The sequence below is a fragment of the Veillonella sp. oral taxon 158 genome, assembly GCF_018376515.1.
Classification (GTDB): Bacteria; Bacillota; Negativicutes; order Veillonellales; family Veillonellaceae; genus Veillonella; species Veillonella rogosae.
The window spans coordinates 1-115,343 of sequence record NZ_JAHABE010000006.1; the positions used below are offsets into that span (position 1 = coordinate 1).

Consider the following 115,343-nt stretch of genomic DNA (forward strand, 5'->3'; position numbering starts at 1 on the left):
GATCCACCTGTTCCCATCTCGAACACAGTAGTTAAGCTCATAAACGCCGAAAGTACTTGGCTGGAGACGGCCTGGGAGGATAGGAAGCCGCTGATTAAGCTAAAGGCACACCTGAGGGTGTGTCTTTTTTTGTGTATGGCTTCCTATCCTCCCAGGGTACCTGGTAAGCAGGGCAGTAGAAGATGGAGAAGTGAAGCGACGACAGATTCACTGCATCGCTTAGTTCGGAGCGTAAGATGGACATGTAGCGTAGCTACATAAGGCCATCCACAGCGACGAACACCCAGTATCCTGGAGCGAAGAACCGTACATGAGAACTCGCTGATTAAGCTAAGCCTTCTAGAGCCGTTTCCAGCCAAGGTTGTACAAGTAATATCTATGTGTATTACTTATAGGAGGTCTGGGAAGCCTAGGGCAATAGGGCGTAAAGGAGCGCAGCGACGCATACGTCCATTGCATCAGGTTCGACGAAGCCCTAAAGAATGTGATGTACATTAAACCATTGTATTATATGTTGCCATGGGCGAGTGTGATAGGAAGCCGCGGTTAATGGTAGGAGGCAAGCTTTGATATACAGTAACGCGGTGTGAAGCACCTATGTTACTGCACCGTATAGCTGTTGAGTAGCTTTAATGATTTTGTAATTAATGGATACCGCGATACATAGCACCTATGGTATCGTACAATAAACTATTTGAGTTACTTTAAATTATGTAATCTGCTTTAAATAACCCCCCCTATAAGCCACTTTAATCCAGCTTATAGGGGTTATTCTTATATTAAACTAATTTTTACTTGTTTATCTAAAGCAAATGCAATTTTACAGAGAGTACTAATACTTGTATTTGCACCTTGTTCTATTCTTGCAATTGTAGATTGAGGGACACCAGATTTCTCGGCTAGGTCACGTTGTGTTAAACCGGCTGCTTCACGAGCTTTTGCAATTACTATAGCACTTTCTAGATTAGCCGATTCTTTTTCAAATCTTGCTTTAAACTTTGGATCTTTTAATTTCTTTTCAAGAATATCATCAAATTTGATTGTTGGCATAATATTCCTCCTCAAACTCGCGCCTAATTTGTTTGGCATGAATAATTTCTCTTTTAGGTGTTTTCTGCGTTTTCTTGGTAAATCCATGTGTAATAATGTATCTATTATTAATTACATGAAAATATAATGCCCTCTGAATACTATTAGGACATTTAAGACGGATTTCATATAGATTTTTATCCACTTTCTTTACCCATTGCATATATTGAGCAACTAACAATCCTGAATCTTGGATTTTATGTATTAATGAAAACATTTTATCTGCATCAGCTTCAGTAAGTGATTCTAAAAATTCCAAAAATTCATTATGTCCATTAGGTCTTGTATAGAACTCAAACTTAGGTTTCTCCATCCCAATCCTTCTTTCTTACATGATAGCATATATGCGTTCAAACCTCAATTTTAAGGTGACTGTTTATCTAAATTCTTATCTTTACTATATAAATAACTTAGTAGCTTTTTGTAGCTTAAAGAAATAATAAGCTTAATTCTTTAGCTTGGTAATCACTATTCAAGTTTGAAGGTATTTAACCATCCTTAAAGGTCTAGAAATAGGAGAAATCAAGTTATATCATTTATTGTTATTAGGTAAAGGTTACTGATTGAAATACTAGCTATTTTTACAAGGTTTATGGATATGTGATTAAGTCATTTATGAGCATTTAGGATGTCAATTGTATAGCTTAAACTATATATAATTAGCATTAATCAACGTGCTTCAGGATACACCTTTTCCTTATAGCTATGTTATACTAAGGTTTATACTATACTTTCAATGGAGGTCTTATGACTAAGAAAATTGCAGTTCTCGTCAATGAGGATACAATGCAGCGCTGTTCTTGCGGCGGTTGCTTAAAAGCATTTATGAATAAAGCGGATTCCTTTGAGCGTTATGCAGATGAGGATATTGAGTTGGTTGGCTTCACGCACAGTGGTGGCGATCTAGCTAAGAAAATCGAGTCTTTCAAGAAAAAAGGGGTTACTACGGTTCATCTTTCTACCTGTACTCGTGGTAAGAATGAAAATTATGAAAGCATCGCAGAGCAGTGTGCTGAGGCAGGCTTTGATGTAGTGGGTTATACCCATGGTGCTGCCGTTTCTAAAGATGGTAAAGAAGCCGTTGTGCTTTCAGCAAAACCAGTCGTAGCTGATGAGTAATCTGTGATAGATAATCATTTTAAACAGAATAGGAATCTATAATAGTAAAATTACAATCTATTAGGTAGTATTTAGCGTAATCCGATTTATCTTAAATAGATGAATAATTGTTCCACTATTCATTTTGTATTTACTATGTATCTATACAATATGGATAGTGTGTAGCATTCAGTGTGGTATCTATTGTTAAATACTGGCAGGTTACAAACTGATAGTATGAACTTTGTATTTGCGTAAAGGCTATTTGCCTAAATGTTATTTATCTAAATTTTTTTTGTAAATGGTTATAGATCTTTCATGAATATAGCCTTTATTACTCCTTATATTTTGAGAGGTTGAGAGAATGAACAAGAAACTTACAGCGGCTACGTTATCTGTAGCTATGGCGGTGACTATGGCGCCGGCAATCATGCAAACAGCGCCTGTACAAGCCGCATCTGCTGCAGTACAATCACTAGCTGGTGGCGCTATTGCTATGGCTTACGTATCTACTGCTTTAAATAAAATGGATAATTCTGAGCAAGGCCAAAAAGAAAGCTTGGCTCGTACAAAAGAAAAAACAGGTTACTTGAACGATAGTGCAGCTCAAGAACGTGTAAATCGCATTATGAAAACGTTAGAGGCTACGCCGAGCGTAAAACGTTCTTACGTTGTATATGCTAACCCTGATGAGGAGTTCAATGCTTTTGCAACGCTTGGCCGTGTTATGTCTATTAACAAAGGTGCCTTAGATACGTTAGATGATGATCAATTGGCGTACGTAATGGCCCATGAAATTGCACATGGTGAGCACAAAGATATTATCAATGGTGCTAAAAAACAAATTGGTTTATCTACTGCGGTAGGTATCGCTGCGGGCGGTAGCGAAGGGGCTGCCATTTTATCCAACGTAGCAGGTAACTACTTGTCTAACCAAGTATTTACAATGAGCCAAGAAAAAGCAGCCGATGAATTGGGTTTCCAAATCTTAAGTGAATCTCCTTACAATGTGGGCGGTGCAGCCGGTTCTATGCTTGTACTTCGCAATAAAGTGGGGGAACACTATCGTGAAGGGCTTTCACAAGTAGTGGCACCTAATAACCATCCTAAGTTAACAGACCGTGTGAACAATAATATTGCTCGCATGTACACATACTCTGGAAACCACGTAAACGTGTCTAAAGGCGCCGTTTATGTAAATGGTGATAATATCTATACACCAGCTGCTAGTGGCCGCTATACAGGGGAAGAACGCGCTTTCTATATGGCCGGCAAATTAGCTCGCATGTACCACAACAATCAAGTGACACCAGGTTCTGCATCTTATAATGGTGGCACAGTAACCGTTGCGGGCCAAAACATCGTCACTACTCCAAATGCAGATGTAGCATTACAAGTGGCGACGAACCTTAATAATGCCTTCGTGAAACCTGCAGGAGCTGCCGTTAATGGTAAAAAGCCAGCTAAGGTTAAACAGGAAAAACCTAAAAAGGTGAAAGAAAATAAAAAAGCGAAAGACAATAAAAAGGCAGATAAAGCTAAAAAATAATAGTGTTTAAAGCTAAATTAATAATGTTTAATGTTAAAAATAAGCAGGCATACAGCGTGACTGTGGGCTGTGTAGAAGGATAATCTAAATAAGACAGATTATCGTTCATATATTATAAATACAAGAGGACTGAGCAAATGCTTGGTCCTCTTTCTTGTATAGACCGCATACAATAGATACTGTATACTAAAGCTATAAATATTCGGTTAATCGTAAGTTGCAGATGAGAGAGGGGCGCTTATGAATCAAAAGAGAAGCATTTTTGGAGCCTTAAAATGGATTATGTTCAATTATATATTTTTAGGCATTCTTATACTCATTGGCCTATTTATCGCTTTGGCTCCAGATTTGTTAGGTGATGTCATACCGCGACATGGCACTGTAGGTAAATTATTGACGTCTCTGAATGAACGGAAGATTGAGGATAGTCAACATACAGTCATGACTGTACCGGATTATGTACGTCGCGTCGTTACTATAGGTGAAAGTACGGTAGATATTATGGGCGCTATTGGTGGAGAGCCTTATATCGTGGCTACAGATGGATCTCCTTATTCCAGTTCTACTCATATTAATGGCCGTGTAGAGTTAACCGTGGATTCCATTAAGTCTTACGAGCCAGACGTGGTCGTAGCGCCAGATTCTACACCTCCAAGCCTTGTGTCGTCCTTGCGCGCTGCAGGCATACCTGTCTTTGTGTATACGAAAAAAGATAGCTTTAATGATATTATTTTAGCCACTAAAACCATAGGAGAGATTTTTAAGGATAAAGATCCAGAACGTGAGTTTATTGTATCTAGACGTAATGTTAAGAAACTTGTAGAGCCTCACGAAAAGGATAAAAAGCCCGTTATTGCTTTATATAATAGCTCTCACGGCGTATATCGGTCGGGTATCGTTCGGGATATGATTGAACAGGTGCACGGTATTGATGGAGCAGGAAACCTTGTGATAACAGAAAGTGGCAAGGATATTAATATGTTATCTGATGTTTGGTGGTACCGAGATCATAAAACGACGGTAGATATGAACCAATCTATGGGGACAAAAGCCGATTTGATTCGCATTAATCCAGATGTTATTTTTGTGCCTACCCGTTTTATCGATAAACTACCAGATTACAAGCAAGATATTGATGCCATTATGAACGATCCGGACTTACAAAATGTAACGGCTGTTAAAAAAGGCTATGTCTATCCAGTTCAGGAACTATTTGTGATGAGCTATTCCTGGAAAGCTTTCATGGCCATGGAACAAATGGCAAAATGGCTCTATGGTCCTAGTACCTATGAGGGCATCGTTAAATATAAGAGTGAGCCGTGATTAACGATAGTTTTATTAGATTGTTATATAGTTTCAGGTGAATAGCTGAAAGTCTATAAGGAGAGAGTATGCAACTAAAGCGTTTATTAATATTATTAGCCATCTTTTGTGGCGTTTTGGTCGTAGCCATTATGGGCATGTACAAGTCTTGGAATGCTTTCACAAGCGGCGGCATTTTTGGGATGTTGAGTTCAAAGGGTATTTATAAGATGGTGGACGGTACCAGCGAGACGGTCATACTCGATCACAAGGCAGAACGCATCGTAGTTGTTGGTCCCAATGCAGCGGACCTTGCATCTGAATTAGCAGGTGACTCGGTGGTGGCTAGCACTGCGGCACCGTATCAATCGTCTAATGGCGTAAAGCAACGGGTGGCCCTTGATGTGAAAGCTATCGCTGCATTAAAACCAGATATTGTAATTGTAGAGGACGATGATGGTGCTACAGATCTCGTTAGGCCACTGCGTGAGGCAGGCGTAAAGGTAGCACTTCTTAGAGCGCCTAAGACGGTAAAAGAGGTAGAGGATCAAACGCGCAATGTAGGACAGTTGTTAGGTCGTGCTGATAAAGCGGAATCCCTCATTACAACGATGATGAACTACATCCGCGATACAGAGTCCTTGCGATTTGCTCGCCGTGATGACCCGAAAAAGACCGTTGCCGTTTATAATGAAAATGGCTTGTATGGGGCGCCAGACACAATGATTCAAGACATGTTGAAATATGTAAATGTAGACAATGCGGCGACTAAGGCCGGTGTAAAATGGTCCTACATGGGTAAAAAGGATGATCTTATCAAGGCCGATCCCGATGTGATTATTGTGCCTACAGATGTGAAAGCACCGGGCTTTAACCGTGATTCGGTACTTAATAGCTACTATAATGATCCGGCTCTTAAAAATATTAAGGCCATTAAGAACAAAAAGGTAGTTATCATATCTAATGAAGCCATGATGGCTAAGACCTACCATATTGGTCGCGGCATATATAACATGGCGCAATTCGTGTATGAACGATAGTAGGCTATAACGAATAAATAATACATATAATCATAAATAAAAAGAAACGATAATAGAGAAGATAATATAAGATAAGATAATATAAGATAAGATAATGTGATATAATATATAATCTAATAGAGAAAATAATAGATTATTATAAGAAAAAACCTTATAAAATACACAAAATGTATTAATATTGGATAAAATATAAATAATATTCATTGACGTATAAATTATATTCATGAACCAATGAATGCCGATAAACATACAGAGTTATTATACAAAATGACTGCTGTAGGTTGATTGAATAAAATGTTATAAATACTTAGAAATATGCGGATTGCAAGGTTAATGCCTAGCAATCCGCATATTTTATATTTATAAAATGCATGAATATTTCGTACAAGAAAAAAGTTTTGTCTATATATATAGGATAAATGTACATAAAAAATGGATAGAGTGTGTACTAAAAAATGGAATACTATAGAATCCCATTAACCATAGGGGGTATAGGGTTATTGTGCTAATGTTTTCTTTATGGAATAATGACAATATTAGTGGTTAATCGAAGAATATAGATGATCACTTTTTTTAGTTTATATGTAATTTTATACATCTTGGAGGCTATGATGGAGTATACAATTCACCTATTTCATGCAGGTGGTATCGTTATGTATCCACTTGTACTATTCATGCTAGCAGCATGCACTATTTTATTTGAACGTATTCGTATGTATAGAAATATCGATCGTGAGTTACAACAGCTATCTGACAACATTGATGTGGGCCGAAATAGCAATAGTTGGGCTACCCTTGAACAGGCTGTAAAAAATAGTGATGATGCATTGAGTAAGTTTGTATCTCCAATTGTTGATTCTGTATATAGTGTAGAAGGTTTAGAAAATCGTTTACATGATGTAGTAGGCTATATGGACGAACGTTTGAAACGCGGTCTCAACTGGCTTAGCATGATGGTAACTATGGCGCCATTGCTTGGTCTATTGGGTACTGTAGTTGGTATGATTCGTTCCTTCGCTGCTGTAGGTGGGGATATTGGTGCTCCTACTGTGATTACAGGCGGTGTTTCCGAGGCGTTAATTGCTACAGCAACAGGGCTTTCAGTAGCCATCGTAGCATTAGCATTCCATAGCTGGTGCACAAGTAAAGTAAATTATGATATTGCAAAATTGGAACAAAAATTAGGTTCTATCATGGATTTATATATTAGGAGTCAGCGATGAAACGTAGTTCAGTAGGCATTCAAAAAGAACCGGATATCATGATTATTCCTATGATTGATATCGTATTCTTCTTGCTTGTATTCTTCATGATGAGTACGTTGTACATGAATACAGAAGAGCAAATTCCGCTCAACTTACCGAAGGCATCCTCGTCTTCTGCTAAGACGATTGAACCAATTACGATTTCATTAACGGCTACACATAAGATGTATTTGAATGATCGTGAAATTGTACCAGCTCAATTGGGGGCAGAAATTCAAGGCATTGTTGCAAAGGAACCACAACAAGCATTTATTGTACGTGCTTCTGAAGATATTGCATACAAGGAAGTAGTTAGCATTTTAGATAATCTTAAAATCAGTGGTGCTCGGTTTGTTAGCGTAGCGACAGAACGGAAGTGATCATATGGTGAGTAAACGATATGGCATTCCTTTTATAGCTGCATTGGTGGTCAATTTAGCATACTGGGGTGTTGTAGGCGATTGGTTTGGTCATATAAAACCACCAGAAACGCCAAAGAAAGATTTGGTCATCAATCTTGACATGGCGCAACCGGAACCTCCTGAGCAGGAGAAGAAACAGCAAGAGAAAATGGTCTCTGATGATAAAGAAAATGCTGCGGGCGGTAAGTCGGGTAGTGTATTACCGGATTTATCGGGAAAACCGACACCGGGCTTGCAAAATCTTAACCCTTATCTAGGTGGCAATGAAGCCGCTAGTATCAATCTACATGGGAATACAGATAATCCTGTAGGTGTTCCCGGCGATGGTGATACAACAGGTCCGGGTGGTGGACCTATTGGTAATGGTGGTAAAGCAAATGACGGCCCTGGTACACAGGAAGGCAATCCTGGGACTAGTGATAAGGAAGGTTCAGGGTACTTTGATGTTTCGGGGTATCGTGCTAGTTTAGATGCTAATAAAGTCATGCCAGCACAAGCTGTACGAAGAGGTATTACAGGGACAGTCACTATTAGGGTTTATTTTGATGGCGAAGGTAATTATATAAGGGCTGAAATTGAGGGGAGTAGCGGCTCTAGCCTTCTTGATAATGATGCATTGGCACTGGCGGCTAGGTCAGGTGGGGCTACAAATACGACCGGAGAACCTAAATCAGATGTTTTTTATATAAGATATGAATTTGAATAATGATTATATTTGGAATGAGCCTAAATTGAATTAAATGGATTACAGTTTATGTAGGGGATATGAGAAGGTTCATATCCCCTACAACCAAATTCCTACTGTAGTTCGGAGGCTACAAATTAACAGAATTAACATAGTTTTAATAAAACATATAGGATGATAAATGAAATGAATAAACGTGTATATGTGGCCACAATGATGGCATTACTTAGTATGAGTGTAAATGGTTATGCGGTAGATATGACAACTAATCAGAATCAAGAGTCGTCCAATGTAATTAATGTAACCGCCAATCGCACAGCCCTTCTAGATTTGGACACACCTGTAGCGATGAATGTAATTACACCTGAGGAGTTAAAAAATACTGGTGCTACCACTGCTTTTGATGCGGTGGCGACCGTACCAGGGGTAACAATAAATTCTTATGGTGCTGGCGGTGCCGATTTTGGTGGCATGGATAGCCGTACGAATATTCGTGGTCTCGATCGCGGTGCACTTGTTCTTGTAAACGGTGTACCTATGAACTTAAATGGTAAGAGCGGAATTGGCTCTATACCTACCAGTGCCATTGAGCGGATTGAAGTTGTAAAGGGGGCGTCCTCTACCTTATATGGCGCAGAAGCTTTAGGTGGCGTTATAAATATTATTACAAAAACGCCGTCAAAAGAGGGCGGTTCTGCTAAGGTAGCTGTAGGTAATCGAGGCTCCAAGAGATTTGATATTTCTTATGGTACTAATCGATTCCTCGTTGGTATCGATAGAAAATACTGGGGGACTCAAGATCCATCTACACCGGTGCGGTATGACTATACAGGCCGCAAGGGTTATGATTACTACACTACGCGCAATAAAGGTAACTCCTTAGGTGTGTTCATGAGCGGTAAGCTTTCAGATAAGATAACCTTAAATTATACTCGCGCTGAAAGCCGTTCCTCCTTTGGTTTGATTAGTACAGAAATAAATCCTGTGAGACAGGCTCGTCATTCTACGACATATCATTACAAGGATGACCGTAATAATGCATCTTTGATTTATAAGGATGATAATACGACGGGAACATTGTTTTATAATGACCGTACTATGCGTGGTGAAAGCCGTGTTCATAGTGCTAAACAGTTCAAGCCGACCGAAACCAGTTATGTAGCTCGTCAATATGGTATAGATATACAACATGAATGGGACTTTAGAGGCGGTAAGGATTATTTGATTGCCGGTGTTACAGGTAAGCAAGAAACCTATCGTGCCACACAGGCCCCTGTGTATACACGGCCTCATCGTAATACCTATGCGGTGTACAGTAGCTATTCTCGTGAAATCAATCCCAAATGGACTGCCATTTTGGGCTTGCGTTATACAGCCATTAGTGATCCTATTAAGGACCAACATGTGTTAACGCCTCAGTTCCAATTGTTGCACACTATCAATAAAGCTTCCTCCATGTACTTAAATATAGGGAAAGCTTACACGATGCCTAGCTTGAGTGATTCATTCCGTAGCGTGAACCGCCAATACACAGCAGTAAGTGGTAAAAATCTTAAGCCTGAAGAGGGTTGGAACTATGAATTAGGTTATAAACGTCTTAATAAGAAGGATAGCTGGAAGGTGGACGTGTTCTATATGGACTTCAAGAACTTCTTCCAATGGCAACCTGATGTAAATGGTCGCCCAACCGTTCGCGTAAACGGTGGTAAATTCCACAATGTTGGGATTGAAGCTGAGTATAGTAGACATTTGTCAGATCGACTCAAAATGAGTGTAAGTGGTTCTTATTCTAATCCAAAACAAAAGGAAATGAATGAAACCTATTGGAAACAAGCGGCTCCTAAGTTACAGTTTACAACCGGCATTCGTTATAAAAGCCCAACCTGGGAAGCTGGTACATCCTTTAGCTTTGTTACCAAACGTTTGCGCAATCGTGATGGTAGCTTAAATCCTAACATTGCTCTTTGGAATGCTTACGTTGGGTATCACTTTAACAAAGATGCTACATTACGCCTCGATGCACGCAATCTTTTGAATCGTCATAATGTGGTATCCAATGGAGATTATGAATACTGGGATGCACCATTTAATTATGAATTGAGCTATACGCATAAATTTTAACATCTAGTTTTTATACATTGCCCTATAAATGCAGTAGTGGTAGGGGGTATGGGTTTTGTGTGGCCTTCATAAATGTGTAATAATACAAATATGTAGTTTATGTAAATTCTGTGAAAGTATATGTGTGTTATGAGGTGTTTGTTATGAAACAACAGATTAAGCGACGTACTTCTATACTTATTGGTTTGGCATTGATGGGGGTGTCTGTGAATGGATATGCAGCAGATGTAACTACTGCTACAGATGTGCCTACTACAGCATTGTCTACTGAAACGAGTGGAGCTTCTGAAATCCATACTATTAATGTAACAGCTAATCGCATGGCGCTATTAGATTTAGATACGCCGGCAGCGATGGATGTTATTACGGACAAAGATATCATGAATAGCGGTGCTAAAAATGCCTTTGATGCGGTGAACATGGTGCCTGGTATTACATCTTTCTCCTATGGTGCATCTGGTCTTGAATATGGGGCTATGGATAGCCGTGTGAATATCCGTGGCCTTGAACGGGGATCCTTGATTCTCATGAATGGGGTACCGATGAACCTCAATGGCAAGGGCGGCCTTAGTTCTATTCCGACTAGCTCTATTGAACGCATTGAAGTATTAAAAGGTGCAGCCTCTGCTTTATATGGCGCTGATGCTATGAGTGGTGTTATCAATGTAATTACTAAGACTCCAAGTAAAGAAGGGGGCTCTGCTACGGTAGGTTTTGGTAATATGGGGCGCCAAACTTATAAAATTAACTATGGCACGCCTCGCTTCTTAATTGGTGTGGAACGTAACTTCTTTGGTGCTCAAGATCCAGAAACCCCTATTCGCTCCGATATCGGTGCTTATGCTAGAGGCTATGAATATTATACAGCTCGTAACAAAGGGAATTCCTTAGGTGTATTTATGAGCGGTAAATTAAATGATAAGTTGACTTTGAACTTTAGCCGTTTTGAAGGTAATTCTTCTTTTGGACAGTTGAGTACAGAAACGAATCCTATTAAGCAAAAGCTTCACTCTACAACATATGCTTATAAAGATACTAAAAATAATGCGTCTTTAGTTTATAAAGATGGCAATACTACAGGTACAATCTTCTACAATGATAGAGATTTGTATGGTAAAAGTCGCATACATAGCAAAAAGATATATACGTTGAGTGATAACAACTATATTGCTCGACAATATGGTTTCGATGTGCAACATGAATGGGACTTCCGCGGTGGCAAGGACTATTTCATTGCAGGTGTACTTGGTAAACGCGAAACATATCGCACTACATCTGGTCCATACTATGGAAATCCACATCGCAATAGTTATGCCATTTATGGTACATACTCCTATCAAATCAATCCTAAATGGACTAGTATTTTAGGCTTGCGTTATTCGGATATTAAAGACCCTGTGAAAAATCAACGCGTATTAATTCCTCAGTTCCAATTAGAACATCGTATTAACAAGGAATCATCCATGTACATAAATGCTGGTAAAGCCTTTAGAATGCCGAACTTAAGCGATACTTTCAAGAAAATTAATAAAGGCTATGCCTCTGTTAGTGGACGTAATTTGAAACCTGAAGAAGGTTGGAATTACGAATTAGGCTATAAACACATTACTAACAAAGATAGCTGGAAAGTAGCGCTCTTCTATATGGACTTTAAAAACTTCTTCTCTTGGAAGCCAGATAGCAATGGTAAAAACACGATTCGCGTAAACGGTGGTCGCTATAAAAATGTTGGCGTCGAAGCTCAATATGGCCGCAAGTTAACAGATCGATTAAAAATGACTGTTGGTGCATCTTACTCTAATCCTAAACAACGAGAAATCGATAAGACTTACTGGAAACAAGCAAATCCAAAATTACAATTTACTGGAGGCATCCATTATACAAGTCCAAAATGGACAGCTGGTTCTAGCCTCAACTTTGTAACAAAACGGATGAAGAACCGCGATGGTGGAACAAATCCAAATCTCGTAGCTTGGAATGCGTATGTAGGCTATCAGTTCAATGAAAACGCATCCTTGCGGCTAGATGCACGTAACTTGTTAAACCGTCATAATGTTATTTCAAACGGCGACTGGGAATACTGGGATGAACCATTTAATTACCAACTCAGCTATACTCAAAAATTCTAGTACTTATATATGTTAATTAGAACTATACAAGGAGTATCATCATGAATAAGACTATCGGCTTTCTCATAACTTTGATGATACTCCTTTGCGTTTGTCTAGCTGGCTGTGGTCTAATTAAGTCTCCTAATGAGGGGGCTCAGACGCCTCATACGCGGTATGTGGAAAGCCATGATGGCGTTCAGGTAGGGGTGCCAGAGAATCCGAAGCGAATTTTAGCATTATCCTCTGCGTTTGATACGATTTTACTAGGTCTTATAGAGCCAGAGCGCTTGGTGGGTATCAATAAACTGTCTACCTATGAGGAGTATTCCTTAGAGGCTAAACGAGCAAAGTTGGTAAAGCCTGTTATGAGCTCGTATCCGCTAGAGAAAATCATAGCCTTGAAGCCTGACTTAGTTATCGCCCCCGATTATATATCGGCAGATGTTATTTCCGGCTTACGCCACATGGGGATAGCTACTGTCGTAGTATCGTCGGGCTCTACCGTAGAAGGGGTCATTAAGAATGTGACCGACGTAGCTCATATTATTGGAGAAGACGATAAGGGGCGCTTTTACAAGCAAAAAATTCGTCGAGAGCTAGACGAATTGAAGCGATTAGGCGAATCTATCCCGCCTGAGCAGCGCAAGACAGTTCTCTTTGTATCGTCTATGGATGGATACACGGGAACGGGCAGTCTCTTTGATGATATGTGTAAATACATGTATGTTTATAATGCACCGAATCGGATTGGCTTACCTCCGCGGATTCCCTTTGGGGAGGAACGGGTGCTAGCCATGAATCCAGACTATATTTTTATTCCTTCCTATAAGGGAATGGACAAGAATTTGGCGGATCGATATTTATTAAATCCAGCCTTTCAAAATTTGCCGGCTATACGTGAGAACCGTGTTAAGCCATTACCGGCAGCTTATTTATATACTATGAATCAGCATATTGGAGAAGCGATGCTCGCCATCATGCATACTGTATATCCTCAGTTAGAAAGGAATTCTCATGACTAAAGAGAAGCAACGAATCATGGCAATTATTCTGATTGGGGTATTGCTATGTATTGTGAGTCTACTGGCACTCCACGTAGGAACTATCATGATTCCTATCGGTGGCGGTGTACAAAGTATTTTAAATGGTATGGGCTTGCCTGTGAATTTTACGGAGCCTATTACAGCTGAACAAGAGGCAGTATTATGGTTTATCCGCATGCCTCGCCTCATTATAGGACTACTTGTAGGTGGTGCCTTGGCGCTAGCTGGCGCCGTTATGCAAGGCGTTTTCTCCAATCCACTGGCGGACCCAGGTATTATGGGCGTTTCCGCAGGGGCATCTCTCGGTGCAGTTATCGCCATCGCTCTTGGGGTAACTTCTCTCGGTATGTTTTACATGCCCGCCTTTGCCTTTGTAGGTGCCTTTGTGTCCGTAGGGATTACCATCCTATTAACATGGCGTAACAACAAGCTCGATACGACTACCTTACTATTAGCCGGTGTCGCCGTTAGTATGCTCCTTGGTGCTTTTACATCAGGCATTTTGACGATGATCAATGAATACCGCTTACGGGAATTTTTATTCTGGATGGTGGGGGGCCTCGACTTCCGTCGTTGGGACCATGTTCTATTGGCGGTAGGTCCTATCATGACGGGCAGTGTCATTTTGATGATGCTTGGTCGTCATCTCAACGTACTCGTCCTCGGTGATACAGAGGCTCGTGCCTTAGGTTTACCTGTTATGGTGTATCGCATGCTATTCCTGTTCTTATCCTCTGTAGTTACTGCTACTGCCGTATGTGTCAGCGGTTCCATTGGCTTTGTAGGCCTTGTAGTACCACATATTGTGCGTCTCTTGGTGGGACCTGATCATCGCCTATTATTGCCTATGGCAGCTGTGGGTGGGGCGCTTTTCCTCGTGTTCTGTGATACCTTAGGTCGCGTTATAGCACAACCAGTGGAGATTCGCGTAGGTATTATGACAGCGATCTTAGGGGCACCGTATTTCTTATATTTACTTCATCGCTTGCGTAGTAAAGGAGGAGCCTAATGAAACTAGATGTTCAATCTCTATCCGTTACGTTAGGGGAAAACGCTATTCTAAAGGATGCATCCTTTTCTATTGATAGTGGTGAGTTCGTTGGTATTATCGGACCTAATGGTTCTGGTAAAACGACATTACTAAAAACCTTGCGTGGTCTCTATCCTATCTCTGGGGGCCAAGTTTTGTGGGACGGTAAAAGTATCGCTTCTTTGAGCGACAAGGAAATCGCTCATCATGTAGCGTATATGCAACAGTCCGTCGATGTTTCCTTTGATTATGAAGCTATCGATATTGTGATGACAGCTCGTTATCCTTACTTAAAATGGTGGCAACAAGAAGGACCAGAAGATAAGGTCATTGTAGAAGAAGCCATGAAAGACGTAGGCGTATATCACTTGCGACATCGGTCCGTGCAAAACCTTAGTGGCGGCGAGCGACAACGGGTATTCTTGGCTAAGGCTTTGGCACAACAAACAGAGGTGCTATTGCTCGATGAACCAACGGCGGCGCTCGATTTAGTGTACGCCGATGATATTTTCCATGAAGGTCGTCGGTTATGCGACGAAGGGAAAACGATTTTAATCGTCGTTCATGACTTAGAGTTGGCGGCTAAATATTGTACTAAACTAATTTTAATTAGCGATGGTCATATCGTTGATGTCGGCACACCTCGTGAAGTGCTTACTGCAGGCAATCTACGAGCTGCCTTTCACTTGTCTGCAGCAGTCTACGACGATCCATATTTCAAACAACAACGTATCTTTGTGTTCCCTAAAGGAACTACGGATATTGAGGCGTATAAACAGACAAATGCTAGTGGTACAATGTCTATCGATCCACAACTGAAATAGATATGGGCTACCTCTGGATAGGTCCGCACATTTCCTGTTTATCTCTATATATTGCTATTCCTAGCGAGGTCAGGCTTATGTTATATCCATTTACTGCTATTGTTGGTCAAGATGAAATGAAGTTGGCCCTTTTGCTCAATGCTATCAATCCGTCTATCGGGGGTGTGTTGATTGAAGGGGAAAAGGGCACAGCAAAGTCTACCGCGGTACGTGCACTGGCGAGCCTTTTACATCCTATGGAAGGAAGTGCTTCGGCCATGACCGTCGTAGAGCTACCAATCAACGCTACTGAAGACCGCGTTGTAGGCTCTATTAACTTAGAAAAGGCCTTACAAGAGGGTGTGAAAGCCTTTGAACCAGGCATTTTACAAGCGGCACATCAAAATATTCTTTATGTAGATGAGGTCAATCTCTTGGATGACCATATTGTAGATATCTTACTAGATGTAGCGGCTATGGGGGTGAACACCGTAGAGCGCGAAGGGGTAAGCCATTCCCATCCATCTCGTTTTATACTTGTAGGGACTATGAACCCTGAAGAAGGTGATCTAAGACCACAGCTATTAGACCGTTTTGGTCTATCTGTTATGGTTTGTGGTGAGCAAGACCCAGCACAGCGTATGGCTGTTATCAAGCGACGTCTAACCTTTGGAGACAATCCCGCAGAATTCGTGGATACCTATAAGGAATCGGAACGAGCTTTGCATGAGCGCTTGTTAGAGTCTCGTAAGCTATTACCAACTATTATCCCCTCTGATGAGATTCTCCTCAAGATAGCAAGCATTAGCATTGGGGTTGGAGTTGATGGGCATCGTCCAGATATTACGATGATGCATACGGCTCGTGCTCACGCTGCCTTTCACGGTCGCTCACACATCATAGATGACGATATTAAGGTGGCTGCAAGATTGACGTTAAAACATCGTATGCGAAGATTACCTTTTGAGGAGCAAGGTCACGATGTAGACCGCATCGATACAGTAGTATCTGCGGTGCTCGAGGGATAGCTATGGATACATCTGTACAAGAGGCCCTCAAAATAGGCCTCGTAAATGACCAGATTCATAGCATTGTTATTTCTGGTGGTACTGGTGTTGGTAAAAGCTTTATCGTTCGTCAGTGCCTCGAGAAATGGCATATTCCGTATCGGCTTATTCCTGTTTATATAGATAACACGCAACTACAAGAGACTATCGACTTTGAAGCGTCTCTGCAGCAAGGTCAGATGGTGATGAACGCAGGTTTATTAGATGATCCGCACACGCGATGTTGGCTCCTAGATGATGGTCAAGTTCTATCCCCAGAAGTGCGTCATGCCTTGTTAGTGGAGGCAAAACGACGTCATATCTTGTTAATCATGACGATAAACCATGAGGATAGAACCTTAACTGACGCGGAATGGGAACTCGTAGACGCACATGTATCTATGAATTCACCGTCATTAGAAACTCGCATCGATGTATTACAACGCGTTCGCGATGAAATCTCTTATGAAAATGATGCGAATATAGGGGCTTTTATAGAAAACAAGAGTATTCAAACGATTTCTGTACCAGAGCCGATGATATCCTTAGCTATTGCCTATGCACTTAAAGCGCATACCGTAGGTCATGGTGCAGAGTATGTATTGTTACAAGTTATGAAGTCCTTAGCTCTTCTAGAAGGCTGTTCCTATTGTAAGCCTCGTCATGCAGAATTAGCGGCGCTATATGTACTGCCACATCGTATGAAAAAGGCTGAAATACCAGAATCACAGCCATCACCAGGTGAAAATTCCAGTAGCACCAGTGAGCAAGATAGCAGTCAAAGTAATGACACCTCTGACTCAATGGATTCCGATGTATCAAATGACTGTGAACAGGATGATAGTAATCGAGATGAGCTACATCCTAATGAAGCAAATCCTAACGAATCAAATGCTAATGATGCAGATGATACTGATATAGATTCTGCTGAAGGTGATGATGCTGATTCAAGTGAAACTAATGGTAGTAGCAATTCCTCAGAGTCTAAAGAACGACTAAGAGATAATGCTACTAATGATATGGGCGATATATGTGACAAGCTATCTTCTTTATGCTTGCCCGATACTGTTGCCCGTATAGCTAACCAATTATTCCAATGGAAACTAGAATCTTCTAAAACAGTAGACCGTCAGTATCGCAAAGGCTCAGGTCGTCGCCTTATGACTAAGACAAAGGATACGAGAGGGCGCATGATTCGAGCTTACCAAGATGAACAGGCTCTAGAGGACTTGGCGCTAGTAGACACGTTGCGAGCGGCGGCGCCGTATCAGCGATTGCGGGCTGCTATTAAAGGGGAACAAGAAAAACCATCTATTCAGTCCCAACAATTAGAGAAGCAAGGCAGCAAGGGATTATCTATAGTGGTAAAGCCTCAAGATTATCGCCGAAAAGCCCGTGAAAAGCGCATTGGCGCGTATCAACTATTCGTGGTTGATGCAAGCGGTTCTATGGCGGCGCGTCATCGCATGGAGGCTACAAAGGCGGCTATCTTGAGCCTTTTACGAGATTCTTATGTTCATCGTGATTCGGTAGGGCTCATTGCATTCCGCAAGGAGTCAGCCGAGGTTTTATTGCCCTTCACGCGCAGTGTAGAGCGAGCAGAGCGACTGTTAGCCTCTATGCCTACAGGCGGTAAAACGCCATTAGCTCACGGTTTACGAATGGCCTACACCATGTGCGATAGATTGTTGCGTGCCCATCGGGCGGAACGAATTCAGATTATATGTATCACCGATGGTCGAGCTACGTCGGGTGATTCTGAGGACCCTGTAGCGGAGTCCAAGCAATGGGCTCGTATCCTTGGTACTTTGCCTGTAGATTGTATCGTTATCGACACGGAAACGGGTTTTATCAAACTAGGCCTGGCTAAAGAATTGTGTAAATTGATGAATGGCAGTTATTATGCTATGGATACTATTTCGGCAGATCGTATTTTGCGCGTATCGCGGAGGTAAATCATGAGTCGGCTCATGTATATTTCTAACTTAGGAAAACAAATCCAATATATAGAAAAGGCTGTTGCCACTTACCCTGAATTGATACAGGGCGAGGTGGATATTTGCAATATGAAAAAACAGCCTCTATGGGATGCTACTTTTGAAAGTCGCCTGCGTGCTGCCGATGTAGTACTCGTAACCAACATGGGGGTGGGCTTAGACTCGCCGTTTTTGGAACGTCTGGAACGATGGTTGTATGCACATCATCCAAAATACTGGATTGACGTAGTAGAGCCTAAGAAAACAGACATTCTCTATCGCAATATAGATATAGACCAGCGGACTCTTCTTGAAAGCTATCGCCGCACTAGTGGTGTCATGAACTATGTGCGCCTTATTAACGGAGCTTTCAGTACGAAACCGACCTCTGAATGGGAGGAACCTGACCACATTCCGTGGCAAGCCATCATGGGACGCGATGGAAATATCTACGAGAGCTATGATGAGTTCATGGATGCCGAAGGCAATCGGGATTGGCCATCCATAGCGGTGTATTTCTACCGCGACGAATGGATTATGGGGGATATTTATTATCAGCAGGCCTTGTTTGAAGAGATTTACAAACATCAGTACAATCCGATTATTTTTTATGGGCAATATGGCTCCAATCCTCGGGTGGGCATTCCGAATATGAAACTGTCCATGAATTACCTGTTTGGTAAGGATGTATTCCCTTTTGATGTGCTCATCAATACTTGTAAATTCTCCTTCCAGTCCTTAGGGGCTCAAACGTTGGAGGAGTTAAAATTACAGGACGTACCTATCGTTCAAGGGTATACCATATACATGGATGAGAAATCTTGGGCTCAGGACCCGCAAGGAGTTACGCCGTTAGATGTGAATTTATCCATATCACAGCCTGAGTTAGATGGTGTTATTCAAGGCGGTGTAGTGGCTTGTCAAACCTATGATGAGCGTGGTCACTATGTGTATTTGCCGGTGAAAGAGCGCATTGCTGCCGTTGTACAGCGAGCCATTAAATGGTCTAAGTTGCGCCATATTCCTGTATCAGAGCGAAAGATAGCCATTGTTTTACATAACTATCCGCCTAAGAACTCCAACATTGGTTCTGCCGCAGGCCTTGATACACCTGAATCGGTGCTACGTTTATTAGCGCAGATGAAGGAAGAAGGCTACCTTGTCGATACGGTGCCAGACACCAGTGCAGACTTGATGGATATGGTAACGTCCCACATGACCAATGACCGATCCATGCTTACCGATGAGTTGCTAGCCTCTGCAGAAGGTCGCTTGAGCAGTGATGACTACAAAGCGTACTTTGCTACGCTGCCAGCAGACACGCAAGCTACAATGGTTAAAGCTTGGGGGGAGGCTCCTGGTGATGTATTTGTGTACGATGATGAAGTCATCATACCGGGTTTCTCCAATGGCAATCTGTGGATTACGGTACAACCGCCGCGAGGCTTTGGGGAGAATGTATCTACCATCTATCACGATCCATGTTTGCCACCACCGCATCAATACTTGGCGTTCTACCACTGGGTTCGGACCGTCTTTGAAGCGGATGCAGTCATTCATGTAGGGACTCATGGCTCCTTAGAATGGCTCCCAGGTAAGGGAGCAGGACTCAGTGCTAGTTGCTATCCTGAAATTGGGATTTCCTCATTACCTAATATTTATCCTTATTGGACGACTATTATTGGTGAGGGTATACAGGCTAAACGGCGTAGCTCCGCTTGCTTAGTAGGGCACCTGTCGCCACCGATGACGACGGCTGGGCTCTACGATGAGTTTGAAGAACTAGAAGCCTTACTCGATGAGCATAGCCACTTTGAACAGGAGCATCCTGAAAGTGTGTCTGAAATTGGAGAGGTCATTCGAGAAAAAGCCTTAGCCTGCCATCTTATCGATGAAGAACAAGGACCTACGATGGAGCTAGATGCTGTTATTACGGAAGTCCACGAAAAACTGACTGATTTGAAACATATGCAGATGCGCAACGGCTTACATATTTTGGGGCAAGGACCTGAGGGGACAGATTTAGAAGAATTTATTACTGCCATCATACGAACCCCTCAAGGAGATATTGCATCGGCCTTAGAAACATTAGCTGCGGAGATGGGCTATGATTGGACACATTTAGAGCAGCACAGTGGTGAACTCTCTGATGAGGGCACTCGTAATAGCGTAATCATTGACCGTATTTGGAATGAATTACGTACCTTTGTATCTAATGTCATGCATAACCCAGATTATGAGATCGTTCCTAGTCTGGAGCCTTTGGCTGAGGCCATCCTTCGTGATTACATTCCTAAATTAGGTGAAACCAAGAATGAGCTCATTTCCATATCTAAAGCCTTACAAGGGACTTACGTTGAGCCAGGCCCTGGGGGTGCGCCATCCAGTGGTCAAGTAGATGTACTTCCCACAGGACGTAACTTCTATGGCTTAGATGAGCGTGCCTTACCGACGAAGATAGCGTACCAACTAGGTATAGCCTTGGCAGACCAAGTCATTGCCGATTATATTTTAAATGAACAGCGCTATCCGGAGACGGTTGGCATTATCCTCTGGGCTAGTAGCAATTCTAGAAGTCACGGTCAGTGTTTAGGTGAGTTCCTCTATTTGCTAGGGGTTCGCCCTAAGTGGCAATCCAATGGCCGCATTTCTGGGTTAGAGGTTATCCCGTTAGAGGAATTACAACGACCTCGTATTGATGTGATGGGCCGTATCAGTGGCCTTATTCGGGATATGATGCCCACTGCTATCAGCTGGCTCGACAAGGCGGTTGAACTAGTGGCAGACCTAGATGAATCATTGGAAGATAACTATGTGAAAAAGCATATTCACGACGATGTAGACTGGCTCGTGGAACAAGGTGAAGATCCTTTATTAGCCACTAAGAAGGCACGCCTTCGCATCTTCGGTGACCCGCCACAAGCCTATGGCACTGGGGTAGGAGCCTTGATAGAAGGTAAAAACTGGGAGTCCTTAAGCGATATTGCGCACGTATATAGCAAGTGGAGTAGCTTTCACCTGCACAAGGATGTGCCACAAGATATGCGATTATTCCAACGTCGCCTCACGACTATGGATGTGACCATCAAGAATGAAGATAATCGGGAGACTCATATTTTGAGTGCTGACGATTATTACAGCTATCATGGTGGGCTCATTGCGGCGGTGCGAAATGCAAAAGGCAGCGCCCCTCGCGCGTATGTGGGGGATAGTACAGATCGTAGTCGCGTCGTGATGCGGTCCTTGTCGGATGAGTTTCGCCGCGTTGTGCAAGGGGAAACGCAGAACCCAAAATTCATTCAAGCCATGATGAAACATGGATACAAAGGAGCATCGGACATGTCTAATGTAGTGTCTCATAGTTTTGGCTGGGATGTTACCAGTGATGTGGTGCCTGACTGGGTTTATAAGGGGTATGCTAACAAATATGCCTTAGACAAAGTAGTGCAAGACTGGATGCGCGACGTAAACCCTTGGGCATTACAGCGCATTGCAGAAATCTTGTTGGAAGCCGCTCAACGTGGCTATTGGGATGCAGATCAAGAGATATTACAAGATTTGCAGTCTTTATATATTTCCATAGAAGGAGTTATAGAAGGGCGTTAGTATGAAACAAAGAATATCGATTATATGCACCATAGTCATGATGGTACTGCTGGTGGTCGGCTGTGGACCTACACAAACGGGGACGACTGGCGCTACACATCAGGTGACAGATGGTACCGGCGTAGCCGTTACGGTGCCTAGCGAGCCTAAGCGCATCGTTCCTATCGCGGCGAGTACAGAGGATATCGTCTTATCCTTAGTTGATCCGAGCCGAGTGGCTGCTGTGGGCACTGTGGTAAACAATGTGCCTGAGGCGTCAGCTAAGGTAGAGAAGCATGTGAAAGCAACTGCTGAGTCCATGCTCTCTGTACAGCCTGATTTAGTATTAGTTCCAAACTGGATGTCCCCAGATGCCATTGGGGAAATGCGGAATATGCAAATACCAGTGTATGTGTATAAGACGCCGACTACGGTAGAAGAAGCAAAAGCAGTTATTCATGAAATTGCTGGTCTTTTACATGCCTCTGATGAAAAGATGATTGCTAGCATGGATGCAGATTTGAAAACTGTAGAAGACATAGCAAATAAGCATAGCGGGGAGCGTCCTTTGGTGGCGTTTTACACGCAATTTGGTCTTACAGGTGGCAAAGGGTCAACCTTTGATGACATGACGAAATATCTGAAGGTACACAATGCGGCCGCTCAATTAGGCTTAGGGCCTTTTGATAACGGGACGCGAGAGGATTTAATCAAAGCCAATCCAGATATTATTATCATTCCGTCTGTGAACTATACTTCTGATGGCACTACGCCAGCAGCGGCAGAACAGCTTTATTCTGATCCTGCGTTGCAAGGTGTTAAGGCCATCGCTAATCGTCGTGTGTTCCTCGTAGATTCCTCGCAGGTTATGAGTTATTCTCAATTTATGACTCGTGCAATGGTTTCTATGGCACAAAATATATATAGCAAGTGATTTAGTGTGTGTGGAGGTTTTTATGAAAGTATCAAGAATGAAACGATTATCTCTGTATGTAGGGTTAGCCCTAGTATTTGGTAGCTCTTTGAGCGTATCTAATGCATTAGCTGCTAACGTAGGTGACGCTAAAGAAGCGCATACCATTGTTGTTACCGCAACTCGTAGTGAACAACAGCTTTCAGAAGTGCCAGCTAGTGTAGGCGTAGTAACAGGTGACGATATTCGTGAGCGCCATGCTACGAATATGAACGAAGCCTTGAACATCGTACCAGGCGTAGACATTAATACGTACGGTGGTGGCGTAGGTTACACGAACTCCAATGCATTCCGCATCAATGGGTCTGACCAAGTATTGTACTTGGTAGACGGCATCAATATGGGCGCAGCTGGTATAAACCCGCCGATGACTATTTTGAAAGATATGTCTAGCATCGATCGCGTTGAAGTACAACGTGGTGCAGGTTCTACCTTGTATGGTTCCGGTGCCATCGGTGGTGTAGTTAACGTAATCACTGCAAAACCTGAGCAAGGTGTACAAACTAAACTCCGCGTTATGGGCGGTAGCAACGACTTAGAGCAATACGCTATTACTAACGAAGGTAGCAAAAACGATTGGTACTGGCGTGTAGGCGTACAAAAAGATATCATCGGCTCCTATAAAGATGGTCATGGCGTGCGCATTCCTCAACACGGTAACAGCCATACTGCATCCTTCATGGTAGGCAATAAAATCAATGAGAAGAACGATGTGAAAGTATCTTACGATACATACCGTGGCGATGTAATGTACTCTGACCATTTAGGTGCTCTCAATCATATTCGTTATGGTAATGAAGCAAATGACTCCTTGCGTGCGATTTGGAATAATAAAATTAGCAACCGCTGGAGCCATCAATTATACTTGATGAATAATCACTACAAAACAACGTACGATGGGTACTTAACAGATGTGAAAACTCGTGGTATCGGCGATCAAGTAACATATAAAGCTAAAGATCATACTGTAGTAGGTGGTTTTGATTGGCGTCAAGATAAAGTGGTTAACATGGGTGGCGTGAAACTGACAAATGCATCCTACTTCATCCAAGATGAATGGAAATTTGCTCCTAAGTGGACTGTAACACCTGGTATCCGCGTTGACCATCATTCCTCCTTCGGTACGCATACATCTCCATCCATCAGCCTAGGCTATGATGTAAATGCAAAAACAAATGTATATGCTGCATATAAAGAGTACTTCTTGGCACCTACACCATACCAATTATTTGATGGTTTCAATGGCAACCGCAATTTGAAACCGGAAACAGGTCATGAATTTGATTTAGGTGTACACCACAAATTCGGTAAAACATGGAATAGTAATCTTAGCTTCTTCAGCCGTAGTACGAAAGATAAAATCGGTTGGGTTATGACAAACCCTGCAGCTTTCACAGGTCAATATCGCAATTTCGATACTGAAAAAGCTCATGGCATCAATGCAGATGTGCGTAAACAATTGACTAAGCACTTGTCCGCACGTCTTGGCTATACTTATACTCATATCGATGCAACACCAACTCGCAAAGCAAACCGTGATGGATATGTACCAAAACATGCTGTTAACGCAGGTCTTGATTACAACGATGCTAAATGGGATGCTCATTTGGATATTCGCGGTATCATCAACCGTCCTGGTACAGCGGATAATGTATTCCCGCGCAAAACTTACTGGTTAGCTGACATCAGCGCAAACTACCGAGTACGCGAAAACGTAACTGTATTTGGTCGTATCAACAATATCTTTGATACTTACTATGCAGAACAATCTAGCGTTCGTTGGGGCAACCCTGGTGACTGGTGGCCAGGTCAAGGTCGCAACTATCGTCTCGGCGTAGAAGTGACAATTTAAAACATAGAGCGTTATAATCGCTGTATACATGAAAGAGAAAGAGCCTTTAATTAGGCTCTTTCATTTTTACATTAATTTATCGTGGTATAGTAATACAGCACTATGAGAGTTATTTTCAATAGCCAATAAATTAGGCATATGTACATAAGTATGTGTTATAAAACTATAGATTTTCTATAGTAAAAGCTCTATAATATTATGTATCTATATATATCTATGTAATTGTTTTTAATTTTGCTTTGTGATGTATCAGGTATTTACTTGTATAGTAGGTGTTTTGTTACTTTCACAGTTATCAAAACCTCCTTGTTGAGGAGGTTTATTTTTAGAGGAGTTGGATCGAAATGAAACAACCAGAATTGTCGCCGTATATGATGGCTCGCAAGCCGTCTGGCATTCGCTTAGGACAAATTAAATTCTTGGAACGTAAGAACCCGCCTATCTTGGTGAATGGTTCTATTGGTAATGTAATGCGTCCTATGCATCCCGCCATGCAGCGTAGGTTGTTCAATTTGGGCGGTGTGAATAGCCCGTTCCATAATGGCATCGTGCCATACGTACCAACTACGGGTACTGATGAATGTCGCGAAGCATTTCTTCACATTTTACGCAGTCAAGGTTTTGATACAACTGGTCTTAATGTACTTGTAACAGATGGTGCATCCATGGCGATGGAAATCATCATGCTTGGCGTATGTGGTGGTGCAGGCGAAGAGGAACGTCCTCTTTTGATGTTCAACCCATCTTATACAAACTATGATGCGGTTGGTCTTCGCATTGGCCGTAAAACAGTTACTGTTGAGCGTGAGCTTAACGAAGATGGGGAATTTGAATTACCATCCGTTGAAACTGTAGAGCAACGCATTATCGATACAAAACCGGGTGCATTGCTCATCATTCCTTACGATAACCCAACAGGTCAATTATTCAGTAAGGAAACATTGATTGAATATACTAAACTATGTGTTAAACATAATTTGTGGATCATCTCTGACGAAGCATACCGTGAATTGGCTTATGAAAAAGGGAAAGAAACATCTAGTATTTGGGCTTTAACCGATAAAGATGTGCCTGGTATCGAAGGCCGCCGTATCAGTCTTGAAACGGCTAGTAAGGTTTGGAATGCTTGTGGTCTCCGCATTGGTGCCATCATTACAGACAATAAATTGTGCTACGAAAAATCTGTTGCTGAATATACGGCAAACCTTAGTGCTAACACATTGGGTCAATATATCTTTGGCGCGTTGAAGCACGAGTCCTACGCACAATTACATAACTGGTATGAGCAACAACGCGATTACTACCGTCAAATGATCTTTGAACTTCACCAAGGTTTCAAAGAGGTAGAGCCGGACTTTATCGTATCTCGTCCTGAAGCGTCTATCTACTTTGTTATCGACGTACGCAAGGTGGCTAAACCTGGCTTTGATGGTGTAGAGTTTGCCTCTTGGTGTGCCGAACACGGCGCAGTCAGCCTCGATGATGGCCAAGAATACACACTTCTTATGGCACCGCTCAATGGTTTCTACAGCGGTAAAAAAGGTGATGATAACCCAGGTAAGACACAATTGCGCGTATCCTTCTGTGAAAATCCAGACTTATTACGCTTGGCGCCTGAATTGTTATCTAAACTATTCAGAGCTTACGAAGCACAACGCTAACAATCAGAAATATAACCATAATATAAAGAGCCCTCCAGTTGGAGGGCTTTATTACTTGAATTGTTAATTAATATAATACTATTAGTAAATTCAATAAAATAATGATAGAATTATGATATAAGGAGGTGTATATATTGATTAATATTAGACCTGTATCAGACTTGCGTAATAAATTTCCGGAAGTTGAAGAAACCGTTATTACCACAAATTCTCCTGTATTTTTAACTAAGAATGGATATGGAACTATGGTGTTAATGAGTATTGAACAATATTCAGCATTAACAGATCCTATTGAGTACGCCTTGGATGAAGCTGATTCTGCAGCAAAAGAAAGCAAAATTCGATACTCTGGTGCCGATGTATTTCGTCGCATAAGGGAGCGGGTTAAAATAAAAAAGAAGCTATAAGACTAGATGTTATAGCTTCTTTTTGTTTTATCCCTAGGTAGGATACGTAGGGAAGGAGAATTATTTTTCTTCTTCATGATGTGGTCCCTTAGTACGCATTTCGGCTGCGAGCTGCTCGCTAGGCATAGAGCTTTCCTCTGTTGTTGGATACGAAGTGTCTTCTAAGATAACCGTTTCTAACAGTTTGTCAACCTGATCAGACTGAATCGATACTTCTTTGCTGTACCATTCGCCAAAATCGCGAATTACCTCTTCATTACGACGGAAGTAGGTATATTGGTCGATTTTACGAGATTCTACAAGTTCCGCATTTTCTAAGATGCTCATAAATGTAGAAATAGACGATTGAGATACACCGCAGCGTTTTTGGATACTCTTAACGCTTACACTGTTAGGAAAATCGATAAGAGTTTTAGTGTGTACTTGTACACCAAATTCTTTCTCTGGGTGTTTTAGCCACAATATAATATCTAACCGATGCGGATTTGATAATGCTTTCAAGATTCTTAACGGGTCCATAGGGCCTCCTCTTAATTAAAAAATAACGAGTTCCTAACCTTGACCGTGGACTTGCATTATGCGGTCGTATTATACGCGTCTTGCTCCGTATAGGGTTTTTCCTACTTTTATCATACGCTACTTTCACTGTGAAAGCTAGAAAAAACTTATAAATTTCACGAATTGATGAATTTTATTGCACTTAATTAAAAATCTTAGTGTGAAATAGTATGAGCTTATAATGATTATATATACATCCTATAGAGTGTTATATAGCATAATTTCGTAAAATATAGAATATATTTATTTTTTTGCCGATTTTTTTAAAGGTGTTTTACCTCTTCGTAGAGAATATATATATACTGTATGAACTTATGTAAGTTAAGCTTTCATTTAAAGGAGCTGAGTATATGGCAATTGATCGTAATGAAACATTTGATGTCATCGTCGTTGGTGCAGGTCCAGCGGGCTCTGCGGCGGCATTGCGCCTCGCAGAACAACGGGCGAAAGTACTACTCATCGAACGTGGCACCGCACCAGGCGCTAAAAATATGATGGGTGGACGTATCTACACACATTCTTTAGAACGTCTTGTACCGGACTTTAGAGAACGTGCACCATTGGAACGTAAAGTGACAAAAGAACGTATTTCTATTGGCACTGGCAATGAAATGACTACTATTGAGTATAGTAATCAAGATGGGAAACCTAATGAGGAATCCTACGTAGTATTGCGCGCTAAATTTGATAAATGGCTCGCAGGTGAGGCAGAGAAAAAAGGTGCTCTCCTAGTATCTAACGTACAAGTTACAGACCTCATCACTGAAGGTGAAGGCAAGAACCGCCGCGTCGTAGGCGTTCGCTGCCACGATGATGAAGTTTATGCTAAACTCGTTATCATCGCTGAAGGTTCCAATACATTGTTATTGGAAAAATCTGGTTTAACAGGTCCTACAGATCCAAGCACAATGGCTGTAGGCGTTAAAGAAGTATATAAACTTAAGAAAGATGATCTTGAAAATCGCCTCATGCTATCTGGTGATGAAGGTATGGCATGGCTCACTTTAGGCGATATGACTGACGGCTTATTGGGCGGTGGCTTTATTTACACTAATAAAGAAAGCCTTTCCGTAGGTATGGTTGTAGGTCTTGAAGATATCGGTAAAGCTAATAAGTCTGTAGACGAAATGCTTTCAGCTTTCACAAGTCATCCAAGAATTGCACCATTGTTGAAAAATGGTCAATTGAAAGAGCATAGTGCGCATCTAGTACCTGAAGGTGGTTATAAAGCAATGCCACAATTGGGCGGCAATGGTTATCTTATCGTTGGCGATGCAGCGCGTATGTGTATGAACCTTGGTTACACGATTCGTGGGATGGATCTCGCTATTGAATCCGGCATGTGTGCAGCTGATGCAGTTAACATAGCATTGCGCGACGAAAATATGGAACGCGTTGCTAGTCTATATGAACGTCAAATCAAAAATTCTTGGTTGCATAAAGACTTGAAATTGTATAAAAACATGCCTGACTTCCTTGCATCCAATCCTCGTATATTCAAGGAATATCCAGCTCTCGTGAATAATGTGATGCGCGATGTATTCACTGTAAACGGTGATGGTGCTGTTCCGATGTTGAAAAAATTAATGGGTCGCGTTCGTGACGTTGGCCTTGTAACCTTGATTCGTGATGCAATGAAAGGGGTGCGTTCCCTATGAAATTAGAAGAGCGCTTGGGCGCCAATAAATATTATGTAGATGAAACGTCTCCTCATATCCTTGTGGATGGCGCTGGCTTCAGCCACGAAGAGAAAATGAAACTCGTAAACGGCTGCCCTGCTGGTCTATATACATTACAAGAAAATGGCGATTTAGCCTTTGACTTCGCTGGTTGTTTAGAGTGCGGTACTTGCCGTGTTCTCTGTGGCGAAACTATCGTAAAAACTTGGAAATATCCGCGTAACGCTAAGGGCGTAGAATTTAGACAGGGGTGAGTGTATGGAGTTATTAGTATGTGTCAAACAGGTTCCAGATACATCTGAGATTAAACTGGATCCGGAAACGAATAATCTCATCCGCACAGGCTTGCCTAGTATTGTAAACCCTGACGATATGCATGCATTAGAGGCAGCTCTTGCGGTAAAAGACGAAAATGAAGGTAGCCGTGTAACAGTATTGGCGATGGGTCCTCCTCAAGCTGAGGATGCTCTTCGCGAATGTTTATCTCTCGGTGCTGATGATGCGGTACTTGTTACAGACCGCGCTTTCGGTGGCGCTGATACATTGGCTACAAGCTATACCATTGCATCTGCTATCCGTCATGTCCAAAAGACAATGAATCGTCAATTTGAAATCATTTTCTGTGGTAAACAGGCTATCGATGGCGATACTGCACAAGTAGGCCCTCAAATTGCAGAAGAACTCGGTATGGCGCAAGCAACGTATGCTTGTAAATTTGCTGTAGATACAGCGGCGCAAAAAGCAACTGTAACACGGGAGCACGAAAATGGTTACGAAATCGTAGAAGTGCCATTGCCAGTATTAGTAACGGCTACAGCTGAGCTTAATGAGCCACGTCAACCAGGTCTCTGGAGCTCTATTTATGCGAAACGTTATGAAATTTCCCATGTTACATTGCGTGATATGCCTAATATTGATGAAAGCCGTATCGGCCTTAACGGGTCCCCTACGCGCGTTCGTAAGGTATACCAACCACCTCTTCGCGGTAAAGTTGAAATGCTTCCAAATGTTGAAGAAGGTTCTAAAAAGGTTCTCGAATTGGCGTACAATATTAAGCCAGAAAAATTTGCTCATCTATTAGTTCCAAGCGATGCACCTGTTGCGGCTGAGGAACCTAATGATGAAGGTGTTGATGTTAAAGATCCTGCGCAACGGGCTGCTACTGTTGAAAGTGTGTCCGCCAGCGATTTTAAAGCGGTAGCTGCCGCTCAAGGTGATGAAGGTTCCAAAGGAGGTGACCGGTAATGGGTGTGACAAATTTTGATGATTATAAAGACGTCTTTGTCGTAGCCGATACCATCGATGATGTGGTGCATCCGGTTACTTATGAATTGATTGGCCAAGCTCGCCGTATCGCTAAGGAATTGGGCCAACTCGTTCAAGTTATGCTACTTGGGGAACATGTTCAATCCGAAGCAGAAGAACTCGTAGCACATGGTGCTGATATTGTTCACGTTTTTGAAAGCCCTCTTTTGAAATACTATACAACTGATGGCTACACAAAAGTATTAACTGACTTCTTCAAAGACCATAAGCCTAATGTAATTTTAATCGGTGCTACTAACAACGGTCGTGACTTGGCACCTCGTATGTCTGGTCGCATGCAAAACGGTGTAGTTGCTGACTGTACAATCTTGACTGTAGATACTGCAGAAGGCCTTGTAGAATGGACTCGTCCTGCCTTGGGCGGCAATATCTTGGCGGAAATCATTTCTCCAAACCATCGTCCACAAATGGGCTCTGTACGTCCTAACGTATTTAAAAGACCAGAGCGCATTGCAGATAGCTGGGGTCGTATTCAAGTAGAACAATTCGACCTTAAACCTGAAGATATTCGCATGAAGCGTCTTGACTTCATTCCATTCGGCAAAGATGGTTACAATATCCAAGAAGCAGATATCATCGTAGCTGGTGGTCGCGGCATGGGTTCTAAAGAAAACTTTGATAAACTTTACGAACTTGCTGAAGCTATTGGTGGCGTAGTAGGCGCTACACGTCCACTCGTTGAAAAAGGCTGGATTGAATTGCCATACCAAGTAGGCCAAACTGGTAAAACTGTAAGCCCTAAACTATACTTGGCATTCGGTATTTCCGGCGCTATCCAACACGTGAGCGGCATCTCCGGTGCTGACACAATCGTGGCTATTAACAACGATCCAAACGCAGAAATCTTCCAACACGCTAACTATGGCATCGTAGGGGATTGCATGGAAGTGTTAAATGATATGTTGGCGCATCTGAAATAAAAGCTAGCGTATTTGAGCTCTACTAATCAAATTAAATAAAACAATAGGGATACCTATCCTCAGCCTTCATGGGTACGCGTAGCGCCCAAGGCGGCTTCGAATAGGTATCCCTATTTGCTTTCTAGCTGTGGTAGAGCTCAAATATTAGCGTATTAAATACAGATACGCCTACATATCATTTTAGAGAAAGTGGAAGGGACAAAGGTGAGCTAAGTTGTTTTCAGAAAGGGTATCCTTTTTTTATTATCATTTTCCTAAATCCATAAGCCACTTTATGTATTCTTTTAAATCCTATCTGCGCCGACATATCATTTAGGGGAAAAGGAGAGAATGCTATGTGTAGCGCCCAAGGCGGCTTCGAATAGGTATCCCTATTTGCTTTCTAGCTGTGGTAGAGCTCAAATATTTTTGTCTTACATACAGATGAGCCAGCATATCATTTTAGGAAATAGAGGAAGGCTCCAATGTATACACTATTTTTATCGATTATAGGTAGTAGGGTAGCGTTTTTTGATTTTTATAATGGTATAATGAACTTGATAGAATAAAACGGATTGATAATAAGGAGGCTTTTATGGCTCGTAATGTTTTTGTTACTGGTGCAACGTCTGGTATTGGTCTTTGTATTGCTGAGGCTTATGCCAAGCATGGCGATAATGTGTTGATTTCTGGTCGTCGTGCTGAGTTATTGGGCGAGGTACAGGCTCGTTTGTCTAAGGAATATGGCGTGCGTGTTGAGACTTTAGTTCTTGATGTACGTAGTCGCGAGGATGTTGAAAGCAAGGTTCCTGCTGCTATCGAGGCTTTTGGTGGCGTCGATGTGCTCGTTAATAATGCGGGTCTTGCACAAGGGCTTGATCCTTTCCAAGATAGTGCTGTTGATGATGCGGTGACTATGATTGATACCAATGTGAAAGGCCTTTTATATGTAACAAAAGCGGTATTACCTTTCATGATTGATAAAAATGAAGGTCATATTGTAAATATGGGTTCTACTGCAGGCATTTATGCATATCCTAATGGTGCAGTATACTGCGCTACAAAGGCAGCGGTAAAGACATTAAGCGATGGCATTCGTATGGACACCATAGCTACAGATATTAAGGTTACTACCATTCAACCAGGCATCGTAGAAACTCCATTCAGCGAAGTACGATTCCACGGTGATGCGGAACGAGCTAAATCTGTGTACGCTGGCATTGAGGCTGTGCAACCAGAGGATGTAGCCGATGTAGTATTGTATGTAACTAATCAACCTAAACGCTTACAAATCTCTGATGTAACCATCATGGCGAACCAACAAGCGGCAGGCTTTATGGTACATAAGAAATAGCTTAATATTTGATAGTTTGGGTAAAAGTAACTAGTCATATCATAGTTGATAAATGATTTTATTTACCTATATTAATAAAAACCGATATATGATGAATATTACTTGAATTCCCCAATTATTTAGGATATACTTATTAAGCGTATTTTAATAAATATAATTTTACAAAATATATTTTGTGGAGTATATTATTATGACCTCAATACTAAAGAAATCTTTTTTGATGGCGTTAGCTTGCGTCTGTATAGGTACTTATGGAGTTGTTAAGGCTCAAGATGCTATAGATGCACAAACTAAAGTTTCTGGCCCCCTAGAGATGTCTGTTGAAGCAGCTATTCCTGGCGTTGTTATGCCGAGTCCTGTACATGTGTTCACTACAGTTAAAGAAGCGGCGGAGTATATGAATATTACACCACAGATGCCAAAGTTGTTACCTGTAGGCTTTAATATTCAATCTGTTATAACTTTAGAGAAAGATATATTACAAGTTGTTTATGTCTACGAACCCGGTATAGATCCGTACGTAAATAAAGCCGGTGGTGCTCTTATTTTTTATCGTACCTCTACTACATTAAAAGGTGATATCAGCGATGACCATAAGATTCATAAGGTTATAGAAACTGAAAGTGTAGATGGTACAAAGGTTACTTTCAAAGGTGGTAAGAAAATGGTTTATCTTGCATCGTGGATGAAAGATGGACAAAATCACTCTTTAGAATTTCAGCGTCCCGTTACACGAGATGTGGCGAAGGCTATTATCCATAATATTGTTGAGGAAAAATCACATACAAAATAAATGTGTTTTTAATAATTTTTTTATTGACCGAAGGGAGATTATACTCATGGTTAAAAAATTTGTATTAATGGCAGTTGCATGTGCTTGTGTAGGTTCTTACACTGTTGCTGGTGCGCAAGGTACTTTTGATGTAAAGCCAGATCCAGCTAAACCTGTAGTTGCAGAACAGGCAGCGCCAATGGTTGGTATGCCAAGCCCAATTCATGAATTCGCTACTATTAATGAAGCTGCTAAATACATGAATATTATGCCTCATCTACCTAAAGTATTACCTGTAGGCTATAATATTGAGTCTGTAAGCACAATCAATAAAGATGTTTTGCAAGTTGTGTATGTTTACCAAGCTGGCGAAGATTCTACTCGCAATCAAGCAGCAGGCAAACGTATTGTGTATCGCGTAGGTACTACAAAAGGTGATATCAGTGGTAATCATAAGGATTATCGCGTTACAGCTACAGAAAAAGTAAACGGTACAAAGGTTACTTTCAAAGGTGGCGAAAAAATGGTATACCTCGCTGGTTGGACAAAAGATGGTCAAAACCATGGGATGTACTTTGAACGTCCTGTAACTCGCGACATGGCGAAGGCTATTATTGCTAACACTGTAGCACCTACAGCACATACAAAATAATATAACAGTCCAGCCTAGTGGGATAGGCATGCGAGCTGTGGTGAAGCACTCGCATGGACACTGTAAGGGTTATATAAGAAGCGGCTCCTCTCATGAGGGGCCGTTTTTGTTTTGGTATGCAAAACTTTTATAATGATAACGATTCTAAATACCCGTATGGGTATATCTATCTAAGTATTACATTGATAGAATATAAATATAGCTATTTTGTGATAAAGAAGGCAGGTGATGTATTGTATCGATTAATACTACAACGTTTGGTGAGTATTGTAGGTATTTTATTGGTGGTTACTATCGGTACATTTGTATTGATAAAATTATCTCCTATCGACCCCGTGTCGATGAAGTTTAATCTTGTAGGGGCTACACCTGATCCAGTTGTGGTCGCGCAGATACGAGAGCAGTTAGGACTCAATGATCCTTGGTGGCAGCAATACTTACGTTGGTTAGGTCAAATTGTACAAGGTGACTTTGGTGAGTCTATTCTGTATGCTTTACCAGTAGCGACCATTCTTGGTGGCGCCTTGCCTAATACCTTGGGGCTAGTATCCTTAGCTCTTGTTATGGGGATTGCAGTAACAATACCTCTTGGTATAGTATCTGCAAAATATCAGGATTCTTGGATCGATCATGGTATACGTCTAGTAACGTTCTTGGCCTTAGCTATTCCTGGATTCTGGGTAGGTCTATTATTATTGTACTTATTTGGTGTTAAACTACAGCTAGTGTCGGTAACGAATACCAATGGCTTTTCTGCCTATGTATTGCCCGCGGTAACCCTTGCTTTATGGATATGTGGCCTCTATATTCGTCGATTGCGCAATGCTATTTTAGAAGTGTCGCGACAGCCCTTTGTACAGGGGGCGCGAGCATTAGGCTTGCCAGAATGGATGGTCTACACCCGTTACATATTCCCTCATGTGGGACTTATGTTGTTGCCTATGATGGGGGTAACTATGGGCGCTATGTTAGGTGGCTCTGCCGTTATTGAAACGGTATTCTCCATAAAAGGTATTGGTTACATGATGGTACAAGGCATTATGGCTCGCGATTATATATTGATGCAAGGTTATATCATCTGGATTACCTTGGTGTTCATCGTAATTAATATTATCATTGATGTATTGAGTGTTTGGCTGAATCCGAAGCGAAGAGCCGCCATAAAAGGAGGCTCTTATGAATAGACAAAAGCCCTATACTTTATACGTTATGTTGGTATTAGCAGCTCTGTGGATCGCATTTTTCTTATGCGCTCCCTATATAGCACCATTTGATCCTGAAACGACGAATATCGCGGATCGCTTACAAGATATTAGTAGTACCCATCTATTAGGTACTGACCAACTCGGTCGTGATGTGTGGTCTCGTATTTTGTACGGTGGTAAAGCCTCTTTAGGGATTGCTTTCACCATCATTGGCATTAGTGGGGCCATTGGTATCGCTATTGGTGGGTTAGCAGGATTCTCTACACCTAGTATTGACCGTTGGTTATCTCGCTTGATTGATTTGGTACTAGGGTTTCCGAACATGGTGATTGCCATTGCTTTCATCGGTATTATGGGACCTAGCATAACGAATGTAATCATTTCCTTGTGCATTACGAAATGGGCGGAATATGCCCGTATTACTAGAGGCCTCGTACAGATTGAACGCCACGCGGAGTATATTACCTTTGCTCGTATGTCAGGTGCTTCAAATCTACGAATTCTGTGGCGCTATATTCTGCCGAATGTATTGCCACCGTTGGTGATTGTTATTATTCAACATCTAGGAGATGCCATCATTTTGGTAGCCAGTTTCTCGCTCATAGGCATCGGTGTGCAACCGCCGGATCCGGAGTGGGGCGCTATCTTGTTGAGCTCCCGAGATTTTCTACAAACGGCACCGTGGCTGCTAATTTACCCGGGGCTCGCTATTTTTATTACTGTTGTTTTATTTAACTATATTGGTGATGTGTTGCGTGATGCTCTCGATGTATCTCGCTAACCGCGCTGTGTATAGATGTTTATGTTGAAAGCCTCTTTCACAGAGGCGATGTTCAAAAAGGAGAAGTTATGAAACGTTGGTTATTAGCATGTCTAACTATGCTGTGCATGGTAGCTCTCTTGGTAGGTTGCGGAAGTGATACCGCTAAACAAGGCAAACAAGGGAAGCATATGAATGTTGGTTTGTATTGGTTTGGTGAAACATTAGACCCAACTCACGAGTGGGATGCGTGGACATTGACGCGTATCGGCGCTGGTGAAACATTGGCAACGGTAACACCAGATATGAAATTTACTCCACAATTAGCAGACTCTTGGGAAAATGTGGATCCTACAACTTGGAAATTCCACATCCGTGAAAATGTAAAATTCCATAATGGCACTCCAATGACTCCACAAAAGGTAAAAGAATCCATCGAGTACACAATGAAACAAAGTGCTCGTTCTGCAAAAGCTGTTAAGATTGAATCTATCGCAGTAGATGGTCAAAACTTGATTATTAAAACAACAGAACCTAATGGTTCCTTGTTATCTAGCTTGACTGAACCAGCTTTCGTTATCATGGACACTGCAGATCTTAAAGATGTAGCATCTAAACCAGTTCTTACAGGTCCTTACAAAATCACTGCTTTCAAAAAAGGTGAAACAATTGAACTTGCAGCCTTTGCAGATTACTGGGGTGGCAAACCAGGTCTTGATTCCGTAACTGTAAAAGACATTGAAGACAACAATAAACGCGCTATGGCGTTGCAATCTAAAGACGTAGACGTAATTCAAAAAGTGGACTCTGCTAACCGCAGCTTGTTCAAAGACGGTTTCAATATTCAAGACGTTGCTGGCGTTCGTGTGTTTATGTTGAAAGCAAACCACACAGAAGCATCTCCATTGCATGATAAAGCTGTACGTTCCGCTATTGCTCATATCATTAACTATGATTCCATGGCTAAAATCATCGGCAATGGCTCTACACCAGGGGCGGCACCATTCCCGCCATCTGCCAACTTAGGCTATGATGCGATTGCTAATAAACCGATGACAGATGTAGCAAAAGCTGACCAAATCTTGACTCAAGCTGGTTACGCTAAAAATGCAAACGGCATGTATGCAAAAGATGGCAAAGAATTAGCGATTACCATTGCTATTTGGGGTAAAGACACAAGCTTATACGAAGAAATCCAACAAGAATTGAAAAAAGCGGGTATTGCTGTAACTCTTAAGAAATTACAAAGCCCTGATGAAGTAGATACACTTGGTACAGATGGTTTTGATTTGGTAGAACGCAATGTAGTGACTATGTCTACAAACGATCCTTACTGGTTCCTCAGCTTATTCTACAAAACTGGTGCGAAAGCAAACATTGGCGGCTACACTAATTCTCAAGTAGATGCGTTAATCGACCAATTGTCTGTAACATTTGATCAAAACGAACGCTCTAATATTGCAAAACAAGCGCAACAAATCTTAGTTGATGACGTGGCAGATATCTACTTGTTATATCCAAGTGCAACAGTTGTATCTACTACAAAAGTTAAAAATGTACCAGTACATCCTATCGATTACTACTTATTAACAAAGGATTCTACTATTGAATAAATCTGATTGTATCGTATTTGATAAGGTTACAATTTCATATGGTGCGGAGCAAGCGGTACGCGATGTATCCTTCTCCGTGCCCAATGGTGAGGTCTTTGCTATCGTTGGTGAAAGCGGATCTGGTAAATCTACGTTAGTTCGTGCCGCCTTTGGCATGTTGAAACAAGCTACCATTAGCGGCCAAATTTTACTAAACGGAACCGATGTTTCTACATTGAGTGATGGTGATTGGCGACAATTGCGGGGCACGAAGATTTCTATGATCTTTCAAAATCCCAGCGCCTATCTAAATCCAAATCGCACCGTAGAAAATCACTTTAAGGATTTGTTCTGTGCTCATGATGAAAGCTATGATGTAAGCCGCGTTATAGATATGCTTAATCTTGTTCACTTAACCGACGGAGAGCGTATCTTGCAGTCCTATCCGTTTCAATTGAGCGGTGGCATGCAGCAGCGATTGGCAATAGCTTTAAGCCTTATCTTGAAGCCGAGCATCGTATTTGCTGATGAACCAACTAGTGCCTTAGATATGCTGGTGCAAGCCTCTGTATTGGACCTTATGAAAGAGGTAACACAAGCCCTTGGTGCAACAGTGATTATCGTAACGCATAACATCAAGGCGGCGGCGCGCATTGCCAATAGTATTGGCGTTATGAATAAGGGACAGCTCGTTGAAGTAGGCTCCACCGAAGAGGTTATGGCATTCCCAAAAGATGAGTATACTCGTATTTTGTTAGATTCTGTAATGAAAGTGGTGTAGTATGATTCAACTCGAGAATATCTGTAAACAATATACAAACCACAATCATACGGTTCGTGCTGTTGATGATGTATCTTTTTCTGTAGCGGAGAATGAACGGGTAGGTATTGCTGGTGGTAGTGGTTCTGGTAAAAGTACATTGCTTAGGATAATTGCCCTGCTAGAAAAACCTACATCTGGCACCTTGCGACTCTTTGGTGAGGATATCCATTCCATTCAAAATCATACAGAAATATATCGCTCTATGCAGATGATGTTCCAAAATCCCTTGGCGGTGATTCCGCCTAGAATGAAATTAGAAGCATTTCTCTTAGAGCCGTATATCAACTATGGGCTTATGGATGTGGCGTCAGCAAAGGACGATATCCGTAAATGGATGCAACGAGTAGACTTGCCAGAAAATACGGTGTATAAATACCCTCACGAAGTCAGCGGTGGTCAGCTACAACGTGTCGTATTGGCACGGATCATGTTGATGAACCCCAAGCTAGTACTCTTTGACGAACCTACATCAGCCCTTGATGCGGTGAATCAAAAACTAGTGTTAGACCTATTACAAAAACTCCATTCGGAACAACCCTTCGGCTACGTATTCGTCAGCCATGACATCGGACTATTACAAGCCGTAACAGACCGAATCATCGTTATGAAAGATGGGCAAATTGTAGAGACTATCGAATCAAAACGACTTAAAGAAGCGGTACACCCATATACAAAATCACTTGTGGAAGCAAGTTTATAAAGAAATGCCCCTGTTTGGATATGCTCTTTTTACTGGAGAACCAGTAAAGGTGGTATATATCAATTAGACAGGGGCTTTTATTTATAAAACATATGATATAACGATAAATTGACATATCGCGAAATTACGATATAATTCAGTCATCAGCTAGATCTATATCGTATAAAATTCTTATAGTATTAGGAGAAAGAGGCTATAATGGCACAACATAACTTAACAGATACAATTACATTTCGTCGTGGCTTAACGATTCCTAACCGCATTGCCTTGGCTCCGATGCAAAGTCAATCTGCATTAGAGGGTGGCTATGTAAGTAATGATACGATTCGTTATTACAATCATCGTTCTAAGGCAGCAGGCCTATTGATTACTGAGTTTCACTATGTTAGTGAAAGTGGTGGCCCAGCGTACATGCCTGGCTATCCATCTCAAATGGGCATTTACTCTGATGTTCATTTAGAAGGGGCTAAGAAGCTTGCACAAGCTTTAAAGAAAGATGGTAATAAAGCGGTTATGCAAATCCATCACGGTGGACGCATGGCGATTGGTCGCTTTATCAATCATCAAGATGTGGTAGCGCCTAGCGACTTACAACGTAAGTTCCCTGTTCGTGCTCTTACTGAAAGTGAAATTGAAGAGATCATTGCAGACTTTGGTCGCGCTACAAAACGAGCTATTGAAGCGGGCTTTGATGGTGTAGAAATCCACGGTGCAAACCACTATTTATTGCAACAATTCTTCTCTGTATTGACGAACCATCGTACAGATAAATGGGGCGGCTCTTTAGAAAATCGTATGCGCTTCCCATTAGCCGTTGTCCGTGAAGTAAAACGCGTGGTAGCAGAAGCAGGCGTACAAAACTTTATCATTGGCTATCGCTTGAGCCCAGAAGAAATCCACGGTACAGATATTGGTTATACCTATAAAGAATCCCTTCAACTCGTAGAGGCTATTGTAAAAGAAGAGCTAGATTACATCCACTTATCCTTGTGGGGTGGCTATGATTCTAAACCAGAAGGTGCTGATCAATCCTTTGGCTCTTTATTCAAAGCGGCTCTCGATGATGAAACAAAACTTATTATTGTAGGTAATATCTTCAGCGAAGAAGCAGCTCGTGATGCCGTAGAAAATTACACTGACATTATCGCAGTAGGCCGTGGTACTTTGGTAGATCCTGAATTTGGTCATAAAATTATGAACGGTAAAGGTGATACCATCGTTCACGAAGTAACACCGGAACATGTTCCAAATATGCACCTAACACCAGGCCTATTTGAAGCCTTCACACGTACCGACTCCTTGGGCTTGCCACCATTACCTGGTGCAGAATCCATCTACGACCAACATAGAGGCACCTATGATAACCATCCACTAGCGATTCCATATGCAGAACAATAAATAGCAAACTGAAGGTCCCTGTTTCAAACAGGGGCTTTTTTGTATAAAAAAGTGGTTATCTACAATGTGTAGATAACCACTCAATAGGTAATATTCTGTTTATAGTATTATAAAATTTCTGCTTTCAAATTGATAATATTTTTTGCGGCTACGCAGCCAGGGCAGTCACAGAATTCTGCGCCTTCTGTTTTGATTTCTTTAGCATGTTGTAATAGGTTAGCTGCGCCTTCTTTGCCAAGGATTTGTGTAGCGAGTTCAGAGCCTGCAAAGCCGATTGTTTCGTCGATAAGTGCAATGTTTTGTTCTGCTACGGATACGAGTTGTTTTGTAAGTTCTTCTTGTTTAGGTGTACCTTCTGCATTAATTCAAGATTGAGCGAATTCCTTTACTGTTTCATTGCTTGTAGGTGCATCTAATAAAGCTTGTACGAGTTGTGTTAATTGTGTATGTGTCATGATAATCTCCTTGATATAACTACTAAATATGGGTTTGGAAAAATGCACTTAGTATCATATGAGCACCTATTCCTTTTGTTAAGTTCATTATAGCACTTACAGTAATTTTGAATAGTAGAATTATTTGCAATAGATACTATCAAATAGGATAGATTTGTGATGTTTACTGAGGAAACTTTTTGATATAATTTTATAATAAAAGCGGATTATCAATGATTGGTGCAACGTAGTTTTATTGAAGTTGTAAAAGATAGACTCAGGATAATATAAATAAATTAACGAGATGGGCAAAAGAGAATGTATATTGGCATTGAAAGGATAAAAGAGTATTTTTTAGCAGTGTGAGATACTTATCCTGATTTTGAAATGAAGATTTATAATCAATATGAAGATAAAAGTAATTTGAATTTATGGAGGTAGTAATGAATAAGATCACTTGCATTTGTTTAGGTGTTAGAGACATGGAAAAATCAATAAAGTTTTATAGAGATGGCTTAGGATATAAGACTGACTGTAAAGAAAATAATCCGCCAGTAATATTTTTTGATACGGCAGGGACAAAATTTGAACTATTTCCTTTGGAACAATTAGCAAAAGATATTGATGAAAATAATCTACCAGCGGGAAATGGATTTGCCGGAATTACATTATCTTACAATGTTGAACATAAAGAAGATGTTGATAATGTTATTGAATTAGTACGAAATGCTGGGGGAAAAATTGTAAAAGAACCACAAGATGTTTTTTGGGGTGGTTATCATGCATATTTTGCTGATCCAGATGGATATTACTGGGAAGTTGCATGGGGTCCAAACTTTAAGTTTGATGAAAAGGGATTATTGAAATTTTAGTAGTTAATCTTGCTCAGGTATGTCTTCGATATCAGCTTATTATAGACTTATAATCATGCTGTAACTAGTATTATATAGGCATTTATTCTTTTAGTGATATAATTTACTTAACATATGTAGTTTGTTTGTAGGGAGTAAATTATGAAGAAGGTAATATGTGCGTTAGCTACGTTAGCTTTTATAGGTTCCATTAATGTTGTGTCCGCAGATGATTCGACTCGTTTTAGACTCAATGGTAATTCGATTTATGATCAGCCTTATGGGGATCGGAATGAGTTCCCATGTCCCAATGGACTTGGTAGTTGTACTATAACTGATAGCGACTATAAAGGTATTCGTAAAGGTCAATCGCTAGAGGTGTTTGATACTGTATATGAGGCTAAGCAACATTTGAACTTTAAGCCTCAAGTGCCTATGGGGTTAGACCGGTTTCATGCTGTTCATGTGTCCATTGTAGATCGTGATGTGCTGCAAGTGGTCTATGCGTACCACGAACTTTTAAAAGGAAGATATTTCGATAGATCCGACGATATGTCGCAGTATATCAAATACCGAGTATCTACAGTATCAGGTAATATCGCAGGTGATTATAAGGATTACTTACCTCAGAAAACAGAGGTTGTAAATGATATAATTGTTACCTATCGAATGGTGGATGATTTTGTCTATCTAGCCTCTTGGGAACATGGGGGGCAGAACCATGTGTTTTTATTTAATGAGCTAGTTTCTGTTGAGCGGGCTAGAGAAATGATTAACAGTGTAGGTACTAATTGAGTTTATTACTGTACTATCTTTTTAAGCTTGATTAGCTTATAATATACATATAAAGAGAGCCCATTAACGTGATTAGGGCGTTAGGCTCATCTAAAACTGAACAAAATTATGATGACGCCTAACGTGTTAGAGGACTGCACTCCTCTATACGTTAGGCGTTTATCGTTGTACTACTTAACTAGTGCAATGATAGTGACTACTGATAACAGAACTATGATAATTACATAGGTAACTTCATGATTTGTCATAGTATCACCTCCTCGCGGAGATGAACCTAACTCACGTCAACGGACTCTCTTCGTAATAAGTATAGCAAAATACTTTTTACACAAATAGCGATATACAGTCCTCTTTGTTGTGGTTGATATTAAAAATAATGGAGCTTTTATGAACGCAGATAATTACAAGATTTCAACGTTGCCATATATAGAAAATGCTAGCAATGAGATAATGGAAAAGTACAATATAAAAGCACAATATGAAACGGAACCACCTCATGGAGATGCTATATATTCTATTTCTATAAAGGGGAAAGTATTACCGTTTTGGATTTATGGTAGGGACGTTACTTTCATAGGTAATAGTATGGTTATGGTCGAGTCTGTAAGATGCAAAACCTGGGATCCCATTGAAACCATTATTATTGATTTAGAGAATGAAGTGTATGCTAGTTTAAAGGAATGGTATACAGATATTTCATTTGTTAATAATCGAATAGAGTTTTCCAATCAAGTGGTAAAAATGGATAAACGAATTTTAAATAATTTTGAGAATTTAGAGTGGATAAGCTTTTAAGAGTGATTGCGTAGAGGATTTATTGACTACACTATAGTGAAGTGTTATTCTATATATGACAAGGGATGTCAATATGTGACATAGTCTCATATGAACGAAAAAATAGCAGGGTGGTAGCCCTGCTATTTTTATTGTGCTAGTTACTAACGAGAATGGGGTTATAGGACAAAACGTGTTGGTTTTATAGGCGATGGAGCCAGTAAATTACTGCTTCCATCGCCATTTTAAGTTCTTTTGATAAACTTAGAGGGTGGACAAAATGTATTGGTAAAAAGTCCCAAACCCCTTGATTTTACTGGCTTCAATAAGGTTATATCTTCTTAGAAAATCGTGTTCTAAGTGGAGGGAATAATCATGCTGGTAAGATGTATAAATTGTGGATTTTCTTGTCAAAAATATGGGAAAACTAAAGCTGGATCACAACGATGGCATTGTAAGCAGTGTAACATCACCTTTACACAAACTATTGATAATACTACTAAATGTTTTCATCGATTTCTAAATTGGTTATTTAGTAAAGAAACACAATAGGACATGCCTGGGCAGGGCCGTACATTTCGTAGACAGATAGCTGATTTCTGGCAAATATGGCCTATGCCGCCCAAAATTGAAACCTCGAGAGATGTGGTATTCGTTGATGGTATTTACTTAGCTAAAAAAGCTTGTATTTTGATCTGTTATGATGGTGAATATGTATTAGGGTGGTATTTATGTAGGTCAGAACAGTCTCGCTCATGGCAAGCTCTTATGCAGCGAATAGCGACACCCATTGTGGTCGTTTCTGATGGTGGACCTGGTCTTAGAAAAGCATTAAAAAAAGTTTGGCGTACCGCCAAGCTTCAACGTTGTATTGTTCATGCCGTATGGCAAGTACATCGTTACACTACTAGGCGGCCTAAGACATTAGCAGGCATTATGTTAAAAGATTTAGCAAGCGATTTATATAACGTAAAAACACAGGAAGATGCAAAAATATGGATTCAACGATTATTTAATTGGAGGGTGACTTTTAAAGAGTTTCTAAGTGAAATGACACGTGATAGTAATGATAATTTAAGAGCTACGCATGAACGATTACTAAAAGCCTATAACTCTCTAGTGGTATTAATTAATACAGAGACAATGTTTCGATATTTAGATGAAACATTGGTGTTGGATAAAGAATGTCCGAGGACTAATAACCCTATTGAAGGCGGAGTAAACGCACAACTCAGACGTTTATTGCGTTACCATCGAGGGATGTCTGTAGAAAAACGCATAAAAGCGGTCTTTTGGTGGTGTTATTTACACTCACCAAGACCGCTTTCTGCAAAAGAAATACTTAAGGTAATGCCAACTGATGCAAGTATTTCTACAATATATAGTTCTATGAATGAAAGAGCCCAACTTCAAGGCATAATTCCAACTTGGGGGGATGCCATTTCTTGGGGTGATTTGCATAACTATGACAAATTATCTTTCAATGATTGGGATTAAAGTACCAACACGTTTTGTCCTATAACCCTTTTAGTTGCCAACCCATTTTCAGATGAGATATTAATAGGTCGAGGTATTACCTCTAGAATTAATATATTCCCTCGTGCTATATTACATATGAGTAGTATTTTTACGTTCATATGTATAAGGAGATACTCTATGTTTAACTTTTATAGTGAGTTATTATTACGTTTACAGAAACAATTTGTATCCGAACATGAATCTGATTTCAAATCTATTGAGGATTTGTTAGAAGCATTTATGACTCAATATAATCGTGGTGATTTTAATAATACGATAGAAATGAAATTACGTGATTTATATGAGGCTGCAGAAGAGGCTGATACGAATGAGAAATCAAGGAAGTTATACAATGAAATCCTTGCATTATGTCCTGATGAAGTAGATGCTAAACGAGAACTCATAGCCCTTGAGTTACATCCAAGCTTTCAAATTTATCAGTTGAAACAGCTAGTAGAATCGTTGAAAAAACCAAAGAAAATAGATTGGAATATAATAGAGACGCGTCCTTATATGCGTTGCCTCATCGACATGGGGATGATATATTTAGAATATAATATGTATAATGATGCGATTGCCTGCTTTACGCCAGTTTTTCACGGAGACAAGCAAGATCATTCAGGATTTCTTGTGTATATGATGGTTGCTTGTTGTGGCGCTGCCAACTGGGATCGCGGCCGCAAGGTATATCAGCGATATCTTGCATGTTGCGATGATATACAAAATGCATTTAATCAGGCTCCGGATATCATGTTGCCTATGCATATGCTGTATATTCTATTGGCTTTGGAGTGTGGTGAAAGCAAGATAGCCCATGATGTATTAGCAGATCTTGTTGATGAATATGAAGATATTGATTGGTTATTACAAGATGCAACGCGCTGGAACGATTTTGTAGAAGATCATTTAGAGGCTATTATGTATATGGTAGACCAAGTGAGCAACATAGATTCTGACCCACGAGAATTAATAAGCTTATATACTGCTATCTCATTTTTACCAACTCAATTAGTGGATTTTGAAAGTCCATTATGGCAGACTCTATATGATGCGTATGAACGTGTTACCGGTCGAACTGTTATAAATCGGTACTCTAATGATAGTTATATGGGAAAACGCGAGTCCGCTCATATGAGCCCCGTAGAGGTTGCTAAAGGTGGGGCTTTGCGTGGAAATCCGGTATATGACAATATACGGTTCGGTGCACAAATTACACTTTCACAAGCCGGCCTATACACAGTAGATGATTTTAAAACAATTACTAAACAAGAAGTATTGATGCTACCGGGCATTGGTAAAAAAACAGTGGAACAACTAGAGCATAATGGTGTTATATTTAAAGCCTAAGATGTGACTTGAATTTAATAGCGATCCTAGGATAACGAAGGGCTATTTGTCTTTTTCATAATTAATATAATCCCTTTGATGAGTATCTTGGTACTGATCAAGGGGATTTTAAATTACTACAGGGTTGTACTAATTTTTGTCCTATAACCCCATTATTACGCTAATGTTAGAGCGTTGGGCTAGTTGCTAAATAAAAGAGCTAGAAAAGCGTCTAACCACTTGCAAATGTAGTAGGCGAATACATTTACCATGACGGCTAGCCAAAACAAATAAAATAGCTGCCACAAATACGAAATAGACATCGTAATTTATGACAGCTATTTGGCAGTACCTGGTCGATCTTATAGTGTAATTATTTAGTTATATTCTATTTTTTAAAAGCCTCACCGATGGAATAAATTCCGTCAAATAAGAAACCGAAAGCGATAAAGTAGATAAATACCTCACCGGAAGCAATCGGCTGGAATATGAGTAATAGGCCTAATAGTAAAAGAATTAGTGCAAGCCATTTTGCATTACGTCCCATGAGTGATACCATGCTGTCGGACTTTCTTGATTTAATGAAAATAAAGATGGCTTCAATTACCATCCAGATGCCGATTGTGATTGGGAGTACTAATGGTAGGAATGCAAATCCGCCGAATATTAAATAGATCCCGAATAGAGCATTGATAATGCCGCTGATAAGATACCAGCCGCTACGTAATTCAGACGATAACGTAAAATAATTTATAATAGAGCTGACCGCACTGACGAAAAAGATAATAGAAAAAAGCCAGGCAAAAGCTATGAGATTAATAACGGGATTTAAGAGTAAGAATATCCCCAGGATAATGCTTACAATACCCGATAAAATAAAGAAGAATTTGCTTGAACCACTCATAATAATTCCTCCAATCATTGGTACTGCCTATTTACACTATACGTGAGATCATGGGGGATGTCAAAGTGTAACGATAAAACTGTGTTTTCACAAAACTCACATGTCCATCCTGTTGACACAGTTCTATAGAATACCGTATAATACCTTTATATCTTAAATACGAGCTATGAATGGGTATAAAGGTTTACAGATCCTGCTTTCAGAGAGTTGCCGGTTGGTGCGAGGCAATAGAGGTTGTACGCTGACACTCTCCCGTGAGCTTTGGTGGCGAATGCAGCAGTAGTCATCGACGGTGGTTCCGTTATACCCGCAACGAGTCCCAATTAGGGTGGTACCGTGTTATGAATATAACGCCCCTTTGAGCAACGACAGTTGTTCTGAGGGGCTTTTTTTATTGTAAAAGTCTAGTAAAATTACTGATTTGATGTATCTACGTTGGCATCAGCTAAAATAGCGTTGAAATCGGCGATTTTACTAAACTTTCACAATAGATAGATATAATACAGCGTTATGTTTTATTAGTATAGAAAAGGTGAAGATTATGGATCAAAATCGCGTATATTTCTTCGATACAACCCTTCGTGATGGGGAACAAACACCAGGTGTGTCTTTACAAACTCCTGAAAAAATTGAAATTGCGAAAGGCCTAGTACGCCTCGGCATCGATGTAATCGAGGCTGGTTTCCCAGCAGCATCCCCTGGGGATTTTGAAGCAGTACAAACGATTGCACGCGAAGTCAAAGGTGCAACAATTTGTGCGTTGGCACGTGCTAATGAAAAGGACGTACAAAAAGCGATTGATGCATTGAAAGATGCGGAACGTAGTCGTTTGCATGTATTCATTGCTATTTCTGAACTTCATATGGAATATAAATTAAAAATGACTCGCCAAGAGGTATTGGATAAGGTTAAATCCGTATTGGCATATGCAAAAGGTAAGGTTGATGAAATCGAGTTCTCCGGTGAAGATGCGGCACGCTCTGATTTAGATTTCGCATGCCAAGTATTTGGTGTTGCCATTGCTGGTGGTGCAACAATTATTAATGTACCAGACACAGTAGGTTACATGAACCCTAATGAGTTCGGTGATAAAATTCGTTACATCAAAGAACATACACCAGGCATTGAAAATGCAATTATCTCAGTTCATTGTCATGATGACTTAGGTCTTGCTAATGCAAATACGTTAGCTGCTATTAAAGCAGGTGCACGTCAAGTAGAAGGCACAATTAATGGCCTAGGCGAACGGGCTGGTAACGTAGCGATTGAAGAAGTTGTAATGGCTCTTAAAACACGCCATGATTACTTCGGCGACCTTCAAGTGAACATTGATACAAAACAATTTACGAAAGTTTCTAAACTAGTAAGTCGTTTGACAGGTGTCGTAGTTCCACCAAACAAACCAATCGTAGGTTCTAACGCTTTTGCTCATGAGTCTGGTATCCATCAACATGGTATGATGAGCAATCCTGAAACGTATGAAATCATGACCCCTGAGTCCGTAGGGGCTGAAAAAACAGACCTCGTATTGGGTAAACACTCTGGCCGTCATGCCTTTGCTGATCATTTGGCAAAACTTGGTTTCCAATCTTTCACAGAAGAGAAAATCAACGACCTCTTCGCTAAATTCAAAGAATTGGCAGACCGTAAAAAACAAGTATACGACGATGACATCGTGGCTCTTGTAGTCGATAATATGCACCATAAAAAAGCATTCGAGCTTGTGGCCCAATACTATAAATTAGGTGAAAAAGGCTACGCATATGCTGACGTTCGCCTCATGACCCCAGAAGGGGAGAAAGCAGATGCTGCCGTAGGTGACGGTCCAGTAGACGCATCCCTTAAAGCAGTTGAACGTGTGGTTGGCTTGCCAATTAGCTTAAAAGACTACCAAATCCGTGCTATCACAGCAGGTAAAGATGCCCTTGGGGAAGCAACCCTTAAGGTAGAATACAACGGTCGTTTGTACCATGGTCGTGGTATTAGCACCGATATCGTTAAATCAAGTGTGAACGCATACATTAATGCAGTTAACTCAGTATTCCTAGCTATGGAGCTAGAACAACAGGAGGAAGAATAATATGGGTATGACCATTACTGAAAAGAATATGGCTCGCCACGCGGGTCTTGATGTTGTAAAACCGGGCCAAATCATCGAATGTCATTTGGATGCGGTATTGATGAACGACATCACATTCCCACCAGCGCGTAAAGAGTTCTTAAAAATCGGCAAACCTGTATTTGACCGTCATAAAATCTACTTGGTGCCTGACCATTTCACACCAAATAAAGATATTCAATCTGCTACACAAGCGAAAGTCATGCGCGATTTCGTACGCGAACATGGCATTACAAACTACTTTGAAGTAGGTAGAATGGGTATCGAGCACGTTATTTTGCCAGAAAAAGGTCTGATCGGCCCTGGCGAAATGATCATCGGTGCGGACTCCCACACTTGTACATATGGTGCGGTCAATGCATTCTCCACAGGCGTAGGCTCCACTGATGCGGGCGTTGCTATGGCAGAAGGTAAAACTTGGTTCAAAGTGCCTGAAACAATTAAGGTTGAGCTTATTGGTAAACCTAACAAATGGGTAACTGGTAAAGACGTAATTCTTGATTTAATCGGCCAAATCGGCGTAGACGGCGCTCGTTACATGGCCCTTGAATTCGCTGGCGACGGCGTACAACACATGACTATGGCTGATCGTCTTACTATCTGTAATATGGCTATCGAAGCGGGCGGTAAATGTGGCGTATTCCCTTACGATGCAGTCACTGAAGAATACATTAAAGGCCGCGTAAATCGTCCTGTAGAACCAATCGCTCCAGATGCTGATGCAGTATATGCTCAAACAATTACCATTGACTTGTCTAAATTGCAACCAGTGGTAGCATTCCCTCATTTGCCATCTAACACACATTACATCAACGAAATCGACAAAGATATTAAAATTGACCAAGTTATTATCGGTTCCTGTACAAATGGCCGTTACGAAGACTTGGTGGCAGCTGCGGAAATCTTCAAAGGTCGCAAAGTGGCTCCATTCGTTCGTTGTATCGTAATCCCTGGTTCCCAAGATGTATATGACCAAGCGTTGAAAGATGGTTTACTAGATATCTTCATTCAAGCTGACTGCGCAGTATCCACGCCAACATGTGGTCCATGTCTTGGCGGTTACATGGGTATCATGGCTGAAGGGGAACGCACTGTTTCCACTACAAACCGTAACTTCCGTGGTCGTATGGGTCACGTTGATTCTGAAGTATATTTGGCAAGCCCTTACGTGGCGGCAGCGAGTGCTGTATTAGGCCGCATTGCAGGCCCTGAGGAGGTTTAATATGGATTTTGAAAGCAAAAAAATCTGGCGCTACGGCGACGATGTAGATACAGACGTAATCATTCCAGCTCGTTACTTGGCGATTGCCGACTGGAACGAATTGGCTGAACATGCGATGGAAGATATTGATACTACTTTCGCGCCAAATGTGAAAGCTGGCGAAATCATGGTAGCTGGTAAAAACTTTGGGTGTGGTTCCTCCCGTGAACATGCACCAGGCGTTATCAAAGCGAAAGGCGTGCCTGTTATCGTAGCACACTCCTTTGCACGTATCTTCTTCCGTAATGCTATCAACATCGGTTTGCCAGTAGTGGAAATCGGCGAACAAGTTGATCGTATCGACGCTGGTGATGCAATCGGCGTAGACTTGTCTAAAGGTATCGTGTACAACCTGACTAAAAATGAACAATACCAAGGCACTGAATTGCCACAATTCATTCAAGATATTGCGGCAGCTGGTGGTTTAGTGAACTTTGCGAAAAATCGCAAGTAGGCTTTAATACGAGGATCGAGCTGGCATATGCCTCTCGAGCCTCCAAAGCGAGCTAAGTCGGTCTCAAGGCATATGCCAGCTCTTGTTCCATTAAGTGCTATTGCGATTTCTTCGAAAAGGGCACTGGGGTGAGTGTGAGAATTGCAGTCTATTACTATTTATTGGAGAGGTAATATGAGCGAAAAGAATATCGTATTGATTCCTGGTGATGGTATCGGTACTGAGATTATTGCTGCAGCGAAGGCTGTGTGTGATGTGGCTTTTGAGAAAGCCGGTGTAAAGGTTAATTGGATTGATAAAAAAGCGGGCGGTACGTCTATTGATGCATACGGCGTGCCTTTGACTGAGGATACAATCGAGGCTTGTAAAGCTGCTGATGCTGTATTGCTTGGTGCTGTAGGCGGTCCTAAATGGGATAATGTGGATCCTTCTATCCGTCCTGAAAAAGCAATCCTTGGTCTTCGTAAGGAGCTTGGTTTGTTCTGTAACTTGCGTCCTGTAAAAATCTATCCATCTTTGCAAGAGTATTCTCCACTTAAAAAGGAACTAGTACAAGATGTAGATTTTGTCATCGTTCGTGAGTTGACTGGTGGTATTTATTTCGGTGAACGGGAAGAGGCACAAGGTGAAGGTGCTAACGAGTTCGCTTGGGATAAAGAAACGTACAGCCGTTATGAAGTAGAGCGCATCATGGACATCGCTATGGAAACAGCTCGTAAACGCAACAAAAAAGTTGTATCCGTAGATAAAGCAAATGTATTGGCTTCTTCTCGTTTGTGGCGCAAAATTGCGCAAGAGAAAGCTGCTGCCAATCCAGATATCGCAACAGATTACTTCTACGTAGATAACACAGCGATGCAACTCGTTGTAAATCCTGCACAGTTTGACGTTATCGTTACAACAAACTTGTTCGGCGATATCTTGTCTGACGAAGGTGCTGTTATTTCTGGTTCTATCGGGCTTTTACCATCTGCATCCATGGGTACTGGCACAGCATTGTATGAGCCAATCCATGGTTCTGCACCAGACATTATGGGCCAAAACTTGGCGAACCCATTGGGTACAATCTTGTCCGCAGCTATGATGTGCCGTCACTCCCTTGATTTACCTCAAGTGGCTGACGCAATCGAAAAAGCTGTTGAACAAGTGCTCGTTGATGGTTACCGCACAGGCGATATCTACCGTGAGGGGTTAAAACGCGTAGGTACCACAGAAATAGCGCAAGCTGTAATCGAACGTTTATAATAGGTGCGATTGAGTGCTTACTTATGTATTGAAGAGAGGGTAGTAAGGCCCTCTCTTTTTTGTGGGAGGCGTTATGTTACCATATTTTTTACTAGCTTTATCTATAGGGCTTGAGCTATTTGCTACGACCATGTTGAAAGCATCTGATGGCTTTACACGGCCGTTAGAGACTATTGCCTGCGTATGTGGCTATGTAGGATCTTTCTATACATTGACGCATGTACTGAAATATATTCCACTCAGTGTTACCTATGCTACTTGGTCTGGGGTCGGCCTTGTGGTGACAGCACTTATTTCTGTCTTTATCTTTAGTGAGGGCTATAATATTTACACTATTTTGGGAATCGGTCTTATTGTAGTTGGCGTTGTCATCCTTAACCTGTGGGGAAGCGTAGGAAACTAAAATTATAGCGAGTCTCTATCTCATAAATTAGAATATTGTAGATGTAGATGTAGATGTAGATGTAGATGTAGATGTAGATGTAGATGTAGATGTAGATGTAGATGTAGATGTAGATGTATAGGCGAGACATTTTTTAAGGAGGCCTTTATGAATTCTTCGATGTATCGAAATTTAACTATTACTGCTTTGTTGATGGCATTAGCCATCATGATTCCTATTATGATGCCCTTGAAAGTTGTGATTCCGCCGGCTTCGTATACATTAGCTAGTCACGTGCCTATATTCCTAGCCATGTTCCTGTCTCGTAAGATGGCCGCTTGTGTAGTCATCGGATCTACTCTTGGTTTCTTTGTAGCAGGCTTCCCGCTTGTTATCGTTATGCGCGCTGCATCCCATATCATCTTTGCCTTGATGGGGGCTTACTATATCAAACATCATCCAGGTGTACTTACAGGAGCTCTATCCTTTGGCGTGTTCAACCTTGTTTGTGCCATTGTTCACGCCATTGGCGAAGTACTAGCATGCCTCTTGTTCTATACTACAACTACAATGCCAAATATTGACCTTATCTATGTCGTATTTGTTCTTGTTGGCGGCGGTACCATCATTCATAGTTTAGTGGATGGATATATTTCCTTATATATCTATAAAGCTATTCCAGGATTGAAAGCCAATACACATATAGAATAATACAGAATATAAGAATACGATAAATAATGTAGCATATAAGAACGCAATAATTGGATAATGCTAAATCCGTATCTGCAGATACAGACAGTCTCTTGTGCTTTCGATATAATAGAACTATAGTTAATGACCGATTCGTGTTATATCGTTCGATGTAACATTTGGGCCATATATTTGGTTGTAATTGTGAAAGCTCTACATATTCCTTGGTTTTTTATAAAACTATATAAGGAATGAGGTGAGTACCTATACTTTCACAGAAATGGAGGTTATTATGAGAAAGCACATTAAAAATAACGTATTTTGGGTAGGTAAAATCGACTGGGAATTAAATGAGTTCCACGGTTCTGATTACAGCATTAACAATGGTTCTAGCCAAAATGCGTACTTGATTGAAGAGGAGAAGACTGTTCTCATCGACACTGTGTGGAAACCTCATTCCTCCGAGTTTATCGATAATTTGGAAGCTGAAATCGATTTAAATAAGATTGATTTCATCGTATGTAACCACGGCGAAGTGGATCACAGCGGTTCCTTGCCTGCATTGATGGAAAAAATTCCTAATACGCCAATTTACTGTACAGAAAATGCAGTTAAGTCCTTGGTTGGTCAATATCATCATCCAGAATGGAATTTTAAAGTTGTTAAAACAGGTGATTCCGTAGATATCGGCAATGGTAAATCCTTAGTATTCGTAGAAATGCGCATGCTTCATTGGCCTGATTCCATGGCAACCTATATGACTGGCGACAATATTTTGTTCTCTAACGATGCGTTCGGTCAACATTACGCAGTAGAAGAATTGTGGGCCGATAAGGCTGATCAATGTCGTTTATGGGCAGAGGCGATGAAATATTATGCTAATATTTTGAATCCATTCTCTCCATTGGTAAAAGCTAAAATTGAGGAAATTCAAAAGCTCAACTTGCCAATCGATATCATTGCTACCAGCCACGGTGCTATTTGGCGTGAAAACCCAATGCAAATCGTTGAAAAATACTACGAATGGTCTCAAGCGTACCAAGAAGACCAAATCACAGTGGTGTACGATACAATGTGGGATGGCACAAAGAAATTAGCTCATAAGATCGCTGAAGAAATTTCTAAGCAAGCTCCAGATACGCGCGTTAAAATCTACAACATTAGTAAAACCAATAAAAATGACATCATGACAGAAGTATTTAAGTCCAAAGCGATCGCAGTAGGCTCTCCAACAACAGGGAATAGCGTACTGTCCAGTGTAGCTGGTTGGCTTGACTTCTTGCGGGAGTTAAAGTTTAAAAATAAAAAGGCCGCTGTATTTGGTACTTATGGTTGGTCTGGTGAATCTACGAAAGTCCTTCGTGAAGAGTTAACTAAATATGGTTTTGCTGTAGTAGAACCAGAAATTAAATGTAACTGGAATCCAGACGTTTCTGATCTTAATAAGACGGAAGAACTAGTAAGTGCATTATTAGCATAATTTAATATAAAAATTTGAGTAAGCCTCTTGTTTTCTTTAGAAAAGCTAGGAGGCTTACTTTTATTTTAGCTGTGTATACATAAAACATTGGATATTCAAAGGAGAAATTGTAGACTTTATTCCTTTAAAGCTTTAGCTGTGATATGTATATATGTTGATGTGTATAGTTGTATAGTGATTAAATATAAATTATAAAATAAGTATAAAATGAAAGAGTGAAGATTAAATATGCATAAAGGTAACTTTCACTAATAGTTCATGAATATAGAGTGAATAAGGATTACTAGGGGTTTGTATTATATTCTAAATACTTATAGAATGATTAATTATTTATAAGTTATACGATTTATTATATGAGAAATACTTGCAGTATTGTGATTTTTTTCACTCATAAGATAAAATAATAAGTAAGGTATATGCGGTTAGAACACTAGTAATAAAGCTATTTTTGGGATATATGAAGACTTATTAATGAACTTTATGAATGAAAAAAGGGTTGTGTATATCGTAAAACTTTGATATGCTATGCGGGTAATGAACAATATAAATTTTTCTTAAACTGAAATGGACGTATTTATTTGAGAGATAAATTAGAAATATTTCCTGATCAGCCCGAGGAGAGAGGCGGAACACTTAGAGAGGTTGAAAAATTGTATTGTATTGTAATTTGGTTAAGTTTTTTAATTTAGTGAGGGTGTAAGATGAGAGAAATGAAACATTCTAAAAAATTAGCATTTGCTGTATTAGTAGCTATCGCTGCTGTGGGTGCGACTGTTGCTCCAGTAAATGCGGAGTCAGGTGTTTATGGTGACAACAACACTGTAGACGGTTATAATGCGATTGCAGTTGGTACAGGTAATACTGTAAACGAATCTACTTCTAACTTCCGCGATCGTGACTATGAAAATGAACCTGATAGTGCAACGTTGAAACCAGGCAACTGGAAAAGCAACTCCGTAGCAGTTGGTTCTAATAACACTGCCTCTGGTAGCTCTGCATTAGCTGTAGGTCATAATTCTAAAGCTGAAATGAGCGAATCTATCGCTGTTGGTCATAGTGCTGACGCTGCTCGTACTTGGTCCACAGCTATTGGTACTCGTGCAAACGCATCTGAAGTTCGTGCACAAGCAATCGGTTTCGAAACAATCGCATCTGGTTACAAATCCAATGCTATTGGCGCTTCTGCTCATGCAACTGGCGCACATAGTGTAGCTCTTAGCTCCTCCGCTGTTGCATCTGGCGACCATTCTCAAGCATATGGTGCTGGTGCACACGCAACTGGCCTTCGTGCTAATACATTAGGTGCAGATTCCCTTGCTTCTGGTGACTACTCCGTAGCTATTGGCGATCATGCAAGTGCAACACACTTGAACTCCATCGCGTTGGGTCAAAAATCCACTACAAGCGAAGCTACAGCTCAAACTAGCGCTACAATTGCGGGCCATACATTCGGTGGTTTTGCTGGTGTAGGTTCTGCAGCTAATGGTTCTGTATCCGTAGGTAAAGCTGGTGCTGAACGTCAACTTAAAAATGTTGCAGCAGGTGAAATTTCCGCTACATCTACAGACGCTGTAAATGGTAGCCAATTGTACTCCGTAGCAAATGAATTGCAAGATCAAATTAACAAAGGTGTACCTTCTAACGTAACTAACCAAATTACAAATATTAATAATCGTGTAGGCAATGTTGAAAAACGTGTTAATAAAGTAGGTGCAGGTTCCGCTGCATTGGCAGCATTGCATCCATTAGACTTCAACCCAGATGACAAATGGACAATCGCTGCTGGTTATGGTCACTACCATAATGCAAACTCTGCTGCATTAGGTGCGTTCTACCGTCCTAACGAAGACACTATGTTCTCCGTTGGTGGTACTGTAGGTACTGGTGAAACTCAATTGAACGCAGGCGTATCTCTTCGTCTTGGTAAACGTTCTCCTGAGTCCCGTTCCCGCGTAGCTATGGGTCGTGAAATTGCTGAATTGAACGCACGTCTTCAAGACATGGAAAATAAATATAACAACTTGTTGCAAATCTTGAACCCACTTGCTATCGATCCTAGCAAAACTGCTGAATTCCCAGATGTTCCTCAAAATCACTGGGCTTACCAATACATTAGCCAATTGGCTGGTAATGGTATCCTTGTTGGCTACCCTGATGGCACATTCAAAGGCGATGCAAAAATGACTCGCTACGAATTCGCCACAATGTTGTACCGTGCACTTCAAAATGGTGCTCCTATCGACGAAAACATGAAACGTGCGATGAATGAATTCGGTCCTGAATTACAAAACATTCGTCTTAACCACTTCCGCATTGATCGTATCTCTGGTGGTGACAACGATCGTCACAAAACTGAACGTGTTCGCGTTAACAACGAACCTGAAAATCAACGTGACGTATACGGTTCCCGTATTTACAAATAATACGACAACTTCCCTTCGAGCTTGTGAAAGTTCAAAAACAGGATGTATCTTCGTGATACATCCTGTTTTTTTGTGCTAAAAAGTAGAAAGTATTAATGATAGGTGTAATATGTGGAAAGTTTTATCTTTATGCACTTGACGTCAATTGGTTCTATTACACGTTAAAATGCGATTATTACTATATTTAATAGTATAATTCTATATTAGGTATTAACATTCTGTATAATATTTATGTAAAAATATTGCAAGTAAATACATGTTAGTGTATAATGACTTTCATCAGATAAATAAATATACATAGTTTGTAAATAAAAATATAAAGATGAGGGAAAGGCCATGAAAGAATTTAGACAATTAACAGTAGCAGACACAGCAGAATATCATAAGGTGTTAATCGATGGCTATGCAGCGATTAAAGACTATCCGATCACCTTTGATGCCATTGATTTTACAGAAGAAGAATCTAAGGAGTGGATTGAAAATTATCCTGTGTATGGGTTATATATCGATGGCGAATTAGTGAGCTCCATTACATTTTGCATGCCTTGGGTAAAATATTCTACACCGGATAAATATCCACATATTGCACACTTTGTAACAGCACCAGCCTTCAAAGGAAAGGGCTATGCACGGGAAACCTTGGGCCATGCAGAAGAGCTTTTAAAGGAACAGTTTAAAACACATACAGTAACCTTGGGGACTGCAAAGGAACATCCGTGGTTACCTAAAATGTATGAATCCTTCGGCTTTAAAGCATATGATAAAGTTCATTTTAGAGGTAAACAACATACTACAATTTTATTCAAAAAAGAGTTGAGTTAAATAAGTAAATCGCCTTGTAATACACGTTTAGTAGTTTTTGGTTTGTAGCAATCTATTAAAATACATTACAAGGCGATTTATTGTGTGATATTATTACTATTTGATATATAATATATTCATATATAATATACATAATATATATACTGTGCCTTTGCGGTTATATACGATTATGGGTAGTTTGTAGAAAGGATGTGTCCATATGATTATTTTATCGGGCATTTTAGTGATGGTCATCGGTTTGATGCTACGCTTTAATGCATTGTTAGTAGTTATTGCGGCAGGCTTTGTGACAGGGCTTTCGGCAGGGCTGAGCATAAACGAGATCGTTGGTGCTATTGGGGAGGCTTTCGTAAAAAACCGTTATATGTCACTATTTGCCTTGGTACTTCCTGTAATTGGTATTATGGAACGCCACGGTTTACGTGAACGGGCAGAAATATTGATCGGTAAGATTCAAGCCGCAACAGCTGGTCGTATTTTCATGATATATCTATTTGTTCGACAAGTAACAGTAGCTCTGGGTATTAGTATGTCGGGTCTTGTAGCTATGGTTCGTCCTTTGATTTCTCCTATGAGTGAAGCTGCGGTAGCGCAAGGTCGCCCTATATCTCAATGTACACTCGATAAGATTCGTGGTGTAGCGGCATCTACAGATAATATTGGTAACTTTTTTGGTCAAAATTTGTTCCTTGCAGCGGGTGGTCTTTTATTGATTAAAGGTGTTATGGAGCAGCTTGGCTATAATGTTGAGCTTACAGATATGGTGCTATATGGAGTTCCTACAGCAATATGTGCCTATATAGTGAGTGTTATTCGATTCTTTATTTTTGATAAAACAATTCAAGCTAGTGTGGCTCAAGACGAGGCGGATATGAAAGCGGGCAAACTTGTGCCAAATGAGCTTAATATTCTCGTCACTCCAGAAGAATTAGCGAAAGGGGGCAAATAATATGTTAGAAGTATTATATAAAATGCAGCCCTTAGACTTTGTATATCTTTTAGTAGGTATTATCTTAGTTATTTTTTCCATACAATCTTTTGTCGATAAGGACCATAATCATCGTATTGGTACTGGTCTATTCTGGCTATTATATGGTATTTCCTTTATCTTTGGCTCTTATATGTCTAAAGAAATTAATGGTTGGCTCGTAATTGCTATGGCGGCAATTGTGTTATTTAAACAACTTGGCAAAGGGAATTATTTTGAATCTGCTATAGATTTCAAAAAAATGGAAGCCTTGCGTATTGGTAATGTGATCTTTATTCCGGCATTGCTCGTTGGTATTATTACGTTCATCATCGGGTTCTTCACGAAACTGGGTGCCCTTGTAGGCCTTGCCATTGCTTCTATTATTGCCCTATGTGTAGCCTTATATATTACGAAAGCTAAGGTCGGTCAAAGTTTCCATGAAGGTCGTCGTCTTCTCGATGCTATCGGTTGGACTGCTATCTTGTCTCAATTATTAGCAGCCCTTGGGTATCTATTTAACCTTGCAGGGGTAGGCAAGTTGATCTCAAGTATGGTAGCTAGCATAGTTCCTGCAGATAACGTATTTCTCATCGTTGTAGCATATTGTATTGGAATGGCTTTCTTCACAATGATTATGGGGAATGCCTTTGCAGCCTTTGCTATGATTACTAGTGCTATTGGTGTACCGATGCTTGTTGCAGGTCATGGTGCTAATCCAGCGGTGATTGGCCCTATTGCAATGCTTGCTGGTTATTGTGGTACCTTGATGACGCCAATGGCAGCAAATTTCAATATTGTTCCTGTGGCGCTTCTTGAAATGAAGGATACCTACGGTGTTATTAAGGCTCAAATTCCTGTAGCTATCGTAATGCTTACATTGAATATTCTGTTAATGTACTATTTCCTTTAATCTATTTTATATATAATATCTTTTGATATTGTTATGAGGTACTATGATGAAAACGATTTTGATTACCGGTTTTGATCCTTTCGGTGGTGAAAGTATCAATCCTGCATGGGAAGCTGTTAAAACGATGGATGGTTACACAGACGGGGACTACAAAGTAGTGACTCAAATGGTGCCAACTGTGCGGTATACATCTGTTAAAACTGCAATAGAAGCAGCCGATACATGCAACCCTGATTTTATTCTTTGTGTAGGTCAAGCTGGCGGTCGTCCAGATATTACGATTGAACGGGTAGCCATAAATTGCGATGATTTCCGCATTCCAGACAATGGTGGCAACCAACCTACCGATGAACCTGTTGTAGCTGATGGCCCAAGTGCTTACTTTGCTACACTTCCTATTAAGGATATGGTTAATGCATTACACCAAGCGGGTATTCCTGCGAGAGTGTCTAATACAGCAGGCACCTTCGTATGTAATCATATTATGTACGGTGTGCTACATTATGCAGCTCAAAAAGGCAATGTTAAGGCGGGCTTCATGCATATTCCGTACTTGCCATCCCAAGTGGTGAACAAGCCAGATCAACCGAGCATGGCTGTTGAGACCGTACGCGCTACGCTAGAAACTATCGTTCATGTATTGGCTCATGGTGAAAGCTACGAAGCACAAAACATAACATATACAACGCCACACGAATAATCTAAGGACTAATTCTTAACAGTCCTGTTCTATTTATAAAATAAAAAGTTGATAGAGAGTCTATGGGTTGTCTGTTCCCGGTTTTACTTGATGGGGAGACAATCTATAGGCTCTCTTTAATTTTATATAATCGTTTCTTGCATAGCCTGGATAATAACTTTTATAGGAAAAATAATAGTTTCTATAAGGCGGATAATAATCTCTTATAGTAGAATCGTATAATCGCCTCTTATAGTGGATGGTATAATAGCCGCTTATATAGGAGGTGTAACTGGTTCTTGGCATGCATAATTATAACTTATTAATAGTCTTAGAATAGATATAATAGTTAAAGATACATGCTGCTTTTCTTGTTTGAGTTTTAGGGGATATTGATTAGAATGTCTAATTTTAATAAAAATTCATATTACAGTATACTTAACCTGATAAGTTATTTGTAGTCAGGAGGAATTTATGAGGGTAAGTAAAAAAGCATTAGTGTTAGCAGCGTGTCTTGGTTGTGGCGTGATGACAACTAGTTTAGCAGCAGATAGTACAGCTGTTAATCCTAGTACAGACGCGCCTACGGTAACATTTGTAGCGGGGAAGAAGGCGATCTTTATTGGTAAAGATCAAGGCTATACTAATAAAGGCTGGGTTGGAGAGGTTCTAGCTATCGGTTATGGTGGTTTTGGTAAACAAGATGCATTAGCTGGAGAGACTGTAGTTGTTGGTAATGCTAGTGCTAGTAACGCACGCGGTGCCACTGTTGTAGGCCAACGTGCGGGTACAAATGGTGAAAATTCTACGGTTATAGGTTCTAATGCATCTGCTTCTATGTATAGTGCAAAAACAACAGGGGCTGTAGCGCTTGGTAGCTATAGTAAAGCTTATGCAACAGAAAGTACTGCGCTAGGTTACTTCTCACAAGTAGAACCCAAAATAGATAACGCTGTAGCTTTAGGGGCGCGCTCCCACGCTATTGTTGGGGCAGGAGAGAAGGGCTATCTCATAGAGGACAGTGACGGGAATAGTAATACTTGGGTATCTAAAATGGGTGCTGTCGCAGTTGGCTCTAAGTCTTATGGGAATCGTCAAATTACAAACTTAACTGCAGGGACACGCGATGATGATGCGGTTAATGTGGCGCAATTGAAACGAGTTCGCGACTATGCGACCTATACAGGTGGCGTTGGCACTACTATTGGAGATGATCATGTAGTTAATGTAAATGTGGGAGATGGTTTGCATGTAGAGGATAATAAAATGGTAGCTGATGTAAAAGCAGCTGATGTAAATGCTTTGAAGCAATCCATATCAGCTAGCACAGGATCTATTGAACGATTAGACTCTAATATTAATCGTTTAGATAGTAATATTAATAGAGTAGGTGCTATGAGTGCGGCATTAGCAGGGCTCCATCCAGTACAGTCTGATGATGGAACAAAGTGGAATCTAGCGGTAGCAGGCGGTTCTTATAAAGGCGAAAAAGCGATGGCTTTAGGTGCCTTCTTCACGCCAAACAAGATCGCTCAATTCTCTGTAGGCTCTACGGTTGGGCAAAACAGTACTATGTTTAATGTAGGTGCCTCTTTTAAGGTTGGTCCTGCTAGTGAAAAGATGGCTAGTCAAGATACTAATGCTATCAATGTACTTTCACAAGAGGTAGAGACATTAAAAGCTCAACATGAAGCTGATGTAAATCGTATTGCTGCATTGGAAGCAAAGGTTAATGCGCTAGCAAATAGAAAATCAAACGAATAGAAATAATAGTAAATAATATTCTTATATGATGTATACAATAACTTATCTTGTGTAATGTGCAAATAGAGCTATATCTGCAGTAGATATAGCTCTATTTTTATGTTTATAAGGTTAAATGGAGTATTTCTCCTTTAGGTGATGTATGTAGTATGATTTTCTATACTTTTACATAGAATGATATTTTATTTTCAATAATCATTATAAATTTTAAATACCTACTATTGACATAGGTATTTAAATAATATATTATAATTACATAATCATATTAAGTTAGTAGGAATAAGTGAGGGATGTCACAGTAGCTTTCAAAATAAGAATTGTAAAGCGAATAGAGATGACCTCTATAGGAGTATAGAATGAGTGAACACGTAGATGTAAGTAACATCAAGGATCCTAGTATCGCGGCAGCTCGAAAAGAAGTTGAGTTCCAACGTGCTATGAATCCTTGTCCAATCGATTTTTCCGAGTTTCAGTCTAGTAACCCTCGTTCTCAAGGGGAGCAAAAGGAGTATGAAGGTAAAGATGCATCGAATTTTAACCGTCGTCAAAAATATTCTGATAGCGAAGAACCTCAATTCACAACACCTTTTGGGAGTGAACCAGGGTTTTTACCTGTAGAAAAAGACCGTTATCGTCTTGTATGGTCTAAACATTGTCCTTGGGCTCACCGTATTGCTATAGCCATCGATTTGCTTGGCTTAGATACGGTAATCTCTAAAGGCACTGTTGATCCATTGCGTCCAGCAGGGGTTATTGCAGACTGGTTCTTTACCCTTGATAAAGATGAAAAGGATCCGGTACTAGGCATTCACTCCTTAGGTGAAGCGTACCGCAAAGGCGACCCTAACTACGACGCACGTTCCACAGTACCAGCTATCGTAGATGTTACAACTGGTGCAGTAGTAAACAATGACTACCATGCGTTAACGACTGAATTAGCATTGGGCTTTAAAGATTTCATCTCGCCTGATGCACCAGATATTTATCCAGAGGAATTACGTGCCGATATCGATGCGTTGAACGTTATTATCTACGCTGATTTTAACTTAGCGGTAAACTTGGCGGCTCTTGTAACAAACCAAAAAGATTACGAGTACTACTACGATCGTATCTTTGCTCGCTTAGACTGGCTTGAAGAGCGCCTTAGCAAGCAACGTTACTTGATGGGCGATACGATTACAGATCCAGATATCCGTATCTTCCCAACATTGGCTCGCTTTGACCTCGTATTCTACCAAAAATACTTGGTTAATAAAAAACGCCTCGTAGACTATCCAAACCTTTGGAACTACGCGAAGGATTTGTACTCCAATCCAGCATTCGGTGGTACAACAGACTTCGACTCTATGCGTAAACGTTTCTACTACGTAGACCATACGCCATTTGAAGATCTACCACGCCTTATTCCAAAAGGTCCAGACGATTCTATTTGGTTAGAACCAAATGACCGTGCGGAGAAATTTGGTAAATAAATAGCTCAAAGGAGGGCCCATGGATTCAGTAACGCAGACGATTGTGAACTACATAGAACAAACGGATGTGTCGAACCGTGAGGACCTCCTATCAGTAGCGCGCATTGCCTTTCTAGATTATCTGGCGTCCCTAGCGCCAGCTGAGTCGGAACAAGCCGTTCAGGACTTGGCTCGGCTCATCGGGGCTAATGGAGAAAATGTATCTAAAGCTGATAAAGCCTTATATTATGGTTTTGCCTCTCATTATCTAGATTTTGATGATGCCCAGGCAAATTTGGCGGGTCACTTCAGTACTGTTTTATATTCTGCTCTATTAGCAGTGCTCGAGCCGAATGATACGTGGCATGATTTCTTTCGTGCTTATATCATTGGCGCCGAGCTAGAGGGAATCATTGGTTCACTCATCAATCCTGCCCATCGGACCCAAGGATGGCATTCTACGGGGACCGTTGGTGTGATTGGGGCGGCGGCCGCTATAGGCGCTTTGCGAGGCCTTCATGGTGAAAGCTTGGCTCAGCTCCTGTCTTTGGCTGCTACTCAGTCGGCGGGCATGTTCTTTCAAAGTGGTACAGATGGTAAGCCGCTCCATGCGGGACTGGCAGCACGCAATGGTGTATGGGCTTACGAACTGTTGCAACATACATCACTTCAAACAAGTACAAAACCGTTTGACCCTGAACGGGGTTGGTTTAAAACCATCGGTAATATTACCGTTACATCAAATGACATCGCTAGCCGTTGGTTAGCACCAGGGCAACTTATTGATCCTGGTTTGTGGATGAAAGTCCACCCCTATTGCTCGGCAGCCATTTGTGGCGCTGAAGCAGCAGAGGTGGTGGCACATAGAATACGATGTGCTGACTCTGATGTATTCCTTTGGGATGATATAAAGCGAGTTACTGTTCACTTCCCGCCTGGTGCTGATGCAGCATTGCGTTATACAGTGCCAACAACAGGTCGAGAAGGGCAGTTTTCCATAGAGTACATCGTGTACCAAGTCCTCGCCTATGGGGCGGTACAAGATGAGTTATTCAAGCTAGAAGCCATAGACCCAATAGTACGAGACTATATGAATCGTATAGAACGTGTTTATGATTTGCCGAAGGTATCCCTAACAGAGCGGATTACGAAAGTAACCGTTACTTTAAAAAGTGGAGATACTTTCACAGAGACGGTGAACAATCCGAAAGGATCGCCGAATAATCCCCTTACATTAGAGGATATACGCATTAAGCTTGGCCTCACGTTGAAGGCTGACCAAATAGATAGAATAATTGAGGCTTTCACCCATACAAATGAGGTGGAGCCATTCCTGCAAACATTGCAAAAAGAAGGAGTTTTACATGTTTAATACAAAGAAATTGACGAAATTATTTGCCATCGGCGCATTGGCACTAGGCGTTCTCGTGGTAGCTGGCTGTGGCGATGATACATCTAAAGAAACAAAGGTGAATCCAGATGCCAAAGTGATTAACGTAGCTACACGTGGTACAGTTCGTCCCTATTCCTATACAGATGATAACGGCAACCTTACAGGTTTTGACGTAGAGTTGTTGAAAGAAATTGAACGTCGTAATCCAGACCTTCACTTCAACTTCAAGCCGATGGCCGTTGACGCTGCCTTCGTAGCAATGGATGCTGGCCAAGTTGACATGATTGCAAACCAAATGCGCCGTAATCCAACTCGTGAAGCAAAATACTATTACACCAATGAGGTTAATAACTACTCCACACGTAAATTAGTGGTGAAAAATGACCGTAATGACATTTCTAAATTAGATGATTTGAAAGGCAAAAAAATCGCCGTTACTACATCTTCTGAGTTTAACGAATTAGTAAAACAATTCAATGAAACAGCGGATCCGCAAATTGAAGTTATCTATACAGATAAAGCTGGTGCAGAAACATTGAACCTCGTTGCTACCGGTCGTGCCGATGCAGCTGGTGAGTATGAATACGTAATTAACTCTGCCATTAAGGACCGTGGCTTACCACTCAAAGCCGTAGGTGATGTATTGGCAGTAGTACCAACATACTTCTTGTCTAAACGGACAGATGATATGAAACAAGTAAACGAAAAAATCGATAAAACGATGAAAGAAATGCGTGCTGATGGTACGTTGAAAAAACTTTCTGAAAAATATCTTGGTGGGGATTACACATTCGATCCAACACAAAAATAACGAATAGGCCGCCTTGGCGGCCTTATTCTATTATGTATAGAAACGAGGTGCTACTGTGGGCAAGTATTTTGATGTGTCCTACATGATCCAAGCGTTTCCACAGCTCTTGAATTATGTTCACGTAACGGTGCTCATCACCGTTATTTCTGCCATCTTAGGTGTTATATTGGGCTCTATTATAGCCATTATTCGCCTCAAGAAGGTGCCAGTATTAAACCAATTATTTATTGTATTTATCTCCTTTATGCGGGGCACGCCGTTCTTGGTACAACTATTCCTCATTTACTTTGGGGTGCCAGAAATCATGTCCCATATGGGTCTTAACATGAAAAATGTGCCGGGCCTCGTATTCGTGTATGCGGTGTTTACATTGCATATCGCAGCGTATAGTGCCGAAATCATGCGCTCCAGTATTGATGCGGTGGCTCCTGGTGAGAAGGAAGCCGCTAAAAGCCTTGGCATGACCGAGTTTCAAAGCTATGTGCGCATCATCTTGCCGCAGGCTTTCACCATGAGTATTCCACCGTTGACGAACCTCGTTATCGGCATGTTGAAAGGGACGGCGCTCATCTTTAACGTCGGCGTTGTCGATATGATGCGTAAGGCGGACCTCATGGGCGGCAATAGCCAGCGTTATCTTGAGTTATTCGTAGACGCAGCCATCATTTATGGAATTCTAATTATCATCGTGTCCCTCTTGGGCCGATTGCTTGAAAAACGTTTTACCGTTGCGGGCAAGGAAACGCAACGCATTTTGATCAGTGAGGAGTAGGGGCTTATGGGACATATTATTGATTCAACCTATATTTATGGCACCTTCTTTGCTGTCATTCCTTATGTGAAAGTAACCCTCATGATTACCTTCCTCAGCGTTGGTTTGGGTACAATCCTAGGGTTATTAAGTTGCGTGCTACAACAAAATAAAGTACCTGTGCTCAGTCAGCTCAGCTACTTGTACGTATTGTTGTGCCGTAGTATTCCGAACATGGTTCTCTTATACCTCGTGTACTATGGCTTGCCAATTCTTTTCCTCGCCTTAGAGGATCAAACAGGGGTGCATGTGCCTTTTGAAAAGGTGCCAGCTACCTTCGTAGCCGTTGTAGGCTTAACCTTGCATACAGGGGCGTATTTGAGTGAAATCTTCCGGGCTGCCTTGCAATCGGTACCGAAAGGTCAAATGGAAGCGGCTCAAGCCATCGGTATGACTTGGCTCCAAGCGTTCCGTCGCATCGTATTGCCGCAAGCGACAGTCTTTGCGTTGCCACTATTTACGAACCAATTCCTTAACACTATGAAGAGTACTAGTATCGTATTCGTCATCACGGTTATTGAATTGTTTGGCGCTGCAAAGTTATATACAGAGGAAAATTCGCAGTATTTTGAGGCCTACATCGTGGTGGCCGGTCTATTCTGGGTGATGGGGATTGTCTTTGAATTTATCTTCCATCGTTTAGAAGTCTATGCAAGCAAGTATAAACGAGGTAATGCATTATGATAGATATTAAACAAGTTCACAAATCCTTCGGGAACCGTGAAATTTTAAAGGGCATCGACCTACATGTGCCAACAGGGTCTGTAACGGTTATCCTTGGCCCATCTGGCAGTGGTAAGACGACGTTCCTTAGAACATTGAACTTCCTTGAAAAGGCTGATGCTGGGACGATGCAATTAAACGATATTTCTGTAGACTTACATAAAGCATCTAATAAGGAAATCTTAAACGTACGCCGCAATACATCCATGGTATTCCAGTCTTATAACTTATTCTCTAATAAGACTGTTATTGAAAACATCATGGAAGGCCTTGTAACAGTTAAGAAGATGAAAAAATCTGAAGCCCGTGACATTGCGCAACGTTTCCTCAAGGAAGTAGGCATGGAAGGCTATGAAGATTACTATCCTGTACAACTTTCAGGGGGTCAACAACAACGTATCGGCATCGCTCGGGCCCTTGCGATGGACCCAGAGGTTATTCTCTTTGACGAACCTACATCAGCTCTTGATCCAGAACTCGTAGGGGAAGTATTAGCAGTTATCCGTAAAATCGCTAAAGAGCTAGAGGTTACGATGATCATCGTTACTCACGAAATTGGTTTTGCTAAAGAAGTGGCTGACCAAGTCGTATTCATGGAAGGCGGCGTCATCGTAGAACAAGGGGACCCTAAGATTGTCCTTGAACATCCTAAAGAAGAACGAACACGTAAATTCTTGAGCCGTTACCTTACACTCGATAGTGAATTGCCTTTAGATAGCGCAGCTTTATAAACGAGGTACATAATGAAAGAATTTAGACAATTAACTGTAGATGATGCGGCTGAGTATCACGAGGTGTTGATTGCGGGATATGCAGAGAATAAGAACTATCCTATATCCTTTGATGCCATCAACTTTAGCCAAGAAGAGTCTCGTGCATGGATCTTAAAATATCCTGTGTATGGCCTCTACGTAGATGGCGCCTTGGTATGCTCTATTTCATTCCGCATGCCTTGGATTCCCAAGGCTACACCAGATGTATACCCGCACATTGCGCACTTTGTAACGGCTCCTGAACATAAGGGAAAGGGCTATGCTCGTGAAGTCCTTGCCGAAGCAGAAGACCTACTCCGCAACGTATATAAAACACCAGCTGTAACTTTAGGTACCGCCGCAGAACATCCGTGGCTTACCAAAATGTACGAAAGCTTTGGCTTTAAGGAATGCAAACGAACACAACTACCTGGGAAGGTACATACGACAATATTTTTTAAGAAAACCTTGTAAGAAGAACTCTAATTTGGAGTTCTACAATACAAATAGCGACTAGTTAAGATAATCAACTAGTCGCTATTTTATTTTTATCTCTAGTTACTATTTTGTTAATACATGTAATGTTATAATAAATGAAAATGTTACTACTTGTGGAGTGTGAATAGGATGTATGAAATCGTAAATGAACCAAATTTAACCATTGCTTTTGATATGGATACGGAGTTATCTCAATTTGGTGTGTTTGGCGTATATATTAAACAGGGCTACAATATTTGTGCTGGGTACATTGACCCTAGTGACTGGTCTGGTATTCATGGGGGATACAAAGAATTAGTTGAGCTATATGAGAATTGCAAAGGAAAAGCAACCTTCTCTTATGTATTAACTGGAGAAGGGGATACGCTTACATTCTCGTTAGATCAAAAGGGTGTTCTAACGATGGAGATTAACATCTGTACTACTTATAATTACAAATGTAATATGACTATTGAAAGTTTAGATCAAACGTATTTGCCAAAGTTTATTGAGTTCTTTAAAGTGTTTTTAGAGAAAGAGCCGAAATAAAAAGAGTCGCGTCTTTAAGATGCGACTCTTTTTTGTACCCAGTTTCTATATACAATTATTTTGTAACAACTTTAAGATCTACAGGGATTTTAGCTTCTACAGCTTCGCCTTTGATAACTTTTTGAGCTGTATCGATAGCGATTTTACCCATTTGGTCTGGTTGTTGAGCAATTGTTGCAGCCAATGTGCCGTCTTTAACAGCTTTGTCTGCGTCAGCAGTACCGTCGAAGCCTACTATGAAGATTGTTTTGCCTGCGGATTTAGCTGCTTGGATAGCGCCCAATGCCATTTCGTCGTTATGAGCAAAGATAGCTTGTACATCAGGGTTAGCTTGCAAGATATTTGTTGCTACGTTCAAACCTTTTGTGCGGTCGAAGTCAGCACTTTGTTTTGCTACTACTGTTAAGTCTTTGTCAGCTACGTTATGGAAACCTTGGCCACGTTCACGAGTTGCGGAAGCACCAGGGATACCTTCGATTTCAGCTACTTTTGCAGCTTTGCCTACTTTATCAACGATCAGTTGAGCTGCCATTTCGCCGCCTTTTACATTATCGGAAGCGATGTGAGCAACTACTTTGCCTTTATCAGCAGAACGGTCAACAGTGATTACAGGAATGTTTTTAGCATTTGCTGCTTCTACAGAAGTAGAGATAGCTGCAGAGTCTACAGGGTTAATGATCAATACGGAAACGCCGCTTTCAAGCAAGTCAGAAATATCATTTGCTTGTTTTGCAGGGTCGTTTTGAGCATCAACGATTTTAACTTTAAGGCCAAGAGTTTTAGCTTGAGCCTCAACGCCTTCCTTCATAGTTACGAAGAATGGGTTGTTCAATGTGGAAACAGAGAAGCCGATAGTGCCGGATTTTTTGTCGCCGCCGTTATCAGCGCTTTTACCACAGCCTGCTACAAGTCCGATAACCATAACGGCCATCGCCAACAGTAACAATAGTTTTTTCATAGGAACCTCCTAGGCTTTCTTACGGTCTGCAAGAACAGCCAGTAAAATAACAATACCTTTTACAACTTGTTGATAGAAACTGGAAACGTCGAGAATATTTAACCCATTGTTGAGGGTACCGATAATTAGGGCACCAATTAATGTGCCAACGATATGACCACGACCACCAGCAAGGCTTGTACCGCCAAGAACTACCGCTGCGATAGCGTCAAGTTCGTAGCCTGCACCTGCTGTAGGTTGTGCAGAGTTAAGACGAGAAGTGATGATTGCACCAGCGATACCACAGAGCATACCAGTCAAGGCATACACGAAGATTTTAACGCGGTCAATCTTGATACCAGCAATGAAACTAACCTTTTCGCTACCACCTACGGCGTATGTTTTACGGCCTAAGGATGTGCGGCTCAATACGAACCAGAGGGCGATGAAAGCTAGGAACATTGTGATAGCTGGAACTGGAAGGCCTGCAATATCCCCTTGGCCAAAGCCGTGGAATAGAGGATCTTGAGTAAGACCGGAGATTGGATTACCGTCTGTGAATACTAGCGTCGCACCACGGTAGATTGTCATGGTCGCTAAGGTAGCGATAAATGGAGCTACGCGGCCATAGGTAATAACGAGACCGTTAATACCGCCCAATACAAGGCCTGCACCGGCTGCTAATACGATAGCCAATACAGGGTCAGTACCAGTTACGATGAGGTTGGCCATCACTGCACTAGAGAGGGCAAGGATGGAACCGACGGATAAGTCGATACCGCCCGTTAAGATGACGAAAGTCATACCAAAGGCGATGATCGCATTGATGGATACTTGGCGCAACAAGTTACGCAAGTTAGAGAATTCAAGGAAACTGTCGTTCATGACAGAGATAATTACAAATAATAGGATGAGGCCGATGAGGGGGCCTAATTTTTTTATATACTGTAGAGCTTTGCTGTCCATTATTGTCCTCCTGTGGCTAATGTCATAATCGATTCTGGTGTTGCATCGCAGCGGTCCAAGATACCTGCTACGCGACCTTCATGAATGACCATAACGCGGTCACTCATGCCTAGCACTTCAGGTAACTCAGAGGACACCATGATAATGGACACACCATCGTTCGTTAATTCGTTCATTAAATCATAAATATCACGTTTTGCGCCGATATCGATACCGCGCGTTGGTTCATCCATGATGATAATGGATGGCTTTTTACCAACCCATTTCGCGATAACCACCTTTTGTTGGTTACCACCGGATAGGGACGATGCCGCTTCGTGAATAGATTGTGTTTTAACGCCTAGCTTTTTAGACAATTCGTCAGCAAAGGAATTGAGCTTGCTCTTATCCAATACATGAGATGGACAAATTTCGTCAAGGTTCGGCAATGTAATATTGGAACCGATGGAGAAATCGAGGATCAAGCCTTCGCTCTTTCTATTTTCTGTGATGAAAGCAATGCCAGCTTTGATGGCATCTTCTGGTTTTTTACAGTTCAGAACGGATCCGTTAACTGTTACGGTACCGCCATTGTGTTTATCTACACCAAAGATGGCGCGCATGATTTCTGTACGGCCAGCACCCATGAGGCCTGCTACGCCGAGGATTTCACCTTTACGCAAGGAGAAGGAGATTTCGTTGTTAAAACCTTCTGGTTTAAGGTTATCCACGCTCATCACAACTTCGCCTGGTGTAGTTGTACGAGCAGGATAGAACTCGTCGATAGAACGACCTACCATGTGGCGTACCACTTCGTCTACAGAAATTTCAGCAGTTGGTTTTGTAATGATGGTGTGACCATCACGCATAACTGTTATAGTATCGCATTCGCTAAATACCTCTTCCATACGGTGAGAAATATATACGATTGCTACGCCACGGGCTTTCATTTTGCGCATCATTTTGAACAATGTTGCCGTTTCACGCTCTGTGAGGGCTGCTGTCGGTTCGTCCATGATGACAACCTTGGCATCTAACATCAAGATACGAAGGATTTCTGTCATCTGTTGATGACCGACGGAGCAAAGGCCTGCTTCCGTTGTGAGCGGCAATTCGATGCCTAGTTCGCGGCATGTATTTTGTGCTTCTTCGAGCATCGCCTTTTTATCGAGCATACCGAATTTATTGCGCTTCGGTCTCATTAAATATAGGTTTTCTAACAAGGTTAGATTTGGCCAAATGTTGAGCTCTTGGTGGATGAAAGCCACACCGTTTAGCTCGGCCTCTCTTGGGTTCGGGAAGGTCCGCTCTACGCCGTCGATGGTGATTTTACCAGCGTCTGCCTTGTGAATGCCCGTAAGGATATTCATGAGGGTGGATTTGCCGGCGCCGTTTTCACCCATCAAGGCGTGAACCTCGCCCTCCTTGAGGGTAATACTTACATCGCGTAGTACTTGGTTCGTACCAAATGCCTTTGCAATACCAGACATAACAATTTCCATAACTACTCCTATATGATTGGTGAAAGTATCTCTGATGTATGTAATAGATTTGATAGTTAATTTTTGCAAGCCGAACTGCCTAATTTACAGGTTCGGATGCTTATAAAACTAATTGGTTAATCTATTGCTCTACGGGCGATCGCTGAAAATACAATCGGCGCGCAAGATAATGTTGGCATACGGAGATGCTTCACCAGTTCTAATAATGCATTTGCATTGTTTTGTGGCTTCTTTGAAAGCTTCATGGCTCGTTTCAATCCATTCGTATTGATTGGATGGGAAGGTGGCCTCCAAGAAGTCATAAGCCTTAGGATTATTTTCCTTAATTTCCTTTGCCACATGAACCGCTTCGGATTTCATATGCTTAGCGATGATGGATACCACTTGTTCAAAGCTTGGTACACCAAAATCTAAGGCTAAATCAATCTTTTGAACCCCTTCAGGTACTGGCAATCCGCAGTCAGCAATACAAATCGTATCTGTATGACCAAGATCTGCAAGAACCTTAGCGATATGGCTATTTAAAATACCGTGTCGTTGCATGGATAACTCCTTTTTCTATTCAATATGCTAACTCTTTGCCAAGAATGCAGCGACCTCGTCCTTCGTAGGCATACCGCCTTGGGCGCCCAAACGTTGGATGGAGAGGGCCGCAGCTGCATTGCCGTAGTGCAACGCATCGGCTAAGCTTTTACCATTGACGATAGCTGTTGCAAAGGCACCGTTAAAGGTATCGCCTGCACCTGTTGTATCTACTGGTTCAACCTTGAAGCCAGATACGGTGTGGATTTCGCCATTGTCGGCGTAGCCTACACCTTTACTGCCAAGGGTAACGATGATTTTGTTTTCGTTAGCTAGTAACGTATCTTTTGTAGATTGATTAGGGTAAAGAGCAGATAGTTCATGCTCGTTTGGCGTGATGTACGTAGCCAATTCTAACCATTCAGGATTTAGGTCAGCTGCTGGAGCTGGATTTAAGAGGACTTTCACATTAGCCTCGTGGCAACGACGAACGAGATATTCGATGGTTGGAATAGGAATTTCGTTTTGCACCATTACGAGATCTGCTTGTTCAATAGCTGACCAAGCATTATCTACTACAGATTGATCCACCTTAGCATTAGCACCTGCAATAACGATAATGCTGTTATCCCCTTCGGCCAATGTAATGTGGGCTGTACCAGTTGTAGTATCTGGAACGGTAACGATGTAGTCTGTATTGATATGATTTTCCTTTAGGTTATCCATAATCATTTGGCCGTATGCATCTTCCCCGATACAACCAACCATAGTCACCTCTGCGCCTAGACGAGCAGCAGCTACCGCTTGATTTGCACCTTTACCGCCGTGAGCGATGTGCAATTCGTTGCCCATGATTGTTTCACCCGCAGTAGGGCGTTTGTCCGCTAGGACTACAATATCCATGTTGCAACTGCCTATAACAACAATGCGATTCATAATAACTCCTTAATCAGCCTCTGCCCTAACTAGGACTAAAAAGGGATATCGTTTATTTTTATACACAAAAAATACGGTGGTTTATACAACAAAATGTATATATAAATATAATCGATAACCGCATAGGCGTTTACTTTCACATATATATTAGTATAACTTAATCATTTATTAGTATAGCGTAAATACAGAACTTTATCTATATAAATAACTATAAAATATAGCAATAAGAAAAGGTATACCCAAAATCTATGTTACATGAGTAAAAATGTACTCCTGAATTTTGGATATACCTTATATTAAAAAATTAATAGACTATACTATTTATATTTTTTCTAACATTTTGTCTATGCTATCAAATGTTTCTTTTAAGGTTAGCGTTCGCCCTTGGATAATGTCATTTTGACCTTCTACAATAGCAGATAATATATCTATCTTAGCTTGTAAAATGCTAGTTGTAGTATCATTAATATTTATTGTATTACTGTAGCTTTTACCTATATTCATAGTTTTTAGGCCTTTGTTCTTAATATAGTTATATATTAGTGAAAGCTTGGTTTGTCGTAGTGTGTACCGGGCTCACCTACGCCAATACTTGTGCGGTGGAACGGAGTTTCATCCTCTACATGTAAAATATCGAAAATGGCTTTTACAACGGCTTCGCGAGTAACTTGAGCATCGTTGAATTGCACTCCTTCAGGGATGAGTTCGTAATTTGTATTCTCTGGATCATTGTAGAGCCATGTGAGGCGCAAGATTGTGTAGTTTAAGTTGGACTCGCGCAATACATTTCGTGCTTGGCGTTCGCCTTGTACATAGCTAATCGGTAAGTTGTCGAAGGTCCATTTTTCAAGTGCTGCTGGGAATTCACCAGAGAGACCAGCCATGGAAAGGCCGATAACGCGGCGTACATTTTTGCGACTCAATGCTTTCACGATGGATGCCATATCACTACCAGCCTCCATGGCACCTACGAAAACGATTTCAGCATTTGTTACAGCTTGCTCTAATTTTGCGGGATTTTGGAAAGAGCCCTCGATGACAGTCACTCGTTCATGTTCGAGGATTTCTGGATGTATACGCGTGGATAATTGGCGACCATATAATGTAAGGTGCATGTCTGTATATGTTAATAATGTAGCGGTTAACTTCTGTGCAATCTGGCCAGCGGCCCCTAAAATAGTAATATATTTGTACATATAGACCTCCTATGTCCCGGGCATAAGTATTTACATGCATTATATCACATCTATATGACAGGAAAGTGAGAATAGAAATTTAATTAATAGCTAGAATTTCTTTTGTTGTTCTTAGTTGCGCAAATCGATTTCTCCAAATTTTTTCTTTGTAAAAGGATAAGATTTGATCGGCAGATAGATGGATGTTGTCAAAGGTTGAGATAGCATCTTCGACGATGGTGATTTTATAACCATATTCAAAGCCTACTTTCACAGATGTATCAATGCAAAATTCCACTTGCATTCCTACAAATGTTAAATCGATAATATTTTTTCGGTTTAAATATTCCTTTAATTCAGTGTCCTTGAAGATGCTATTGTAATATTTATTGAAAATCTTTTCGTTTTCTTGAGGCTTTAATTCGTGATAGACTTGCCAATTATCACTACCCATTGCTAATAAACCTTCATCTTCAGAGTGTCTGATAAAAATTACTTCTATATTTTGATCTCTGAAATGTTGAATGATTGCTTTTGTATTTATGATAAAATTTTTTGTATCGAAAGGATTTTCTTTAACTAAGCCTTCTTGTATGTCGATTACGATTAATGCTTGTGCCATGATGTATTTCCTTTATTAAAGATAAATTATATGTATTACGTGAATGTAATTAGAATTTATTATATTAGTTATTAAATTATTGTGGATTTCTTCGTATATAAGTATCTATGCACATTATATAACAAGTATATAACAAGAAAAGGAAGAAAGCAGTATCATATATGTTGATAGTAATTTTAAGAAATGTTGTAAAATCTGATGTTGAATTTACATGATAATTTAACTACAATAATGATAAGATATTAGAAAGATGAGTGTTATATCACTAAAGTATTTTGGAGGTGATAGTATGCCGAATATAAAACCTATTTCAGATTTACGTAACTATTCTGAAGTTTTACGAGATGTTACTATAGATAGTCCAGTATTCTTAACTAAAAATGGTAGAGGCCGATATGCCATTATGGATATCCAAGATTATGAACGAGTAATGGCTACAATAAAACTTATGGGCGCTTTAGAGAGCGGTCGTAAGTCTGGTGAAGAACAAGGATGGATTTCATCAGAGCAACTAAAGAGTGAATTGGGGATTTAATTATGAATAATCAAATTAGCTATGCACCAAAAGCACGAGAAGATTTGCTAGAAATAAAATCTTTTATAGAAGAAGAGTCAGGTGATATTGAGTTAGCTAAGAAAACCATTTCGGATATAGTGACTACGAATGACTCGTTGAGTATATTTCCAGAAATGGGGCAGCGATTATTGATTAATCTAGGAAGTAAAATTGAATATAGATATTTACTTTGTCATAATTATTTAAGTTTTTACCGTTATTTAGACCGAACTATCTATATTGATAGAATATTAAACAGTAGACGGGATTATCTTAGAATATTATTAGATGAAGTACATTAGCTCTTAAAAGCACTATCCTTAATAGATGGTGCTTTTTATCATATGATAAACATACTAACTATTAATAGTATCTTGGCTTTCACAAATCCTAGAAGAGTGATACAATATAGATTATATATTCATTTTTAGAAAAGAGGCTATTATGGAAAGGATTCAAGATCTTGTGTACACGCATGTGCAGGGTGGCCAGTTTAGATGGGTTACTGTCAGCACATTGATGCTCGCATTGGGCACGATATTGCATTTGGTGAGCCCTAGTGTGGCTGGGGTAACGCCGAACTGGACGATTGCTACGTACTGCGTAGCTATTTTATTGACTCGTCCTAGTTTGAGTCAAACGTTGGGGATTGGCCTTGTAGCGGCCCTCATCAATGTTTTGACATCTAAGTCAGCATTCCCTTACGGCAACTTGTTGTCTGAACCAGGTGGTGCTTTGACAGCAGCTCTCGTGACGCGCGCTATGGTGTCCGTGAAGTTCCGTAAAATCGGTGGCTTTGATTTGACGCCAATCCTATCTGGATTTTTAGCGACTGTTGTATCTGGCGGTATCTTTGTTACCATTTTGTGGAAAGTATTGGGCTTACCAGACAATGTATATATGTATGGTATGTGGCCGATGGTTCTCATCGTAGGCGCTTTGAACGGTGCCATTACGCCAATCTTGTACATTCCGGCGCAACGTCTATTCTCTAAACGCGGTATGTTGCCGAGTGCAGAGGAATTGGGCTCCGATCACAGTCATTTGACAATCTTGCCTGAGCGCCAAGCTAAGATTTCCATTGAACACGTAAATTACTACCATCCTAAGGCGACGACTCCATCTCTTGAAAATATCAATCTCGATGTGCATGATGGTGACTTTTTAGTGGTAACAGGTCCTGCTGGTTGTGGTAAAAGTACCCTTTGCATGGCTATGGTAGGGGCTGTACCTAAATTCTACGGCGGCCGCCTTGAAGGCATGGTCTTTGTAGATGGTAAAGCGACTACGCAAATGGAAATTCCTGAATTGGCTAATCACATCGGTGTAGTTCTTGCCGATTACGACACTCAACTCGTAACGATGACAGTTCGTGAAGAAGTGGCCTTTGCCATGGAAAATCGCGGTTATGATCGTGATACAATTAAAGCACGTTCTGAAGAGGTGTTTGCACAAGTTGGTCTTATCGGCTTAGAAGATCGCAAAATCACTAGTCTATCCGGTGGTCAACGCCAACGTTTGGCGATCGCTTCCGTATTGGCTACGAACCCAACGGTTCTTGTTCTTGATGAACCAACAAGCTCCCTCGACCCAGATGGGACTGCCGAATTATATCGCCTCGTAGGTGATTTAAATCAAAAACACGGTATTACCGTTGTTGTTATCGATCATGATTTACATGCTGTATTGCCGTATGCAAATCGCATGGCTCTCATGGTAGATGGTTCTATTGCATGTGATGACGATGTACCAACTACGCTTCGTTACATGTACGAACACAATATTCACGTAGATGCGTTGCCATCCGTGTTCACTACGTATATGGAACTTGAGCAAGCGGGCTTCCACAGCGATGAGCCTTGGCTTAGCATCGAGTCTGCTATCAAGGGCTTGCACCAAATTGAAATGGCTCATGCTATCCAAACTGAGGTGCATGGTGAAAGCAACTCTACCAATAACCAAACAAATACTACTGTAGTAGAAGATAGAAAACCTATTCAACGCGTTGATGATGTACAAGGAAAGGACGGTGGCGCTCATGCTTAAGGTTGAAAATATCCGCTTTGGCTATGTGCCATCTGTAGACATTTTCCGTGATGTGACTTTCACCATCGAAGGGGGCGAATATATTGCCATCGGTGGTCGTAATGGTTGTGGTAAAACGACCATCACTCGTTTGCTCGTTGGTCTTGAAAAGGCGAGCGAAGGCCGCATGTACTATAACGGTACGGATATTACGTCTATGCCGCCATCTAAACGTGGTCAATTTATTGGTTATGTATTCCAACAACCAGATCGCCAAATGTTCAGACCAACAGTAGCCACAGAGGTTGCTTTCGGTCCTGAATCACTAGGTCGCAGTAAATCCGAAGTGAAACGCATCGTTGATGAAGTGTTGGAACGTACAGGTATCGCTCACTTACGTGAAGCCTATCCTCCAACATTGCGCCGCGGTGAAAAGCAACGCGTTGCTATCGCTTCTGCACTAGCAATGCAATCTAAAATCCTTATCCTCGACGAACCAACAAGTGGTCAAGATGGTAAGGAAACTAAAGAGTTATTAGCACTATTGCGTCAACTTAATCAAGAAGGCATTACGATCCTTCTCATTACACATGATATGGAAATCATGGCTAGCGAATGTAGCCGTGCACTCATCATGGGTAACCAAACCGTTGCCTTTGATGGCAGTCCAGAGGAATTATTCAAGAAATCTACGGACGAATTGCAAGATCTAGGCCTCACAAAACCGCCAAGTGTGGAACTTTCACTAGCGGTACCATCCCTCGGTTATTGCAAATCCATGGATGAATTGAAATCTAAGTTAGTGGCTCAGTTGAGCGGAAAATAGGAGGGACATATGGAACGTTTAGTACCGTTAACAAAAATCTTGATGACCCTCGCTGTATCCGTGTGGGCCATCCTATTACGCGACTGGGCATCATTATTGGCCTTAGTCGTTGTAGAGCTGGGTGTGTTATTTGTAGCTGGTTTGCTATTTAAACAACATAAGGCAGTGTTGGCTTTGACTAGCTTTGCTGTATTCCTTGGTGTTATCCAATTCCTTGGTAGCGGTGATGTAACATCTGCCATCGTATCCGGCTTGCGTATGCTTGCGATGACACTTGTATTCATTTGCTTATTAGCAACTACAAAATTGCAAGACCTTACAGCAGCGCTCGTAACACAATGCAAAATTCCTTACGAATATGCATTTATGTTCACTGCAGCACTACGCTTTGTGCCTGATTTCATTGCTGAAAGCCATGCTGTACAAGAGGCACAAGCATGCCGTGGTTTATCCTTAGAAGGCAACTTCTTGAAGCGCATGAAATCCTACGCATCTGTTATCCAACCATTGCTCTTAAAATCCTTGGGCCGCTCCGAAACAATGGCGCTATCCCTAGAACTACGCGGCTTCGGTGGACCTACACATAGCTTTGCAGCGTCTGTAGGCTTGAAAACAATTGATTACGGTGTCATTTCAGTACTGGTAGTAGTAACAATTGCTTTGTTTGCTATTGTAGCTTAACCTCTGATTAATCAAGAATATATCTTGTAAAAAAATCTATTTATGTTATACTACAGATAGGTAGTAAAGCGTACAAAATTACCTACAATATAACAAAAAAGGACGAGTTGCCGCTCGTCCTTTTTCTTGCTTATTTTTTACTCTTATTTTGTAACCAATAGCTATAGGTAGTTACAACTAAGGATACAATAAGAGGGGCAAGCAAGGTACCCCAAAGCGTACAAAATAACGCCTCCAATATAACACCTCCTTTCTTCTGGAGGTGATTTTATTATATCATTTTATAATAGATATAAGTGGTTAATTAATATAGAGATACCAACTTTTTGAGGAATTCTTATGAGTGAATTATTAATACGCCCAATTACAAAGGATGATGTACCATCTTGTTTAGATATTTACAATTACGAGGTTGTAAATGGCGTAGCCACCCTTGATCTTGAGCCGCGAACACTAACAGAGTGGCAGGAGTGGTATGAGGCGCATCAAACATCTGAGCACTGCATTTTTGTAGGGATTATGGACGATGTTGTAGTAGGCTATGCATCGCTTTCACCATATAGAACAAAGGATGCTTTCAAAAGTACTGTCGAATTATCTATCTACATTCATCAAGAGTATCGCGGCAAAGGCGTGGCATCTAAATTGATGGCCCATATATTAGAATATGCGAAAGAAACGGAAACATTACATACGGTGGTGTCTGTTATTACGGCGGGAAATGCAGCTAGTACAGCGCTACATGAACGGTTTGAATTTACCTACTGTGGTCTAACACCGCAAGTTGGTTTCAAACATGGTAAATATCAGGATACCGAAACATACGCATTATTGGTATAATAAAACGTAGATAATAATACATATATAATAATACATATATAAATTAGGAATATTAATTAGATACATTAAATAGATACATTAATTAGATACATTAATAATGTAAAGATGATAGATAAGGGTTCGCTACGGGTTAGGGCGAATAGGGTGATTGAATGAACATGAAAGATGAACGACAGTTCGTTGGCTATAGCAAGTATCGTAGCCGACTTGTGGACGGTCATGTACATACAGAATTGTGTCCCCATGGTAGTGGTGACCGCACTGCGTTGATGATTGAAAAGGCCATCGAATTGCGCATTGAAAAGGTGTGCCTCACTGAGCATGCACCATTGCCTGCGGGCTTTGCTGCTGAATACGGTGGCGACAAAAAGGCTTATAACACGGCGTCTTTGAAATTGAATCAAGTAGATTCCTATCTAGAATTAGGCCGTCAATTGCAACGTGCTTATGGCACGCATATCGACATCTCACTTGGCTTTGAAGTGGATTACATTCCCGGCTTTGAGACGGATATTCAAGAGTTCCTCGATCGCTACGGTCCGTTGACGGATGATAATATTTTATCTGTTCACTTTATGGAAGGCGTTAATAATGCCTTTTATTGCTTAGACTACAGCCCTAAAGAATTTGAAAAGGGCTTTGGTCCATGGATTCAAAAGCAGTATGAGTTATATTACAAATATTACTCTACCGTGCGCCAAGCTGTGCGCGCTGACCTCGGTGAATATACGCCAAAACGCATTGGTCACTTTGATTTAATCAAGAAATACCAACACCACTTTGGCTTTGAGCGTCACTTAGATCGCCGCAATGCACAGGTGGTAAGCGATATCTTGCATATCATGCGCGTACAAGGGCGCGAATTAGACTACAACATGAGTGGCTTTTTCAAACCAGACTGTCGTGAAATGTATCCAAGCCGCTTCATCCAAGGCATGGCTGCTGTTATCGGTGTGCCATTTGTACTCGGTTCTGATGCACATAGCGTGGCAGATATAGAAAAAGTTTGGGGATAATTACAAAAGGTCTATACTTGGCTCCGTTCTATGTAACATATGGGTGAAAGTATAGGCCTTTTCTTTGTGCAAATAGTAATTAGATGATTTGATTTCTTTATGAGGAACAGAACGTATGGAGATAATACTTAAAATCCTAACCCTTATTATGTTTATTGGTATACTCTATAATAGTAGACAACGCAAGAAGTATGATGAATGGATATGCCTTTTCTTATAATGAATTAAAAGGCTGTTTTACTTTAAATGATAAGTTTGAAATAACAAATTTGATTTATAATGATGTAGATCTTCTACATCAGGGTGTGTTTGCCCTATAATCTCAATACCTTGTCCCAAGTGGCCGCAGAGGCTGCCTTCGATGATCAAGCGTTCTTGGCGAGAACAGTATCTCAAAATGCAGAGGAACGGGCTAAATGGGAGGCCCTATTTGATGAGTTAGGCATTCACTACTACAAGAGTGAAGCGAATTTTATATTCTTTGAGGCTCCTGATGCGGATGCAGATGGCCTTGCCGATGCGTGGCTAATAGAAGGGTATCAAGTGCGCCGAGGTCAACGAGAAGGTTGGTTGCGCCTTACTATTCCGATGGCTCAAGATGGAGATGTAATGCGTCACATATTAAAACAATTTGTGAATAAATAAATGTAGAATCTATCATATATACTAATAATTTAACCGTTTTGATATCGAATTTCATTCTATAGAATGGAGTTTAGCTTTTACGCAATTTATAGGCAGGAATTTAATTTTCCTTTGACGAATATATATAACGGAAACAACGTGCATGCGTGAATGTTTGAGCCCTAGTATTTTCTCTAGGGCTCATTAAGGCGGTTGAAAGGAGTTTATTATGATTGCCATTATAGATTATGACGCAGGGAACACATTTAACGTCCAGAAAGCTTTTGCCTACATCGGCCTCGATGCAGTGCTAACAGCGGATCCTGAGGTTATATTAAACGCTGATGGCGTTCTCTTGCCAGGTGTAGGCGCGTATGCATCGGCAGTAGCAGTTCTAAAAGAACGTGGCTTAGTCGATGTACTTCATGAAGTAGTAAAGCGTGAAATTCCACTATTAGGCATTTGTTTAGGTATGCAATTATTATTTGAGGAATCCGAAGAGTACGGTCCAACTCCAGGTTTAGGTCTTATTCCTGGCAAGGTAAAAGAAATTCCTCGCGATCTTGGTCTCAGTGTGCCTCACATGGGCTGGAACAAGAATGTAGTTCATCATCAAGATAGTCCTTTTAGTAATGTAGACGATCAATATACTTATTTCGTTCATTCCTATTATGTAGATACAGATCCTGAATATATCATTTCCACAGCTAACTATGGTATCGATGTACCTGGCGTTGTTGAACGTGGCAGAGTGTATGGAATGCAATTCCATCCTGAAAAAAGTGGTATCGTAGGTCTGAATTTGTTGCGTACGTTTGGTAATATTACAGAAGCTTACGCAGACTCAAAAAAATAGGAGGACGACTGAATGTTAGCAAAACGTATTATCCCTTGCCTTGGTGTGGCGAATGGCCGCGTACAGAATGGCGTACAATTCCGTGATATGGTTGACGCAGGGGATCCAGTAGAATGTGCAGAACGTTATGAAATACAAGGCGCAGATGAGCTTGTATTATTAGATATTACGGCTACAACAGAGGGTCGTAAAACTTTCACAGATATGGTTCTTAAATCCTCTGATAAGGTATTTATGCCACTTACTGTTGGTGGTGGGATAACCTCTGTTGAGGATATGACGGCTCTTATGAAAGCTGGTGCTGATAAGATTTCCATTAATACCGCCGCTTTGGCTAATCCATCCCTTATTACAGAAGGGGCTAAGAAGTTCGGTAATCAAGGCATCGTTGTATGTCTTGATGTAAAGTATAATCCATTTGAAAAGGTATGGTATGCCTATGGACATGGATGTTCTAATGATGAAGGGGCGCAATGTAGAAATGCTCTTGAATGGGCGAAAGAGGCTGTAGAACGCGGTGCAGGTGAATTGTTGGTAACGAGCATCGATAGACATGGCACAGGCCTTGGCTTTGATATTGAATTATACCAAGCACTAGCCGAAGTAGTAGATGTTCCTGTAACAGCTTTCGGTGGTGCAGGTAATGTACAGCATTTTGTGGATTTATTTACAAAAACTAATGTAACAGGTGCTCTTGCTGGCATATTGTTACACAATAAAGTGTTAACTATAAAAGATATTAAGAAGGCTCTCCACGAAGCTGGTATCGTGGTAAGACTATAGATATAAACTATTTTTCTACACTTATTAAGGCATTCTCCTATGTGGAGGATGCCTTTTTGTTATGTCTTTAAGTTATAGAGGGCTTTCAAAATGACTAAATAGTAGTTGACACTCTCATGATTAGTTATACAATGAATGTGTAAGTACTAACATTTTTACAAGCCAAAGTGGCATGGAAACATAAGTTTTATCAGAATTTTCATATACTCCATGTCACGAAACAAATGGAGGTGTTTATATGGTTATGAATGGTATTTACTTAGTTATTGCCTCCGCGTGTATTCTGATTCTAGCATACCGCTTTTATGGGGCTTTCATAGCGGCTAAGGTGTTGACCTTGGACCAATATCGTCCGACGCCGGCTATGATTCACAACGATGGTCACGATTACGTGCCAACTAACAAATGGGTAACCTTTGGTCATCACTTTGCAGCTATTGCAGGTGCAGGCCCGCTCGTAGGCCCAGTTATTGCAGCCCAGTTCGGGTATTTGCCTGGTGCCTTATGGATCCTTATCGGCTCCGTATTAGCCGGTGCTGTACATGACATGGTTATCTTGTTCGCTTCAGTTCGCTATGACGGTAAGTCAATCGCGGATATTGCGCGCGAAGAAATCAGTAAACTAGCTGGTTTCGGTGCTATGCTTGCTACCTTGTTCCTATTGGTTATTACCCTCGCTGGTATGGCCGTAGTAGTAGCGAACGCATTGCATAACTCTCCTTGGGGATTCTTCTCCGTATTCGCTACAATTCCAATTGCTATTTTTATCGGTATTTATTTAAAATGGTTGCGTCCTGGTAAAATCCAAGAGGCTACTATCATTGGTGTAGCGTTAATCTTCGTAGGCATTATCTACGGTCCTAACATCGCGGCTAGCGAATATGCTTCTTGGTTCACATACGACTTGCAAACAATTGAAATTATGCTTGCCGTGTATGGCTTCTTTGCAGCAGCATTGCCAGTATGGTTATTGCTCGCTCCTCGTGATTATCTATCTACATACCTTAAAATCGGTACAATTGGCGCCTTGGCTCTCGGTATTATCATAGTAATGCCTGAAATTCAAATGCCAGCTGTTACTCCATATATCTGGGGCGGCGGTCCTGTATTGAAAGGTTCTGTGTTCCCTTACATCTTCATTACTATCGCATGTGGTGCGTTATCTGGTTTCCATACAGTAATTGCTACAGGTACAACACCTAAAATGCTTACTAATGAAAGAGAAATCTTACCTATCGGTTATGGTGCGATGTTAACAGAAGGTTTCATCGCTATGATGGCGTTGATTGCAGCCACTGCATTGCATCCAGACGATTACTTCGCTATTAACTCCACAGTAGAATCCTTTAAAGCACTAGGTCTTCAAGTACATGAATTGCCAGCATTGTCCGCAATGGTTGGGGAAGACTTGATGCACCGTCCTGGTGGTGCCGTATCCCTTGCAGTAGGTATGGCTCATATCTTCTCCAGATTGCCTAACATGGATCACTTGATGGGTTACTGGTATCACTTCTGTATCATGTTCGAAGCCTTGTTCATCATGACTTTGATCGATGCTGGTACTCGTGTAGGTCGTTACTTGCTTCAAGAATTATTAGGTCATTTCCATCCTAAGTTCAACGACCAACATTGGGCTCCTGGCGTATATGGTTGTGCAGCTTTGATTTGTATCTTGTGGGGCTACCTAGTTCTACAAGGTAACATTGGTATTATCTGGCCTCTATTCGGCGTATCTAACCAATTATTAGGTACTATGACATTGGCTGTAAGTACTACTGTTATTATGCGACTTGGCCGCAAACGCTATGCATGGGTTACAGGTATTCCATGTATCCTAATGGCCATCGTTGCGATTGCTGCAGACTTTGAAAACGTATTTAATAGCTATATCCCAGCTGGTAAATGGATTCTAGTAGCATTCAGTGCTGCGATGTTCCTCATGATCCTTATCGTATTAGTAGAAGCAGTACGCAGCTGGATTCGCTTGTCCAATATTCCTCAAGACTATCGCACTCAAGAAGAAATTGAAGCAGAAAGCCTTGTAAAATACGGCAAAGGCGTAAAAGCGTAATTTCCTTAACTTGGGCGTCAATTCTTAAGCTATTAGCATTAGGTTGATGGGGCCCAACTCTAACTCGACATTTAAATTAAAAAGCGTTGTCTATACCTTCTTCGCTCCAAAGCGAGCTAAGTCGCTCATACGGTATAGGCAACGCTTTTTATTACGTTTAGTAAACATTAGTCCCATCAACCTATGTATACCTTGAAGTCTCATATATGATGCCCAATGTGAATTGAAATGTACGTAAATAGATATTTAATTTTACTGCTTTCCCCTTAATGCTTCAGAGCCCTATTATTAGCATTTAGAGAATAGTTTTATTTTGATTGGACATCTTCAACATGATATAATAAGGCTATGAAACATTATATACGTTCTTATTGGACAAAATATAAACAATTGTATAAGAAAGGTCTTAAAGGCCTTGCTGCTTTTCTTGCCATAGGAGCCATTGTTTTCTTTGTACTTGCCACTATTGCTAGTCGCGGAATGGGCGTTATCTTTAATGAGGTTATGGCTCGCCAGACTATGATGCGAGGGACCGTTACTGTGGAAAGTTTATCTGCCACACCTTGGGGGACACTATCCTTTACTGATTTAGTATGGACGGATCCAGATGGGCGGAGATTAATAACAGTTCCAGATGGTAAGATACGAGTTAACATGTGGGACGTGGTGACACGTAACTTCAAAGCGTCTGCTATTAATGGTATTGAGCTAAACGATGCGGTCATCGTTGTCGATTTGGACGAGAATAATCGGCTGGATTTCGTTCCTGCCTCACCAGATGTAAAGAAACCTCTTAATGAGGTCGAACCGCGTCCAAAACCACCGAAAAAGACTACACAAGAACGACAAGAGGAACTAGGCAATAAGGTGCGTAACTTTAATTGGCAAGGGCAACACTTAGATCTTAAGATTAGACTTAGAAATAGCCAACTAGAGGTATTTAACAGAAATCGTCACTATGTGATGAAAGATGTAAATGCCCGGATTGATCTAGATAGTAATCGTGCTGTACACATCGATATGGAGACGGGCAAATTTGGTGGCACTGCTATTGGTGACGGTCTTGTTTTAAAAGGCCGGATAGACTTAAAAGATGTGCTAAAACATCGTATGCCTCAGCTAGATTTACAGTTTGATGTAAAAGGTGTAGACCCATCATCACTCGGTTTTGGCGATAATATTCACGATGCTATGACCTTGCTGACGCGAGTAACAGGTGATTTTAATCGACCGTTGGCTAAAGGCCGTGTAACGATGCCTATTTTACGTATTCCCGCGCTTACCTTTGAAAACGTCGTGGGGGATGTGACGTACCAAGATGGCATTTTAAATTTTGAAAATGTTAATGCTAATGTGTACAGTGGCAAATTAGAGGCAAAAGGGGTATATAATCTAGATACAAGAGCCTATACAATTACAGGTGTAGCCAAGGATTTAGATAGTAGTGAGGCTCTTAAAACACCTGAATTTGTTGTACCGGTGTCGGCTAATTTGAACTTTAAAAGCGAGGGCCAGCCTCGTGACATGGAGGTATGGGGAAATTTCTGGTCTGGAGAAGGTCACTATATGCTCATACCTATTCAAAGCATTACAGGGAACTTTCACAATAAGGGGCGTCATCTCTCCTTTAGTGATGTGAAAGTAAATACGAGGGTCACTACAATTTCCACGAATGCGTTGCGTATTGATGATGGGCAGCTCACGATGGGGCCACTCAATATTATGTCCCACGGGGGCAGTAATTTTATTCTCTATGATGAAGACTCATTTGATGATCTAGATGAGAATATGGACCAAATTAAAGAGGGCATGAAGCAAGCTAGTGAAAATAGTAAGCGTGCCTCGGAATCGGCCAAAGGTCTTAAAGATGTCAAGATTCCTGACGATGTAAAAGGGTCTATGAAAGATTTGAAACGTCAAATGGATTCCGTAAAAGATAGTATTGAAAGAGTCAAAATTAATTGATAAATGAAATATTAATGATATTTACAACAATTCATTGTGAGTTTAGATAACAAGTTTATAATAAATCTCCGTTATCAGTTTTTTTGATAATCACGCATTTCTTTTAGTACTTACTATGGAGGTTTTTATGAAAGCATCTAAACAATTATCTATCGTTTTGGCAGCCACTGTTCTTGCGTTTGGCGTAGCTACATTGGCACCTCAACAAGCGGACGCTTCTTATGGCTATAAATATACTGATTCCCAACGTCCACCAGTATCTACTCCAACAGGTTACGTTAATCCAGCTATGGGCTCTACTGTAACAGTTACAGATCCTGCACCTACTACAAATAAATTGACTACTCCTAAAGCTAGTACTACTATTGAAAACATTACTGTGACTAATGTTGCACCAAAATACTCTGATTACAATGATATTGCAGCATACTCTCTAGCAGTAGCTGACTATTTCATGGCGAAAATCATGGCTATATATGGTAATGGTAATACGGCACTTAACCGCTATGGTTTTGGCAAATAATTGATTTTGAAATAATCATTTCAGTTACATTTACAGAATAAAAAGGTCCCTTATAGACTGTACACCCTAAGATTATATCTAATAGGGAAGCAGTCCATTGGGGACCTTTTGTTGTATGCCTATGGATTAGCGATCTAAGCCGCTTGGACGTTGGTATTCAGATTTTTCAGTAGCTTCTGTATTTGTTGTAGTTGCAGAGTCTTTAGCCAATGTTTTTTTGATTTTAATAAGCGGTTTTTCTGTCGCTTTTGGATCTTCTTTTTTCTTTACGTCCTTTTGGGATGGCGGTAAGAATGTGTTGAGTTCATTCTTGTGGGATACCTCTGTGTTTGTAGTGGATGCCAATTGTGCGCGTTGAGGGGCGATGAAGATTTCGTCCCTTGTAATGTTTACTTGGTTCAACAATAATTTGAACACTTGTGGTTTTACAAAGATGGTTCCGTCTACCTTGCGAGCTGCTGGTAAGAAGGATTCAGATGTATCAAGGTTGATAATCTTTAATTTGCCATGGCGAATAACATCAGCAGAGCCTGGTTGAATCGCCAATGTAGCGATGTTCATATCTACTAATGCTGTCTTAGTAGGTTCATCCCAAGCTACTTTATAGCCCAATGCTTCAGATACTTGGCGCAATGCTACGAGTGGTTGGCCGTCTACATAGATTACGTTTTGCTGACCATTAATAGGCTCAACTACCTTGCCATCTACATTAATATGATGCTGTGTTGTTACAGATACAGGTTTCTCAAGGTTCATCGCGGGACCAGGATTCTCCATGCCAATAGCTGCTTGGGCAGGCTGTGCAACGCCAAATGTGAAAGCTAGTGCACCTACAGCGATACTAGATAAAATAAGCTGTTTTAATTTCATAAGGGACCTCCATAAGGTGTTATATTTCTCTGAATGTATTAACATTACCAAATGTATATGAAAATTTTATTATAAACTTAAATTTTATGCAATTAATATGTGGTTGTGATACTGTTAAACTAGTTTATCCATAAGGCTCAGTTTTTTAGCACTCAGTTATTCAGTACTCAGTTTTCGTAGTGCTTTATGGTACAAAATCATATTTCTATATAAGTTGTGTATTCTTTTATATGCTATAATTAAGTGTTACATGAATTATTTAATATATCTTAATATAGAGTTATAGCGTTTATAGAAAGAGGTTCCTTATGGCATCCGGCAGATCTGAAAAAGAGTTACAAGGGGTAACAATGTTAGGTCACAAGACCGATTACCCTACTGACTATGCACCACAGGTGTTAGAGGCGTTTGATAACAAGCATCCTGATAACGATTACTTCGTTAAGTTTAACTGTCCTGAGTTCACTAGCTTATGCCCTATGACAGGTCAACCAGATTTTGCGACAATCTACATTTCTTATGTACCAGATAAGAAAATGGTAGAGTCCAAGTCTTTAAAATTATACCTATTTAGTTTCCGCAATCACGGGGACTTTCACGAGGACTGCATCAACATCATCATGAAAGACCTTGTGAAGTTGATGGATCCTAAGTACATCGAGGTATGGGGCAAGTTTACGCCGCGTGGTGGTTTGTCCATCGATCCATACGCAAACTACGGCAAGCCTGGTACAGAGTGGGAAAAGACTGCAAAAGAGCGCCTTCATTTCCACGACATGCAGCCTGAGCGCGTAGCATACCGTTAATATGGCATACGAATATTTAACAATGGTCACATCGTTTATAACGTTTTTTATGATTGGTGTGACCTTGTCTATACACCCTGCGTCGATTATGGTAGGGACGAATACCTATATAGAATCACAAAGTAAATGGACTCGTTGGAACGGCTATATTATCTTTGTGTTGCTCCTATTTGTTATGGACCTGTTCCTAACAAATGCTATATATCTAGCCTTTTACGATATATACGGCAATCTTAAGAACATAGGCCATCTCGGTGTTGATTTTATGGATGTTTTCTTTAGTGAAAGTTTCCAAGTCGTTGTAGCTGTCTTGTTTTTACTTGTCGTATTCCAAGTTTTGGGGATCGTCGATGTAGCCCATGGTGAAAGAAATCTATCCTTTTACTATAGCCAAGTAGAGGCGGGCAAGGAGCCGCCATCTTGGATGGAGCGATACATGGAAAGCGAGAAGGGTTCGCTAGGGGCAAGTATAATAGGACTCCTATACATGCTGTGGATGACCAAGCGGAGTATGTGGACATATATTGTCTGCGTTGTGTGGTTCAAGGTACTTGCTATGCTAGTGAATGTACTAGTTTCACCCGTTATCAACCGCATTATGCACACCAATAATGAACTAGCGACACATGTGATTCTTGATCCTTATATTATTTCCTATGTACTGGCGGGCTTCTTATGGGGCCATGTAGCGTTACATCATGACTTGAGTAAAGCATATAGATTGGCAAAGAACATCGTTATACCCTTAGCTCCTCGTCTAAGTGTACTGGTGGGGGCCGTTCTCTTTATTGGATTATCTTTAGCCATCATATTCGTTCCTATCACGTGGGATGTGGTGGTGGACGTGCTTACAAGTAAATAGATGAACCTTGTTATTTCCTGTGTTTTTTGGGTTTTAAAAGTTATTCTCATTCTCTTGACAATGAATTGATTCAGGTGTTAGAGTATGGTTGTATTAATCAGAATACATAAACGTTTATACCTAGTGTATAGTGAGTAACAAGGTGAAATACATATCGTCCTTGGGATATTCCTGAGGGCGATTTTTATCATCTGTCGCTAGAGGGAGGATCAGATGAGCATAGTAACAAATCAAACAACTGAACTGATTGGTAAAACTCCGGTATATCAATTACCAAATACCAATATTTATGTAAAACTTGAAAAATATAATGTAGGTGGCTCTGTGAAAGACCGTGCCGTTCTTGGCATGTTACAAGACGCCAAGGAGAAAGGCCGTATCCATGAGGATAGCATCATCGTAGAGGCTACAAGTGGCAATACAGGTATTGCTCTTGCCATGGTGGGCGCTATCTTACATATTAAAACTGTAATTATTATGCCTGAAAGCATGAGTAAAGAACGTCGTGAACTTATTAAGGCGTACGGTGCACAGCTCATCTTAACACCAAAAGAAACGGGCATGAAGGGTGCTCTTGAACGAGCAAATGAAATCTTAGAGAAATATCCTAATGCGTTTACCTTGGGCCAATTTGTAAATCCTGCGAATCCAGATATGCATTACCGTACTACGGGCGCTGAAATCGCAGAGCAAGTGCCAAATGTAGATGTATTTGTGGCAGGTATCGGTACAGGTGGTACTTTCACAGGTGTTACCAGACGATTGAAAGAGCATAATCCGAATCTGAAAGCTATCGCAGTGGAACCAACAGGATCTCCGGCCATTACAGAAGGCAAGGGTGGTCCTCACAAAATTCAAGGTATTGGTGCTGGTTTCATTCCTGAAAACTTCGACCAAAGCTTGATGGACGGCGTACAAACTGTGAGCGATGAAGAAGCCTTTAGCGAAGTACAAACCTTTATGCGTGAAAGCGGTGTTTCTATTGGACTTTCAGCGGGGGCAGCCATCGTAGCGGCTAAGCGCATTGCTCGCGAAACGCCAAATGCGAATATCGTCGTTATTGCACCAGATGGGGTGGAAAAATACTTATCCCTATTGGATTTCGCTAATAATGAATACGTAAAGTAACGGATTTCGGATAGATAAAATGTATTATGTATAGGAATACAGACCACATATGTTGTATACTATATGTTATATGAGTAGAGTTATTTGAGATGGAGTCACTATGATGCAAGGTTTACGCGAATTATGGGGCAAAATTCAATATAATATTAAACGCGTAATGGATTCTGACCCAGCCGCAACAAGCGTGTGGATGGTCATTTGGACGTATCCGCATATTACGGCCTTATTCTGGCATTTCTTTGCGCACCGCCTTTATAAGGCGGGATGGCCAACCTTGGCGCGTCGTGTGGCATTACATTCTCGTCACGTAACGGGCATTGAAATTCACCCAGGTGCAACGATCGGCCGTGGCTTATTTATTGACCATGGTATGGGCGTTGTTATTGGTGAAACTGCCATCGTAGGTGATAATGTAACACTATTCCATCAAGTAACGTTAGGCGGCATGTCTTCTAAACAGGAAAAACGCCATCCAACCATTGAAGATGAAGTACTTATCGGTACAGGCACGAAAATCTTAGGTGATATTACTATCGGTGCGCGCACAAAAATCGGTTGTAACCTTGTTATTAAACATGATATCCCGAAAGACATGGTTATCTTTGAAACGGATCCGGAAAATATGTATGTCCGTAAACCTCGTCGTACTAATACCGGTAAGACTGAGGAAAAGAAAATTCCCGATGACTACATAGAATACTATATTTAATATAGGACAATATACATACTATAAAAGAATATATAATATAGACTGATATGAACCTCTAATTACTAAATGAACTAGTAGTTAGAGGTTTTTGATTTCATCGAATCCATGTTGAAATAATACGATTGACAATGCCTTATTGGGTATGATATGATTACCCAGTAAAGCATGGAGGATTACTCAAGAGGCTGAAGAGGACGGTTTGCTAAATCGTTAGGGCGGGTTACCGTCGCTAGGGTTCGAATCCCTAATCCTCCGCCATGTAAAGACCTTACATCAACCGATGTAAGGTCTTTTTGTTTCCTATGGTTTAGTTTTTATAGGCTCTGTTATTGCAAGGATTCAAGTGAATCTCGGGCCTAATAGTTATTGTATTACACAGGTGTGTAAGGTTATAGAGTTGACGTATGATAAGGGGACTCATATAATAGATTGTATAAAATGTAATTTTAAGGAGACTCTTATGAATACAAAATATACACGTCAAATGAATGGTATCCGTCGCGCATTAGGCATTGGCGCATTGTGCTTGGTGGCCTCTGTTGGGGTTGCTCATGCTGAAAGTATTGAAATTCCAAGTGCCCGTCCTATGGTTGATGGTATCGGTGCTGATGTAGAGACAGTTAGTAGCTCCAGCAAAGTACAACATCATGTAAGTGCAGATATGGTAACGCCAAACGATTGGACATATACGGCACTACAAACGCTTATCAAACATGGTGCTGTTACTGATACACATGGCTTTGCTTTTGATGGTACAAGCTATACAAAAGATGAGCTCATGCCGCTTATCGATGAGGTAGTAACAAAACGGGAGCAAATGAACGAAAATGACCGTCAATTTGCATTGCGTATTTACCGAGAAAATATGCGTGATGTAATGGATTATCGCATTGCACGCGATAAGAAAATCACCGAAGAGCGTCGTCAAAAATTAGACGCAAAACGGGCTGAAAAGGCTAAGAAGTCTGGTAAGACATATCAGGTGTCTCAAGATCAGCAAGAGGCTCTTGATAAGGCTAATGATGAAGTAGCAAAACCAGAAGAGCGTGCTTTAACAGATGAGCAAATCAAAGAAAAAATGAAGAAATTCAAAATAGATGATTCTCGCGTTAAGGTAAATAACGAGGTACGCATTCGTTACGCTGGTTCTAAAGATAAGAAGTCTAAAACAGATGCTCGTATGCTAACGGAGATGACCTTTACTCTATAACCCTTATGTAAGGAGTTATAATGATTGACTTTTTAAAGAAACAGTTGTTTACGGTCCATCAAAACGGTAAGCAACAGGTAAGCGAGGCCTTTAAGTTTATAGGGCCTGGCATTATCGTAACGGTTATGAACATTTACCTTTTGATCGTGGGCTAAAAGAATAAAAAGACCGCTTCGGCGGTCTTTTTCTCTTTACGTATCTATTATGTAAAAAGCGTATCTTTGAATACCCAAGAGGGGTATAAAATATGGTACAATTAAGAATAGTGTAATATCTGTTGGGATTGTTCCTAGCAGTGTGATATATGGAAATTAGGAGGACCTAATGGCAAACGAAGTTAAATTACAAGATGCAATGCAATCTGATTTTACTGCTGTCGTAAGCGACATTGCAGAGGAATTATTGGCGCGCCTTAATATTGACGAGGACGGTTCTATTATCGACATGTTCCAAACTGGTTCATTTGATCCTTGGCAATTATTCGTGTTCTTCGGCGCTTTAGAAAAAGCCCTCGTTGAGTATAGAACTGATAAACGGAAGAAAACAGTTATCGTTCATGCACAACCTGAGGCGCTTCTCGGTATTGGCCGTGTAGTAACACCTGTATCTACTATGCTTGAGCATGTGTTGATGTCTCGCTTGAATGACATGAGCGAAGGCCGATTGGAAACAGGTATGCTTACTGTGTCTGCTGAAAGTATCGATTACGAAGGTGTAAACCTTAAAGGTCGCCATGTTGTTATCGTATGTGACCTTGTAGACGAAGATTCTGATTACCTCAAAGAATGTATTAGATTATGTAAAGAATTGAAAGCTAGCCACGTTGTGGCGGTGCCTCTCATGTTGTGGAACCCAGAATTGATCGACAACTTAACAGAGGAAACTATCAAGGCGGAATTATCTCATGAAAATCGTCCTCTCTCCTAGTAAGACAAAAACAATTACCGATGCTCCGAAGAATGATGGGGCAGTCAATCATGTAGTTCGAGACGGCCAATTTCAGCCGCATATCACGCAAGAGATTGTAAAACATATGCAATCCCTCGATGTAACGGCCCTTGGCAAGGCTTTAAAGCTAAAGGATGACAAGGCCCAAGCTCTCTTTGATTTCTACCAAGATTTTGAGTCGCAACCAGTAGGTCTTGCTTGTGAAAGCTACGATGGTATTGCTTTCAAATATTTAGACTGGCAGAACTTGTCTGATGAGGCCAAGGCCTTTGGTAAAAGCCATCTCGTTGTGATGTCTGCGTTGTACGGCGTCGTAGAGCCTACGATGGGCGTGCGCGATTATCGGCTTGATATGGTTGATAAGGTAGGCATTAACCTATACGACATATGGCGGGAAACGGTGGATGCATACTTTCACAAGGAAGATTGGATCCTAAACCTGGCATCTAAAGAATATGCCAAAATGGTAAACCATCCAAAGGTAGTGACCGTTGAATTTTGGGAGTTACGAGGCGATGCATTTAAACAGATGAGTACGTCCTCAAAAATGAGTCGCGGTGTGATGGCTCACGAATGTTTATCAGCACAAGTGAAACATGTGTGTGATTTACCGCGCGAAGTGAATGGGTTTATCTGTGTTACTGACATAGATTCCATTACTATACCAAGCGAATCGATGACGGTTCGTTATGAAAGGAAGTGATTGTTTGCAAGTGCAAGACATTCTCGGAAAAGACCTTGTCGGCGATGAATGGCTGACCGAGGAAGAATTGCGATTTCTCATGTCTGTAACTGATGAAGACGAGTTGCAGTTAATATATAAAAAGGCTTACGAAGTGAAGGCGAAATATGTACAGCCTGTAGCGTATTATCGGGGCCTTATCGAGTTCTCGAACCGATGCATTAAGAATTGTAATTACTGCGGTATCCGTCGTGAAAATGACAAGACGGAACGCTTTGATATGAATCGTGAAGACATCATCAAGATGGCTCAGTGGGCGTATGACCATGAATATGGTTCTATTACACTCCAATCTGGTGAACGCTGTGATGATGCCTTCGTTGATTATGTGGTAGATCTTATTCGCGATATTAAGGCCATCGGCGATGGTTCCCTAGGCATTACGATGTGTGTAGGGGAACAAAGCGAAGAGGCGTACCGCCGCATGCGTGAAGCCGGCGCTAGTCGTTATTTATTGCGCATTGAAACAACAAATAAAGAGCTATATCATAAAATTCATCCTCAAGATGAACTACACTCCTTTGAAACGCGCGTTGAATGTTTACGTAGCTTGCGCCGCGTAGGTTTTCAAGTGGGTACGGGCGTCATGATTGGTTTGCCTGGTCAAACTGAAGAAGACCTCGTAAATGATATCTTGTTCTATCGCGATATGGATATCGATATGATCGGTATGGGTCCGTATGTGGTACATCATGATACGCCGCTAGGCCAAGAGGCATTGGCGATGGGCATCGATGACGAAGCTGGTAAATTACGCCGCATTCAATTGGGCCTTAAGATGATTGCGTTGACACGTTTATTCTTGAAAGACGTAAACATTGCTGCTACAACAGCATTACAAGCGTTGGATAAACTGGGCCGAGAAAAAGGCCTTGCTGCCGGTGCTAATATCTTGATGCCTATCATTACCATTCCGGAACACCGTGCAAAATACTTGCTGTACGATAATAAACCTTGCGTAGATGATAATGCAGACAAATGTAAAGACTGCTTAACACGTCGCGTAATGTCCATCGGCGATACCGTAGGTTGGAAGCAAAATGGAGACTCCAAACACTACGGCAAGCGGACGGGGAAATTTTAGTTTTATATAGTCCTCTTTTTTCGATAAATTTTTTCGGAAAAAGAGGACTTTTCTATTGAAGTGTCGAAATGTATTAGCAAAAGCCGTAATTTGCCAATAAGGAGGCGATTCCGATGAAAGAGTACAGTAGTGATAAAATTAGAAACGTTGCTGTTGTTTCTCACGATGGTGCAGGTAAAACAGCTCTTGTTGAATCCTTGTTGTTAACCTCTGGTGCGGTTGATTTCGTAGGTAAAGGCCAAGATAATAAACATATTATGGACTTTGAACCGGAAGAAATTAAACGTAATGTAACTATCCAGTTGGGCATGGCTCCATGTGAATGGCATGACCATAAGGTTAACTTCGTAGACACTCCAGGTTATAATGAATTCCATGGCGAAGTTCGTGCTGCTTTGCGTGCGTGTGATGGTATGTTAATGGTACTATCCGCCACATCTGGTGTAGAAACTGACACAGTTCGCGCATGGGATTATGCCGTTGAGTTACAAATGCCACGGATGGCATTTATCAATAAAATGGATGTTGATGGTGCTGACTTCTTCGGTACTATTGAAAGAATGCGGGAATTATTTGGCAAAGGCATCATGCCATTGCAGATTCCTATCGGTGAAGGCGCCAACTTTGAAGGCGTCGTAGACGTAGCAAAAATGACTGCGTTTACTTATAAGGACGGCCAACCAACTGAAATCGCTGTACCAGCTCACCTTATCGAAAAGGCTCAAGAAATTCGGGAAATGACCGTAGAAGCCGCGGCTGAAGGTAGCGATGAATTGTTGGAAAAATATTTAGAAGGCGAAGAATTATCCTTAGAGGAAATTCGCCAAGGCTTGCGTGAAGGTATGATTAGTGGCCGTGTGTGCCCAATCATGTGTGGTAGTGCCACATCTCGTATTGGCTTAGATCAAGTATTGGATCGTATGATCCGTTACATGCCAGATGCAACTAAAAAGGTTATGACCGCAACTGATGCAGAAACTGGCGAACAACGGGCAATACATGTAGATAAACCATTAACTGCATTCGTATTCAAAACGTTGTTAGACCCATTCGCAGGCAAACAAAGCTTTGTACGTATCTTCTCTGGTGAACTCAAAGAAGGCGACCGCCTCTTTGATGTAAATCAAGGCGTAGAAGAAAAATGGGGCAAGATGGTTACCCTTATCGGGAAGCAACAAATCCCTGTATCCTCTGCTAAAGCTGGCGATATCGTAGTGATACCGAAATTGGCTAATGCTAAGACTGGGGATACATTAACTGCTCCTGACTTTAAAGTAACATACGATGCTATCCGTTTCCCTCAACCTCTATATACAGTGGCTATGGAGCCAGTGAAAAAAGGTGAGGAGGAAAAATTAGCTAGTGCTGTTCTTAAGGTAGCAGAAGAAGATCCTACTTGCGTAGTAGTGAAAAATGCTGAGGCCCGCCAATTACAAGTCGATTGTATGGGCGAGGTACATCTCGAGCATATTCTCAATAAAATGGACCGCAAATACGGCGTACAAGCTAAACTTGTGACTCCATACATTCCATACCGCGAAACTATCAAAGGCTCCGCTGAAACCGAGTCTAAATATAAAAAACAAAGTGGCGGTCATGGTCAATATGGTCACGTTAAGATTCAAGTGGACCCATTATACGATGGAAGCGAATTTGCATTCGTAGACAAAATCTTTGGTGGTGCTGTACCTAAACAATACATACCAGCAGTGGAAAAGGGTGCCAAAGAAACCCTAGATAAAGGCTTAATTGCGGGATATCCTATGATTGGCGTGCAAGTGACACTCTTGGATGGATCTTACCATAGTGTAGACTCCTCAGAGTTAGCATTTAAAGTAGCTACGTCACAGGCTATCAAGGATGTAATTCCTAAGGCGAAACCAGTCCTATTAGAACCAATCTATGAAGTTAACGTGTTTGCACCAGATGCTTTCATGGGCGATATCATGGGTGATTTAAATAGCCGTCGAGGTCGTGTATTAGGCATGGAACAAAGTGAAAGAACAGGTATTTCTGTTGTTAAAGCTCAAGTACCATTGGCTGAAATGGCCGATTATGTGACTGCATTGCGCTCTATCACTCAAGGACAAGGCGTATTTAACCGTCAGTTCCATACTTATGAAGAGGTTCCACATAAGCAAGCGGAAGAAATTATCGCTGCTCATAAACCTCAAGAATAATGTAAGACCATGTCCACGTACTGTATGTAATACGGTTAGAATCACTACAACTGAATAAACAATTGCATATTGTAACAACTTCATATGTAAAATTTCATAGCATAACAATTGACGAAAGTCATAAATCTGAATAGTATTTTACACTGGCCCTCCATATATGTAGCGTATGGAGGGCTTTTACTAGTCCTTTGTGTATATATGTGCTAACATAGAGGGTAAATATAATTACAACCGTGTGCTTACTATATAAAATAGATAGTGTGAAAGGATCGTATATGTTTTTCTCTAGTATTACTGCAGATTACACAAAAATGGGATATCCTAAAGCCATCGTACGGGCTTTGGATTTCTTGAAAAATACAGATTTGAAAGCATTGCCTGGTGGTCGTCATGCCATTGAAGGGGACATGATGTACGCCAATGTAGACGATGTAGAAACAAAATTGTTTGAAACTACAAAACCTGAGTCTCATCGCAACTATGTAGATATTCAATTCATGGTAGATGGGGAAGAAAATATGGGCTTTTTCGTAGATAAAGGCCTCGTAAAGCCTGTGGAGTCTTATCCAGATCGTGATTGCTATTTCTACCCAAACGAAGCTGTCGATGAAGGCAAAATCCACTGTCCAGAAGGGTACTATACAGTATTCTTCCCATCCGATATCCATCGCCCGCTACTTGCTGTAAACGATAAGCCTATTAAAATCCGTAAGGTCGTTGTGAAGGTTCACGTATCCCTGCTCGGTGAGTAGTATGAAGCGATATGAAATTATAGGTGTTTTACTAACCCTATTAGGAGCTGTTTTATGGGGCGTATCAGGTGCTTCAGTACAGTTCTTAAGCAACTATAGGGATATGAACTTGGAATGGCTAGTCACCATGCGATTAATTACAGCGGGATTATTGACTGTTATCTATGCATGGTTTAAATATGGTAATTCTATGTTCCATGTCTTTCGTAGTTTAAAAGATACAGCAGGCCTTATCGTTTTTGGCGTATTTGGCATGGCTTTATGCCAATATACATACTTTAAATCTATTGCCTTAGCTGGAGCTGGTATTGCAACGGTACTACAATACTTGGCGCCGTCTATAATTATTATTTATTTGCTAGCTCGTTATGGTAAACGTCCGTCTAAAGGCGAGATTATTTCCGTTATACTTGCATTAGTAGGCACCATATGCCTAATGGGGAACGACGGCTTATCTATTGAAAGCTTCCCGCTCACAGTGCTTGTATGGGGGCTACTATCTGCTGTAGGTGTCGCTGTATATAGTCTTTCTCCTGTGGATTTACTATATAAATATGGAACCTTGCCGATTGTAGGCTTCGGTATGCTCCTTAGTGGTATTGTTGCTGCCATATTGTTCCATCAACCTAATTCGTATGCGATGTGGGATGTATGGACCGTTATTGGTTGTTTCAATGTTGTCTTTCTTGGGACCATCGTATCTTTTAATGCTTACTTGGAAGGTGTTAAACGAATAGGTGCGGTGCCAGGCTCCATCTTGTCATCTATAGAACCGATTTCGGCGGCTTTCTTTGGATGGGCTTTTTTAGACAACCAATTTAGTCTATTAGGGCTAATTGGCATGGCCATGATCATTGTCACTGTTATTATTATTGCTTTAGAAAAACGTAAATAATCTATAGGTGATTGATTTAGGTTAGCCTAAATTGATTTAAACATATCTATAATTTAATGTTAGAGGTTTCATCTCTGCGTATTGCAGAGGTTGGGGCCTCTTTGCTATTATGATACATATTGTGAAAGTATTCGTCATGGAGGGACGTATGGAGGAAAAACAATGGAAGGGCATGGGCCTTGCCATTATGGGAGCTCTGTTTTGGGGGCTTTCAGGCACATCTGTACAATTTCTTGAAAATGCAAAGTTAAAAAGCCATCTATACCAGAGCTATTTTGTATTTTGCTTGCTATGGTTGGTACCGTTTGTATTGTCATGCAAGAGGGCTTAGATATGTCGTCCTTCAATGAAGAAGCCTTGTTTTGGGGACTCGTATCGGCGGCTAGCATTTGTATTTATACATTACAGCCCATTGAGCTTTTAAAAACATATGGCACTACGTCTGTAGTTGGTTTTGCCATGTTTATCTGCGGTATCTTATCTGTTGCTATGTTCCAACAAGTTGAGTCTGAAGCTATTTGGGACGGTATGACGTGGCTAGGGTTATTTGCCATCATCATACTTGGTACAGTAGTATCCTTTAATGCCTATATGGAAGGGGTAAAACTCATTGGGGCCGTACAAGGTTCTATACTTTCATCCTTAGAACCAATATCCGCAGCCTTATTTGGGTGGGCACTTCTCGGGAATGAATTCACCCTCATCGGTATCTTTGGCATGATATGTATTATTGCTACTGTGTTTATCATTGCTTGGGATCGGCAACGACAAATTAAACGAGAAGTACTAAAAAAATTAAATAAAGAGGAAATTGTGTGATCTGCGTATGTATGCTTTTTTATTTCTAAAAACCTCAATATAAGTTATAATATATACAAGAATAATTATTGATGTATATAGAAATTTATAATGCTGTGTATATCATCTTATTGGTTGACTATTTAATTAGCTATTTGTGTAGCTCTTCATATAGTTGAAGTATAGGTATCTATTGTATTTTAGGAGGTAAGTATGTCTGTAAAAGATTTCGTACAAAAACGCCGTGAAGCATTAATTGAATTGCGCCGTGATTTTCATAAGTATCCTGAAACTGCTTGGTTAGAATATCGTTCTGCTGCGAAGATCGCGGCAACGCTCATTTCCTTGGGCTATGATGTAGCGTTAGGCGAAGAAGTTCTTGATTTGGATTCTCGTATGGGCTTGCCTAGTAAGGATGTTATGAGTGCTGCTATGGCTCGTGCCATCGATGAAGGTGCTAATCCAGAGCTAGTAGAAAAATTGGGCTTTGGTAAAACAGCGATTGTAGCAACTATGAAGTTCAGTGATGAAGGTCCTGTAGTGGCATTCCGTGTAGATATGGACTCTAATGATGTTATCGAATCTAAAGAGGCTGGACATGCACCTGTTAAGGGTGGCTATCGCTCTTGTCATGATAAAGCGATGCATGCTTGTGGTCATGATGCACATATGGCAATGGGTCTTGGTCTTGCCGAATATGTAGCAGAGCATAAAGATCAATTCAAAGGTACTCTTAAATTAATCTTCCAACCAGCAGAGGAAGGCGTGCGCGGTGCTAAGGCAATGGTTAACGCCGGCGTAGTAGATGATGTAGACTACATGTTCGGTTTGCACATTGGATTCAATGAAAATTATGCAAATTGCTTTGCTTGTAGTAACCACGGCTTCTTGGCTACTACTAAACTAGATGCGGTGTTCCACGGTTATGCTGCTCATGCTGGTAGCTCTCCAGAGAAAGCGAAAAATGCAATGCTTGCAGGTTGTACGGCGGTGCTTAATTTACAAGCCATTGCTCGCCACGGTAAAGGTGCTTCTCGTATGAACGTTGGCATTTTTGAAAGTGGTACTGGTCGTAATGTAACACCAGATACAGCAGTTCTTAAATTAGAAACTCGTGGGGCTACTACAGAAATCAATGATTACGTAATCGGCCGTGCAGAAACGATTATCAAAGCTGCTGCAGAAATGCACGACTGCTCCTATGAAATTACAAAACAAGGTGAAACTCCATCTTGTCGTATGAGCGATGAATTGGCTCCTGAAATCCAATCTATTATTAAGCCTCTTGGTATCTTTAGAGACGTTCCATTAGATTATAGTGGCGGCGGTAGTGAAGACTGTGCATACTTCTTGAATCGCGTAATTAGCCGCGGTGGCATGGGTACATATATGTTAGTAGGCTCCGCTATCAAAGCTCCACATCACAACCCGCTCTTTGATATCGATGAAGAAGATATGCTTAACGGTGTTATTGCATTAGGAACTATTGCAGCTCACTATTTGAAATAATATAGATTGTGAGGTTTGTTATGATTCAACGGGATCGCTTAGTTAACGATTTTGAAGCTATGTCACAGTTTACGGCACCTGGTGAAGGTATTAATCGCCTTGCTTTCACCGATGCAGACTGGGCAGGCCGCCAATATATTATAGACCGCATGGTTGACGCAGGCTTAACTGTAGAAACAGACGGTTTTGGGAATGTCATCGGCTATAAGGTTGGTAAGAATCCTGACTTGCCTGTTGTTATGGTTGGTTCTCATACGGACAGTGTGCCGAATGGTGGCAATTATGACGGCGTAGTCGGCGTGTTATCCGCCATTGAAGTGATTCGTAGCATGAATGATGATGGTTTTGAATACGATCATACGATTGCTGTTGTGTCCTTTATGTGTGAAGAGTCCGGACGTTTTGGGGATGCTACATTAGGTAGTAAGGCGATGCGCGGTGAGTTGACAGTACAAGACTTACATCGATTAAGAGATAAACAAGGTACTTCCTTATACGAGGTTTTGAAAGGTCGCAATTTACATCCAGATGAAATTGAACAGGTGGAATACAAGCGACCTGTAAAATCTTTTACAGAAATCCACATCGAGCAAGGTAAGGTGCTAGAGCACGAACAGAAACGTATTGGTATTGTCACTGGGATTGCAGCACCAGAACGGTTTTATGTGACCATTCGTGGTAATGCTGATCATAGCGGTGCTACACCGATGAACTTGCGCCATGATGCGCTCTGTGGGGCGTCCAAAATTATCCTTGGCATCGAGGAAATCGCCGCTATGCAAGAGGAACCTCCAGTAGTAGGCACCGTCGGTATTGTAGAGGTTACACCGGGGGCAATGAACGTTATTCCTGGCGTGGTGAAACTAGGTGTAGATATCCGTAGTATCTCTGAGGTTGCCCGCAACTCGGTAGTGACATTAATTAAAGAATTTATCGATGTTACTGCAGAAAAACGTGGCTTATCTTATACGATTGAACCTGTTGCACAAGATCATCCGGTAGCGATGCATCCTGCTATGATTAGAGAAATCGAAGAGGCTGTTACATCATTAGGCGTGGAATATATGGCGCTGCCGAGCGGTGCTGGTCACGATGCCATGCACTGGGCTGATGATGTGCCAACGGGAATGATCTTTATTCCATGCCTTGGGGGTATCAGTCATAATCCGGCGGAATTCGCTGAAATGGATGATATTGTAACGGGTGTAGAAGTGCTTGATAAAGTGCTTAGAAAGCTTAGTTTGGAAGACACAAAACTTGTATAGTGTGTAGCATGGTTTTGTGAGATATTTTGTGTAAAACGGTAGAAATGATTGACTTTGTTTCTACTGTTTTTACATATAGGAGAAAATATAATATGGTTATTGCAGGTATTGTTATCGTAGTAGCGACCTTTATCGCTATTATTAAAAAGTTTGAAACGCGGCTTGTGTTATTACTGTCGGGCCTCTTGATGTGTTTTATTGGCGGTAATCTAGGGGCAGGTACGACGGCTTTTGTAAAAGAACTGACAAACCCAGGTCTTGTACCGACGATTTGTACTGTTCTTGGGTTTAGTTATGTTATGGAATACACAAAATGTACGGAGCATATGGTGTATTTCATCTCTGCTGGCCTTAAAAAGATGACTAAGATCATCATCCCTGGCGCCGTTATTATTACGTTCTTAATCAACATTGCATTGCCTACAGCGGCAGGCTGTGCGGCAGCGGTAGGTGCTCTATTAATCCCAGCGCTTATTCGCTCTGGTGTACATCCAGCAATGGCAGGTTCTGCTATTTTCTTAGGTACTTGGGGTAGTTCCTTGAGCCCAGGCCTTATGTTTAACCCTCAAGTAGCACAGCTAGCCGGTGTAGATGTAATGACAGTTATTGCAAGCTTCTCTATGCAAGCCATGATTGGCATCGTAGTAGCCGCAATCTTACTAAATATCGTAGCTATCGTTAAAAAAGAGCATACAGGGTATGTGATGAAAAATGATTCTACTGAGGACAGTAAAGAGTTTAAAGTAAATTATTTCTACGCTATTATTCCTATTATTCCGCTTGTATTGCTTGTATTAGGCAGTAAACAAGTGGCCGTAATTCCTGAGGTTTCCGTTCCTGTATCTATGCTCATTGGTACAGCGATTGGTATCGTAGCGGTTCGCCCTAATGTAACAGAAGCGGTGAAGAAGTTCTTCCGCGGTACTGGCGATGGTATGTGTGATGTAGTAGGTCTTATGGCTGCTGCAGCATGTTTCACAGCTGGTATGCAACTTATCGGTCTTACTAATGCTCTTATTGATGGCATGAAGAACTCTCAACAAATCGCTCAAATCGGTGCGGCCTTTGGACCATTCTTGTTGGCTGTTATCTCTGGATCTGGTAATGCAGCAGCCCTTGCCTTTAACGGTGCTGTAACACCACACGCAGCAGACTTTGGGTATGGCATTATGGAACTTGGCTCCATGGCGCAAATCGGTGCAGGTATCGGTCGTAGTATGAGTCCCGTAGCAGGCGCAGGTATTATCGTTGCAGGGATTGCAGGAATCAATCCTATGGAAATGGCAAAACGCAATGCTGTACCATGTATCATTGCTACAGTTGTGATTATGCTATTATTACTCTAATTCAAGATACGTGATTGTGTCATAGTAGAGAAATTATTTTTATAAAAGCTATAATATAAAAGAAAACCTGTCATGATTCTTGTCATGACGGGTTTTTTTGCATATACTGAGATATAAGGTATAAGTAAAATTTATGGATACTAAAGAAAAGAGCAATTTGTTTTTATTGCATTTTCATAATATATTATATGTATTAAAGGAATATATACTATACCTTTGTGTCTGCCCAGGTTTTCATAAATGAGTAAAAAGCCTGTACTGGCTTGGACTCAAGGGCGCTGTTACGGGTGTACATCCACGTATCACGAGTCATGATGTGACCATCAAGATCCTTTAAGGTTTCTTTAAATAGTTTAGGGTAATCGTTGCCACAGCTTTTGGTAAGGATGGTAAAACCAAGTCCTTGGTTGACGAGCTTCATGCAGGTATCGATGTCGTTCACTTCGATGGTGCGCATCGGTGGTTGTGAGTAGTGAGAATACCACCAATCATCTATAGTTTGCTGTAAATTCGGATCTGTTTGATAGTGAATATAGGGCAGACGAGGTAAGTCCTCAACGGCACAAGGCGTTTTGTTAAAGAAGCAGAATGGTTCGGACCAAATATGTTCTTTCGACTCTGTCCAGGTGTGAGCACCGCGGATGATGGCAGCATGTAGGCGACCTTCAAGGAAGTCATGGTATAGCTTATAGCTAAGTCCCGTATACATGATGATATCAATGTGTGGATACGCCTCTTTAAAGGTCGATAAAATATGGGGAATGTGATACTTTGCGAATACATTTGAGCATCCTAGGTTTAATGTACCACGTGGTTCACTACCCATAGCTAATAGCTCTTGGCGCACCGAAGTATAGGAATTGAGCAAATCTTCGGCGTATCGCACAAGGCGTTGACCTTGATAAGTAAACTCTACACCACGAGCTTGTCGGTTGATGATGGGACAGTTAAATTCCTTTTCTAATTTTTTTATTCGTTCACTCAATGCAGGTTGTGTCATAAATAGACGACGCGCCGCATAAGTAATATTATTTTCCTCTGCTAAGGTTTTTAAAATTGTACAATCTTTCGTGTCCATAAACTCTCCTTTACATATGTATTATTGTACTCTATCCCATAGAGTTGGTACAGATGAGAGACGCTAGATTTATACAAATTATTAAAGACTAGGTGCTAGTAAGAGGAATGGAACTTTCACCAATACACATGGTGAAAGTATAGTGTTTGTAAAGGTTTACACATGCCTGAAAGTAATAAAGGAGCAAGTCATGGTTGAGTTAATTTCAAATGGTGTATTTTTATATCACGGTACGGATATCGTTCCTGCAGATTCTAGTGCAGCCCTTGATCAGCAAGAAGTTTTTAATAAAGAGCGCGCCTATAAGGAAACGATGGCGTACCGTATTTTAATGGACCACCAACAACATGAAGGCGATCAAGATTTACGCATCAAATTTGATGCTTTAACATCTCACGATATCACCTATGTTGGTATTATTCAAACAGCTATTGCTAGTGGTCTAGATAAATTCCCAATCCCTTACATTTTGACAAACTGCCATAACAGTTTAGCCGCTGTAGGGGGCACAATTAACGAAGACGACCATGTATTTGGCTTATCTGCAGTACAACGCTTCGGCGGCGTCTATGTACCTCCTCATCTTGCAGTTATTCACCAATATATGCGTGAAACAATGGCAGGTTGCGGCAAAATGATCCTCGGCTCCGACAGCCATACTCGTTATGGTGCGCTTGGTACGATGGCGATTGGTGAAGGCGGTCCAGAGCTTGTAAAACAATTGCTCGGTCGCACCTACGATGTACAACGTCCAGAGGTTATCGCGATTTACCTCGATGGTAAACCTAAACACGGCGTAGGTCCACAAGACGTGGCTCTTGCTATTGAAAAAGCTGTATTTAAAAATGGCTTTGTAAAAAATAAAGTAATGGAATTCGTAGGCCCTGGTATTGAGCACTTATCCATGGACTTCCGTAACGGCATCGATGTAATGACTACAGAGACTACATGCCTTACAACAATCTGGAGAACAGATAGCAATACGAAAGAGTTCTTAACACTTCATGGTCGCGGTGATGCGTACAAAGAGCTTAACCCTGGCGATGTGGCTTACTATGATGGGCTTGTAAAGGTTAATCTTGATGAAGTGGAAAGCATGATTGCTATGCCATTCCACCCAAGTAATGTATATACTATTAAAGAAATCAACGAAGGCGGTCGCGATTTACTCGCAGAAATCGAACGCCAAGCTGTTGAACAATTAGATAACAAATCCTTGTCCTTGCAATTGCCTGAAAAACACTTCGATGGCAAATTACACTTAGATCAAGGTATCATCGTAGGTTGTTCTGGTGGTTTGTATGAAAATATTATGCAAGCCGCAAATATCGTACGCGGTAAGAGTGTAGGCTCCGGGCGTTTTGCGTTCAGCGTATATCCTTCTAGCCAGCCAATTTACTTAGAACTTATGAAAAATGGTGCTCTCGTAGACCTTATGAGCGCTGGTGCTATTGTGCGTACAGCCTTCTGTGGTCCTTGCTTCGGCGCAGGCGATACACCTAATAATACGGGCCTCAGTGGTCGTCATGCGACACGTAACTTCCCGAATCGTGAAGGTTCTAAACCAGGGAATGGTCAGATTTCTTCCGTTGCACTTCTTGACTCCCGTTCCGTAGCAGCTACGGCTATTAACGGTGGTGCATTGACGGCGGCTACTGATATCGAATATGATGATGTGGTGCCAGCTTACCACTATGATGATAAACCTTATGAAAGCAAGGTATATAGTGGCTTTAACGAACCTAATAAAGATACTGAACTCGTGTATGGCCCATCCATTAAGCCATGGCCTTCTATCGAAGAATTGACACCAAATGTATTGCTCAAAGTAGCGGCTTATATCGACGATCCTGTAACAACTACAGATGAGTTGATTCCTTCTGGCGAAACATCTTCATACCGCTCTGACCCATATGCATTGTCTGAATTTGCCTTGAGCCGTAAAGTTCCTGAATATGTAGGCCGTGCTAAAACTGTTCGCGATTGGGAAAAATCTCGTCAAGAAGGTGAAAGCGCAGCAGAGTTAGTCACTGCCTATGAAGAAGTAAAACAAGCGCTTGGCCTTACAGAATCCGTAGAAGATATGGCTAAGTCTACAGCCGTTTCTAGCATGGTATATGCTAATCGCCCTGGCGATGGCTCCGCTCGTGAGCAAGCAGCATCCTGCCAACGCGTATTGGGTGGCGGTGCTAATATTGCGATTGAATATGCTACAAAACGTTATCGCAGCAATGTTATTAACTGGGGCATGCTACCGTTCCTAACTAGCGAAGAAGACTCCAAAACTATGGCAGTAGGCGATTATGTATATGTGCCAAATGTGCGTGACCAATTATTCTCTGACTCCGATGATTACAAAGCATATGTTATCAGCGGTGGCGTGAAGAAAGCAGAAATCACATTGCACTTAGGTCACCTCAGCGATGAAGAAAAAGATATTATCGCAGCAGGTTGTCTCATCAACTACTATGCAAATGGCAAAGCATAAGTGGTGAGCATAAAGGAGTAAGTTATGAACGGGTATAAAGAAATTCCTGTTACCTATATGCGCGGTGGTACTAGTAAAGGGGCGTATCTGTTAAAAGATACGCTTCCAACTGACCCAGCTGCTCGAGATCGTATGATTTTAGATTTATATGGCTCTCCCGATGCGCGTCAAATTAATGGTATTGGTGGTGCCGATCCATTGACGAGCAAGGTAGCTATCGTAAATCCTTCTGACCGCGATGATGCGGATATTGACTACACCTTTGGTTATGTCGGTATCGCTGATGCGGTGGTAGATTACGAAGGTAACTGTGGCAATATTTCTGCTGGTGCAGGGGTATTTGCTATTATGGAAGGCTTTGTAAAAGCCGTAGAACCAGAAACAGTGGTTCGTATCTTTAACACAAATACAAATAAGGTTATCGAAGCGCACGTGCCAGTCCGAGATGGCAAACCTGTTATTGACGGTGATTTTGCTATCGATGGCGTACCTGGTACAGGTGCTCGTATTACATTATATTTCTTGGAGCCTGGCGGTTCTAAGACAGGTAAGCTACTACCAACAGGCAATGTACAAGACACAATTACATTGGCTGATGGTCGCACAATCCAAGTCAGTCTCGTAGATGCAGCTAATCCAGCTGTATTTGTAAAGGCTACAGACCTTGGTTATGAAGGCACGGAATTACCGGCTTTCACAGAAACGGATGGCGGTGTATTACTCAATACACTTGAAGATATTCGCACTACTGCAGCTGTAATGATGGGACTTGCTCCATCTAAAGAGGCTGCTAGTCCTGCAGTTCCAAAGGTATGCATGGTGTCCGCACCACAAACCTACGTGGCAAGCGATGGTCGAACTATCAAGGGGAATAGTATAGACATCGTGGCTCGTACAAAGGCACTCGCTGTAATGCATAAAGCGTATGCTGTTACAGGTGGTATTTGTACAGCTACAGCAGCGCTTATTACGGGGACTGTGGCGAACGAAGTAGTGAGCGAACGTGCTAAAGAAACGAATCAAGTTACTTTAGCGCATCCATCAGGGAAATTTGATTTCGAAATATGCCTAACCAAAGATAAGGGTTGGCATGTGGAGAAGGCGGGCGTGGCTAGAACGGCGCGACCGATCATGAAAGGCATAGCTTATGTTAAAGGAGAGTAAGAATGAATAAGCTACTTAAAATTGCAATTATGTTTGCCATTCCTCTGGCAATGTGGTTCATTACACCGCCAGAAGGTTTGAGCGTTGGAGCTTGGCGACTGCTAGGTTTCTATTTAATGGCTATCGTTGGTCTTGTTGTTAAACCTTGGCCAGCACCAATTATCTTGTTATTATCTATTGCAGGTTCTGCAATTTTCTTGAATGCTACGAAAAACGTATTGTCTGGTTATGCATCTACCACAGTATGGTTAGTATTCTCTGCGTTCTCCCTCAGTGTGGCGTTCGTAAAAACAGGCCTTGGCCGTCGTATTGCGTACCTATTGATTAAATCCTTAGGTCACACTACATTGCGTCTTGGCTATGTAACTGCTTTATTAGACCTTATTATTTCTCCAGTAACACCTTCCAACACAGCACGTTGTGGCGGTATCGTGTTCCCAATCATGAACTCTGTAGCAAAAGCGTTAGGTTCTGAGCCTGGTGAAAGCGCTAAAAAAGCTGGTTCTTACCTCATGGTTAACACGTACATGGTGACTAAGGTAACAAGCTTGATGTTTGCTACAGCAATGGCACCAAACTTATTGGCTGCTGACTACATGAACAAAATCCTCGGCGTAGATATCAACTGGGGCCTTTGGGCATTAGCACTCGTAGTACCAGGTCTTGTAATGCTTCTCATTACACCTGCTTTGGTATACTACTTAGACAAACCATCTATTCAACACATCGACTCTCATGCGATTGCTGATGAAGGTTTGAAAGAACTTGGACCTATGTCTGGTCGCGAGAAATCTCTTATTGCTATCTTTATCCTTGCCTTAGTTGGCTGGGCGTTGCCTTCCATCTTGACGCAAGGCTTTGGTATTAAATTCTCCCTTGATGCAACAGCAGTAGCTATCGTAGCCATGGTAGCAGCGCTTGTTACAGGCGTAATCAAATGGGAAGATATGCTTGAATCCAAAGGTGCTTGGAACACATTGATCTGGTTCGGTGGTATCATCGGTATGTCCAGTGCGTTGTCCAAGGTTAAATTCTTTGAATGGCTAGCTGACTTTATGGGTACACACTTCAACTTCGGCGACAATCCGATGATGGCTCTTATTATCATCGGCGCTATCAGTATCGCTGTTCGTTACTTGTTCGCCTCTGGTAGTGCGTACGTTGTAGCCATGCTTCCAGTATTCCTTACTGTAGGTAAAGTAGCGGGTGTAAATCCAATGGCATTGTCCTTGTTACTAGCTGCTACAAACTCCTATGGTGGTGCGTTGACTCACTACGGTGGTGCAGCGGCTCCAATCGTATTCGGTGCAGGTTACAACACAGTTAAGAGCTGGTGGATTATCGGCGGTATCTTCGCTATCATGTGCTTCATCGTAAACCTTACAGTGGGCTACGCATGGTGGGAAATCCTCGGTATCCTATAATACCTAACTAGAGATAATAGTTATTCTATACATATAGAATGATCATCCCCTAGATAGTGAAAGTTTTTAAACTTTTACAAAACAACATAATTAAAGAGCTGTCCCGGAATCAGTACACATCTGAGTTCTGAGAACAGCTCTTTTTATTTGTTTATATAGTTTCTTTAATGCATTTGCACTATTTTCGTTGTATTACGGCGTTACTTTAGTTTTAACGCAACCCATAGGGCAGCGCCGATAAAGGTAAGGCTACATGCCCAGAAAAGGGTTGTGAAGCCAAATTGAGCGGCTACGATGGAACCACCAAAGGAGCCTAGAAAGTAACCCATAGACAAACAAGACTGATTGTACGAGAATACTTGTCCCGTATATTCCTTAGGTGTTTTTGATGCTAAATAGGTATTGAGCGCAGGTAACATACCACCTAGCCCAAAACCTTGCAAGAAACGGATAAACCCAAGTACATACACAGAGTCCACATAGGCTTGCGGTATATTGAGTAGACCTACATAGATCATCGAGTAGATGAGCACCTTTCTAGGGCCTATACGGTCTACTAATTTCCCGAGTGGAGAGCTACTAAAGAATTGGGCGATACCCATGGCAGAGAACACAGCACCAGATATGAAGGCTATATTTTCCGTATTGCTTGGTAGCATTCCTTTAATGTAAACCGTCATAATGGGGGAGATGGCGGTAACCGAAATGGCATACAGGAAGGAGGTTGCAGATAAAGCGACTAAACTAGAAAACTCAGGTAAGTGAGTTTTTAGATTTCTAAAGGTTTGCTTCTCAACAAGTGGCTTTGGAACATAGTTTTCATGTACCAGCATTGCCGTCAAGCCAAAGGAGATAAGCATAAGGGCCCCGATGATAAAGAAGTCATTTCGAATACCTACTACATCACTGAGATACCCTCCTACAAGCGGACCGGCTAGTGAGCCTGCAAGGCTAAAGGATCCTATAATCCCTAGAGCCCAACCTGTATGGTTTTGCGGTGTTTCTGACGCGATAAGTGTTACCGATGCGGGGTAAAAACCGCTTACTAACCCTTGCAATGTACGAACGAGGAACACACCTTCTGGTGTAGTCTGAAAGCCCAATAATATACTACATATAGCCATACCAAGACTAGAGCGTATGAGGGTAATCTTACGTCCCTTACGGTCTGCTAATCGGCCCCAGAAGGGAGCTGCTAAGCAGACAATGAGGAAGGTGATGCCCATGGAGGCACCGGACCATTGTGCTATCGATCCTGTATCGCTTAAGCCCATTTCATGGAAGTATAGAGGGAGAATAGGGCTTACCTGACTAATCCCGAGGGACATGAAGAATATGCAGAATGCGCAAATGTACACCGTTCGTTTCCACGTTTCCAAAGTATCCCTCCTTTAGTCTTTCTTTTTAACTTCTTCCCAATCGCTTAAGTCCGGAAGTTTATTGCTTGTTATAGATTCTTGAATCCAGTAGTTAATAGAGGTTAAGTTGCTAGATTCCCGTTTAAAGCCATATACGATGTCATCTTCTACGTCGTCTTCTATAGTGATATAGAGAGAAATGTGTAAGTTTTTACCTTTTCCGCGCTCGATGAAGTAGCTAATACCCGGATCGTCGAGGTTAGATGGGCGAACCGCAATGATATCATACTTGCCATTGGCTACGCCTTCTAAGGCATCCTTAATCATTTGATTGGAAAGTTCATATTGATTGAGGTAGAAGATATCGTTGTCGCAAGTTAATACGTATTCTCGAGGTGGCGTAGTATTTTTGTACTGTTTCTCCCAGCTTTCATCAATCACAGGTAATGTAGCATGATCATAGAATTCTTTAATTAAACCGAGACCTTGTGGAATGGACATTTCCTTAAAGTATCTTATTTCATATACCGTAGGCTCCAAGGTTTCATCGCGTTCCGTAGTATCCTCAATGTAGCCGTATAGATAAATAGTGCAAGTGTTTTTATCTTCGTTGTGGAACATAACGATACTGTACACATCGTAAATTACGTTTTCTATGGATTGGCGATTATCGTAGATGATAAAGCTGAGATATTTTTGTGTATCCCATTCTCGTTGAATGAAATTCCAGTCGTATTTATTGGTGCGCCAACCAGTAGTAGAGTCCTCAAAGATTTCTAATACATCTACGGAGTTTTGAGGCCATGCAGGGGGCATAGGATTACACGTTGTAGAAGATTGCGTTATCCCTTCTTTGTACTGATAATGTCCATCAACGAGTTCAAAGGCCTCTAATCGCTCAGAGGCTTCGTCAGGAATTACCAACGGCTCACCAGTACCTAACCAATTATCGTTTCTTGTGTTGAGACGTCTGATGCTTTCACGAGCATGCTCGTAGAACGTAACGGCTTGGTCTAAATCAGGTTCTTTTGTAATGGCACCAATTTCGTAGCAATAGCCGGCTGCCAGTTGCCATAGATGGTCCGCATAGTCATAGCTACCGTATCTATCGAAACATTTGCTAGCCTGATTGACGCACTCTATGGCGGTTCTTATAGCAGGGGTATTACCTTTTTTAAAAGTAAATACATAAGCGAGATATGGCCAAATCGCATCGAGAGTGTAAATGGCTGGTTGTTGTAATAAGTGAGCGATGCGAGACCAGTCTTGGGACTGACCATCGATATTCAATGTGCGAAGGATGATGGCCTGCATGGTAGCATAAGCGTGGTCATTAAAGTCTAAATAATCTGGGCTTATAGCAGCACGCTCGTAGTATCTGAGGGCCTTTTGAATATCCTGAGGGATTCTTTTATTAGACTCACATGGTTTTGCATAGTACTCGGCAGCTTCACGCAAACACATGCCATTATTCATGGCGGCACCGCGCTCAAAATATTCGAGCGCTCGTTCATGCTCCCCGCGAGACTTACAAATATCGCCAGCTAAATACATCATGAGTGGCAAACCTGCTGCAGCCCCTTCAAAAATGACTTGTTCTTCCATTGCACTATTATCTTGCTCTATATAGGTAATGCGTAAGTTGCGGTATGCAATAATAAGGCCTGCTTCGGCGGATTTACGCAACCATTTCTGAGCAATGGTAGTTATTTTATTTGCGAACCTACGTTGATCTGCTTGGGCAAACAAGCCTTTTAAGAAACGGACAAAGGTAGATGGTTCACCTTCATTAGCCACCT

The 115,343-nt window shown here is 41.2% G+C and carries 106 protein-coding genes, 1 tRNA gene, 1 rRNA gene, 2 pseudogenes and 1 other annotated feature (1 of these 111 running past the window's edge); of the genes and pseudogenes, 93 read left to right on the forward strand and 17 right to left on the reverse strand.

The features are described from left to right. A 5S ribosomal RNA gene (gene rrf, locus KH364_RS04875) occupies positions 1–96 on the forward strand; the annotation flags it as partial. 678 nt (positions 97–774) lie between these two features. On the opposite strand, the gene KH364_RS04880 is transcribed toward rrf, so the two are convergent. Both KH364_RS04880 and KH364_RS04885 read right to left on the reverse strand, forming a co-directional pair. Further along, entirely contained in the window at positions 775–1,050 is a 276-nt protein-coding gene (locus tag KH364_RS04880; protein WP_273298808.1) for a helix-turn-helix transcriptional regulator, read from the reverse strand. Further along, positions 1,031–1,402: a type II toxin-antitoxin system RelE/ParE family toxin gene (locus KH364_RS04885; RefSeq protein ID WP_273298809.1), complete on the reverse strand. Its 372-nt coding sequence runs from the start codon at positions 1,400–1,402 to the stop codon at positions 1,031–1,033. The genes KH364_RS04880 and KH364_RS04885 overlap by 20 nt, the downstream gene beginning before the upstream one ends. A gap of 434 nt (positions 1,403–1,836) precedes the next feature. Between KH364_RS04885 and KH364_RS04890 the strand changes: the two genes are divergently transcribed. From KH364_RS04890 to KH364_RS04980, 19 genes are all read left to right on the forward strand, one after another. Then, a complete protein-coding gene (locus KH364_RS04890) occupies positions 1,837–2,208 on the forward strand; it encodes a CGGC domain-containing protein (protein ID WP_273298810.1) in 372 nt (123 codons plus the stop codon). Between the two features lie 343 nt (positions 2,209–2,551). After that, entirely contained in the window at positions 2,552–3,736 is a 1,185-nt protein-coding gene (locus KH364_RS04895) for a M48 family metallopeptidase (RefSeq protein WP_009352139.1), read from the forward strand. A 240-nt stretch (positions 3,737–3,976) separates the two neighbouring features. Further along, entirely contained in the window at positions 3,977–5,059 is a 1,083-nt protein-coding gene (locus KH364_RS04900; protein WP_273298811.1) for an ABC transporter substrate-binding protein, read from the forward strand. Between the two features lie 68 nt (positions 5,060–5,127). Next, complete coding sequence (locus KH364_RS04905; protein ID WP_273298812.1) at positions 5,128–6,078, forward strand: helical backbone metal receptor; 951 nt, start codon at positions 5,128–5,130, stop codon at positions 6,076–6,078. Positions 6,079–6,689: 611 nt separating this feature from the next. After that, positions 6,690–7,301 carry a MotA/TolQ/ExbB proton channel family protein gene (locus tag KH364_RS04910; protein ID WP_308691358.1) on the forward strand — a complete coding sequence of 204 codons (612 nt, stop codon included), beginning with the start codon at positions 6,690–6,692 and terminating at the stop codon, positions 7,299–7,301. Next, the gene (locus KH364_RS04915) at positions 7,298–7,702 is read left to right on the forward strand and encodes a biopolymer transporter ExbD (RefSeq protein ID WP_009351842.1); all 405 of its coding nucleotides are present in this window, start codon (positions 7,298–7,300) and stop codon (positions 7,700–7,702) included. The genes KH364_RS04910 and KH364_RS04915 overlap by 4 nt, the downstream gene beginning before the upstream one ends. A gap of 4 nt (positions 7,703–7,706) precedes the next feature. Next, positions 7,707–8,450: an energy transducer TonB gene (locus KH364_RS04920; RefSeq protein WP_009352145.1), complete on the forward strand. Its 744-nt coding sequence runs from the start codon at positions 7,707–7,709 to the stop codon at positions 8,448–8,450. Between the two features lie 153 nt (positions 8,451–8,603). Continuing rightward, complete coding sequence (locus tag KH364_RS04925; protein WP_273298814.1) at positions 8,604–10,550, forward strand: TonB-dependent receptor; 1,947 nt, start codon at positions 8,604–8,606, stop codon at positions 10,548–10,550. 143 nt (positions 10,551–10,693) lie between these two features. Continuing rightward, complete coding sequence (locus KH364_RS04930) at positions 10,694–12,679, forward strand: TonB-dependent receptor (RefSeq protein WP_273298815.1); 1,986 nt, start codon at positions 10,694–10,696, stop codon at positions 12,677–12,679. Between the two features lie 41 nt (positions 12,680–12,720). Continuing rightward, positions 12,721–13,683, forward strand: coding sequence for an ABC transporter substrate-binding protein (locus KH364_RS04935; RefSeq protein ID WP_273298816.1), 963 nt, complete (start codon positions 12,721–12,723; stop codon positions 13,681–13,683). Continuing rightward, positions 13,676–14,713, forward strand: coding sequence for an iron ABC transporter permease (locus tag KH364_RS04940; protein WP_105097563.1), 1,038 nt, complete (start codon positions 13,676–13,678; stop codon positions 14,711–14,713). Before KH364_RS04935 ends, KH364_RS04940 begins: the two co-directional genes overlap by 8 nt. Further along, positions 14,713–15,558, forward strand: a complete 846-nt coding sequence (locus KH364_RS04945) for an ABC transporter ATP-binding protein (RefSeq protein ID WP_273298817.1) — start codon at positions 14,713–14,715, stop codon at positions 15,556–15,558. The genes KH364_RS04940 and KH364_RS04945 overlap by 1 nt, the downstream gene beginning before the upstream one ends. Before the next feature lie 77 nt (positions 15,559–15,635). Next, on the forward strand, positions 15,636–16,565 hold the full coding sequence (locus KH364_RS04950) for an AAA family ATPase (protein WP_273298818.1): 930 nt from the start codon (positions 15,636–15,638) through the stop codon (positions 16,563–16,565). 2 nt (positions 16,566–16,567) lie between these two features. Continuing rightward, the gene (locus tag KH364_RS04955) at positions 16,568–18,538 is read left to right on the forward strand and encodes a VWA domain-containing protein (RefSeq protein WP_273298819.1); all 1,971 of its coding nucleotides are present in this window, start codon (positions 16,568–16,570) and stop codon (positions 18,536–18,538) included. A gap of 3 nt (positions 18,539–18,541) precedes the next feature. Then, a complete protein-coding gene (cobN, locus tag KH364_RS04960) occupies positions 18,542–22,165 on the forward strand; it encodes a cobaltochelatase subunit CobN (RefSeq protein ID WP_273298820.1) in 3,624 nt (1,207 codons plus the stop codon). Position 22,166: 1 nt separating this feature from the next. After that, positions 22,167–23,078 carry an ABC transporter substrate-binding protein gene (locus tag KH364_RS04965; RefSeq protein ID WP_273298821.1) on the forward strand — a complete coding sequence of 304 codons (912 nt, stop codon included), beginning with the start codon at positions 22,167–22,169 and terminating at the stop codon, positions 23,076–23,078. 22 nt (positions 23,079–23,100) lie between these two features. Continuing rightward, the gene (locus tag KH364_RS04970; protein ID WP_273298822.1) at positions 23,101–24,969 is read left to right on the forward strand and encodes a TonB-dependent receptor; all 1,869 of its coding nucleotides are present in this window, start codon (positions 23,101–23,103) and stop codon (positions 24,967–24,969) included. A 344-nt stretch (positions 24,970–25,313) separates the two neighbouring features. Beyond that, positions 25,314–26,630: an aminotransferase class I/II-fold pyridoxal phosphate-dependent enzyme gene (locus tag KH364_RS04975; RefSeq protein ID WP_273298823.1), complete on the forward strand. Its 1,317-nt coding sequence runs from the start codon at positions 25,314–25,316 to the stop codon at positions 26,628–26,630. Between the two features lie 125 nt (positions 26,631–26,755). Then, positions 26,756–27,037: a type II toxin-antitoxin system Phd/YefM family antitoxin gene (locus KH364_RS04980; RefSeq protein WP_273298824.1), complete on the forward strand. Its 282-nt coding sequence runs from the start codon at positions 26,756–26,758 to the stop codon at positions 27,035–27,037. Positions 27,038–27,097: 60 nt separating this feature from the next. Here the strand turns inward: KH364_RS04980 and KH364_RS04985 are convergent, their stop codons facing one another. Continuing rightward, complete coding sequence (locus KH364_RS04985) at positions 27,098–27,556, reverse strand: helix-turn-helix domain-containing protein (RefSeq protein ID WP_273298825.1); 459 nt, start codon at positions 27,554–27,556, stop codon at positions 27,098–27,100. A gap of 389 nt (positions 27,557–27,945) precedes the next feature. Here KH364_RS04985 and KH364_RS04990 point away from each other — a divergent pair, with 389 nt between their 5' ends. The 13 genes from KH364_RS04990 to KH364_RS05050 all read left to right on the forward strand — a co-directional run bounded on the left by KH364_RS04990 (position 27,946) and on the right by KH364_RS05050 (position 40,755). Beyond that, a complete protein-coding gene (locus tag KH364_RS04990; protein ID WP_273298826.1) occupies positions 27,946–29,253 on the forward strand; it encodes an FAD-dependent oxidoreductase in 1,308 nt (435 codons plus the stop codon). Next, positions 29,250–29,528 carry a ferredoxin family protein gene (locus tag KH364_RS04995; protein WP_005387378.1) on the forward strand — a complete coding sequence of 93 codons (279 nt, stop codon included), beginning with the start codon at positions 29,250–29,252 and terminating at the stop codon, positions 29,526–29,528. Before KH364_RS04990 ends, KH364_RS04995 begins: the two co-directional genes overlap by 4 nt. 4 nt (positions 29,529–29,532) lie before the next feature. Beyond that, positions 29,533–30,519 carry an electron transfer flavoprotein subunit beta/FixA family protein gene (locus tag KH364_RS05000; RefSeq protein ID WP_273298827.1) on the forward strand — a complete coding sequence of 329 codons (987 nt, stop codon included), beginning with the start codon at positions 29,533–29,535 and terminating at the stop codon, positions 30,517–30,519. After that, positions 30,519–31,520: an electron transfer flavoprotein subunit alpha/FixB family protein gene (locus tag KH364_RS05005; protein WP_009352014.1), complete on the forward strand. Its 1,002-nt coding sequence runs from the start codon at positions 30,519–30,521 to the stop codon at positions 31,518–31,520. Before KH364_RS05000 ends, KH364_RS05005 begins: the two co-directional genes overlap by 1 nt. Before the next feature lie 574 nt (positions 31,521–32,094). Beyond that, on the forward strand, positions 32,095–32,853 hold the full coding sequence (locus KH364_RS05010) for an SDR family NAD(P)-dependent oxidoreductase (RefSeq protein ID WP_009351934.1): 759 nt from the start codon (positions 32,095–32,097) through the stop codon (positions 32,851–32,853). A 190-nt stretch (positions 32,854–33,043) separates the two neighbouring features. Further along, complete coding sequence (locus tag KH364_RS05015) at positions 33,044–33,646, forward strand: hypothetical protein (RefSeq protein ID WP_273298828.1); 603 nt, start codon at positions 33,044–33,046, stop codon at positions 33,644–33,646. A gap of 46 nt (positions 33,647–33,692) precedes the next feature. Then, on the forward strand, positions 33,693–34,277 hold the full coding sequence (locus KH364_RS05020; RefSeq protein ID WP_273298829.1) for a hypothetical protein: 585 nt from the start codon (positions 33,693–33,695) through the stop codon (positions 34,275–34,277). A 233-nt stretch (positions 34,278–34,510) separates the two neighbouring features. After that, positions 34,511–35,461, forward strand: a complete 951-nt coding sequence (locus tag KH364_RS05025; RefSeq protein ID WP_273298830.1) for an ABC transporter permease — start codon at positions 34,511–34,513, stop codon at positions 35,459–35,461. Next, entirely contained in the window at positions 35,454–36,263 is an 810-nt protein-coding gene (locus KH364_RS05030; RefSeq protein ID WP_273298831.1) for an ABC transporter permease, read from the forward strand. Before KH364_RS05025 ends, KH364_RS05030 begins: the two co-directional genes overlap by 8 nt. A gap of 68 nt (positions 36,264–36,331) precedes the next feature. Then, a complete protein-coding gene (locus KH364_RS05035) occupies positions 36,332–37,855 on the forward strand; it encodes an ABC transporter substrate-binding protein (protein ID WP_273298832.1) in 1,524 nt (507 codons plus the stop codon). Next, positions 37,848–38,615: an ABC transporter ATP-binding protein gene (locus KH364_RS05040; protein ID WP_273298833.1), complete on the forward strand. Its 768-nt coding sequence runs from the start codon at positions 37,848–37,850 to the stop codon at positions 38,613–38,615. Before KH364_RS05035 ends, KH364_RS05040 begins: the two co-directional genes overlap by 8 nt. A gap of 1 nt (position 38,616) precedes the next feature. Further along, complete coding sequence (locus KH364_RS05045) at positions 38,617–39,357, forward strand: dipeptide/oligopeptide/nickel ABC transporter ATP-binding protein (RefSeq protein ID WP_273298834.1); 741 nt, start codon at positions 38,617–38,619, stop codon at positions 39,355–39,357. A 198-nt stretch (positions 39,358–39,555) separates the two neighbouring features. Continuing rightward, entirely contained in the window at positions 39,556–40,755 is a 1,200-nt protein-coding gene (locus tag KH364_RS05050; protein WP_273298835.1) for an NADH-dependent flavin oxidoreductase, read from the forward strand. Between the two features lie 107 nt (positions 40,756–40,862). Here KH364_RS05050 and KH364_RS05055 read toward each other — a convergent pair. Beyond that, positions 40,863–41,210, reverse strand: a pseudogene (locus KH364_RS05055) (hypothetical protein). Between the two features lie 422 nt (positions 41,211–41,632). Between KH364_RS05055 and KH364_RS05060 the strand changes: the two are divergent. The 5 genes and pseudogenes from KH364_RS05060 (at position 41,633) to KH364_RS05080 (ending at position 46,474) form a co-directional block, all read left to right on the forward strand. After that, a complete protein-coding gene (locus KH364_RS05060) occupies positions 41,633–42,061 on the forward strand; it encodes a VOC family protein (protein WP_273298836.1) in 429 nt (142 codons plus the stop codon). A gap of 141 nt (positions 42,062–42,202) precedes the next feature. Beyond that, positions 42,203–42,835 (forward strand): hypothetical protein, encoded by a 633-nt coding sequence (locus KH364_RS05065; protein WP_273298837.1) that lies wholly within the window; start codon positions 42,203–42,205, stop codon positions 42,833–42,835. Between the two features lie 387 nt (positions 42,836–43,222). Further along, a complete protein-coding gene (locus KH364_RS05070) occupies positions 43,223–43,630 on the forward strand; it encodes a hypothetical protein (RefSeq protein WP_009351901.1) in 408 nt (135 codons plus the stop codon). Between the two features lie 354 nt (positions 43,631–43,984). Next, a pseudogene (locus tag KH364_RS05075) lies at positions 43,985–45,106 on the forward strand (IS1249 family transposase). 159 nt (positions 45,107–45,265) lie between these two features. Beyond that, positions 45,266–46,474 carry a hypothetical protein gene (locus KH364_RS05080; RefSeq protein WP_024066164.1) on the forward strand — a complete coding sequence of 403 codons (1,209 nt, stop codon included), beginning with the start codon at positions 45,266–45,268 and terminating at the stop codon, positions 46,472–46,474. A 367-nt stretch (positions 46,475–46,841) separates the two neighbouring features. Here the strand turns inward: KH364_RS05080 and KH364_RS05085 are convergent, their stop codons facing one another. Next, positions 46,842–47,357, reverse strand: a complete 516-nt coding sequence (locus KH364_RS05085; protein WP_060924995.1) for a DUF308 domain-containing protein — start codon at positions 47,355–47,357, stop codon at positions 46,842–46,844. A gap of 157 nt (positions 47,358–47,514) precedes the next feature. Further along, positions 47,515–47,718, forward strand: a binding site (T-box leader). A 180-nt stretch (positions 47,719–47,898) separates the two neighbouring features. Here KH364_RS05085 and KH364_RS05090 point away from each other — a divergent pair. From KH364_RS05090 to KH364_RS05190, 21 genes are all read left to right on the forward strand, one after another. Continuing rightward, a complete protein-coding gene (locus KH364_RS05090) occupies positions 47,899–49,437 on the forward strand; it encodes a 2-isopropylmalate synthase (protein WP_273298838.1) in 1,539 nt (512 codons plus the stop codon). A 1-nt stretch (position 49,438) separates the two neighbouring features. Continuing rightward, positions 49,439–50,698 (forward strand): 3-isopropylmalate dehydratase large subunit, encoded by a 1,260-nt coding sequence (leuC, locus tag KH364_RS05095; protein WP_273298840.1) that lies wholly within the window; start codon positions 49,439–49,441, stop codon positions 50,696–50,698. Position 50,699: 1 nt separating this feature from the next. After that, on the forward strand, positions 50,700–51,191 hold the full coding sequence (locus KH364_RS05100) for a 3-isopropylmalate dehydratase small subunit (RefSeq protein ID WP_009351898.1): 492 nt from the start codon (positions 50,700–50,702) through the stop codon (positions 51,189–51,191). Between the two features lie 174 nt (positions 51,192–51,365). After that, complete coding sequence (gene leuB, locus KH364_RS05105) at positions 51,366–52,436, forward strand: 3-isopropylmalate dehydrogenase (protein ID WP_273298841.1); 1,071 nt, start codon at positions 51,366–51,368, stop codon at positions 52,434–52,436. Between the two features lie 73 nt (positions 52,437–52,509). Then, positions 52,510–52,839, forward strand: coding sequence for a multidrug efflux SMR transporter (locus KH364_RS05110; protein WP_273298843.1), 330 nt, complete (start codon positions 52,510–52,512; stop codon positions 52,837–52,839). 147 nt (positions 52,840–52,986) lie between these two features. Beyond that, positions 52,987–53,529, forward strand: a complete 543-nt coding sequence (locus tag KH364_RS05115) for a hypothetical protein (RefSeq protein WP_273298844.1) — start codon at positions 52,987–52,989, stop codon at positions 53,527–53,529. A gap of 271 nt (positions 53,530–53,800) precedes the next feature. Further along, complete coding sequence (locus tag KH364_RS05120) at positions 53,801–54,988, forward strand: MBL fold metallo-hydrolase (RefSeq protein ID WP_273298845.1); 1,188 nt, start codon at positions 53,801–53,803, stop codon at positions 54,986–54,988. A gap of 701 nt (positions 54,989–55,689) precedes the next feature. Continuing rightward, positions 55,690–57,411, forward strand: a complete 1,722-nt coding sequence (locus KH364_RS05125) for an S-layer homology domain-containing protein (protein WP_273298846.1) — start codon at positions 55,690–55,692, stop codon at positions 57,409–57,411. 336 nt (positions 57,412–57,747) lie between these two features. Continuing rightward, entirely contained in the window at positions 57,748–58,233 is a 486-nt protein-coding gene (locus KH364_RS05130; RefSeq protein WP_273298848.1) for a GNAT family N-acetyltransferase, read from the forward strand. Between the two features lie 199 nt (positions 58,234–58,432). Further along, a complete protein-coding gene (locus tag KH364_RS05135) occupies positions 58,433–59,182 on the forward strand; it encodes a DUF969 domain-containing protein (protein WP_273298849.1) in 750 nt (249 codons plus the stop codon). A 1-nt stretch (position 59,183) separates the two neighbouring features. Then, positions 59,184–60,113, forward strand: coding sequence for a DUF979 domain-containing protein (locus tag KH364_RS05140; RefSeq protein WP_265138272.1), 930 nt, complete (start codon positions 59,184–59,186; stop codon positions 60,111–60,113). A 46-nt stretch (positions 60,114–60,159) separates the two neighbouring features. Beyond that, a complete protein-coding gene (pcp, locus tag KH364_RS05145) occupies positions 60,160–60,813 on the forward strand; it encodes a pyroglutamyl-peptidase I (RefSeq protein ID WP_043006064.1) in 654 nt (217 codons plus the stop codon). Positions 60,814–61,266: 453 nt separating this feature from the next. Further along, a complete protein-coding gene (locus KH364_RS05150; protein WP_273298850.1) occupies positions 61,267–62,556 on the forward strand; it encodes a YadA-like family protein in 1,290 nt (429 codons plus the stop codon). A gap of 356 nt (positions 62,557–62,912) precedes the next feature. Beyond that, the gene (locus tag KH364_RS05155; RefSeq protein ID WP_054748335.1) at positions 62,913–64,028 is read left to right on the forward strand and encodes a glutathione S-transferase C-terminal domain-containing protein; all 1,116 of its coding nucleotides are present in this window, start codon (positions 62,913–62,915) and stop codon (positions 64,026–64,028) included. 19 nt (positions 64,029–64,047) lie between these two features. Further along, on the forward strand, positions 64,048–65,379 hold the full coding sequence (locus KH364_RS05160) for an MmgE/PrpD family protein (RefSeq protein ID WP_273298851.1): 1,332 nt from the start codon (positions 64,048–64,050) through the stop codon (positions 65,377–65,379). After that, positions 65,372–66,211, forward strand: a complete 840-nt coding sequence (locus KH364_RS05165) for a transporter substrate-binding domain-containing protein (protein WP_265138278.1) — start codon at positions 65,372–65,374, stop codon at positions 66,209–66,211. Before KH364_RS05160 ends, KH364_RS05165 begins: the two co-directional genes overlap by 8 nt. 55 nt (positions 66,212–66,266) lie before the next feature. Beyond that, entirely contained in the window at positions 66,267–66,983 is a 717-nt protein-coding gene (locus tag KH364_RS05170) for an amino acid ABC transporter permease (RefSeq protein WP_004697693.1), read from the forward strand. Positions 66,984–66,989: 6 nt separating this feature from the next. Beyond that, positions 66,990–67,706 (forward strand): amino acid ABC transporter permease, encoded by a 717-nt coding sequence (locus KH364_RS05175; protein WP_273298852.1) that lies wholly within the window; start codon positions 66,990–66,992, stop codon positions 67,704–67,706. Then, positions 67,703–68,476, forward strand: coding sequence for an amino acid ABC transporter ATP-binding protein (locus tag KH364_RS05180; protein ID WP_273298853.1), 774 nt, complete (start codon positions 67,703–67,705; stop codon positions 68,474–68,476). Before KH364_RS05175 ends, KH364_RS05180 begins: the two co-directional genes overlap by 4 nt. Before the next feature lie 12 nt (positions 68,477–68,488). Next, positions 68,489–68,971, forward strand: a complete 483-nt coding sequence (locus tag KH364_RS05185) for a GNAT family N-acetyltransferase (protein ID WP_273298854.1) — start codon at positions 68,489–68,491, stop codon at positions 68,969–68,971. Between the two features lie 153 nt (positions 68,972–69,124). Next, positions 69,125–69,523, forward strand: coding sequence for a hypothetical protein (locus KH364_RS05190; RefSeq protein WP_273298855.1), 399 nt, complete (start codon positions 69,125–69,127; stop codon positions 69,521–69,523). Between the two features lie 55 nt (positions 69,524–69,578). Here the strand turns inward: KH364_RS05190 and rbsB are convergent, their stop codons facing one another. From rbsB to KH364_RS05230, 8 genes are all read right to left on the reverse strand, one after another. Continuing rightward, positions 69,579–70,481 carry a ribose ABC transporter substrate-binding protein RbsB gene (gene rbsB, locus KH364_RS05195; RefSeq protein ID WP_009351848.1) on the reverse strand — a complete coding sequence of 301 codons (903 nt, stop codon included), beginning with the start codon at positions 70,479–70,481 and terminating at the stop codon, positions 69,579–69,581. A gap of 9 nt (positions 70,482–70,490) precedes the next feature. Next, positions 70,491–71,426: a ribose ABC transporter permease gene (gene rbsC / locus KH364_RS05200; RefSeq protein WP_265138288.1), complete on the reverse strand. Its 936-nt coding sequence runs from the start codon at positions 71,424–71,426 to the stop codon at positions 70,491–70,493. Then, a complete protein-coding gene (locus KH364_RS05205) occupies positions 71,426–72,907 on the reverse strand; it encodes a sugar ABC transporter ATP-binding protein (RefSeq protein ID WP_009352188.1) in 1,482 nt (493 codons plus the stop codon). The genes rbsC and KH364_RS05205 overlap by 1 nt, the downstream gene beginning before the upstream one ends. Positions 72,908–73,036: 129 nt before the next feature. Next, positions 73,037–73,450, reverse strand: coding sequence for a D-ribose pyranase (gene rbsD, locus KH364_RS05210; protein WP_009352111.1), 414 nt, complete (start codon positions 73,448–73,450; stop codon positions 73,037–73,039). A gap of 27 nt (positions 73,451–73,477) precedes the next feature. Then, entirely contained in the window at positions 73,478–74,365 is an 888-nt protein-coding gene (gene rbsK, locus KH364_RS05215; protein WP_009352191.1) for a ribokinase, read from the reverse strand. Between the two features lie 321 nt (positions 74,366–74,686). Continuing rightward, entirely contained in the window at positions 74,687–74,869 is a 183-nt protein-coding gene (locus tag KH364_RS05220; RefSeq protein WP_009351928.1) for a hypothetical protein, read from the reverse strand. A 35-nt stretch (positions 74,870–74,904) separates the two neighbouring features. Continuing rightward, positions 74,905–75,561, reverse strand: coding sequence for an NAD(P)H-binding protein (locus KH364_RS05225; RefSeq protein WP_009351972.1), 657 nt, complete (start codon positions 75,559–75,561; stop codon positions 74,905–74,907). A gap of 79 nt (positions 75,562–75,640) precedes the next feature. Then, the gene (locus KH364_RS05230) at positions 75,641–76,162 is read right to left on the reverse strand and encodes a cysteine hydrolase family protein (RefSeq protein ID WP_265138293.1); all 522 of its coding nucleotides are present in this window, start codon (positions 76,160–76,162) and stop codon (positions 75,641–75,643) included. A gap of 289 nt (positions 76,163–76,451) precedes the next feature. Between KH364_RS05230 and KH364_RS05235 the strand changes: the two genes are divergently transcribed. The 13 genes from KH364_RS05235 (at position 76,452) to KH364_RS05295 (ending at position 88,928) form a co-directional block, all read left to right on the forward strand. Continuing rightward, entirely contained in the window at positions 76,452–76,697 is a 246-nt protein-coding gene (locus KH364_RS05235; RefSeq protein WP_009351852.1) for a type II toxin-antitoxin system prevent-host-death family antitoxin, read from the forward strand. Between the two features lie 2 nt (positions 76,698–76,699). Further along, complete coding sequence (locus KH364_RS05240; RefSeq protein ID WP_273298856.1) at positions 76,700–77,020, forward strand: type II toxin-antitoxin system RelE/ParE family toxin; 321 nt, start codon at positions 76,700–76,702, stop codon at positions 77,018–77,020. Positions 77,021–77,162: 142 nt separating this feature from the next. Continuing rightward, positions 77,163–78,764: a tryptophan transporter gene (locus tag KH364_RS05245; RefSeq protein ID WP_273298857.1), complete on the forward strand. Its 1,602-nt coding sequence runs from the start codon at positions 77,163–77,165 to the stop codon at positions 78,762–78,764. Further along, positions 78,757–79,569, forward strand: a complete 813-nt coding sequence (locus KH364_RS05250) for an ABC transporter ATP-binding protein (RefSeq protein WP_105089590.1) — start codon at positions 78,757–78,759, stop codon at positions 79,567–79,569. The genes KH364_RS05245 and KH364_RS05250 overlap by 8 nt, the downstream gene beginning before the upstream one ends. A 9-nt stretch (positions 79,570–79,578) precedes the next feature. After that, on the forward strand, positions 79,579–80,250 hold the full coding sequence (locus tag KH364_RS05255) for an energy-coupling factor transporter transmembrane component T (protein WP_009351926.1): 672 nt from the start codon (positions 79,579–79,581) through the stop codon (positions 80,248–80,250). 339 nt (positions 80,251–80,589) lie between these two features. Further along, the gene (locus tag KH364_RS05260) at positions 80,590–81,090 is read left to right on the forward strand and encodes a GNAT family N-acetyltransferase (RefSeq protein WP_273298859.1); all 501 of its coding nucleotides are present in this window, start codon (positions 80,590–80,592) and stop codon (positions 81,088–81,090) included. Between the two features lie 152 nt (positions 81,091–81,242). Beyond that, on the forward strand, positions 81,243–82,106 hold the full coding sequence (hisJ, locus tag KH364_RS05265) for a histidinol-phosphatase HisJ (protein ID WP_273298860.1): 864 nt from the start codon (positions 81,243–81,245) through the stop codon (positions 82,104–82,106). A 309-nt stretch (positions 82,107–82,415) separates the two neighbouring features. Next, positions 82,416–82,751 (forward strand): aminotransferase class I/II-fold pyridoxal phosphate-dependent enzyme, encoded by a 336-nt coding sequence (locus tag KH364_RS05270; protein ID WP_273298861.1) that lies wholly within the window; start codon positions 82,416–82,418, stop codon positions 82,749–82,751. A 208-nt stretch (positions 82,752–82,959) separates the two neighbouring features. Continuing rightward, complete coding sequence (gene hisH, locus KH364_RS05275) at positions 82,960–83,586, forward strand: imidazole glycerol phosphate synthase subunit HisH (RefSeq protein WP_054748299.1); 627 nt, start codon at positions 82,960–82,962, stop codon at positions 83,584–83,586. A gap of 12 nt (positions 83,587–83,598) precedes the next feature. Then, positions 83,599–84,369, forward strand: a complete 771-nt coding sequence (locus tag KH364_RS05280; protein ID WP_273298862.1) for a HisA/HisF-related TIM barrel protein — start codon at positions 83,599–83,601, stop codon at positions 84,367–84,369. Between the two features lie 238 nt (positions 84,370–84,607). Next, positions 84,608–86,440, forward strand: a complete 1,833-nt coding sequence (locus KH364_RS05285; protein ID WP_105081261.1) for a carbon starvation protein A — start codon at positions 84,608–84,610, stop codon at positions 86,438–86,440. A 348-nt stretch (positions 86,441–86,788) separates the two neighbouring features. Further along, on the forward strand, positions 86,789–88,405 hold the full coding sequence (locus KH364_RS05290) for a membrane biogenesis protein AsmA (RefSeq protein WP_273298863.1): 1,617 nt from the start codon (positions 86,789–86,791) through the stop codon (positions 88,403–88,405). Positions 88,406–88,532: 127 nt separating this feature from the next. Continuing rightward, positions 88,533–88,928 carry a hypothetical protein gene (locus tag KH364_RS05295; RefSeq protein WP_077707956.1) on the forward strand — a complete coding sequence of 132 codons (396 nt, stop codon included), beginning with the start codon at positions 88,533–88,535 and terminating at the stop codon, positions 88,926–88,928. A gap of 126 nt (positions 88,929–89,054) precedes the next feature. Here the strand turns inward: KH364_RS05295 and KH364_RS05300 are convergent, their stop codons facing one another. Beyond that, a complete protein-coding gene (locus KH364_RS05300; protein ID WP_273298864.1) occupies positions 89,055–89,798 on the reverse strand; it encodes a copper amine oxidase N-terminal domain-containing protein in 744 nt (247 codons plus the stop codon). Between the two features lie 308 nt (positions 89,799–90,106). Here KH364_RS05300 and queF point away from each other — a divergent pair, with 308 nt between their 5' ends. The 18 genes from queF to dcuC all read left to right on the forward strand — a co-directional run bounded on the left by queF (position 90,107) and on the right by dcuC (position 106,032). Beyond that, positions 90,107–90,604, forward strand: coding sequence for a preQ(1) synthase (queF, locus tag KH364_RS05305; RefSeq protein ID WP_004697960.1), 498 nt, complete (start codon positions 90,107–90,109; stop codon positions 90,602–90,604). Between the two features lie 49 nt (positions 90,605–90,653). After that, the gene (locus KH364_RS05310) at positions 90,654–91,466 is read left to right on the forward strand and encodes a hypothetical protein (protein ID WP_273298867.1); all 813 of its coding nucleotides are present in this window, start codon (positions 90,654–90,656) and stop codon (positions 91,464–91,466) included. Positions 91,467–91,679: 213 nt separating this feature from the next. After that, positions 91,680–92,594 (forward strand): cysteine synthase A, encoded by a 915-nt coding sequence (cysK, locus tag KH364_RS05315; protein ID WP_273298868.1) that lies wholly within the window; start codon positions 91,680–91,682, stop codon positions 92,592–92,594. 100 nt (positions 92,595–92,694) lie between these two features. Next, positions 92,695–93,303 (forward strand): serine O-acetyltransferase EpsC, encoded by a 609-nt coding sequence (gene epsC / locus KH364_RS05320; protein WP_273298869.1) that lies wholly within the window; start codon positions 92,695–92,697, stop codon positions 93,301–93,303. A gap of 167 nt (positions 93,304–93,470) precedes the next feature. Beyond that, a tRNA-Ser gene (locus KH364_RS05325) sits at positions 93,471–93,561 on the forward strand. Between the two features lie 202 nt (positions 93,562–93,763). Next, entirely contained in the window at positions 93,764–94,513 is a 750-nt protein-coding gene (locus KH364_RS05330; RefSeq protein ID WP_273298870.1) for a hypothetical protein, read from the forward strand. A 20-nt stretch (positions 94,514–94,533) separates the two neighbouring features. Next, on the forward strand, positions 94,534–94,668 hold the full coding sequence (locus KH364_RS05335) for a hypothetical protein (protein WP_273298872.1): 135 nt from the start codon (positions 94,534–94,536) through the stop codon (positions 94,666–94,668). Between the two features lie 169 nt (positions 94,669–94,837). Further along, positions 94,838–95,440 carry a hypothetical protein gene (locus tag KH364_RS05340; protein WP_273298873.1) on the forward strand — a complete coding sequence of 201 codons (603 nt, stop codon included), beginning with the start codon at positions 94,838–94,840 and terminating at the stop codon, positions 95,438–95,440. Beyond that, complete coding sequence (locus tag KH364_RS05345) at positions 95,418–96,164, forward strand: YaaA family protein (protein ID WP_273298874.1); 747 nt, start codon at positions 95,418–95,420, stop codon at positions 96,162–96,164. The genes KH364_RS05340 and KH364_RS05345 overlap by 23 nt, the downstream gene beginning before the upstream one ends. Then, the gene (gene hydE / locus KH364_RS05350; protein ID WP_273298875.1) at positions 96,151–97,287 is read left to right on the forward strand and encodes a [FeFe] hydrogenase H-cluster radical SAM maturase HydE; all 1,137 of its coding nucleotides are present in this window, start codon (positions 96,151–96,153) and stop codon (positions 97,285–97,287) included. Before KH364_RS05345 ends, hydE begins: the two co-directional genes overlap by 14 nt. A gap of 113 nt (positions 97,288–97,400) precedes the next feature. Continuing rightward, entirely contained in the window at positions 97,401–99,467 is a 2,067-nt protein-coding gene (gene fusA, locus KH364_RS05355; protein WP_273298876.1) for an elongation factor G, read from the forward strand. 275 nt (positions 99,468–99,742) lie between these two features. Next, a complete protein-coding gene (locus KH364_RS05360) occupies positions 99,743–100,219 on the forward strand; it encodes a YhcH/YjgK/YiaL family protein (RefSeq protein ID WP_273298877.1) in 477 nt (158 codons plus the stop codon). Between the two features lies 1 nt (position 100,220). Continuing rightward, the gene (locus KH364_RS05365) at positions 100,221–101,114 is read left to right on the forward strand and encodes a DMT family transporter (protein ID WP_273298878.1); all 894 of its coding nucleotides are present in this window, start codon (positions 100,221–100,223) and stop codon (positions 101,112–101,114) included. Between the two features lie 148 nt (positions 101,115–101,262). Further along, entirely contained in the window at positions 101,263–101,445 is a 183-nt protein-coding gene (locus KH364_RS05370; RefSeq protein ID WP_265138341.1) for a hypothetical protein, read from the forward strand. A gap of 2 nt (positions 101,446–101,447) precedes the next feature. Continuing rightward, on the forward strand, positions 101,448–101,933 hold the full coding sequence (locus KH364_RS05375) for a DMT family transporter (protein WP_273298880.1): 486 nt from the start codon (positions 101,448–101,450) through the stop codon (positions 101,931–101,933). A gap of 192 nt (positions 101,934–102,125) precedes the next feature. Next, positions 102,126–103,421: an amidohydrolase gene (locus tag KH364_RS05380; RefSeq protein WP_009352028.1), complete on the forward strand. Its 1,296-nt coding sequence runs from the start codon at positions 102,126–102,128 to the stop codon at positions 103,419–103,421. A 20-nt stretch (positions 103,422–103,441) separates the two neighbouring features. Then, complete coding sequence (locus tag KH364_RS05385; RefSeq protein WP_273298881.1) at positions 103,442–104,686, forward strand: M20 family metallo-hydrolase; 1,245 nt, start codon at positions 103,442–103,444, stop codon at positions 104,684–104,686. 92 nt (positions 104,687–104,778) lie between these two features. After that, complete coding sequence (dcuC, locus tag KH364_RS05390) at positions 104,779–106,032, forward strand: C4-dicarboxylate transporter DcuC (protein ID WP_273298882.1); 1,254 nt, start codon at positions 104,779–104,781, stop codon at positions 106,030–106,032. Positions 106,033–106,240: 208 nt separating this feature from the next. Here dcuC and KH364_RS05395 read toward each other — a convergent pair whose 3' ends face one another. After that, positions 106,241–107,110: a LysR family transcriptional regulator gene (locus tag KH364_RS05395; protein WP_105097627.1), complete on the reverse strand. Its 870-nt coding sequence runs from the start codon at positions 107,108–107,110 to the stop codon at positions 106,241–106,243. A 190-nt stretch (positions 107,111–107,300) separates the two neighbouring features. On the opposite strand from KH364_RS05395, the gene KH364_RS05400 reads away from it, so the two are divergent. Genes KH364_RS05400 through KH364_RS05410 form a run of 3 tightly spaced genes read left to right on the forward strand, consistent with a single transcriptional unit; the run spans position 107,301 to position 112,186 of the window. Further along, positions 107,301–109,598 (forward strand): hydratase, encoded by a 2,298-nt coding sequence (locus KH364_RS05400; RefSeq protein ID WP_273298883.1) that lies wholly within the window; start codon positions 107,301–107,303, stop codon positions 109,596–109,598. 24 nt (positions 109,599–109,622) lie between these two features. Then, the gene (locus KH364_RS05405) at positions 109,623–110,762 is read left to right on the forward strand and encodes a PrpF domain-containing protein (RefSeq protein ID WP_273298884.1); all 1,140 of its coding nucleotides are present in this window, start codon (positions 109,623–109,625) and stop codon (positions 110,760–110,762) included. A gap of 2 nt (positions 110,763–110,764) precedes the next feature. Continuing rightward, the gene (locus tag KH364_RS05410) at positions 110,765–112,186 is read left to right on the forward strand and encodes an anion permease (protein ID WP_273298885.1); all 1,422 of its coding nucleotides are present in this window, start codon (positions 110,765–110,767) and stop codon (positions 112,184–112,186) included. A gap of 200 nt (positions 112,187–112,386) precedes the next feature. On the opposite strand, the gene KH364_RS05415 is transcribed toward KH364_RS05410, so the two are convergent. Further along, positions 112,387–113,565: an MFS transporter gene (locus tag KH364_RS05415; RefSeq protein ID WP_008603175.1), complete on the reverse strand. Its 1,179-nt coding sequence runs from the start codon at positions 113,563–113,565 to the stop codon at positions 112,387–112,389. A gap of 12 nt (positions 113,566–113,577) precedes the next feature. After that, positions 113,578–115,343: the 3' portion of a sel1 repeat family protein gene (locus tag KH364_RS05420; RefSeq protein ID WP_273298886.1), read on the reverse strand. The gene runs 463 nt beyond the window's last position; only the last 1,766 of its 2,229 coding nucleotides appear in the window; the start codon falls outside the window, past its right edge; its stop codon occupies positions 113,578–113,580.

Bases quoted from the DNA above. Each gene is read 5' to 3' on its own strand.
- KH364_RS04880 (WP_273298808.1), bottom strand. From the start codon at position 1,050: ATGCCAACAATCAAATTTGATGATATTCTTGAAAAGAAATTAAAAGAT.
- KH364_RS04885 (WP_273298809.1), bottom strand. From the start codon at position 1,402: ATGGAGAAACCTAAGTTTGAGTTCTATACAAGACCTAATGGACATAAT.
- KH364_RS04890 (WP_273298810.1), top strand. From the start codon at position 1,837: ATGACTAAGAAAATTGCAGTTCTCGTCAATGAGGATACAATGCAGCGC.
- KH364_RS04895 (WP_009352139.1), top strand. From the start codon at position 2,552: ATGAACAAGAAACTTACAGCGGCTACGTTATCTGTAGCTATGGCGGTG.
- KH364_RS04900 (WP_273298811.1), top strand. From the start codon at position 3,977: ATGAATCAAAAGAGAAGCATTTTTGGAGCCTTAAAATGGATTATGTTC.
- KH364_RS04905 (WP_273298812.1), top strand. From the start codon at position 5,128: ATGCAACTAAAGCGTTTATTAATATTATTAGCCATCTTTTGTGGCGTT.
- KH364_RS04910 (WP_308691358.1), top strand. From the start codon at position 6,690: ATGGAGTATACAATTCACCTATTTCATGCAGGTGGTATCGTTATGTAT.
- KH364_RS04915 (WP_009351842.1), top strand. From the start codon at position 7,298: ATGAAACGTAGTTCAGTAGGCATTCAAAAAGAACCGGATATCATGATT.
- KH364_RS04920 (WP_009352145.1), top strand. From the start codon at position 7,707: ATGGTGAGTAAACGATATGGCATTCCTTTTATAGCTGCATTGGTGGTC.
- KH364_RS04925 (WP_273298814.1), top strand. From the start codon at position 8,604: ATGATAAATGAAATGAATAAACGTGTATATGTGGCCACAATGATGGCA.
- KH364_RS04930 (WP_273298815.1), top strand. From the start codon at position 10,694: ATGAAACAACAGATTAAGCGACGTACTTCTATACTTATTGGTTTGGCA.
- KH364_RS04935 (WP_273298816.1), top strand. From the start codon at position 12,721: ATGAATAAGACTATCGGCTTTCTCATAACTTTGATGATACTCCTTTGC.
- KH364_RS04940 (WP_105097563.1), top strand. From the start codon at position 13,676: ATGACTAAAGAGAAGCAACGAATCATGGCAATTATTCTGATTGGGGTA.
- KH364_RS04945 (WP_273298817.1), top strand. From the start codon at position 14,713: ATGAAACTAGATGTTCAATCTCTATCCGTTACGTTAGGGGAAAACGCT.
- KH364_RS04950 (WP_273298818.1), top strand. From the start codon at position 15,636: ATGTTATATCCATTTACTGCTATTGTTGGTCAAGATGAAATGAAGTTG.
- KH364_RS04955 (WP_273298819.1), top strand. From the start codon at position 16,568: ATGGATACATCTGTACAAGAGGCCCTCAAAATAGGCCTCGTAAATGAC.
- cobN (WP_273298820.1), top strand. From the start codon at position 18,542: ATGAGTCGGCTCATGTATATTTCTAACTTAGGAAAACAAATCCAATAT.
- KH364_RS04965 (WP_273298821.1), top strand. From the start codon at position 22,167: ATGAAACAAAGAATATCGATTATATGCACCATAGTCATGATGGTACTG.
- KH364_RS04970 (WP_273298822.1), top strand. From the start codon at position 23,101: ATGAAAGTATCAAGAATGAAACGATTATCTCTGTATGTAGGGTTAGCC.
- KH364_RS04975 (WP_273298823.1), top strand. From the start codon at position 25,314: ATGAAACAACCAGAATTGTCGCCGTATATGATGGCTCGCAAGCCGTCT.
- KH364_RS04985 (WP_273298825.1), bottom strand. From the start codon at position 27,556: ATGGACCCGTTAAGAATCTTGAAAGCATTATCAAATCCGCATCGGTTA.
- KH364_RS04990 (WP_273298826.1), top strand. From the start codon at position 27,946: ATGGCAATTGATCGTAATGAAACATTTGATGTCATCGTCGTTGGTGCA.
- KH364_RS04995 (WP_005387378.1), top strand. From the start codon at position 29,250: ATGAAATTAGAAGAGCGCTTGGGCGCCAATAAATATTATGTAGATGAA.
- KH364_RS05000 (WP_273298827.1), top strand. From the start codon at position 29,533: ATGGAGTTATTAGTATGTGTCAAACAGGTTCCAGATACATCTGAGATT.
- KH364_RS05005 (WP_009352014.1), top strand. From the start codon at position 30,519: ATGGGTGTGACAAATTTTGATGATTATAAAGACGTCTTTGTCGTAGCC.
- KH364_RS05010 (WP_009351934.1), top strand. From the start codon at position 32,095: ATGGCTCGTAATGTTTTTGTTACTGGTGCAACGTCTGGTATTGGTCTT.
- KH364_RS05015 (WP_273298828.1), top strand. From the start codon at position 33,044: ATGACCTCAATACTAAAGAAATCTTTTTTGATGGCGTTAGCTTGCGTC.
- KH364_RS05020 (WP_273298829.1), top strand. From the start codon at position 33,693: ATGGTTAAAAAATTTGTATTAATGGCAGTTGCATGTGCTTGTGTAGGT.
- KH364_RS05030 (WP_273298831.1), top strand. From the start codon at position 35,454: ATGAATAGACAAAAGCCCTATACTTTATACGTTATGTTGGTATTAGCA.
- KH364_RS05035 (WP_273298832.1), top strand. From the start codon at position 36,332: ATGAAACGTTGGTTATTAGCATGTCTAACTATGCTGTGCATGGTAGCT.
- KH364_RS05045 (WP_273298834.1), top strand. From the start codon at position 38,617: ATGATTCAACTCGAGAATATCTGTAAACAATATACAAACCACAATCAT.
- KH364_RS05050 (WP_273298835.1), top strand. From the start codon at position 39,556: ATGGCACAACATAACTTAACAGATACAATTACATTTCGTCGTGGCTTA.
- KH364_RS05060 (WP_273298836.1), top strand. From the start codon at position 41,633: ATGAATAAGATCACTTGCATTTGTTTAGGTGTTAGAGACATGGAAAAA.
- KH364_RS05065 (WP_273298837.1), top strand. From the start codon at position 42,203: ATGAAGAAGGTAATATGTGCGTTAGCTACGTTAGCTTTTATAGGTTCC.
- KH364_RS05070 (WP_009351901.1), top strand. From the start codon at position 43,223: ATGAACGCAGATAATTACAAGATTTCAACGTTGCCATATATAGAAAAT.
- KH364_RS05080 (WP_024066164.1), top strand. From the start codon at position 45,266: ATGTTTAACTTTTATAGTGAGTTATTATTACGTTTACAGAAACAATTT.
- KH364_RS05085 (WP_060924995.1), bottom strand. From the start codon at position 47,357: ATGAGTGGTTCAAGCAAATTCTTCTTTATTTTATCGGGTATTGTAAGC.
- KH364_RS05090 (WP_273298838.1), top strand. From the start codon at position 47,899: ATGGATCAAAATCGCGTATATTTCTTCGATACAACCCTTCGTGATGGG.
- leuC (WP_273298840.1), top strand. From the start codon at position 49,439: ATGGGTATGACCATTACTGAAAAGAATATGGCTCGCCACGCGGGTCTT.
- KH364_RS05100 (WP_009351898.1), top strand. From the start codon at position 50,700: ATGGATTTTGAAAGCAAAAAAATCTGGCGCTACGGCGACGATGTAGAT.
- leuB (WP_273298841.1), top strand. From the start codon at position 51,366: ATGAGCGAAAAGAATATCGTATTGATTCCTGGTGATGGTATCGGTACT.
- KH364_RS05110 (WP_273298843.1), top strand. From the start codon at position 52,510: ATGTTACCATATTTTTTACTAGCTTTATCTATAGGGCTTGAGCTATTT.
- KH364_RS05115 (WP_273298844.1), top strand. From the start codon at position 52,987: ATGAATTCTTCGATGTATCGAAATTTAACTATTACTGCTTTGTTGATG.
- KH364_RS05120 (WP_273298845.1), top strand. From the start codon at position 53,801: ATGAGAAAGCACATTAAAAATAACGTATTTTGGGTAGGTAAAATCGAC.
- KH364_RS05125 (WP_273298846.1), top strand. From the start codon at position 55,690: ATGAGAGAAATGAAACATTCTAAAAAATTAGCATTTGCTGTATTAGTA.
- KH364_RS05130 (WP_273298848.1), top strand. From the start codon at position 57,748: ATGAAAGAATTTAGACAATTAACAGTAGCAGACACAGCAGAATATCAT.
- KH364_RS05135 (WP_273298849.1), top strand. From the start codon at position 58,433: ATGATTATTTTATCGGGCATTTTAGTGATGGTCATCGGTTTGATGCTA.
- KH364_RS05140 (WP_265138272.1), top strand. From the start codon at position 59,184: ATGTTAGAAGTATTATATAAAATGCAGCCCTTAGACTTTGTATATCTT.
- pcp (WP_043006064.1), top strand. From the start codon at position 60,160: ATGAAAACGATTTTGATTACCGGTTTTGATCCTTTCGGTGGTGAAAGT.
- KH364_RS05150 (WP_273298850.1), top strand. From the start codon at position 61,267: ATGAGGGTAAGTAAAAAAGCATTAGTGTTAGCAGCGTGTCTTGGTTGT.
- KH364_RS05155 (WP_054748335.1), top strand. From the start codon at position 62,913: ATGAGTGAACACGTAGATGTAAGTAACATCAAGGATCCTAGTATCGCG.
- KH364_RS05160 (WP_273298851.1), top strand. From the start codon at position 64,048: ATGGATTCAGTAACGCAGACGATTGTGAACTACATAGAACAAACGGAT.
- KH364_RS05165 (WP_265138278.1), top strand. From the start codon at position 65,372: ATGTTTAATACAAAGAAATTGACGAAATTATTTGCCATCGGCGCATTG.
- KH364_RS05175 (WP_273298852.1), top strand. From the start codon at position 66,990: ATGGGACATATTATTGATTCAACCTATATTTATGGCACCTTCTTTGCT.
- KH364_RS05180 (WP_273298853.1), top strand. From the start codon at position 67,703: ATGATAGATATTAAACAAGTTCACAAATCCTTCGGGAACCGTGAAATT.
- KH364_RS05185 (WP_273298854.1), top strand. From the start codon at position 68,489: ATGAAAGAATTTAGACAATTAACTGTAGATGATGCGGCTGAGTATCAC.
- KH364_RS05190 (WP_273298855.1), top strand. From the start codon at position 69,125: ATGTATGAAATCGTAAATGAACCAAATTTAACCATTGCTTTTGATATG.
- rbsB (WP_009351848.1), bottom strand. From the start codon at position 70,481: ATGAAAAAACTATTGTTACTGTTGGCGATGGCCGTTATGGTTATCGGA.
- rbsC (WP_265138288.1), bottom strand. From the start codon at position 71,426: ATGGACAGCAAAGCTCTACAGTATATAAAAAAATTAGGCCCCCTCATC.
- KH364_RS05205 (WP_009352188.1), bottom strand. From the start codon at position 72,907: ATGGAAATTGTTATGTCTGGTATTGCAAAGGCATTTGGTACGAACCAA.
- rbsD (WP_009352111.1), bottom strand. From the start codon at position 73,450: ATGCAACGACACGGTATTTTAAATAGCCATATCGCTAAGGTTCTTGCA.
- rbsK (WP_009352191.1), bottom strand. From the start codon at position 74,365: ATGAATCGCATTGTTGTTATAGGCAGTTGCAACATGGATATTGTAGTC.
- KH364_RS05220 (WP_009351928.1), bottom strand. From the start codon at position 74,869: ATGAATATAGGTAAAAGCTACAGTAATACAATAAATATTAATGATACT.
- KH364_RS05225 (WP_009351972.1), bottom strand. From the start codon at position 75,561: ATGTACAAATATATTACTATTTTAGGGGCCGCTGGCCAGATTGCACAG.
- KH364_RS05230 (WP_265138293.1), bottom strand. From the start codon at position 76,162: ATGGCACAAGCATTAATCGTAATCGACATACAAGAAGGCTTAGTTAAA.
- KH364_RS05235 (WP_009351852.1), top strand. From the start codon at position 76,452: ATGCCGAATATAAAACCTATTTCAGATTTACGTAACTATTCTGAAGTT.
- KH364_RS05240 (WP_273298856.1), top strand. From the start codon at position 76,700: ATGAATAATCAAATTAGCTATGCACCAAAAGCACGAGAAGATTTGCTA.
- KH364_RS05245 (WP_273298857.1), top strand. From the start codon at position 77,163: ATGGAAAGGATTCAAGATCTTGTGTACACGCATGTGCAGGGTGGCCAG.
- KH364_RS05250 (WP_105089590.1), top strand. From the start codon at position 78,757: ATGCTTAAGGTTGAAAATATCCGCTTTGGCTATGTGCCATCTGTAGAC.
- KH364_RS05255 (WP_009351926.1), top strand. From the start codon at position 79,579: ATGGAACGTTTAGTACCGTTAACAAAAATCTTGATGACCCTCGCTGTA.
- KH364_RS05260 (WP_273298859.1), top strand. From the start codon at position 80,590: ATGAGTGAATTATTAATACGCCCAATTACAAAGGATGATGTACCATCT.
- hisJ (WP_273298860.1), top strand. From the start codon at position 81,243: ATGAACATGAAAGATGAACGACAGTTCGTTGGCTATAGCAAGTATCGT.
- hisH (WP_054748299.1), top strand. From the start codon at position 82,960: ATGATTGCCATTATAGATTATGACGCAGGGAACACATTTAACGTCCAG.
- KH364_RS05280 (WP_273298862.1), top strand. From the start codon at position 83,599: ATGTTAGCAAAACGTATTATCCCTTGCCTTGGTGTGGCGAATGGCCGC.
- KH364_RS05285 (WP_105081261.1), top strand. From the start codon at position 84,608: ATGGTTATGAATGGTATTTACTTAGTTATTGCCTCCGCGTGTATTCTG.
- KH364_RS05290 (WP_273298863.1), top strand. From the start codon at position 86,789: ATGAAACATTATATACGTTCTTATTGGACAAAATATAAACAATTGTAT.
- KH364_RS05295 (WP_077707956.1), top strand. From the start codon at position 88,533: ATGAAAGCATCTAAACAATTATCTATCGTTTTGGCAGCCACTGTTCTT.
- KH364_RS05300 (WP_273298864.1), bottom strand. From the start codon at position 89,798: ATGAAATTAAAACAGCTTATTTTATCTAGTATCGCTGTAGGTGCACTA.
- queF (WP_004697960.1), top strand. From the start codon at position 90,107: ATGGCATCCGGCAGATCTGAAAAAGAGTTACAAGGGGTAACAATGTTA.
- KH364_RS05310 (WP_273298867.1), top strand. From the start codon at position 90,654: ATGATTGGTGTGACCTTGTCTATACACCCTGCGTCGATTATGGTAGGG.
- cysK (WP_273298868.1), top strand. From the start codon at position 91,680: ATGAGCATAGTAACAAATCAAACAACTGAACTGATTGGTAAAACTCCG.
- epsC (WP_273298869.1), top strand. From the start codon at position 92,695: ATGATGCAAGGTTTACGCGAATTATGGGGCAAAATTCAATATAATATT.
- KH364_RS05330 (WP_273298870.1), top strand. From the start codon at position 93,764: ATGAATACAAAATATACACGTCAAATGAATGGTATCCGTCGCGCATTA.
- KH364_RS05335 (WP_273298872.1), top strand. From the start codon at position 94,534: ATGATTGACTTTTTAAAGAAACAGTTGTTTACGGTCCATCAAAACGGT.
- KH364_RS05340 (WP_273298873.1), top strand. From the start codon at position 94,838: ATGGCAAACGAAGTTAAATTACAAGATGCAATGCAATCTGATTTTACT.
- KH364_RS05345 (WP_273298874.1), top strand. From the start codon at position 95,418: ATGAAAATCGTCCTCTCTCCTAGTAAGACAAAAACAATTACCGATGCT.
- hydE (WP_273298875.1), top strand. From the start codon at position 96,151: ATGAAAGGAAGTGATTGTTTGCAAGTGCAAGACATTCTCGGAAAAGAC.
- fusA (WP_273298876.1), top strand. From the start codon at position 97,401: ATGAAAGAGTACAGTAGTGATAAAATTAGAAACGTTGCTGTTGTTTCT.
- KH364_RS05360 (WP_273298877.1), top strand. From the start codon at position 99,743: ATGTTTTTCTCTAGTATTACTGCAGATTACACAAAAATGGGATATCCT.
- KH364_RS05365 (WP_273298878.1), top strand. From the start codon at position 100,221: ATGAAGCGATATGAAATTATAGGTGTTTTACTAACCCTATTAGGAGCT.
- KH364_RS05370 (WP_265138341.1), top strand. From the start codon at position 101,263: ATGGAGGAAAAACAATGGAAGGGCATGGGCCTTGCCATTATGGGAGCT.
- KH364_RS05375 (WP_273298880.1), top strand. From the start codon at position 101,448: ATGTCGTCCTTCAATGAAGAAGCCTTGTTTTGGGGACTCGTATCGGCG.
- KH364_RS05380 (WP_009352028.1), top strand. From the start codon at position 102,126: ATGTCTGTAAAAGATTTCGTACAAAAACGCCGTGAAGCATTAATTGAA.
- KH364_RS05385 (WP_273298881.1), top strand. From the start codon at position 103,442: ATGATTCAACGGGATCGCTTAGTTAACGATTTTGAAGCTATGTCACAG.
- dcuC (WP_273298882.1), top strand. From the start codon at position 104,779: ATGGTTATTGCAGGTATTGTTATCGTAGTAGCGACCTTTATCGCTATT.
- KH364_RS05395 (WP_105097627.1), bottom strand. From the start codon at position 107,110: ATGGACACGAAAGATTGTACAATTTTAAAAACCTTAGCAGAGGAAAAT.
- KH364_RS05400 (WP_273298883.1), top strand. From the start codon at position 107,301: ATGGTTGAGTTAATTTCAAATGGTGTATTTTTATATCACGGTACGGAT.
- KH364_RS05405 (WP_273298884.1), top strand. From the start codon at position 109,623: ATGAACGGGTATAAAGAAATTCCTGTTACCTATATGCGCGGTGGTACT.
- KH364_RS05410 (WP_273298885.1), top strand. From the start codon at position 110,765: ATGAATAAGCTACTTAAAATTGCAATTATGTTTGCCATTCCTCTGGCA.